Here is a 115,343-nt window from a genome sequence, read left to right as displayed (position 1 = left end):
CCGCCGGCTGGCGGAGCTCAAGAGCAACCTGCCGGGCCGCAAGGGTGTCTATCGCCTGCCCTGGTATCTGGTGATGGGCCTGGAAGATGCCGGCAAGACAAGCCTGATCCAGCGCTCCGGCCAGACCTATACCCTCACCAACGTGACACGCAGCCCCCGCACCGAGCGCAATCCCTTTGGTTTTGAATGGTGGGTGGGCGACAACGGTGTGCTGATTGATCCGGATGGCGAACTGTTGAGCCAGAACGACGGAGAGGGCGCCAGCAGCGAGATCCAGCAACGGCTGTGGACCCATTTCATCAACTGGCTTGAAAAAAACCGCCCCCAGCGCCCGTTGAACGGGGTTGTGCTGGCGGTGGACATTGCCCGCCTGAGTAGCGGCAGCGATCAGCAGCGCCAGGCCCAGGCCATTCTGCTGCGTACCCGCCTGCGGGAACTGATGGAGCAACTGGGCTCACGTTTGCCGGTGTACATCAGCTTCACCAAGATGGATTTGCTGTACGGTTTCGCTCCGTTTGCCCGAACACTGACCAAAGCCGAGCGGGAGAACCCGCTCGGTTTCACCTACCAGCTGGATGGCCAGCTCGACGCCGATGACTGGCTGGGTGAGTTCGACCAGAATTTCAGCCACCTCGCGGAGCAACTGGGTGAGCGGCTTCCGGATGTGCTTTCCGCGACGCGGGACCCGGAGGAGCGTGCCGCGGCCTATTCCTTTACCCGCCAGTTGGCGGGCCTGAAGCCGGTTCTGGAGCAGTTCCTGGCGGACCTGCTGTCGGCAGATGCCTTTTCAACGCCAGCTTTGGTGCGGGGCACCTACTTCACCTCGGTGGTTCAGGAAGGTGTGCCGGAGGATGCCTTTGTATCCGCCGCCGCTGCCAACTACGGGCTTGCCAGCCCGATTCAGCCGGCCCAGCGGGGCGGGCAGTCTACCAGCCTGTTCACGGAAACGCTGTTCCCCAAGGTGATCTATCGTGAGGCGGGCCTGGCCGGTGACAACCAGAAGGTGGTTGGTAGCCGGCGCCGCCGGATTGCGGTTGCGGCGGTTGTGGCTGTTGCCGCGGGCCTGGGTATGACCGCCGGCTGGCAGCACTACTTCATCGAGAACGCCCGGGCCGCCGAGGCGGTTGAAGACCGGGTGCGCAGCTTTGTCGACAACTGGCGCCCCATCGGGTACGAGCCGGACACCACCGGCCGCAACCTGCTGGAGCCCCTGGACCAATTGCAGGAGGCCACGCTGGCCTTCGGGGATTACCGTTCGGAGCCGGCACTGGTGTCCGACATGGGCCTCTACAAGGGCCACGAGGTAGGCCCGGAAGTGGAAGAATCCTACCTGGACATGCTGGCCTACCAGTTCATGCCCGCGCTGATGCTGGGCGTAATGGGAGAGATGAGTGAAGCGCCGGACAACAGCTCCGAGCGGCTGGACCACCTGCGTGTGCTGCGTATGCTCTACGATGCCAGCGGCCGCCGCATGGATATTGTGCGCGACTACATGAGTGATTACTGGCAGCAGATGTTCCCGGCCCAGAGAGATTTGCAGCAGCGGCTGATGAGCCACCTGGACTATGCCCTGCTGCATACGGACCTGAACCAGCGGGTCAAGGACGGGGACAAGACCGCAGACATGGCGCTGGCACCTTTCCGCAGCAGCGTTCAGTGGGCGCAGCAGGAGCTCGGGCGTATCGCCACGCCGGACCGGGTCTATCGCGATCTGGAAAAGGAGGCCGAGCAGAATTTCCGCTCACCGCTGGACCTGGCCCGGGAGTCCGGCCCTGCCTTCAGTACGGTCTTTGTTCGCCTGGATGAATTCGGTGACTCCATGGACGATGACAGTGAAGAAACCGAAAACCCGGTGGTGATTCCCTCCCTGCTGACCCGCGAGGGGATGGATTCCTGGTTCCTGCGTAAATCCGGCTCCGTCACCGAACTGGCGCTGGTGGATGCCTGGGTGCTCGGTCGCCGCGACGACGTGGACTTCAGTGAAGCCGACGAAGCCGAACTTCAGGCGCAGTTACAGTCGTTGTACGCGGAGAATTACGTATCCAGCTGGCGCCGCGCCATGAGCCGGCTCGATATTCAGGACTTCAGTGACCTCAACCACGGTGTGCGCATTCTGGAGAGCCTGACCAGTGGCCATGAACCACTCAACCAGCTGATGGCCCACGTAACCACCAATACCCGTATCATCCCAGCCGGCGGTGAGGAAGCAGAGGCCGCGCGCAAGCTCCTGGAACAATCCGCCCACTACCAGATGGTGCAGGACATTGAGCGCCAGTTTACCGACCTGAATGAGCTCATGGACAAGGAGGGCGACGACCCCAGTGATATGGAGCAGGTCATGGAAGTGGTCGAAAGCCTCCATGAATACCTTCGTGGCATTCAGGAAGCCCCGGACCGGGGCAAGGCAGCGCTCTCGGCTGCCCGCGCCCGCATGGGACTGGAAGGCGCCGACCCGATCTTCACCCTCCAGCGTGTGGCCGCGGATCAGCCAGCGCCCCTTGATCGCATGCTGGAAAAACTGGCTGCCGAGAGCTGGCGGGTAGTGCTGGACCAGGCCGTGGCCGAACTGGAACGCCAGTGGTACCAGGAAGTGTACCAACCGTTCCAGCAAAGCCTGGCCAGGCATTACCCCTTCAGCCCGGGAGCCGGTCGTGACGCCGCTTTGCAGGATTTCGAGCGCTTCTTCGCGCCGGATGGCATTCTCGACGAATTCTATAATGACAACCTGAAGCTGTTTATCGAGGACCATCCGGAGCACATTGCCGGTTCCAAGCGCGCCAGCCTGGTTCGCAATGATGTGTTGTCCTCGCTGGACAAAGCCAGAGACATCCGCCGCGCCTTCTTCACCCGCAGCGGATCCCTGGACCTGGAGTTTGCCCTTGAGCCGCTTCACCTGTCTTCCAACAAACGCCGCAGCGTGATGAACGTCGATGGTCAGTTGGTGGAATTCAGCCACGGCCCGAGGCAGAGCATTCCCCTGGTGTGGCCCAACACCCTGCGAGATTCTGTGGAAAGCCGGGTTACGCTGGTGCCCACGGAAGTGAACCGGTCACCGCGCAGCCTCTCCGAGAACGGCCCCTGGGCGTTGTTCCGCCTGCTGGATGAGGCGGACATCACCGGCGTGAGCAACAGTGCCGTGGATGTGCGGTTTGTGCTGGATGAGGGCGAGATGCGCTACCGCCTGCATGCGGGCAGTAATACCAACCCGTTCACACAGCAACTGCTTGCGGGGTACCAGATACCACGCAGTCTGTATTAGACTACGCACCGTCGCCAGAACGGGAACAGGACGTTTCCCGTTCTGGTGGTTCAGGATTTTATTGCTTCAAGGATCGAATGCCCCAGGCAACCGGACTGCAGTTCACCGCCACCCTTGGCGAACTTCCCAAAGACCTGTTCGCGGTCGTCCGTTTCGAACTGACCGAACACCTCTCACAGTTATTTCACTGCAAGCTGGAACTGGCCAGTATCGCCCCGGATATCCCCGCAGAAGACGTGCTGGAACAGCCCGTGGAACTGGTGGTCTGGCAGGATGGCATTCCGCTGCGGCGTTTCCACGGCGTGGCCAACGAGTTCGCCCGGGGCGATACCGGCCACCGCCGCACCTGCTACGAAGTCATCGTCCAGCCCCCGCTCTGGCGCCTGGGCCTGATGCACAACAGCCGCATCTTCCAGACCCAAACCACCGACGCCATCGTGCGCACCCTGCTGGAAGAGCGGGGCCTCATCGATACGGTCTTTGATCTCAAACGCACCCCCGAAGAACGGGAATACTGCGTCCAGCACCGGGAAAGCGACCTGGCCTTTATGGAGAGGCTGTCGGCCGAAGAAGGCTGGCACTACCGCTACCACCACGGGGATGTCAACGGTGAAGAACAGCCGGCCCTGATCATCGCTGACCACCACGGCGACGCCCCAAGGCTGGAACCGGTGGAATACAACGGCAAGGCCGGCGGCAGCACCCGCCAGAGCGCCGTCTTCCAGTTCACCTACCGGGAACGGGTCAAAGCATCTTTTGTGGCCATGAAGGACTACACCTTCAGGAACCCCGCCTACGCATTAATGCATGAAAGCCAGGCCGACAAACTGGACGCCCAGCGGGAGGACTATCAACACTACGACTACCCCGGCCGTTTCAAAGCCGACGCCAGCGGCCAGCCCTTCACCGAAGCCCGGCTGGACGCCCTGAGAAACGACGCCACCCTGGCCCACGGCCAAAGCAACCGCCCCGACTTCACCGTAGGCGCTAAAGTCGAACTCACCGAACACGACAACCCCAAACTGAACCGGGACTGGCTGTTTACCCGCATCACCCACACCGGCGAACAGCCCCAGGCCCTGGAAGAGGACGGTAACGGTGACGCCACCACCTATCACAACGCCTTCAACGCCATCCCCGGTGACCGCACCTGGCGGCCCCAGGTCAAACATCGACCATTGATGGACGGCCCCCAGATTGCCATCGTCACCGGCCCCGAAGGCGAAGAGATTCACTGCGACGAACACGGACGGGTCAAAGTCCGGTTCCCCTGGGACAGATACTCAAAGAATGATGAACACAGCAGCGCCTGGCTGCGGGTCAGCCAGGGCTGGGCCGGCGGCCAATATGGCTTCATGGCCCTGCAATCGGCCACGAAGTCATCGTCAGTTTCCTGGACGGCGACCCGGACCAGCCCATCATTACCGGCCGGACCTATCACGCCACCAACACACCGCCCTATGCGCTGCCGGAACACAAAACCCGGACCACATTAAAAACCCAGACCCACAAGGGTGAGGGCAGTAATGAACTGCGGTTCGAAGACGAGGCGGACCAGGAACAGATCTATATCCATGCCCAGAAAAACCTGGACCTGCTGACCGAGAACAACCGCACTGAGGTTGTCAAAAACGACAGCCACCTCACTGTGGACAACCACCGCAAGGCCCACATCAAGGGCAACGACCACACCACGGTGGACGGCGAGAAGCGCGAACAAACCGGCAAGGACCACAGTTTCAACGTTACCGGCACCCTGCACCTCAAAGCTGGCACCGCCTGGCTCAGCGACTCCGGCACCGAACTGCACATCAAGGCCGGCCAGAAAGCCGTTATCGAAGCCGGCGCCGAAATCACCCTCAAGGCCGGCGGCAGCTTCGTGAAGATTGATCCCAGTGGCGTGGCCATGGGTGGGGCGGCGATCAAGATGAATGCCGGTGGATCACCCGGTAAGGGCAGTGGGCAGAAGGTTCAGGTGGCGGAGAGGCCCGGGTTGGTGGAGAAGAATGGTGGGGCTGTGGGGCCGCTGCCTCTGCCGGAGACACCCCAAAGACCCATGGCCAAGCCCGACCAGATACGCGCCATCAAGAATGCCGCTAACCAGGGCAAGGGTGTCTGCCAGGTCTGCTCACCAGAACCACAAGGTGTTGTCTGATGGGTAATGTGGCGGGGCTTTCCGGCAACGGCAAGACGTTCCTTCTCATTGATGGCGCAAAGGTGAATAACCTGTCCCAGGTTATTTATCGTGAACTGGACACACCTCATTGCGACGCCCTCTACAGGGAGACCGAGCTTGCCGACCTGTTGGAGATTTCACCGTGGCTGGTTGAGGCAGGAATGGATAACGCCCTGGCACATAAATGCTTCGAGGAGTGGAAACACCAGGGTGCTGCCATTGTATTGCAGGCCGACTGTCACTTTGAAAATGTCATGGACCACTTGCGTGGATTGCTTATGGCCAGGTTGGCCACTGGTGATGAGGTCGTTTTCCGGTTCTATGATCCTGAAATTGCGCGGCATCTGTTCAAATTGGATCCATCAGGTGACGATGTGAGGCGATTGATGGGGCCCTGTAGCCTGCTTGCCATTCAGGATCGCCGCACGGGTGAGTGGGATTACTTCCATAACGATCAACCCCACAGTGAACGGCAGACTGAGATGTTCAGCATTCGTGAAGAACATCAGGTTGCCATGGAGAGAGCGGCGGAACAGACAGCGCTCAGGAAGCTCGAGTTGCATGTTGAAAACTACTTTCCCCATTTGCTTCAGAAAACCGACACCGATAAACGGGATTGGAGCGTAGTCTCTGCGCTGGTCGACGCGGCGAAAGCGCGGGGATTGTACAGTGCCCGCGATATCGCCCTTTATATCAATACAATTGGCTGGCTTGGGCATCATGCATTCGATGACAGCGATGTGCAGACTTTGTGGAACAAGAATTCCGCAGCTCCAGGAAAAGCGATAGCGCGAATTGCAGAATTCGCCGAGAAAAAGTCAACGGAGGGACTGGTCCATGGGTAGTGCAAACAGCTCAGCGTTTTTACAGGGTGGAGATGACATCGATTCAGCCGCACAGATGTGCCCGCTCCAGCTCAAAACCGTTGCGTTGTATCCGGTACGCTGGGCAATTAGTCAGGAAGAAACCGCGCTGCCTGCTAACTTCCGTCCTCCAAGTGTTTCACTGGAGAAAACTTTCTATTGTCTGCGGACTCTGAAGGCCGGTTGGGTGTACATGTATTCCGAGTTGTACGGGACACTTCATGAATACCGGGTTGGCGAAGATGGAATCATCAGTGAAGTTCAGGCAGGTATAAATTCTGTGCTCCTTCCTGATGCGGATGCCGAGAGTGCCCTGCCGTGCATTCATCATCCAGAGGCGGGAAAGGTTTTCCTGAAGTTTGTACAGCATCGATGGACCGTACGTTTACAGGAGCTTGCCAGAAAAGATGCGGAAGTTCGCAGCGAATATATGCAGGCTTTCAATCTGGATGGACTGGTTGCCAAGGGCCACGGTGAAAACATTGCGGAAACCGAAACGGTAAACCAGTTTGTCGAGGAGTATAGAGAGGAACAGGCGGAGTTCGAGTGGAGCCTGACAGATTTTACCAGCGGCCTTTCCGAACAGGATTTGCAGGGCCAGAGCAAAAAAGCAACTGAGTTTTCCTATTGCGTCGCGTTGGATGATGAGATTGGAATTACCTCCGAGCTTGGGCAATTGCATGCCCTCTATGTCAATCTGATTACGAATTATGCTGAGGAGAATGTTTACCCCTACTCCACAGCAAAACTGGCAGATGCACTTATCGAGCTTGAGGCCAGCAAAAAGACCAATGCAGATGACCAGGAAGATGTCAGAAATGAGTTGAAGGAACGCATTCGTACTGCGGATAAAGAGGCCTTCGTTGCTCAGTATCACAAGCAGGTCGAAGAGTACGATCGAGAGCGTGGCCGCGTTTTTGACGACTGGAAACGCTGGATTGATTCGGACCGGCTGGCCAGGAAGCTTGAATTTAATGATATTTGCATGGTCTCGGGATTTGAGGCCGTAGAGAAAGAATTGGCGGATATTCTGGACGGCTACGTATCAGCGAAACGGGGCCGAGAAGATGCCAACAAATGGCTGGGGGCGGAGGAAGGCGAAGCCGGTATTGTCGGCAATGCAGTAAAAGCGGTTCTGTTCCTTGTTTCTTCCACCAACAAAATTACCGAGAAGTTGAAAGATCTTCCGGGCTTCGACTATGGCCGTCTCAATATCGTCGATAGCATGTATGACCTGCCCGCTTTCGTGAGTGTAACCACTGCTACAGATACATTGTTGTTGGAGTTTGCTACGCCTGCAGCGCAAATGGGAGAGTGGGCAAGAAACCGGCAAACCAGACCGCAGTGGAAAAAGTGGATTAAAGACGTTGGCAGGCGGTACCAGATTACGGTTCATGAGCACCGTATGTCGCTAGATACGGCAACGGATCTATTGTTTAAGGCTCATCAAGATGCGCTGACTGCATCCTCCGGCTACAACCTGTCCGGTGCGGCTTTATCGCCTGTCGCCGCAGGTATGATGGAAGTCGATATCCGGAATCGACTGAGAAGAAGTCTGGTTGACGTGTTCCATTTGACCCCTGATTTCAAGGATAACCCATTTGGCTGGTTGCATACGCGTCTTGATCCAGTGGTCGAATCGATCAAGCAGAATCGTGGCAAGTTCATTGGGGCGATGACGTTTTTCCATGCAGTAAACATGGTTGGCCTTATGTCGTCTTTAAAGGAAACCCAACAGGATGTAATGCTGGGCGACCGGTCCGCCATGGATAAATGGCTTCCCTTTGTTGACAGCCTATGGAGCTTGGCTGAAGGCGTGGTTAACTTTAGTGGGTTGTTAGTTCGGTCGGAATATGCGCAAGCTTTGGGGGTGAATTTATCGTCGGCTAGCGCTAGAGGTTTGGTGGCTCTGAGCTGGCTAAAGGATATAAAGGTAGTGTCTGCGGGTGCGAGATTTTTAGCGAAAGCCGCAGTAAAGCTTCTTCCATATGTCGGGCCTATACTGGCGATAGGGCTTGAAGGAAGAACGGCTTGGCGCGCCTGGCATACCGACTACGATGCGGCGCTGGCTCTGGCAGGTGTCCAGATCGGATTAGCAATCGGGCTCGGTTATCTGGTTGCTTTGGCAGTGGCGGGAACGGCTACTGTGGTAGGGGCGCCTATTATTTTGGTGGGCGCAGTTCTGGTTGCAATAACCGCTGCAGTAACCGCGATCCAGGTGTACATCGCCCGATCTCGGATCGAAGATTTCCTGTCGCTGTCCTTCTGGGGCGATGCCCGAACTCTTCGATACTGGGATGATCAATCACGACCACCGAACGAAGAACTGTTGGATACGAGTAGGTCCATTATTCTACCCGATGAGGGTGTCGAAGTTAGGCAGTATTTTGAGGCGGAGCTGGACGCCTTCTACTATCTGCTGTTCTCTCCCACGGTCCAAGTTACTGAACATATGAGCAGGCATCCGGAGATCACCCGGCAGGGCGAGTACAAGATTCTGTCGGAATTCACGAGTTTTATTGTGTATTTCCCTGGGTTTGATCAGGCTTCGTGTACCGCTACTGTCAGGCTATTTGAGGCAGACAGAAACTGGGTGTTTGAAGATAAGTGGGAGGAGATCACGGATTTGTTCGAGCGAAGAATGGTTGCGAGTTTTCCCCAGTATGGAGCAATGTACCGATTCACCCACTACAACCATAACAATCGTGACCAGCTTGAGTTGCTGATTGAATATGTTAAAGATGGCCGAAAAATCACGGGGGATGAGGGGCTACGCATCATCCTGGATGGAAACGATGTAGAGGAGCTGGGTGTTGATGAGCGACTCACCTTTGAGCTGTGATTTACCAGAGACAGACATTGAGCAACAACTGGAGAAGCGGCTGTACCGCACCTATGGTGAGCGGCTCGCCAGTCCGCCTGCCAGGAAGGTGAAGAGGGAATCCGATTCTTCGGAAGGGTTAGACCATGGCGTTGCCTATGTAAGCAAACGGTTTATGGACATCCGTACAGCTTTCATGAGTCTCCGCAGATATATCATAGGATTCGTAGGTGTATTCATGATACTTGCGTTGTTCGTGATGTGGGTGATAGACCAGTTCTACGAAGGGGTGTTCGCAGCATCTGCGTTCTTGTTTATACCCCTATGGTTATCTGTATACTTGTTCGAAATCTTTGTGCCGGTAATGCTGCCACTCCGGATTGATAGGCAGGAAGGCTTTGTGTATGTCGGGCATCGGGGCACCTTCTATCGGATTCCGTGGGACGATTTGGAGGTGACCTTTTCTTATAGTTTACAATATTTCGGCTCCGGCGTGATGTGGGAGAGGCAATATTATTCTCATCTTTTTCTACGCGACCAGTACTACTTTTGTGGGAAAACCCCTAAACGAGCTTTACAGAGAAAAAAGATTTCTTCGTACTTTAAAGAAGATCATTTGTATCAGAAATGGAATTTTATTGTCAGATATTATAGTGATGGTATTGATCTTGAGGACGAAGAAAATTTATATGCAGTAAATTATGACTCGTACAATAAATATGTTGCTGACGAACCAGGTCGTCGTCTTTTTGGGCATATAATATTTCTTATTTTTATGCCTTCAATTATTTGGTGGAAGGTCACTCCGTTTAAATTTAAATGGCCCAAGGAAGTTGAAGATATTTTTGGGAAGATTAATTATTACTGATTTTGAGCTCTCCTATCTGTCGATATTTTTGATTTCAGAAATAAGATAGAGGCTTCTCCCCAGGATTTATGTGTCAGCTTACCCACTACAACCACGAAAATTGGGAACAGCTTGAATTGCTGGTTGAGTACGTGAAGGATGGCCGGAACGTTACGGGTGAAAACGGGCTCCGTATCGTTCTGGACGATAACCATGACAAGCAGCTCTGCAGCCATCCTGCTCGTAAAGCGGAACTGTAGTCCCGTGTACGGAGATTAGAAAATGAAGAAAGGATTCCTAATCCTCCTATGCTTGTTAATAGCCTCCATTACCCACGCCGGCACCTACCGCTGGGTGGATGAAAATAGCCAGATACACTTCGGCGATCGCCCACCTGCCAATGCGGCCCCGGAGGAGGTAACGCTGAAAAGTGCTACTCCGGCCGCAGATGCAGCAGTGGATGAACGCAAGCGGCGTGTGAACGAATTTCTGGAGCAGAGCGGGCGGGAGCGTGCCGAGCGCAATAGGATTAAAGCCGAGCAGGAAGCGAGGTCGGCAAAGCTTGAATCCCGCTGTCAGGCTTTGCGGGCGCGGTTAAGGTATCTCAAGAGCGTGTCGGGTATCTATCGCCTCAACAATGATGGAGAGCGCGTTTTTGTCGACGATGAAGAGAACATGCAGCTTCGTCGTGATTTCCAGGCCAGAGTCCAAAGTGAATGCGATTCCTGACTCTGCTGTGCGCCACTGTCCTTCTCTTTGCCCTGTCAATTGCCCATGCAGATCCGCCTGACCTGGCCCTTGCCGGTGTCTACGAGGAAGGCGTTGCCCTTGACGACTACTGGGTCAGTGAAAAGCTTGATGGTGTGAGGGCCTACTGGGACGGGGAGCGGTTCTGGTCCCGGGGTGGCAATGAATATCGGGCTCCTGGCTGGTTTACCGAGGGTTTTCCCGATGTGCCCATGGATGGTGAGTTCTGGATGGGGAGGGGCCGGTTTGCGGAGTTGTCGGGCGCTGTGCGCCGGTTCGAGCCCGTCGATGAGAGTTGGCGGCAGGTGCGGTTTATGGTGTTTGACCTGCCTGCGGTTGATCGGGTGTTTTCTGAGCGTGTCCTAGCCATGGAAAATTTGCTGGAGCCCTCGCCCTCGCCGTTCCTGATGATGGTGGCACAGGGCAGGGTGGCAGACCGCGATGAGCTGATGGCGTTACTGGATGATACCGTGGCAGCCGGCGGCGAAGGGCTGATGCTGCGGCGCGGCGACAGCCATCACTCCACGGGTCGTTCCGATGACTTGCTGAAAGTAAAACGTTTCGATGATGCCGAAGCTGTCGTGGTGGCGCACTTGCCCGGCAGTGGCAAATACCGTGGAATGATGGGCTCGATCAGGGTTGAGCGTGAGGATGGCCGGCAGTTTCGTATCGGTACCGGCTTCAGCGACGCGCAGCGGAGGAATCCACCACCGGTAGGCTCGATCATCACCTATAAATACTATGGCTACACCACCACGGGGCTGCCGCGATTTGCCAGTTTCCTGCGGGTACGGAACGATGAGCCTGAAGGGCCCTGATCCGGCAGGCCCGAATTACGAGGTCTTCATCCGAGGTTATCGAGCGTGTGCTACAGTTAAGTGAGCTGTGGCCACTCTTTAGCAATCCACAGTGCCTGAATGTCAGCCGGAAGATTATCGGACTTTCTCCTGCAGCCATTCATTCAACAGTTCATATCGTTACCAAAAGCCGAAATAGCAGTATTGGTTACTGATAAGGAGGCAACAAATGGAAGCGAAATCCGGTCAGAACGATTACGAACAGGTCAGGGAGGATCTTCAGAAACTCCGCGATGACCTCGCCAAACTCACCAAAAGCGTTGCCGATGGGCAGAAAAACAACATCAGCCACCTCCGGGATGAAATTCGCCGTGAAAGCCGCGAAGCGTTTGATCAGGTGAAACAGAAAGGGGATGAGGCTTTCAATCGTGCCCGTGATGCCGGCACCAAGGCGGTGGACGATGTCGAGCACAAAATTGAGGAGCGACCGTTCCTCAGTATCATCATCATGTTCCTCGCAGGGCTGCTTGTTGGTCGATTGCTGGACCGCTGAACATGCCTGACTCAGCCTGGTTACAGGGCGTCCTGCGCAAAGCCGTTGCGGCCGTTCTTGGTTTCATGCTGGCCCTTGTGCTGCTGGTCGCCCTGTTGATTACCGGTTTTTACCTGCTCGTCAATGCCGCCACACTGGCACTGTCTCCGTTTCTGGGGGACGCCGGTGCCATGGCGGTGACGGGCTTTTCATGTCTGTTATTACTTGCCCTGTTTTTCTACCGAATGCCCCGTCCGGTGTCTTCGAAAAAGCCTGCCACTTCCGGGAAGGGGCAATCATCACCCACGCCAATCGATGCTATCCGGGACCTTGTCCGCAAGAATCCCCTGGAAGCGGTGTTTGCTGCGTTCACCCTGGGTGTGGTTGAGCAGGGTGATCCCCGGCTGAAGTCACTGCTGTTGCAGGGCGGTATGGTTCTGATGAAGGAGGCGGAAGCCGAGCAGGCAAGAGGAGCGGAAAAAGCGCATGCCGCAACAAGCGAACAGGATGCTCCCGCAACCTGACTGTCACCCGGGGCTGGACAGGATTGCCCCTCCGCCGGATTCTGTTGGAAATTCAGCCAATCGTTACGGCCGTGATCAGAGTAGACTGAAGGCACATCTTCAGATGGTAGCGGTTGCTCATGAGTTCAGACACCAGCCCGGCATGGCAAAAACAGGCCTCGGCCATTCTCAGTGGTTTTCTCGGGGACTGGCTTGAGGCCCGTAACAATCCGCTGGCCCTGCCCATGGAGGTCTTCCACGGGCGTGACACCGTTGATCCTCAGATTCCGGATGTCGGGCAACCAGGTACAACGCTTTGCCTTTCCATTCACGGGCTGATGGAGCTGGAGTCCGTGTGGAATCTTCCCGGGCAACAGGGTGCCCATTACGGGTCGTTGCTGGCAGAAGCGGGGCAGAAAATCACTCCTTTGACCCTGCGTTACAACAGTGGTCGCCCCATCCATCGTAACGGCGAAGACCTGGCGACGCTGCTTGAAGCACTCGTTCGTAACTGGCCTGTGCCCGTAGAGCGGATTATTCTGATTGGCCACAGCATGGGTGGACTGTTGATACGCAGCGCCTGCCATTATGGCCATGCCCGGGGCTTGCGCTGGGTGGAACAGCTTGGCGATTGTGTCTACATCGGATCACCCCACGACGGCTCCTGGCTGGCAAAGGGCGCAAAAGCCACGGCAGACCTGATGAAACAGACGCCGCGGGATTACCTGCGGGTGATCGGTGAGGTGATCGACCTGCGCAGTGCCGGCATTCGTAACCTGTCCCGGGGAGAGGTTGTAAGCGAAGAGGATGGTGAGCCACCCTTGTGCCCGGGCGCCAGGCATTACGTCGTCTGTGGCCTGCTGGCATGCTCTCGCCAACACCCGGTTAACGCATTGTTCGGGGATGCACTGGTGCACGAATCCAGCGCTCGTGGCAGCGAGCGAAAAGGCTGGTCGCTCAGCGGCATCGCCACCTTCCCCGGCATTGATCATATCCGTCTGGCCCATCATCCCGATGTGGCCGGCCAGCTCAGGGAGTGGCTGTTATGAACGAGCAAAACCGCAACTGGTGGGCCGGTGTCGCCGATATAGCGGCCACTGGTCTGAACCATGGTGCAAGCAAGCTTGAGCGTGTGCACCTGTCTATAGCCGATGAGACCTTCGATATCCTGCAACGGGTACCGGTCACCCGGCCCTGGAGTGAGGGGGTACGGCATATACATCATGGTATTTCCCGCCTGTCCTATCGCAGCGTATCGCTGGTTGCCTCCAGCCTCGGCATGCTGGCACGAACTGCAAATTCACCGGAAAGTTTTAAACCTGATATTAAATTACATGAATAAGAGGTGAACACATCGTATTTCGCATTTAACCCAAATCCGGCGAATTTGTCGGTAGCCTGAGTTCAGGTAATCGGAATGAAGCTTTACCGGTTAATCCAGAAGGAAGTCATTTATTTCTGAACTCAGAAGGATGAATGCGATATGAGCTATAAATCCGGTCTTGCATGTGTAACGGTTATGACATCGGCCATTCTGGCAGCCCCGGCTGTCTGGGCTCAGGACAATACCGATCGCGACAGTTCAGGTGTATTTATAAGCGGCAGTTATGGCGGCTACAAGTCCCATGGCGGCGAGTTTGACGATGAGAACGACCTGTTCGGCATTGGCCTGGGGTACCAGTTCAACGAGTTTTTTGCACTGGAAAGTGAATACATCGATTTCGGTAAATTCGGTGACAATGAGGTTGACGGTAAGCTCAAAGGTGTGGCGCTGGGGTTACGGGCCAGGCTGCCGCTGACGGATACCTTCGGCGTGTATGCCAAAGGTGGTGCATTTGCATCAGCCTTTGATGTGGACGCCTTTGACGAAAGCGAGACGTACGATGAGGTTAATCCGTACGTCGGTGCCGGCGTTGATTTCCGGGTAACCGAACAGCTTACCGCTTTCGGTGAATACAACCGCTACAACGTGGATATCGATGAGGATGATTTCAACGGTCAGGTCACCAACGACGGTCCCGATTTCGATACTGCCCGTGTAGGTTTGCGCTTCCAGTTCTGATTGTGCCGGCATGACCGCCCGGGGCAACTCCGCCCCGGGCAACCCGTTTACTGCACGTTTTCCAGCTCTCCGAACCGGTCGGTAAACAGCGCGGATGACAGGTAGCGCTCTGCTGAATCCGGCAACACCACGACAATATTCTTGCCTTTATATTCCGGCTTCTTGCTGATGCGAATGGCTGCCACAACGGCTGCACCGCAGGAAATACCGCACATGATGCCCTCCTCCAGCATCAGCCGGTGAGCCATGGCCATGGCTTCGTCGTTGCTGACGGTTTCCACTTCATCCACCAGGTCCATATCCAGGTTGCCGGGAATAAAACCGGCGCCGATGCCCTGGATTTTGTGGGGTGCGGGTTTGGGCTCATCGCCATTGCGGAACTGGGTAATGATCGGCGAGTCTTCAGGCTCCACTGCAACGGTGGTCATGGCTTTCCCCCTGGTGTGCTTGATGTAACGGGACACACCGGTCAGGGTGCCGCCGGTGCCGACACCGGAGACGAATATATCGACAGCCCCGTCGGTGTCATTCCAGATCTCCGGGCCGGTGGTGTCTTCATGTATGCGGGGGTTGGCCGGGTTCTCGAACTGCTGGGGCATGAAGTGTTTATCCGGATCCTGGGCGACAATTTCTTCCGCTTTTGCGATGGCTCCTTTCATCCCCTTGGCCGGCTCCGTCAGGACCAGTGCCGCGCCAAGGGCTTTGAGAACCTTGCGGCGCTCAAGGCTCATGGACGATGGCATGGTCAGAATCAGCTTGTATCCCCTTGCGGCTGCCACGAACGCCAGCGCAATTCCGGTATTGCCACTGGTGGGCTCAACAATAGTGATGCCCTTCTTGAGAACGCCGCGTGTCTCGGCATCCCAGATCATGGCGGCGCCAATGCGGCACTTGACGGAATAAGCCGGATTGCGCCCCTCGATCTTGGCCCAGATGGTGGCCCCGTCATTCACACGGTTCAGTCTTACCAGAGGGGTGTTGCCAATGGAGAGCGAGTTATCTTCATATATGTTGGCCATAATGGATTCTCCCTGTTGTTTTACGGCTATCATATCACCCCGCTCAGGATTGGTTCGGATAGGATGCGACATCCATGTACTCAAGCGGAATCAGGATGGACGGTCCGGGCTTCCAGGCGGTTGCGCCCGTTCTGTTTGGCTGAGTAAAGTGCCTGATCAGCCAGCCTCAGAAACTCGGCCGGCGACGAATCCTTACCGGGGATGCCGGTGGCAAGGCCGATGCTGACGGTGAACCGCAGCTGTTCATCGTCGCAGGGGGTTGAGCTGCGGGCGACGGCTTCGCGGAAGCTTTCAAGCCGTGAGATCAGCTCTTCCCGGTCGCTGAAAGAGGTGAAAATCACGAATTCCTCGCCACCAAACCGTGTCAGCCGGTCCGTGTCGCGGCGGAAATGCTCACGCATGATGTCGGCCAGGGCTTTCAGGCATTGGTCGCCGGCGTCGTGACCATAGGTGTCGTTGATGGTTTTGAAGTGGTCGGCGTCCACCATGGCAATCGCAAAACCTTCCTTGTGCCGCTGACACCACTGGAAGCTCTTGTTGTATTCGGAGTCGAAATAGCTGCGGTTGCCGATCTGGGTCAGGTCGTCGGTAACGCTCAGGTGGGCAAGTCTTTCGTTGGCAGCGGCGAGTTCACGGTTTAACCGGCCGAGCTTCCGATTCCAGTAGAATAGCAAACCCAGAATTATCAGCGCACCAGCCGTCAGTTGCGCGGCCAGGGCATAATCGGTTTTCTCTTGCAGGTTGATGCCGCTCCAGTTCTGTTCTATGCGGCTGCGTTCCTGTTTGGTAAGGCTCTCCACCAGCTTTTGCATGATACCCAGCAGTTCCGGCTCATCGTTGCGGGTAGCGACCGCGAGGGACCAGTCCAGCGGTACTCGTCCGATCACTTTGAGATCAGCCAGCCCAAGTTCCTGCATATGATAGCTGGCGGTGGCCAGGGTGCTCAGATGGGCGGCGAGTTCTCGCTGTTGGACCATCCGCAGACCGTCTTTCTCATTGGCCACTTCCACCAGGTTGAGGTCCGGGTTCAGGGTTCTCAGCAATTCGACAAATGCATAGCCCTCAACTATGCCCACGGGTCTATCGCCCAGGTCCTCCAGTGAATTAATAAAGGGTGTTTCTATGCGCCCCACGAGAATGCCGGGAATCTCGGCATATGGCGTTGTAAAGTTCATGTATCCGAGTCTTTCCGGGGTTTCCATGGCCATTGAAAACATGTCGCACTCACGGCTTTTGGCGGCCGCGACGGATTCCGGCCAGGTGTCGATCTGCAGAGGCGTGAATTCAATGCCCGAACGTTCGGAAAACAGTTTGAAGGTATCTGCTGCTATCCCCTTGTGTTGGCCCGCTTCATCCAGCCCTTCAAGTGGCAGCCAGTCAGGGTCAACACAGAGCGTGAGTTGCTGTTTTCTTTGTTCCAGCCAGGCTGTTTCGGCATCGGTGAATGTCACTTCGCCCGGAAGATCCGGCGCACTGCGTGCGGATGCACCCAGCCAGCGATTTTCAATGGTTCGCATTTCCGTGGGGCTGATAGAGGCGAGGGCCTCATCAATAATGGATGCCAGCGGTTCAAGCGCTGGCCGAACACCAAAGCGCAAGTCCTCCCCCGGTTTACCATCGAGGGTAATCTCCCCGGCAATGGTTACTCCGGTCATCCGCAACTGGCGAACCCAGTAATTGCCATTGGGCAAGGCCGCCAGCACCACATCGACGGTACCCTCCTTCAGCGCCTGAAACATGGCTCTCTGTGAGGTAAAAGAATAGACATTGTCGCCAAGCTGTTCTTTCAGCGTTTTTTCATAATAGATGCCGGCTCCGATGGCCACTCTCAGGCCCTGCAAGTCGGCGATTGCGTTGAAACCCAGCGAGTCATCGAGTGAAAAGGCAACATTGGGAATGATGTGATAGGGGGCGGTAAATCGGCTGGATTCCCGGCGTTCCGGGTTCTCCGATATGTTGGCCATGATATCGATGTCGCCGCGCAGGTACATCGGGTATAGCTCTGACCACTGATCCGTGACCGGAATAACCTGTAAGCCTGTCAGATCCGAAACGCGGTTCATGACATCAACAGCGAGCCCCTGCAGGGTGTTGGCGTCGCGGAAGCTGAAGGGTGCGTAATCCCTCATGAAGCCGACCCTGATGGGCCCGATTTCACGGAGATAGCGTTGTTGGGCATCGGTGAGCTCAAGGCCCGGCTTTTCACTGATGCTCGCGCCGCCAAACTCGTACCAGCGTTGAAGGAGTTCGTTGATGGTTGATTCCGGAATCGCATCCAGGCCATCGCTGACGGCTTCAAACAGGTCTTCATTACCTTTCAGAACGCCCAGCCGAAAGTCTTCACGGGAAAGCTCACCCAGCGGAGCCTCGCCGGCAACCTCCAGAAACCGGAAACCGGCCTGGTTGGCGTAGTAGTTCAGGGTCAGTTCCGGCCCGATAATGCCGTCTACCCAGCCGAATGCCAGTGCCCGAACCAGGCTGGGGATAGAGCTGTAGCTGGTGACGTTGACACCTGTATCTGCCAGAACGTCGTGGTAGTAAACATCCTTGACGATGCCGATGTGATAGTCAGATAGCTCCTCCAGTGAGCTGATGTTGCCCAGTGGGCTTGCAGGGTCGTGCATAAGGTAGATCTGACGGATGTGGTATGGCTCGGTAAAGAGAATGTTTTCTGCCCGTTCCTCGCGGAAGGAGATGCCGTCGATAACGTCGATTTCCCCTCTCATAAAGGCGCCAAAGACTTCCGGCCAGGTGCCGGCACGAAATTCGAAATTCAGTCCCGAATGGCGGCCCACTTCCCGGAGTACGTCAATGGAGAAACCTGTCGGGGTGCGGCCCTCAATATTGGAGTATGGCTTGTTGTCAGACACGATGCCCACTGAAACAGTCTGGTCATCGGCCGACAAGGTGGGTGTGGGCAGTGAGAAGAGCATCAGCACAGCAAAGGCAAAGAACAGGACTGTATTCAGATACTGCCTGTGGCGTGTTACTGCGGCGCTCATTGGGTGATTCACAATTCCGTGTTTATTAGATCGAGAGTGTAGTTGCTTGCACGGGGTTTTCCCAACGGGATGTTGCGTTTCAGCCTGCGGTGGTTGGTGTCCGATGGTAGGATGTAATGCTTCCGGACACTTTACAGGACACACCATGGGACTCTTGTTTGAGCAGATCGACAGTCAACCCTCGCAACTGGGGGAAATCACCCTTCGCCGCCGCCGTATTCCGGCACTGGGCGACCGCGATATCTATGAGGTGAAACTGGGCGAAGAGTTTCTCATGTCCAGTATGTTTGTGGATGCGGAAGTGGCGCTGGCCGACCTCGGCCTGGATGCGGTGGACGGTGAGCAGCTGAAAGTCGTCGTTGGAGGCCTCGGGTTGGGCTATACCGCAGAAGCGGCCCTGAAGCACGAACGGGTGAGTGAGCTGCTGGTGGTGGACGCGCTGGATACGGTGATTCACTGGCACCAGCAGGAGAAGGTCCCCTTGGGCAAGGTGCTGAATGACGACCCGCGCTGTCGCTACGTGCTGGGCAGTTTCTTTGACTTCGCGGTCTCGGAAGGTGGGTTTGACCCGCAGGCCCCCGGTAAGATCTTCGATGCCATCCTGCTGGACATTGATCACTCCCCCCGGGCGCTGCTGAACGACTCCAATGCCAGTTTCTACAATGCTGAAAGTCTGGGCAGAATGGCCATGCACCTGCGCCCCGGCGGGGTGTTCGCCATGTGGTCCAACGAGCCACCGGATGAGGCGTTCATGGATATTCTGCGGGAGGGGTTCACGGATGTGGACGCCAGGGTGGTGTCGTTCTACAACCCGTTCCAGAACCGGGAGTCGACCAATACCGTGTTCCTGGCCCGCAAGCCACTCAGCTGACAGAACGGCCGGTATAGCTTGAGAAATCCGGTTTCTTTGGTTGGTGCTGATCGTCAGTCATGTAGGCAGATGTCAGGATAAACTCGGCCGTGGCACGGTTGCAGGCCACGGGGATATTCCACAGGGCTGCAATGCGCAGCAGGGCCTTGATGTCCGGGTCGTGGGGCTGAGGCTCAAGCGGGTCCCAGAAAAACACCAGCAGGTCGATCTCGCCTTCGGCGATCTTGGCGCCAATCTGCTGGTCACCGCCGAGGGGGCCGCTGAGCAGGCAGGTGATGTCGTCCCGCTTGAGGCTTTCTTTCAGCAGACGGCCGGTGGTGCCGGACGCATACAACCTGAGGGAGGCAAAGCGGGTCTGGTTCTCGGCAACCCAGTCCACCAGTTCTCGCTTCTTGTTATCGTGGGCGACCAGGGCAACGGATTTAACGGCCATGTGCGGTAAAGTCTCCTTGTTGGGATGGTATCCGGTATCAGGCTCCAGTGTTTCATAATCAACACAGACGCGGAACAGGAAAAAGGTGTTATGGCAGCAGACCAATCCATCAACTGGGCAGAAACACCGGCTGCCGTCTGGCGCCGTCACCGTCAGGGCCTGCGGGCCATCCGGCGGCTGGATCCGGTGGGCTGGGACGACCTGACCGGTATTGGCCGGCAGCAGGCGGCCCTGGCCCGCAATACGGAACGCTTTCTGGGCGGGGAACCCTCCAACAATGCCCTGCTGTGGGGTGCCCGGGGCACTGGCAAGTCATCACTGATCAAGGCGCTGCTCAACCGTTACCAGGGCCGGGGCCTGCGCATGATCGAAGTGGACAAGGATGACCTGGTGAACCTGCCGGAGATTGTCGATGACATTGCCGAGCTGCCCTGGCGGTTCGTGATTTTCTGCGATGATCTGTCCTTCGAGGTGGGCGAATCCGGCTACAAGGCGCTCAAGAGTGTGCTTGAAGGCTCGCTGGAAATGCCGCCGGAGAATGTGCGGGTGTACGCCACCTCCAACCGTCGCCACCTGATGCCGGAGTTCATGGACGATAACCTGAAAAGCGAAATGCGCGGAGGTGAGCTGCACCCGGCCGAGGCCATTGAAGAGCAGGTGTCCCTGGCGGACCGGTTTGGCCTGCAGCTGTCCTTCTACGGCTTTGCCCAGGACGTTTACCTGCAGGCCATTGATGCCCTGTTCCCCGATGTCGGTGACCGCGAGGCACTGCACCGGGAGGCCGTGCGTTTCGCCACCAGTCGCGGTGCCCGCAACGGCCGCACGGCACAGCAGTTCTATCGTCAGTTTGCCGGGGACCCGGACGCTTTTTCCGGGTAAGCCAGAGGCTATTGTCGCCGTGCCAGCCTGATGAAGCGGTGGTGAACCAGCCGCACACCAACGAATACCAGAATGATGACCACCGGGATGGCAACGCCAAGGACCAGCGACTTGTTGAAATCAAACCCGGCATCGTAGGCGGAATCCAGTGCCAGTTTCAGCAGCCCCACCAGGTAGTAGCTGATGGCCACCACGGAAAGCCCTTCCACCGTGTGCTGCATCATCAGCTGGATTTTCGAGCGCCGGTCCATGGAACTCAGTAGCTGCTGGTTCTGGCTCTGGATGGCCAGCTCGACCCGTGTTCGCACCATGTCCGAGGCACGGTCTACCCGGCGGGACAGGTCTTCCAGCCGGTCCTTCACCGATTCGCAGGTTTCCACCGCCGGGGTCAGGCGCCGGGTCATGAACTCGGTGATGGTCAGGTGCCCGGAAAGCTCGTCTTCCCGCAGTTCCTCCAGCCGTGTCAGTACCAGCTTGTGATAGGCCCGTGTCGCTGAAAAGCGGAAGGTGGAATGGGCACGGAAGGCCTCGATGCGGGCGGCAATATTGGTCAGTTCCGCCAGTACTTCGCGCTCGTTGATATCCCTGTTGTCCGCCAGGGACTGGGTGACCACCGCCAGTTGCTGGTCCATGTCGTTCAGGGACGGGGTCATTTCCCGCGCCAGCGGTAGCGACAGCAGCGACATCAGCCGGTAAGTCTCGATTTCCATCAGGCGCTGGGTGAGGCGACCGAGCTGGCTGTCGGACATGTCCCGGTTGAGCACCATGAAACGGCCAAAGCCGTCGCTGTGAAGTTTGAAGGAGCCCCACACCCGGGCCTTGCCTTCCCAGGGACTGCTGCCCACCAGCCGTTCCCCCTCAAAACATGCACGGATCTGCGCCAGGTCGGATTCCGGGCCATTTTTGGCTTGCTGCAGGTCGATATGAAAGGCGGCCACCACGGTACCAGTGAGTTTTTCAAGCCAGCCTTTGGGCAGCGATGAAATACCGGTGTCCTGGAAAGGCTGGTGCCCGTCCCCGGCGTCCAGATTGATAAAGGTGTAGGACGCGAACTCCATGTGCATCTCACGGCGGATACGCAGGGAGCCGAAGGTGGCTTCATAGCAGCTGACATCATCGGCGGGTTCATCAACACCCAGCATGATATGCAGGTCTTGCCAGTGTCGGAACTGGGCGGCCCGTTGCTCCGGTGTGGTCAGCAGGGCGATGTGGGTAACCTGTGCCGGGCAGGGCAATACATGGAACGGCCGGGAGTGGAGTTCGTTGTAAAGCTCTGACCGGAGCGGATGCAGGTCCAGCTGATTGAGTGGGAGATTCAAGGTTTGTTCCTTTGACAGCGATTCAGGCCGGTGCAGGTAATACCACCGTAAAGCGCACCCCGCCCGGTTCATTGGTTGCCAGTACCTGGCCGTTGTGATGTTCCGCAATCAGCCTGACGATCAGCAGGCCCTGGCCCAGGTGCCCCTCTTCCTTGCCGGTTCTGACGGAAACGAAGGGGCTGAAAATATCACTGCTGAGGTTTTCCGGCAACGAGGAACCTTCATTGAACACACTCAGTTCCAGCTGTTTCGGGCCAGGCTTCAGGCGCACCTCTATCCGGCCTCCGGCGGGCGTGAAATCCCGGGCATTGTCCACCAGCTTGTCCAGCAACTGCACCAGTAGTTCAGGAGAACCGTGGCACGGGCAGCCTTTTGCAGGCCCGGAATACTCAATTTTATGCTCCGGATCCAGTGACTGATAGGCGTGGGTGGTCTGCGCGGCCACGTCGGCCAGGTCGAAGGTTTCCTTCTCGGCATGGTCGAAGCTCTGTTCCAGCCGGGCCGCCTCACTCATTCCCTGCAGTATCTGGCTCAGACGATCGGTGGCGGAACGGGCCCGTTCGATGTAGCTGGCCTGGTCGGCCGGGTCGGTGGTATGGCTCAGGTTTTCCAGGGAGGAACGCACCACCGCCACCGGTGTTTTCAGCTCGTGAGACAGGCGGCGGGAGAAGCTTTCGAGGTAGTCGGTGTACCCCTGGAGGCGCTCTGTCATGTGGCTGAACTGCCGGGAAAGATCGCCAAGTTCATCCTTCGCTTTGGCCGGGGGCAGGGCACCCAGTACCCGGCCATCATCATCAATGCTGTTACTGACCGCCCGTTGCAGGCGGGTAATGCGCCAGGACAGCCAGCTGGCATAACCCAGCAGCACCAGCATCAGGCCGGTAATCAGCGGTACGCTGCGGGCGATGACCGAACCCAGTGTGCTGCCGGACAGGGCCAGTAGCTGGTCCAGGGACTCTTCCAGTACCAGCACCCGGCCATCGGTCAGCGGATGTTTGACAAGCATGTAGGTGTCGCCATCCCGGTGGCGCACCAGGCCCCGGGAAGGCAGTTCTTCCGCGCCTATCCGGTGGCTGTCGTTATCCAGTGGCAGAGGCTCGGGCTGATAGAAGCGCACCAGCGCGCGCAGCCCGTTCAGGCTGATGCGCTCGAGAATCTGAAACGGGCTCAGGCTGTCAAACTCGGGTTTGTCCTGGTCTGGTTCCCGCGCCTTGCGCGCAATCACCCAGCCGTCCGGTTCCAGAACCCATGCGCCCTGGCCGGGGGCAATCATTGCCTCAAGACGGCTTTCCAGTTCTGGCAGGCGGGTGACGATTCTTGCTGACTCGGGGCCGGTGCTCACGATGTCGTCATCACTGGCGTTGGCGTCCGTTCCGGGCCATGTAACCTGGAAGCCGAATCTGGCCGATGGATCCGGGCGGGGGACTCTCAGTTCGGCCTGATAGCCGTTGCTGACCGCCTGCCAGTAGCCGCTGATGCGGTAGTCCGTGGCACTGTCGCGCCCCGGATCGATGGCGTTTATGGAGCCGGGCGCCTGGGTTCGGATAACGCGCTGCACCGTCTCGCCGCCACTGGTGAGGTCAAGCTGTATCTGATCATAAGGTTGTTCAGGGTTGCCCGGATCGAAGGCCACTGCCTTGCGGCCGCTGACCTGGATCAGCAGGAACAGATGGTTCCGGTCCACGGCGGCCTGCCAGGATACTCTGGCCGGGCCGTTGCTCTGGACCCGGCCGGTGTCCTGCCATTGCGGGCGGGATTCCTCTTCATCGTAGCCTGGCCAGTCGTCGCCATAACCGTCGAGGTTGAGGGGGCGGGACAGAATGTCGGCATAGATCACCTCTGTTCCCGGTTCAATCGCCTCGTTCGTGGCGGAATGTTCGGCAACAAACCCGGCCACACGTTCAGCCTGGTTCTGCAGCTGTATGGCAGCCTGCGCACGCAGAGCCTCGTCCAGTTCCAGTACAAACTGCAAGCCGGCCCAGGGGATCAGCAGCATCAGCAGGCTGGCGATAAAGAGTTGGCGTTTGAGAGTCAAAACTCAGGCCTCATGGGCGTTCCAGCGATAACCCATGCCGTAGGCGGTGTGAATGCCGTCAAAGCTCTCGTCGACCCGGGCGAACTTGCGGCGTATCCGCTTGATGTGAGAGGTCACCGTGTTGTCGTCCAGCACGGTGCTGGCGGCTTCCATCAGTTGATCGCGGCTGCGTACGTGGCCGGGGTGCTGAACCAGGGAATGCAGCATCCAGAATTCGGTTACGGTCAGGTCGATGGGCTGGCCATTCCATTCGGCGGTCATCCGGTCCACGTTCAGTGCCAGCCGGCCCCGGTGCACCACCTCATCCGGTTGTTTAAGAGCCTCGGCCCAGGCATCGGCCCGTCGCAGCAGCGCGGTGACCCGGGCCAGGAGGTGGTCAATGCTCATATCCTTGGTGACATAGTCGTCCGCACCCAGTCGGAGGCCGTGAACGGAATCGATGTCGCTGTCGCGGGCGGTCAGAAAAATGATCGGCAGGGTTTTCGACAGGTTCCGCAGGTCCTGGCACAGGGCAAAGCCACCTTCGGGCTCATCCCCCAGGCCGACATCAATGATGGCCAGGTCCGGCAGGGAGGTGCGCAATACCTGGAAGGCACTGGTGCGATCGCCATAGGCTGACACCCGGTAACCCCGGCGCTCGAAGGCATCCCGGTAGTTTTCCCGGATAGCGGGTTCGTCTTCGATCAGCACAATGTGTTGTTTCATAACCTCAGGCCATATCCCTGTTGATACAGAGTCCTATTTAACCATGGCCTGCGGTCAGAACAAGGTAAAGCGGGTGGTTTGCCACAATTCATCATTTTTTCGATACCGGATCGCCAGATTGTGACACCGGATCGCCGTTTCCGGCGGGTGAAATAGACACCAGTTGCCAGCAGGCGTGTGTTCATCCCATTGAGACAAGGAAGCGGAACGATGTTGCTCACCCACGTAGTGCCATCTTCACGAATCGTTATGAGTGCCGGGGGTCGGAACCGGTTACTTGCAAGTGGCAGGGTTTCCCCGCGCCTCCGGCGCTGTCTGGAAGGAATCTCGCTGTGGCTGGCGGTGTTGCTGTATCTGTTTGTGCATCCGGTATACGCCGAGGCCTCCGACACCGGCCCGGAAGGCGCCGGCGAAATGCATTTTGTTGACGAGGCCGGCCAAAGACAGGGGGCGGCCACCCTGCTCAGTACCGACTACAAGGTAACCGTCAGCGGGCTGATTGCCGATACCCGGCTGCGCCAGAGTTTTCGAAATAACAGCCAGCAGTGGCGTGAGGGGGTATTTGTATTCCCGTTGCCGGAGAATGCCAGTGTTTACGGTATGACCATGACCGCCGGAGAGCGGGTGATCGTGGGCGAAATCCACGAAAAGCAGGAAGCGAAGCGTCAGTACACCCGGGCAAAGGACGAAGGTCGCAAGGTGGCCCGGGTGGATCAGCAACGGCCAAATCTGTTCACCACGCGTATGGCGAACATTCCTCCCGGCGAAACCATCACCGTGGAACTGCAATACCAGCAGGCGGTGCGGTACCAGTCCGGCGAATTCGAGCTGCGCCTGCCCACCACTATGACACCCCGCTATATGCCCGGCCAGGCGCTGGACAACCAGCCGGCCCAATGGTCCGGAGGCTGGGCAATGCCCACCACGGAAGTGCCGGATGCAGACCAGATCAGCCCGTTTACTGTATTGCCAGAGGACGTCGGGCCGGACAGCCACAGGGCTGCCATTGACCTTGAAATCAATGCGGGCCTGCCGGTGAGCCGCGTTTCCAGCCCGAGCCACCGGATAACGAGTACCTGGAACGGTAGCAGGGTGGAAGTGGCGCCCGAGTCCGATGCGGTGTTGATGGATCGTGACCTGGTGGTGCGCTGGGCGCCAGCCCGCGGAATGGAGCCGTCGGCCGCTGTTTTTCATGAGCAATGGCAGGGTGAGGATTACCTGCTGGCGCTGATGGTGCCGGGACTGGATTCCGGTCAGCGCATGCCGCGGGATCTGGTGTTCGTGATCGATACCTCCGGCTCCATGGCCGGTGAATCCATCCGCCAGGCCCGGCAGTCGTTGTTGCGTGGGCTGGATACCCTTGGCCCGGACGATCGGTTCAATGTGATTCAGTTCAACAGCCAGACCCACGCTCTGTTCATGGATACGGTAGCTGCCAATGGCAACAATATTGCCCGGGCCCGTCGTTATGTTCAGGGCCTGAATGCCAGTGGCGGCACCGAGATGGCGTCGGCGCTGGATGCCGCACTGGACGATTCGGGCCATCGTGATGAAGAAAGCTCCACCCGGGTTCGGCAGGTGGTCTTCATTACCGACGGGGCTGTCGGCAACGAAGCCGCCCTGTTCTCCAGGATCAGCAACGGGCTGGGGCGCAGCCGTCTGTTTACCGTGGGTATCGGTTCAGCCCCCAACATGCATTTCATGCGGGAAGCGGCGCGTTATGGCCGTGGCACCTATACCGCCATCAGCGATCTTTCCGATCTGGAACGGCCACTGGATGAACTGTTCGGCAAGATGGAAGCGCCGGTATTGACGGATATTTCCGTCAGCTGGGACGGCCGGACAACCGCCGCGTTTCCGGGGCGCATTGGCGATCTGTTCCGGGGTGAGCCGATGGTACAGGTGGTCCGTGGGCTGCCGGCTGACGGGGAGCTGCAAGTCGCCGGCCGTATGCCCGATGGCAGCCAGTGGCAGCAGTCGTTGCGGCTTGATCAGGCCGCGAAGGGTAAGGGGCTGCATCGCCACTGGGCGAAACATAAAATCGACAGTCTGATGGACAGGGGCCTGACCGGCCGGGTGGACGACGAGGTGCAGGCGGAGGTGACGTCTCTGGGGCTGAAGCACCAGCTGATGACAAAATACACCAGCTTTCTGGCGCAGGAAAAAACCCCATCCAGGCCTTTGGAGGCGCCCCTGACGACTGACAGCGTGCCCACGCTGCTCCCGGCCGGGAGCCAGGGCACCATGTTGCGTTATCCACAAACCGCAACACTGTCTCCGCTGTTCATTGCCATCGGACTCGTGGGGCTGATGTTTTCAGCGGCCATAACCCTGCTGCAGAGGAGGGTGTTCTCATGAATCGTCTGATTCTTCTGTTGGCAACCACGTTTGCCACTGTGCTTGCAGTGGGGCTGTGGATACCTCTAAAAGCCCTGGCAGCCCAGGAGTTACTGGAACTGGCCTGGGCGGAGAGCCAGGCACGGCAACAGCAAACCCGCCCCTGGCCCTGGGCGGATACCTGGCCGGTAGCCCGCCTGACCTTGCCGGAAACCGGCCAGTCGCTGATTGTGCTTGATGGTGCCCACGGTGAAAGCCTGGCTTTCGGGCCCGGGCAGGTATTGGGGGACGGTGAGCAGGCCGGGCCAGTGGTCATTGCCGGCCACCGGGATACCCATTTCCGGGGCCTGCAGCACCTGGAGGCAGGCAACCGTGTCCGGTTGCAGGGCCGAGGTGGCGATTGGCGCACGTTCCGGGTCGACCGCATACGGGTGGTCGATAGTCGTTATGAGCAGATCAACACGGCGCAGTTGCCACAGGATTCCCTGTTGCTGGTGACCTGTTATCCCTTCAATGGCCTGCAGAACAACGGTCCACTACGCTATGTGGTGGAAGCGACAGCCGAGAACCTGGTGACGACGGGCGAGGCTGATAACACTCTGACCCGGGAGGCTGTTGCCGGAACCTGATTTTGGCGTACACTTGTGCGCCAAAAAAATTGTGTCAGGGTTTTGATCGATGGGAATGCTCATAAAGCTGCTGGCCTGGCTGATGGTGCCGGTCATCTGTCTGTTCGCGCTGGTTCTGTATGTGGCGAGGCCATTCAATCCGGATAACAACCGTTTGCTGGGCCGGGTTGTCGCCCGTGTGGGCCGTTTTCTCCTGGGCATGGAGCGCCCGCTGGAAGGGGCCGATAACATGCCGCAGGACCGGCCCACCGTGGTAATTGCCAACCACCAGCACAACGATGACCTGTTCGTGATGGGCGACCTCTTGCCGCCCCGCACCGTCACGGTGGGCAAATCGTCGCTGGTCTGGGTTCCGTTTTTTGGCCAGGTATTCTGGCTCGGCGGCAATGTCATTCTCAATCGCGGCCGCTCACACAAGGCCATCGCCGTCATGCAGGCTACCAGTGAAGCCATCAGCCGTGACCGCAAGAGCCTCTGGGTATTTCCCGAGGGTACCCGCAGCCGGGGTCGCGGTCTGCAGCGGTTCAAGAAAGGCGCATTCCACGCTGCGGTGGCGGCCGGCGCACCCATTACCATGGTCTGCGCCAGCCAGTATTACGATCGCACACTGGGCTGGTCCGGGCGCCGGGAGCCGGTGACGATCCGCATTCTCCCGCCTGTGGAAACCGCAGGGCTCACCGTTGAGGATATTCCAGAGCTGATGGCCCGATGCCATCAGCAAATGGCAGCCGCCATTGCCGGAAGTGCTTGAAGCATCAGGCTAAACAGGGCAGTCTTTCGGGGACTGTTTTCGCTGCAGGGAGATGCACGCAATGAATCTTATTCTTTTTCTGATAATTGGTGGTGTGGCCGGCTGGCTGGCGGGTCTGATCATGAAAGGCCGCGGGTTTGGCGTACTGGCAAATATCGGTATCGGTATTGTCGGTTCGGTGATCGGTGGTTTTGTGTTCCGGCTTTTGGGGCTTGCGGCCCAGGGCGCTGTCGGTGAACTGGTTACAGCGACCGTGGGTGCTGTATTGCTGCTGGCGATTGTCAGTGCTATCAAGAAGGGTTGATGATGATTATACCGGTATCTGCGGTTTTCGCCGCTGTGCTTGGGCTGCTACTGATTGTTCTGTCCATTCTGGTGTCCAGGTTCCGTCTCAAATACAAGAAAAACCTGGGAGTGACCGACGACCGCGACTTTGAGGCAGCGGTTCGTGCCCATGGCAATCTGGTCGAGTATGCGCCCCTGGGGCTGATCATGCTGGCCATTGCCGAGCTGAACGGAGTTGCCAGCGGGCTGGTTTACTGGACGGGTATGGCGTTCGTGGTGGGGCGCATACTTCATGCTTTTGGCATGATCAACGGCCGCGGTGGCCCCCATATTGCCCGGTTGGCGGGTATCCTGTTGACCTGGGTCAGCATCCTTGCCATTGCCGTGCTGCTGCTTTGGAACGTGTTCCAGGTCTACGGCTGAATGTTCCGAGGGGGCTGAACGCCCCCGTCAATTATCTGCCTGACAGGCCGGGTCTTACAGTGCCTGTGCCATTTCCATCGTCAGGTACTCCAGCTCCAGCCGGCGGTTGGCCGCATGATCTTCCGGCCGGGCCAGAGGACGGTCACTGCCCCAGCCACTGACCTGAATCTGGCTTTCCCTGACACCTTCCCGGATCAGCATCTTGGCGGCACTGCTGGCCCGCAGGCGAGACAGGAAATGGTTGTATTCGCTGACGCCGAAATTATCGGCGTGTCCGTGGATGCGCACCCGCACGCCCGGGTTGTGCCGTAAATAGTCGGCATGCTGGCGCAGGATAGTCTGATCCTGTTCATCCAGGCGATGCTTGTTGAATCCGTAATGGAACCGCATCCGGTGAGGCTTGCGGGGAGAACCGTCGGTAGCCAGCGCCGGCATGGCCAGTCCGGATTCGATGGCAGACCTGGCAAGCAGTTCCGGGTTGTCCAGTATGAGTACAGTCATGGCAGTTTCCTTGTTTACACGTCCGTTTTTTTTGTTGTCCCGGCAACTATTGGCTGTGGCCGGGACAACGGCAATTGGCGATTGGTCGAAACCCCTGTTCAATGCTCCTTCCGAGCATTCTGCGATTCGCCCCATTTGCGGCTGCCCTGATTGAATGTCATTTGTGTGACCTTCGTGTGACAACCGCAGAGTAGCCTTTATTGAGGCGCCGCGCACAGTTTGTTTTGCCTGTGGTGCGGTAATTCACTACAGGATTCATTACAGCGCGAAAAACTGGCCATGCTGTGGTAAAAAGCAGACCTCCCGGGACAAATTATGATGAATTGTGACTGCCCATGCTGATTATTCCCGCAGAAAACGCCGTTAACTGGAGGCGCCCGCCCTGGGTGACCCTGGGCCTGATGCTGGCCTGTTTGCTGGTGTTCACGTTTTACCAGGGCGGCGACAGCCGGTTGACCGAGCGGGCGATCGAGGTGTACCTGGATTCCGATCTGTCGTCACTGGAAGCTCCGGTCTACGAAGATTACCTGCAACGCCAGATTCGTTTCGAGGGCGATGAGGACCGGGTCTATGAACTGCAGAATTTTCAGCAGTTGCGCCAGGAGGGCGGCGATGTGTGGGTGGCCTACAGCCTGCTGTCCGACCGGGAATTCTATCAGTACATGCTGGAAAACCGGGATGTGTTGCTGGCACCTGCGGAGCGACGGCGCTGGATGGAACAGCGGGGCGAGATACAGGCCCGGCTGCTGGACCGGTTAAGTGCCAACCAGCTGGGCCTGGTACCGGCGGAATTCTCTCTCTACACCCTGATTACCTATCAGTTTCTCCACGGCGGCTGGGGGCACATCATCGGTAACCTGGTGTTCCTGTTCCTGCTGGGCTTCACCGTCGAAAAGGCCCTGGGCCCCGGCCGTTTTTTGCTGGCCTACCTGCTCTGCGGCGCCCTGTCTGGCGTGGTGTTTACAGCGTTTTCCATGGGCAGCCATATCCCCCTGGTGGGCGCATCCGGGTCCATCTCCGGACTGATGGGCATGTACGTGGCCATCTACGGGATGCAGAAGATCCGCTTCTTCTATTTTGTCGGTGTTTACTTCAACTACTTCCGGGCGCCGGCGCTGGCGTTGCTGCCAGTGTGGCTGGGCAAGGAAATCTACGATTACTGGTTTGCCGGTGCCACGGGCATCGCCTATATGGCCCACGCCGGTGGCCTGGTGGCAGGTGCCGGCATGGTCTGGCTGCTGGGCAAAAGCTGGCTCCAGGTAAAAGAGGAATTCTTCGAGCCGGAAGAGTCCGAGCAGGATGAACGCTTCACCACCGGCTACAGCCAGGCCATGGCCAGTCTGGGGCGGATGGACTTCGACCTGGCCCGGCGTCAGTTTGAAGCGCTTCGGGAGCATTATCCGGACCGTATTGTGCTTCTGGAGCACCTTTACCAGTTGGCGAAACTACGCCCGGATCTGCCGGAGTACCGGGAGCGGACGCGGGAACTGATGACCGAGTCCCTCAGCCGCCGCCAGCCCGAGCAGATGATTGAAATATGGCAGGAATATCTGCGTAAAGGTGAGAGTCATCAGCCCTTGAGCGCCGGGGATCATAACCGGGTTCTGTTCACCAGCCTGAAACAACACGATTTAAAAGCCGCGGAAAAGGCTTTCGAGAGGCTCAAAAGCGCTGGTGATGAGCTCCTGACGACGGAGGCCTGTCGGTTGCTGGCGGATGAATTCGAAAAACTCCAGATGACCCCCAAAGCCCGCCACTACAGGCAGTTGTTGCAGCAAAGCCATTAGTCTGCGCGGAGTGACTCAAATCTCCTCACGAACCTGCGCATAGGTAAGTGCCGCGAAAATGCCTGTGCCACCGAGAACGTTTCCGGCGAAGGCAGGCAGGATACCCCCGAATGTGGCGGTCGCAATGCCGAGCTCCCCTCTAACAACGAGGATGAAGAGCTCAGTTGAACCGGCCACCACGTGTGACATACCGCCGAGCCCGATCATGTAGGTCACTATAATGATCATGAGGACCTCGCCTGAGCCTTCCATGCGCGGCAGAATCCAGACCAGCGCTGCGATCAGGAACCCCGCCGGTATGCCCCAGGCGAAATGCTCCAGGGCCGTTGCCTCGGCGTAATGGCGCGAGATGGCAAGAATGCCCTCGAAGCGGGCCTCCGGCAGGATGTGTCCATAGACGAGGACTAATGCCGCCGCCAGGCACCCCACGAGATTGGCGGCAAAGACGATGCCCCAGAGGCGCGCGGTTTGGAAGAAGGACCAGCGTGTTGGCGAAAGGAACAGCGGCAATATCGGCGTGATCGTGTTCTCTGTGAACAACTGCATTCGCCCGAGGATGACGATCAGGAAGCCAACCGTGTAGCCCAGGTTCGAGATGCCCGCGGCCCAGTCGGCATGCGGCAGGATCGAGGCAAGAAACCCCTTGCACAGAACCGAGGCACTGATCGCCAGCCCGGCCGCAACACCAGACCACCATAGCGCACTGATTGGCCTCGAAAGTTCGTGCTCACCCTCTCGTCGGATCGCCTCAAAGATGACCGATGAGGGAACGCTCTCATATTCATCAGCCTGTTCTTTCTCGCCGCCATCAAGATCGGTTTCATCGGACATGCATCGTAACCCTCAAATGCCCGGCCTCAGGAACAGCCAGGCCTACTCAGAAACCGAAAACGTGGCCTTGGGTCCCTTCACCGGCTCGCGGTTTTCAACCTGTTGCAGATAATAGTCGATCTGTTCATGAAGCGGGTGGTTCAGGCACCGTTTCTTGATGAAATTGAGGAACGCCGAGGCCTTCTCCCACTGTCCCAGTCCATTGGCCAGCGCCTGGGCCACCAGCAGGTACGCCGGCGCCAGCTCTTCGCTGTCCGGAAACCGCTTGTGGAAGTCCTGCAGCAGCTTCAGGGCCAGCTTGAAGTGGCCGCGATGGTAGAGACAACGGGCACAGCGGACCGACAGTCCGGGATCGTCTGGCCTGAATCCCGGCTCGGTGGTTTCGATCGTCTTCAGCAACTCGGCAATACCGTCACCGTCATTGCGGTCGGCCAGCATGTTCAGCAACCGGGGATGATACCGGTACAGTTCCGCAACGTCGTTGCGGGCGGTCAGCAGCTGGTGCAGCTGCCCCAGCCGCAGCGCGTTCTGTGGGTCCCGCTTGAGGGCTTCCTTGAGCATGGACTGCACGCGGTCGTAGTTGCCATCCTTCAGGTTCATGTCGATGTCGGCATCAAACCGTTGGGTGCGATCCCGGTTCTGCATTTCCCCGGCATGCTCATCGTCCTGCAGGTCACTGGCGAAACCCAGCTCCTCCTGATACTGGAACAACAGATAGCCCAGCATGTGAAACAACATCAGGGTGAAGGTGCTGTTGAGGAAACCGGCCAGTGTGCGCGCAATTCCCGGGGTGAAATGGGTCAGTGCGAAATCCTGGGCTGCGCCGGAGGCCAGGGTCAGCAGGATCAGGTAACCGTAAAGCAGGAAATAGGGCGCGCCGATCCGCGACATCAATACCGCCAGATTCATGGGATTGACCGCTGCCATGACCGAATGCTCCATGGCCAGAACCATAATGCTGGCCGGCAGGGCCAGTATCACAAACGCCAGGGTCAGGAACATCAGTAACGGACCACCGACCATGGCTGCAGCGGCCACCATGCCACCCATCAGGGCAAAAACCAGCAGTTGCAGAATGACAATATCAAAACCGCTGCCACTGAATGCCACGGCGACAGGGGGCGGTTTCATGTGGCCTTCTGCCGTGTGGCTGATCACCGCATAGGTGTATTTCAGCAAGGCAAGGGCCAGCACCAGGGTGATGATAAGACCGATCAGGTTGCCGCTGACAAGCAAGGGCACCAGTGTGCAGATGGCGATCACTATCAATGGATCGGTATGGAACGGATAGCGGAAAAACGCCCCTATCCGGTTCCAGAAGGGCACCACCTCAGTGGCAGCGCCGAGGTAACGCATGGCGCGGCTGCAATGGGGGCACAAGGCATGTTGCTTACGGGTGTCGGCATCCGGCATGCAGCGGGTGCAATAATGGATCTGGCAGTCTCCGCAGTGCCATTTTGCGGGTTCGCCGGGGTGGTAATGGCAATCGTGTTTCACTGTCGGCCCGGTTCTGGAGAATCAAGGATTGAGTTGGCAATGATGGCAGAAGGAAAGTCATCTCACCAGACGGCTGTGTTCCGGCTCGGGTAGACTGTCACAGAAGTTGCTGCGTATGAGTACTGGCACACAAACATTACCGGAGGACATTTGGAACGGGCGGCAGATCTGAACGTAGTGGAGCCGGATTCGGCAGGCCGGAAAGATAACCGCTATACCTGGCGGGGAATCCTGTCGCTTGCCCTGAAGCATAAACCGAGACTGGTGCGGGCCAATGTGCTTGCCATTCTGGCCACCGTGGTCAGTGTGCCGATTCCACTGTTGCTGCCGGTACTGGTGGATGAAGTGCTGCTGGATGAAGCCGGCCCGGTGCTGCCGGTCATGCAGGCTGTTCTGCCCCAGGCATGGCATATGCCCGTGGTATACATCGGCCTGATGGTGTTGACGGCGTTTTTGCTGCGGTTGCTGTCGCTGGCCTTCAACGTGCTGCAGTCACGCGAGTTTTCCAAGATTTCCAAGGACGTGGTGTTCCGCATCCGCTCGCGTCTGCTGGGGCGGCTGCAGCGGGTGGCCATGTCCGAATATGAAACCCGGGGCTCCGGGGGCATTACCAGCCACTTCATCACCGATCTCGATACCATCGATCAGTTCCTTGGTACCACCATCAGCCGTTTCCTGGTGGCAAGCCTGACCGTAGCCGGAACCGCGGTGGTGCTGATGTGGGTGCACTGGCAACTGGGGCTGCTGATCCTGCTGTTCAATCCTCTGGTGATCTTCGCCACCATGCTCATTGGCAAGCGGGTCAAGGACCTCAAGCGCCGGGAAAACAGCGCCTATGAGGATTTCCAGGGCGACCTGACGGAAACCCTGGATGCCATCCACCAGCTCCGGGCCGCCAATCGAGAGCAACATTACCTGCAGCAGCTGATCAGCCGTGCCCGCAAGGTTCGCGACCACGCCATCCAGTTCGAATGGCGCAGCGACGCTGCCACCCGCGCCAGCTTTGCGCTGTTCCAGTTCGGGGTGGACACCTTCCGTGCCGCCGCCATGGTGACGGTACTGTTCAGTGACCTGAGCATCGGCATGATGTTCGCCATTTTCGGCTACCTGTGGTTCATGCTGACACCTGTGCAGGAAATGCTGAACATGCAGTACGCCTGGTTTGCAGCGAACGCCGCGCTGAGTCGCATCAACCGATTGCTGGAGCTGAAGGAGGAGACTCGCTATCCCGCCCTGGAGAATCCGTTCCGGGATCACCATACGGTTGGCCTGACCCTGAAGAATATCCACTTCAGCTACGGCGAGGAAGAAGTGCTCAAGGGCATCGACCTGTACCTGGAGCCGGGAGAGAAAGTGGCGGTGGTGGGTGCCAGCGGGGGTGGGAAGTCCACCCTGGTGCAGGTGATCCTGGGCATGTACACACCACAACAGGGGGAGGTTTTACTGGGCGGCGTGCCGGTTCAGCGCATCGGGTTGCCCTGCCTGCGGGAGCACGTTGCCACGGTGCTGCAGCATCCTGCCCTGTTTAACGACACCGTACGTCAGAACCTGACCCTGGGCCGTGACAAGACCGATGCCGAGATGTGGCAGGCGCTCACTATTGCCCAGCTCGACAAGACCGTGGCGGAAATGCCACAACAACTAGACACCATGATCGGCCGGCAGGGTGTGCGGCTCTCGGGCGGCCAGCGGCAGCGGCTGGCCATTGCACGGATGGTGCTGTCGGATCCGTCCGTGGTTATTCTGGATGAGGCCACCTCGGCTCTGGATGCGGAAACCGAGTTCCAGTTGCACCGGGATCTGGAAGCCTTCCTGCGCCAGCGTACCACGCTGATCATTGCCCACCGCCTCAGCGCGGTGAAACAGGCCGACCGGGTTTACGTATTCGAGGATGGTTACATCACCGAGGAGGGGCATCACGACGAGCTGATTGCCCGGCAGGGGCTCTATGCGCAGCTTTACGGCGACCGGCAGGGCTGAGCGCAATAACCATTGTTTGCATTTTGCGCTGATCCCGGCATGTCCGGGAACGTACATATAGGTTAACTACCTATTACAGAAAAAACTGTGCGTGCCGTTAAACACTATCGAGCATTATCCCCTTTATCCGGCAGCGTGCCCCACCCGAGGTATCCCCCCAATGAATGATTCCAGCCTTGTTGCCAGGGAAGAACGTCTGCGCACGGACCGGCAGGTACTGTTGATTCTCCTTGCCCATATACCGGTGGTGGCCCTGCTGGTGCCAATCGGTTTCGGCACCCATTCGTTCGCAATCGTGGCGTCGTTGATGTTAGGTGTCGTGATTGGCGCAGGTTACGGGATGCTGCGGGGTACCCGGGCGCTGTCCCTGTTGTTTGCCGCTGCCATGATGGTGTTCTCGGCCATTATGATCCAGGCCCAGATGGGCCGCATCGAAATGCACTTTCATATCTTCGCCGCCATGGCTTTGCTGATCATCTACCGTGACTGGCTTCCGGTGGTGGCCGCTGCCGTTGTGATTGCAGTGCATCATCTTGTGTTTACCGGCTTGCAGATGTCGTCAGCCAGTATCGGTGATACATCCATTGCTCTTTTCAGCCATGATGTGGGCTGGTCGGTGGCGATGGTGCATGCAGCCTTCGTGGTGTTTGAGGCGGGTATTCTGGTGTTCTTCGCCATTCGCATGGGGCAGGAGCGCAGGCAGTCGATACAGATCATCGGGGTGGTGCAGAATTTCGATGCACAGAAGGATCTCACCGGCCGCATCGACGATATCGGCAATGATATGACCGCGACCTCGTTCAACAGCATGGTGGCGAGGTTTGAGGCATTGATCACCATGGTCCGGGAACTGTCGGGGCGGCTTACCGAAAACGCCAACGGGCTGAAGGACGTCAGCCGTCATTCCGGCACGATTGTCGATCAGCAGCAACAGCAGACCGACCAGGCGGCAACGGCCATGAATCAGATGTCGGCGACAATCCAGGAAGTGGCGCAGAATGCCCAGGCTGCGTCTGAATCGGCCATCGAGGCATCAGAAGCCGCGTCGGCCGGCTCCGGTAATGTGGCGGATGCTGTCAAGCTGACGGAGTCCACCAACACCTCCCTTGAGGATTCCGCCCGGATGGTGCAGGAACTGGTGGACAAGATTCAGTCCATTGCCACTGTGATCGGCTCCATCAGCGATATCTCGGATCAGACCAACCTGCTGGCGCTGAACGCCGCCATTGAGGCTGCCCGGGCCGGCGAGCATGGCCGCGGATTTGCCGTGGTGGCGGATGAAGTGCGCAATCTGTCCCGCCGTACCCAGGCGTTTACCAGTGATATCCGTACCACGATCGGCGAACTGACCCAGGTCTCCGAGGGCAGCCTGGCCGCTATAGAAATCGGTCAGACCCGTTCCCGCGAGACCACTCATGCCATTCGCCAGGTAGGTGAGGCCCTGGCGCTCATCGAAACGGCCATCGGTGAGGTCAGCGCCATGAATCAGCAGATTGCCGCGGCCTCCGAGCAGCAGGCAACGGTTTCGTCTGAAATCAATGAGAACATCCAGCGTGTGGCCGGGCAGGGTAACGACGTGGTGTCCGAAGTCGGCAAAGCCGGCACTATGGCCGAAGAGCTGGAGCTGGTCGTGGACCAGGTCGATGCACTGGTCAGGGAATACAAGACCTCCTGATACCCCCGGCCTTTCCGGCCGGGGGTATTCATTGCCGCAATACCGAACATTCACGGAACCGCAGTTGAAGTCTCGTCAATCGGTGCAATAGTTATAGGTGACTTCCATAGTCAGGGCCTTTACGTCAATGTGTCTCGCAGTTATTGGAGTACACTGAGGTAAAGGTTCCTGCTACAGCCTTTCGGATTCTCGGATAACGAAAAGGAGGCACTCCATGTCGAAAGAAAGCCTGAGCAAAGACAGTCTCAATACCCTTTCCAGCCTCGAAGCTGGCGGTAAAACCTATCACTACTACAGCCTGCCCAAGGCAGCTGATACCCTTGGCAACATAGACAAGTTGCCGTTTTCCCTGAAAGTACTGCTCGAAAACCTGCTGCGTAACGAGGACGATGAAACGGTGGACCGTAGCCATATCGACGCCATGGTCCAGTGGATGAAAGATCGCAAATCTGACACCGAGATCCAGTTCCGTCCCGCCCGTGTACTGATGCAGGATTTTACCGGCGTGCCCGGTGTCGTGGATCTGGCGGCCATGCGTGAGGCGGTCAAGGCCGCTGGCAAGGACCCGGCCATGATCAATCCGCTGTCGCCGGTGGATCTGGTGATTGACCACTCGGTGATGGTGGACAAGTTCGGTGACGCGTCTGCCTTCAAGGACAACGTCACCATCGAAATGGAGCGCAACCAGGAGCGTTACGAGTTCCTGCGTTGGGGCCAGCAGGCCTTTGATAACTTCCGTGTGGTGCCGCCGGGTACCGGTATCTGTCACCAGGTGAACCTGGAGTACCTGGGCAAGACCGTCTGGAGCAAGGATCAGGACGGAAAAACCTTCGCCTATCCGGACACGCTGGTGGGCACGGACTCCCACACCACCATGATCAACGGCCTGGGCATCCTGGGCTGGGGTGTTGGCGGTATCGAGGCGGAAGCGGCGATGCTTGGCCAGCCGGTGTCCATGCTGATCCCGGAAGTGGTTGGCTTCAAGATTACCGGCAAGCTCCGGGAAGGCATCACCGCCACCGACCTGGTGCTCACGGTGACGGAAATGCTGCGCAAGAAAGGCGTGGTGGGCAAGTTCGTGGAATTCTACGGGGATGGCCTGAAGGACATGCCCGTGGCTGACCGGGCCACCATTGCCAATATGGCACCGGAATACGGCGCTACCTGCGGCTTCTTTCCGGTGGACGAGCAGACGATCAAGTACATGCAGCTGACTGGCCGCGAAGAGGCCCAGCTTGAACTGGTGGAAGCCTATGCCAAGGCCCAGGGGCTGTGGCGTCAGCCGGGCCAGGAACCGGTATACACCGACAACCTGGAACTGGACATGGGCGAGGTTGAAGCCAGCCTGGCCGGGCCCAAGCGTCCTCAGGACCGTGTGGCCCTGAAGAACATGAAGGCGTCTTTCGAACTGTTGATGGAAACCGCCGAAGGCCCGGCGCAGGCCCGTGAGAGTAACCTGGAATCCGAAGGCGGCCAGACCGCCGTTGGCGTGCAGGACAGCTACCATCACGCTGCCAGCCAGCCGATGGAAATGAACGGTCAGAAAACCCGCCTCGACCCGGGTGCGGTGGTGATTGCAGCTATTACCTCGTGTACCAATACCTCCAACCCCAGCGTTATGATGGCAGCGGGCCTGATTGCCCAGAAAGCCGTGGCGAAAGGCCTGACCACCAAGCCCTGGGTGAAAACATCCCTGGCGCCCGGTTCCAAGGTGGTGACTGACTATCTGAAAGTAGCCGGCCTGGACGACGATCTCGACAAGCTGGGTTTCAACCTGGTGGGCTATGGCTGTACCACCTGTATCGGCAACTCCGGCCCACTTCCTGATGCTGTTGAAAAGGCGATTGCCGATGGTGACCTCACCGTGGCTTCAGTATTGTCCGGTAACCGTAACTTTGAAGGGCGCGTGCACCCGCTGGTGAAAACCAACTGGCTGGCTTCACCCCCTCTCGTGGTGGCCTACGCGCTGGCCGGTAACGTGCGGCTGGATCTTTCAAAGGATCCATTGGGTGAAGACAAGGACGGCAATCCGGTTTACCTGAAAGACCTGTGGCCGAGCCAGCAGGAAATCGCCGAGGCCGTCGAGAAGGTGAAAACGGACATGTTCCGCAAGGAATATGCGGAAGTGTTCGACGGTGACGAAACCTGGAAGTCCATCAAGGTGCCGGAAAGCAAGGTGTATGAGTGGTCCGACAAGTCCACCTACATCCAGCATCCGCCCTTCTTCGAGGGGCTGAAAGAAGAGCCGGATCCGATTGATGACATCAAGGATGCGAACATCCTTGCCCTGTTGGGGGATTCCGTTACCACGGACCATATCTCCCCGGCGGGCTCGTTCAAGGCAGACAGCCCTGCGGGCAAGTATCTGCAGGAGCGTGGAGTAGACCCGAAAGACTTCAACTCCTACGGTTCCCGCCGTGGTAACCATGAAGTCATGATGCGGGGCACCTTTGCCAACGTGCGTATCAGAAACGAAATGCTGGATGGCGTTGAAGGCGGGTTCACCAGGCACATCCCCTCCGATGAGCAGATGCCCATCTATGATGCGGCCATGAAGTATCAGGAAGAGGGCACACCGCTGGTGGTGATTGCCGGCAAGGAATACGGTACCGGCTCCAGCCGCGACTGGGCCGCCAAGGGCACCCGTTTGCTGGGCGTTAAGGCGGTGGTGGCGGAATCCTATGAACGGATTCACCGCTCCAACCTGATCGGTATGGGGGTAATGCCACTGCAATTCCCGGAGGGTGTGGATCGCAAGAGCCTGAAACTCACGGGTGAGGAAACCATCAGCATCAAGGGGCTATCAGGTGAGATCAAACCCGGGCAGAAGCTGGAAATGACCGTAACCTATCCGGATGGCGGCACGGAGACTTGTGAACTGCTGTCGCGGATTGATACCGCCAATGAGGCCGTGTACTTCCGGCATGGAGGTATTTTGCATTACGTGGTCCGGGAGATGCTCCGTACCGCCTGAGAGCAGTGAAAGAGAACCGGTAAGCGAATTCAAAAGAAACGAAGAGGGAGACTATGACCGACAAGCCGTTTCTGACAGACGTCAAAACCCTCCGCGAGAGGGCACGGAAACACATTGAGCAGGGTGCCGTGACCGAGGGTTACGGCGCCAACCGTGACAATGTGGTCAACATACTCAATGAGGCCCTGGCGACGGAGATTGTCTGTACCTTGCGCTATAAAAGTCATTATTTCCGGGCGGAGGGCATCAACGCCAATGTTGCGGCCCAGGAGTTCCTGGAACATGCGGATCAGGAACAGCAGCACGCCGACTGGCTTGCCGAGCGCATTGTGCAGCTGGGCGGCAAGCCCAATTTCTCACCGGAGGGCCTGCTGACCCGGTCCCATGCCGAGTTTGTGGAGGGTGACACCCTCCGGGACATGGTGGTGGAAGACCTTGTGGCAGAGCGGATTGCCATCGACAGCTACCGTGAGATTGCCCGCTATCTGGGCGACCAGGACCCGACCTCAAGGCGCATCATCGAGGATATCCTGGCCCAGGAAGAGGAGCATGCTGACGATATGGCCGGTTTGCTGGAAGGGTTGGATGCCTGAAGAAACGGCGCGCCTGGCTGCTGATGCAAGGTTTATAAGTCAGTGGTCAGGCGACATTTTCAGGCAAACTGATCCAGAAAGTCGAGCCTTCTCCGGGTGTGGAGGTGAATCCTACTGAACCATCCATACGGGTAATCAACTCCCTGGTGATTGCCAGCCCAAGGCCGGTTCCCCCCTTGCTCCGGGTTGCAGATCCATCTGCCTGCGCAAATTTGTCGAAAACCTGTTCTTGAAACTCTCTGGGGATGCCTTCTCCATAGTCGCGGACAAAAATGGTTGCCAGACCATCCTTTTCCGTAGCGAACAGCTCCACATCACTTCCCTGGTCGGAAAATTTGATAGCGTTGGAAAGCAGGTTGTTGAGAGCCTGGGCCATGTGTCGCGTGTCGACCTGAACTGAAAGAGAGTCGGGCACCGTCCCCAGGCGTATTGCAATGTTTCTTCGCTCCCCCAGGGGCTGGTTGGCCTCCGCTGCCTCTTCGAGGATTTGCCTGAGCGGTGCCGGTTCCAACTGAAAACTCATTTTTCCAGCGACCAGTTTATCGATATCCAGTAAATCATTAATGAGGTCAGTGAGCTGGCGGCCGTTGCGGGTGGCGATTTCCAGCATGTTTCTGGCCTTGTCCGGCAGAGGTCCGGCAATACCGGAAGAGACCAGATCCAGAGAGCCCACGATGGAGGTCAAGGGTGTGCGAAGTTCGTGGCTGACAGTGGAAATAAACTCACTCTTGAGCCTGTCCATTCGCCTGCGTTCAGAAATGTCCTCTACCAGTGACCAGATCAAAGGTTCACCAGCGACACTTTTTACCAGGATGCCCTGAATAAGAACCGGTACCAGGGCGCCGTCTTTTCGCTTGATCTCCTGTTCAAATGGCCCGTAACGGCCATGCTCTTTCAGATCTTTGGCGGCCTGCTGCTTGTGCTTTTCATACCCCGGTGGTGTCACATCCCAGTATTCAAGCTCCATGAACTCTGAATAGGTGTAACCCGTACAGTCCAGTAACGCTGCGTTCGCATCCCGGTTCTGTCCACTGTAGAAGTCGGTCAGCACAATGCCGATTGGAGACAGTTCGAAGAATGCACGCAATTGCTGTTCACTCTCCTGAAGGGCCAGCTGGGTACGCTTTTGCTCGTCAATATTGGCAATAAAACCATGCCATATTGAACTGCCGTCCGGTCGGTGCTCTGGTGTGGCCCGCCCCTCGACCCATTTCCAGTTGTCACCGGATATCTTGACTCGATACTGGGACTCCCAAACACTCAGCGACTCCTGGGATTGCTGAATCGACTCGGTCACGTGAGCAACATCTTCAGGATGTATAGCGTCGAATGCGTAACTGGCATCTTCTTTGGCAGCTTCAGGCGAAACACCGTATATGTCGTATATGCCCTCGCTGCTGTAGGGAAACCGTGAGCGACCGTCCGGATATCGCTGGAACTGGTACAGCATTCCGGGCACGTTTACCGACAGTTTCTTCAGCGTATCTTCATGAACATGTTGCTGCAGAAGGGCAGCCGTCCATTGGGCGAGCCCCACGATGAACAGGCGATCCAGGTCTGTAAACGGGGTCGTTCTCGGTGAAACCGATGAAAAATTCAGTGTGCCGAACAGCTTGCCATCAAACTCTATGGGCGCGGCGATATAGCTCTCCAGGCCCTGCTCGGCATAGCAGGGTTGGTTCCGGTATTCGGAATTGGCCATATGGCTGATTGCCAGGTGATCCCGCTTTTCCAGCATCAGTGAGCAATAGGTTTGATTTACCGGTATTGATAGTCCTGTGGTCAGGACTGAATCGTCCGGCGCCCTGAACCATCGGATGGTATAGATTTCTTCGTTGATTTCGCTGACGATGCCTGTTTCCAGCCCGAGGTGGCCCAGGCCCAGATCCAGAGCCATGGTTATTTTTTGTTCCAGGGACCCGGAGGTATCGACAGTGAGCCTGTTGAGCGCGCTCAGAATCCTGGTTTTTTCCAGTTGTTCCCGGCGGGATTCCCGCGCCTCGAAGTCATTGATTTCGTCTTCAGCACACTGGGCAAGCTCCCGGAGCAGTTCCTGCTGCGCCGAATCGAGCGATTGTGGTCTGGTTCCAATGATGCAAAGCGTGCCGAGGCGGTATCCCTCCTTGTTGTGGAGTGGCGCACCTGCATAGAAGCGAATGTAGGGCGCTCCGGTAACCAGTGGATTATCAGAAAAGCGGGAATCACGATGGGTGTCTTCGATGATAAAAAGCTGTGGGCTGTGAATGGCGTGCCCGCAGAAAGAAATGTCCCGTGATGTCTGGCGGGCATCCAGTCCCTGGCAGGATTTGAACCATTGCCTTTTCTCATCAACCAGGGAAACCAGGGCAATGGGAACGCTGAACGCCAGTTTCGCCATTCGCGTCAACCGGTCAAACCGCTCCTCCGGCGGCGTATCCAGAAGGTCCGTATTCTGCAGGGCGAGCAGTCGATCTGGTTCGTTGGCTGGTGTTTCAGGTGCTTTCATCGGCCTGCTCTCCTGTCGAACCTGCGTCTTCGGCGGTCGGTATGTCCACCCAGAAATGTGCCCCGTTATCATTGTAATAGCCAACAGCGCCACTCATCAGCCTTGCCAGCTCATCACTGATGGCAAGCCCCAGCCCTGTGCCTTTGACGGATCGGGTGGTACCGGTCTCTGCCTGCGCAAATCGCTTGAAGACACTGTCGGCAAAAGAATCCGGCACTCCGGAACCCTGGTCACTGACCGTAATCCGGACCCGCCCTGGCGCCCGTCGTTCCGCCGTTAGCCTGACGATCCCGTTTTTCGGAGAATACTTGATGGCGTTACTGAGGAAGTTGTCGAGAATCTGCCGAACCCTGTGTTTGTCGCAATACAGGTGGACGGAGACGTTTGCTTCAGCTTCGAGTTGCACGGCATGCTCCGCAGCCATCGTGACGTTGTCAGCAATGGCAGCGTCCAGAATGGGTGCGAGTGGTTCGCTCTGGATGTGAACTTTCAGATTTCCGCTCGAGAGTTTGTTGAAATCCAGCAGATCGGAAATCAGCAGCTGCAAGCGTTCCCCGTTTCTGAGTGCGAGGTTGGCCATTTCCTGGCTTTTATCGTTGAGCGGGCCGGTGATTCCGGAAGACAGCAGTTTCAGGGCACCAGTCATGGAAGTGAGGGGGGTGCGTAACTCGTGACTGACGGATGACATGAAGTGTTCCTTGAGTCTTGCCAGGTTGTCCCGCTCCTCCAGCAGTCGGTTGAATGCACTGGCCAGGCTTTTGAGCTCTGGGAGGCCGGTTTCTCTAAGGCGCATCGCGGAATCCGGCTGTTCAGCCATTCGCTGAATTCGCGAGGTCATCCGATCCAGAGGCGACATGGTGGATCTGACAAGGAGGTAGCTCAACACAACCAGTCCCAGGGTGATCAGTAAACTGATACCGAAAAAGCGAACAAACGATTCTCTCGCAGGTGTTGTTACCTGCTCGTAGGGTACGGCACGAACGAATACCCACCCCAATCTCTGCAGGTGTTTGGTAGCGTATAGCAGGGTCTGGCCCTGCTGGTCCTCTATCTGGCCCAGGGTCATGCCGGACAGCGCTGCGTCGGTCAGGGGATCTGCGCCCGGTGGTGGTAACGGCTCGATACGCTGTGAGCCCTGTCCGGAATCAACGTATAGAAAGTTTTGCGTATCAATGATTATTTCAATGCTCTGTGAGTCACTGCTGCCGGATTTACGATTCTCCGGTAGCAGGTTGGTTTCGCCAAGATCAAGGATCCCGCCAACAAACCCCAGCAGGTCGTTATCATCCGTTTCAATTGGCGCAAGAAAAGACAGCAGCGGTCTGCCCGTGGTCCGTCCGATGATGGGTTTGCTGACTACGGGACGCCGTGTTTCCAGTGTCTCCTGGAAGTGTGGGCGATCCAGGTACTGGGTGCCGACACGATCGGGAACGTAGATACTCTCGGCGACTGCACGTGCCTCTTCATCGAATACCAGCAACCCGGCTGGCATCAGTTCGTGCAGTGATGTTTGTCGCCCCAGTGCTGCCTCCAGATCGGCCGGGTCTGGCAGATCATTGTCGCTGGCGAGTTGGCCTGCCAGAGCAGACAGGGCATTCAGGCGGAGCTGAAGCTTCTGGTCAACCTGCTCTGAAGTCCTCTCGGCCTCCAGTATCTGACGCTGGATCAGCAAGTCCTCAAAGTCGTGAATCAGAGCCTGGTAAGCGGTTACTACGATAGCGGCAACTGTCAACAGACTGCCACCGATAACAATCAGCGCCACCCGGCTGCCAAGGGAAAGGGATTTGCCTGAGCGCAAAGAAGTGCCTCGTCGTTGCTTTTTGCGGGAGAATGTTTTGTGATGAACACAGATTAGCCGAATCAATGTGGTTGTATCACCAAAATTTTGAGGTGTCAGGCCTTTTATGGACAAAAAAGCACCAGAAGGCGTCGCGGAGAAACTCGCCCGCCTGCGATTGAGTTTCCGCAGCAAAACAGAGGGCGAACTCGATCAGTTAGCGGAAATTGCTTTCCAGCTGACTCGTGACGACCGGGCACGCCCGGACATAACAGAAAGCATTTTATCAGCCTACAGCACACTGCACCGGCTGGCAGGTTCTGCCGGGACTTTTGGGTACACCGCATTGGGTGATCAGGCACGCCTTCTTGAACAAAACTTGAAGCCGTTGGCAGAGCAACTGACTGCTGATACAGATAAGCATTGCGATCACCGCGAGGAAGAGACGCAACAGTTGCTTGAAGTTATCGCTGAAGCACAGCATCTGCGTAAGCTGCTCGATGGGACCGCTGAGTCTGCAGAGCGTTTACCACAACGCCAGCCGCGTGCGAGAAAAAATGAAGTTCAGTCAGCTCCGGACATTCAAGTTATTTTGTGCGGGCTCCCGGAAAAAACGGCGATTTTTCTGGAACATGCGCTCTCTAACTATGGATTCTTGATATCCAGAATGGATATCGGGTCTGTGTCGCTGAAGCAAAAGCCGGGAATGACAGCGGTGGTGACCAGTGAAGACTCGCTTTCCCTGGTGTCGAGAGTGTTGGACCCTCTCGAGTCCGAAAGTAGCGCAGGCAGACCTCCGCTCTTGTGTATGGGGCGCCAGGATGATTTCAAAAGCCGGTACGCACTGGCTGACGCGGGTGCGGACGCTTTCTTTCCAGAGCCCATTGACGCCCCGCAGCTGGCAGAAAGAATAGAGCGGTTGGTGAATGACCAGAATGAACTGGTTTCCGGTAGGATACTGATTCTTGATGATGACGAATACCTGGCTACCCGTTACTGCACAGTCCTTGAAAACGCCGGTTTTCGTGTAAGAGCGATCAATGACCCGGAAACCGTGCTTGCCGAGCTGTCGGAGTTTCGCCCGGATATAATGCTCCTGGATGTACGTATGGGAGCCTACTCGGGAACCACAGTCGCCAAGCTGATCCGCTTTGACCCGGAGTGGTTGAGTCTACCCATCGTCTATCTCTCATCCGAGCGGGATAAACACGTCCAGCTCGAAGCCCTGGCCAAAGGGGCGGATGAATTCATCACCAAACCGGTTTCTGATGACTACCTTGTCCGGACGGCGCAGATCCGCTGTTACCGTGCCCGGCAGCTGAACGAATTGCTGATAAAAGATAGCCTTACGGGGCTGTTGAAGCATTCCGTTATCAAGCAGGAGGTAGTAAACGAGCATGCCAGATGCCAGAGAATGTCGCATGTGTCAGCCGTAGTGATGCTGGATCTTGATCATTTCAAGTCAGTGAACGACCAGTATGGCCACCGAGCGGGTGATGCGGTGATCAAGGCGCTGGCCAACCTGCTCAGGCATCGTCTGCGTTCAACGGACCTGATAGGGCGTTATGGTGGGGAGGAGTTCGCAGTAATCCTGCCGGAGTGTACAACCGATGAAGCACAGAACGTGTTGACCCAGATATGCAACGCGTTTGCCGACCTGTCATTCGCCACTCCGGAAGGCAATTTTTCGGTCACTCTGAGTGCCGGAATCGCTGGCCTCGATGCATTTGCCTCCGGTAGCGATGCCCTGGACGCTGCTGATCAGGCACTGTATGAGCGTAAGACTTCCGGCCGAAATGGCGTTACCGTTTTTCATCAGGTTTAAAGCGCGACCCTTATGAGATCACTGATTCTGGAAGACGATGTATTGCTCGCTGACCTGATAGAAACCGTGGTTGACGGACTTTATCCGGGCGGCACGGTTTTCGTCACGTCCTCGGTTGAAACTGCCCTGGAGCATTGGTGGAAACAGGGGGCTGACCTGATGATTATTGACTGGAACTTGCCGGACGGTTCTGGTCTTGATGTGGTCAGAACCGTTCGGGAAAATGACAAACAGTCTCCGATCGTAATGGTTTCCGGCCGTTCGGACCGGGAGTCTGTCCTCAAGGCTGCCCACTATGGCATCAGTGGCTACATCAGCAAGCCGTTTGATGTGTCATTTCTGCATGAAAGGTTGACGGTATTGGTGGGGCCTGCAACTGGTCAGTGCGAAATGCCGCCGGACCTCAATGACCTCTTGCAGAGTTCGATGGACTCGATCATCCAGCTTCCGGCCGCTTTTGATGCCGCAAAGATTATTGAGTTGTTTGATCGCAAAGAGGATCTTTCCGTGTCGCAGCTTGCCGAGCGCTGGAACGGGGAGGTGGCTTTGACGACCCGGCTGCTTGACGTCGCCAACAGCGCTTCGCTTCAGAAAACGGGGGAGCCTGTGCGCAATCTCAGAGATGCGATTGCAACCCTGGGCGTGGACAGGTCGTTGCAGCATGCCATGGCGCTGTCGCTTGATATATCCGGGCAATTGCGTGACAGCCGCCTCGCTGAAATCGCTGCCGGGTTTCTCGAAACATCCAAAAAGGTAGCAGGCGAGGCTGAACGGATTGCGCTGAGAGTGGGCGCCAATCATTCTGAGGTTCACACCGCAGCATTGCTCAGCCGCGTGGGCGAGTTGGCCGTGCTCAAGGTGATGCAACAATGCCTCGATCGCAACGGCTTGATATCTGATGACCGGATTGAGGCCGAACTGCAAACATGGGCACAGAGATATGGTAACCGGCTCAAGGTACAGTGGCACCTGCCCTTGCAGTTGAGGGAGTTAATTGGTGCTGTTCACTTTTTACCGCGTGATGCGACGAGTAAGTCGAAACTGATTATGCGCGCGTCCGCATTACAGATAAATGGAGAGGGCTCTGGCGAGGAGTGTTTGCGTCTTTTACGCAGATTGGGTTTGAGCGATAGCAACGCGGAGAGTCACAATGGGTGAGAAGTCAGAAGAGCTTCAGCGAATCCTTTATGTGGAGGATGACGCAGACATCCGGGCAGTCGCTGAACTGGCACTGGAAACGGTGGGTGGATTTTCGCTCAAAACGTGTAGTTCGGGGCAGGAAGCACTTGATGAAGGTCCGGATTTTGGGCCCGATCTGGTCCTTCTTGATGTGATGATGCCCGGCATGGATGGCCCGTCGACATTACGTGCCATGCAGGCAAACCCTGTGTTGAAGAGTGTGCCGGTGGTATTCATGACCGCCAAGGTGCAAACTGAAGAAGTTGCGTTCTACCGGGAGCTGGGAGCTGTAGAGGTGATACCCAAGCCATTCGACCCCATGACCCTGGCAGACCGGATACGCGAAATATGGAAGTCCAAGGTTTGAGCATGTTTAACAAAGAATCTCCGGAAGCACTCAAAAGCAAACTGAACCTGGAAACCTCCAGGATCAGCTGGCATGACCTGCAGGTCTATTACGCCCGTGGTCATGTGGTGAAGGTGTCTCCGGAACTGGATCTGCTGGATGTTGCAGCAGAACTGGCAGCCGACAACACCGCAAGGTTCAGGAGCTGGATGGACGCCGGTCAGGTGGGTGATGTTGCGCCTGATCTGGCCCGTCACTGGTACAAGGAAAACACCGAACTCTGGGCCGTGGTCATTGCGCCCTGGGTTCTGGTGCAGGACAGGTCCGGCCATGTGCTTCACTGACTGTTATGTGGTCACGTCGTGAAACTGCACTACTTCCACGGCCGTGGCCCGCTGCGTTCCCTGGTGATGCTTCGTGACCAGCGCCGGGTGGAGCTTTTCATCAAACCGATTGGTGATGACGTCTGGGCGCTGGTTGCGCTCAGTGGTCCGTTGAACGGCCAGCCCGAAAAGCACCGTTGCCAGGGTCCCTATCGTTCGATTACCCGGGCCGAAGGCGTATTGCGCAGTATTGCGGGGGCACTGATGGGAGATGATTACCAGCCCCAGCCCCACGACTACGTGGTCTGGTCGGTGATGGCCCAGCGCCTGGCCCGTTCCATTCGTGTAGACTGCGATGCCAGTGCCGGTCACTTTCATTTCGATCCGGATCAGTACGAGCCGATCGGCTGAATTGCCGCACTATCCACGACCATTCCCGAGGGTTATATGCTGACCGGCGCATTGCTGATTCTGGCACCGTTATTTCTGGGCTTTGCCCTGGCACTGGAAAACCGTCAACTGATGACGGCGATCCACTACACCGTTGAGGGGCTGATCTATTTTATCCTGGCGTTGCTGGGCCTGGGTCTGGGCCAGATGGAAGGCTTGTCTGCCCAGCTTGGCGGAATGGCGGCCCAGGTCCTGCTGCTGGTTGTTGTCCTGCTGGTGGCAAACATGATCGGATTGTGGCTGTTCCATCGCTGGCAGCCGATGACCGTTGAACGTCCGGAGGGTGATGTCGGCACCGGCTATCGCCGGCTGTTTCTGGCCGGTCTGAAACCTTTGGTGGCGGTTGTGGTCGGCCTGCTTGCCGGCTTTTATCTGTTGCCGGATATGCCCATGGCCGAACAGGTGGCGACCTGGGCTCTGATGCTGCTGCTTTTCTTCATCGGCATCCAGTTGCGTAACGCCGGCCTGTCCCTGCGCAAACTGTTGATGAACCGACAGGGCCTGGGCATTGCGCTGGCCCTTACGCTCAGTTCCCTGGTGGCCGGCATTGTGCTGATACCCTGGCTTGGGCTGCCCTGGCACGACGTGCTCGCCATGGCATCCGGCTTTGGATGGTATTCCCTGTCGGGCATTGTGATCGGTGATGCCCTGGGGCCTGCCTGGGGTGGCGTTGCCTTTCTCAATGACGTTATCCGGGAAATCATAGCCCTGGCCATCATTCCCCTGCTGATTTCCACCCGGCCGGCCATGGCCATTGGCTACGGCGGTGCCACGGCCATGGACTTTACCCTTCCGGTGATCCGCAGCAGCGGTGGCCTGGCTTGTGTGCCTGTTGCCATTGCTTCCGGATTCCTGTTGTCGTTTTTGTCGCCGGTGTTGATGGCGGTGTTTCTTTCGTTGGGATAAATTGATACGCCGCAGTGCATGTTGCGGTTGTATCGGTAAACTGTCACGCAGTAAGCTGACTTTTCTTGATAAAAGTTAATTAACGCTACCTTGCCCGGAAACCAGATGCAGCGCCGTGACTTTCTTGGTTTATCAATAGCCGCTGGTCTCTCTGTGGCCGGGTTATCCGGTTGCAGCAAACCCGGGCCCCTGGCTTTCGGGATTCACCCCTGGATCGGGTATGAGCCACTGTATCTGGCACGGGACTTTGGCTGGTTGCCGGAGACGGTCACCTTCAGGACCGGTACCTCGGCCCGGGACTCAATGAATGGCCTGCTGTCCGGTGAGCTGGGCGGCGCGGCATTGACGCTTGATGAAACCATCAGGGTCTGGTCCCAGGGCACAGAACTGGTGGTCGTGGCCGTGGCCGATGTGTCTGCCGGGGCTGATGTTCTGATGGTTCGCCCCCGGATCAGTGAACTGGCGGATCTCAGGGGCCAGCGCATAGCGGTTGAGCTGGATGGGGTCTCCGGTATCCTGTTGCTCAAGATCCTTGAGGTTGCCGGCCTCACCCGGGATGACATTGTTACGGTTGATCTGCCGGTAAACCTGCATCCCGAGGCCTGGGCCCGTGGTGATGTGGATGCGTCTGTCTGTTACGAGCCGACGGTTTCGGCGCTTGAACAAGAGGGCGGGGTCCGGCTCTTCGACAGCAGCGAAATGCCGGAAACCATTTTTGATGTGCTCGTGGTGACCCGTGACACGGCGGAACAGAACCCACGGGCAGTGCGCGACCTGGTTGCAGCGCACTTTTCCGGCTTGCGTCATCTGGTGCGGAGTATGCACGATTCCATTTACCGGGTGGCAAGTCGTCAGGGAATCCGGCCCGAGAACGTGAAGAGCGCTCTGGGAACGGTGATGCTGCCGGATCTGGCGGCAAATCAGCGTTACCTCGCTGCCTCTGGCCGGGTGGAAGCCATGGCCCGTTCGCTCTCCCGCCTGATGGTTCGTGAGGGAATGATCCCAGGTGAGCCCGGATTCCGGCGCCTGTGCGATCCTGCCTTTCTGCCCAGGAGGCTGTCTTGAGCGTTCGCTGGCGGCCCTCAATCCTGATTATAATTTCTTTTGTTACCGCATGCCTGACAAGCGAAATTGCTCCTGCCCGGGAAACCCTGGCGCTTGGTGTGTTCGCCTATCGGTCTGATCACATTATCCGTGAACGATACGAGCCGCTGGTCCGCTATCTCTCGGAAGAGGCTGGAGTGGACGTAACACTCGAAGTGCTCAACCAGGATCAGATGAGCCGAGCGGTTGCCGCCAACAGGCTGGATTTTTTCCTGACCAATCCGAGCCATTTTCTCCAGATACGCAGTGAAAGAAGCCTGACCGGTGTTCTGGCCACCCTGGTCCGGCGCTCGGGAGACAATTCTACCGCAAGCCTGGGCGGCGTCATGTTTACCAGGGCGGAGCGGGAGGATATTGATGCCCTCGGAGACATCCAGGGTAAAAGTATTGCCTCGCCGGGGGTTCATTTTCTTGGTGGGTATCAGGCTCAGGCCCTGGAATTGCTGGATGCCGGAGTTGATATCCGCCGGATGAACCTGGTTCGTTTCGTGGATACCCATGATCGGGTTGTGCGGTCGGTGCTTTCGGAAGACTCTGACGTCGGCTTCATTCGCACCAGTATTCTTGAAGAGATGGCCCTGGAAGACCCGGACTTACTCGCGCAGATAAAAGTACTGAACCACCAGGCACTGGCGGGGTTTCCCTACGCCGTGTCGACACGCCTCTATCCGGAGTGGCCTCTGGTGGCTCTGCCCCACGTTAATGAGCGAGACGTCCGTCGGGTCGCCTCCGCGCTCTTTGCCCTTGAGCCGGAAGACGAAGCGGCCGCGGCTGCCGGCATAAGCGGTTTTTCCCCGCCTGCGGATTACCAGTCGGTGGAGTACCTGGCCCGAACGCTTCGAGTGCCCCCCTACGACCAGATGCCACAGGTAACCTGGGTTGATGTCCTGAATCAGTATCGCATCTGGGTGTTCACGATTCTGGTTCTGGTCATTCTGCTGCTGGGCAGCTCGCTGTGGCTTGGCCGGAGCAAGCGCGAACTGGCAGTGCAGCAGAAACGACTCAAACGGCTCATTCGTGACTGGCCCCAGCCGGCCCTGCTGATTCGGGAAGGTGTATTGGTCAATACCAACCGAGCTGCCGTGGATCTGCTCCGGTATGCCTCGGATGAATCACTGCACGGCAAGGGCCTCGCGGTCTTTTCACCGGAGTACCAGCCGGATGGGCAACTCTCCAGCCAGAAGATGGCGCAGACCCTCGTCAGGGTGAGAGGCGGCCTCGTGGAACAGTGCGAATGGATGTTGCTTCGCTCCGATCGAACCGAGGTCTGGGTTGACATGACCCTGGCTCCGGTTGAGGGTGAAGGTGACAGCGAACCGGTCATACTCTGCTCCCTTTATGATATCACCAGGAGGAAACAGGCCGAGCAACGCCAGCGCCTGGCCGCAAGTGTGTTTGATCATGCCCGCGAAGCGATTTTTATCACCGACAGCCATGGCGTGGTTCTTGACGCCAATGACGCCTATCTTGAGATCACTGGCCGGCCCCAGAAGCGGGCCATCGGACGTTTGCCACCGCTGCCGCTGGATGAGGGCAGCAGTGTTTTCTCCACTGCCAGGAATCAGGGCTTCTGGTCGGGAGAGTTCGCCTGCAAGCATCACAACGGCGATAACCTGATTCTCGCGGTAACCATCAGTAGCGTGCGTGGGGACCATGGTGAAGTTTCCCATTTCGTAGGCATCTTCAGCGATATCACCCGGCTCAAGGAACAGGAGCGGAAGCTTCTGGTGATGGCGCATTACGATGCACTGACCGGCTTGCCGAACCGCGTTCTGTTTTCCGACCGGCTGCAGCAAGCGATGGCACTGGCCCTCCGCCAGGGGGTCAGGCTGGCGGTGGTCTATATCGACCTGGACGAATTCAAGCCGGTCAATGACGCCTTTGGCCATGAGGCGGGTGATCAGCTACTGATTGAAATTTCCTCTCGAATGCGGGCAGTGCTGCGGGAAGAAGACACCCTGGCCCGCCTGGGCGGGGATGAATTTGCGGCTATCGTGACCAACGTCCAGCGAGAGGACTCTCTGGAGGGCCTGCTGGCGCGCCTGCTGGGCCGGGTGGCTGAACCGGTCTGGGTGGCGAACCACAGCGTGGAAGTATCGGCCAGTATTGGTTACACCCTGTTCCCGCAAACTGAAAACCTGGATGGTGATCAGCTGCTTCGCCAGGCAGACCAGGCCATGTACCAGGCCAAACATCGGGGCCGTAACCGTTATGTCCGGTTTTCCGCGCCCTCTGGCTGACAATCACCGTCAAACAGTTCGGTAGCCGGTTATCTGGCCCGATTTCAGACAAGAAACTTGCGGATATCAATCCGGTATTCGTCCGGGTCAACGGAGCGCAGAATACGGTCCTGGGTGCCCGGCCTGGAGAGATCAATCGTATCCACGGTGATGGGCAGGCGGAAACGGGTGTTGTACATCACGCGGACCACGGGCAGTCGCTGGTCGTCGTCGTTGGTTTCCACCACCACCCCGAGCCGTCCGCTCTCCAGAAGTACCAGTGAGCCAATGGGATAGAGGCCTACGCAACGGATAAACTCTTTCACCAGGCCGGGGTCAAGATGGCTGCCGCTCCATTCCAGCAGTTTCTTGAGGCCCTGGGTCGGGGTCATGCCCTTGTGGTATACGCGATCGGCGGTGATGGCATCATAAACATCGGTAATCGCCACCATGCGGCCGTAAACGGAGATTTCGTCCCCCTGCAGCCCTTCCGGATAGCCGCTGCCGTCCAGTCGCTCATGGTGCTCTGCCGCGGTGACAATTGTCAGCTCACCAATGCCCTCGGTTGACCTGAGGATGTCGCTGGAATGCCGGGCATGGGCTTTCATGACCTCGAATTCCTCCGGTGTCAGTCTTCCCGGCTTATGGAGTATTTCATCCGGCGTGAGGATCTTGCCGATATCATGAAGCAGGGCGCCGACAATGGTCTGGTGAAGGGCGTCGGCCGGCAGCTTGCGGTAGTTGCCGAACAGGGACATCAGCACGCTGAGGTTGACGGAATGCTCCAGCAGGTAGTTGTCTTTCTCGCGGATACGGCCCAGGCAGCTGAGGGCGTTGGCGTTGCGGAAAACCGAACTCTGAAGCTCGTCGGCCAACTGGTGGATGGGGGCGATATCAATGGCACCGCCGAATTTCACGCTGTTCATCAGGTTGCCCACCAGGCCCTGGGCCTGGCTGTGTACCTGCCGGGCGAGCACCATTTCCTCGGCCACACTGACGCGCCTGTAAACCCCAGGTCTCAGTTCCCCCGCACTCTGCAGAGCCGACTCGTTTCGCCGGTCAACCTCATGGGCCGGTTCCGAATCCTGGGAGTCCAGACCACGGGACACATCGATATAAACGTGATCCACCCCCATCCGGAGGATTTTCTCGATGGTTTCCTCTCTTTTGATCACACCGCGACGGCGCTGGGTATTGTGTGGAATCCAGTCGTTGTTCAGGTCGGTGATGTACATTCCGACCTTCAGTGCCGATACGGGGATGCGTTTGATCATTGCCGCTGGAAGAACGTTCTCAGGCTATTGTCGTAGGTGGTAGCCAACACGTTCTCCAACGGTAACTGTTTCACTTCGGCGATTTTCTCGGCCACAAACGGGATGTAGAAGGGTGCGTTCTCCCTGCCGCGATAGGGCACCGGGGTCAGGAAGGGCGAATCCGTCTCCAGCAGTATCTGTTCAATGGGAGCCATGCGCACGATATCGCGCACGTTTTCCGCCTTGTTGAACGTGGTGATGCCGTTAAAACCCAGGCACCAGCCTTCATCCAGCGCATACCGCGCCAGCCCGGGGCCGGAGGTGAAACTGTGAATCACCCCGCGACGGCTGAGGGTGGTTTCGAATTCTTTCAGTATCTCGATGGTGTCGTCATCGGCCTCGCGGCTGTGAATCACCACCGGGCAGTCGGTGTCGCAGGCAATCTGCAGCTGGCGGCGAAAAACTTCACGCTGAACACTGCGGTCTGCGTTGTCATAGAAGTAGTCCAGGCCAATCTCACCCACCGCTACGATTTTATCGTCGCCGGCATGGGCACGGATTTCCGCTTCCGCGGCATCTGAATACTTTTCCGCGTCATGGGGGTGAACACCCTGTGTACCGTACACCCAGGGAGCGACCTGGCTGAGTTCCCGGACTGTGGCCAGGTTGTCCGGGGAGACGGCAATCGTGATCACGCGCTCGATGTTCACCCGCTGCGCTTCGGCCAGGGTTTCCTCCAGGGGGCGATCCTTGAGGTAATCCAGGTGGCAATGGGTTTCGATAATCGGATGATCGAATACGGGAATCTCGCGACGTTTTTTACTCATATCCGGGCACTACACTCCAACGCAACCCTGCTAATGGCTGCTATTCTGAACATTTGGTCGAGCCAGTTTACCAGCTTGTCCGATTATTGACCTGTATTAACTCCATAGGGAGTAGCACGGAGCTTTATTGATGACATTATCGGCGTTTGCCCGTTCCTTTCTTTTCGACCTCAAGAAGCCCCGGTTCCGGGAATACCCGACCTTGCTGGACAACGATGAGAAGCTGCCCGGGCTGGAGGCCAGCCTGGAGCAGATTGGTGAATACCAGCGCCGGTTGTGGGCCAACCAGTCGAAAGCTGTGCTGCTGATCACCCACGGCCCTGACACCAGCGGCAAAGACAGCCTGATCCGGACCCTGGCAACCTACGCCGACCCTGCCGGCTTCCATGCCTGGTCATTCAGCCGGCCCAAAGGCGCCGAAACCCGTCATGATTTCCTCTGGCGGGTAACGCCTTTCCTGCCGGGCTTCGGTGACATGGTGGCATTCAACCGAAGCCATCACGAGGCGGTGATTGCCGAGCGGGTATGGCCGGTTCACGAGCCCGACAGCTATAACTGGAAGAACCGTTACCAGTCCATCCGGAACTTCGAGAGCCATCTGGTGGAAGAGGGTACAACGGTGATCAAGATCTGGCTCAACCTGTCCGAGGACGAACATCGTGAGCGACTCCTCAAACGCCTCGACAAGCCCCGTAAACGCTGGAAATTCGATCGATCGGATATTGATGGCTGGCAGAAACGTGGTGATTATGAAAAGTTCGCCGAAGAAGCCCTGGCGGCGACCCATACAAAGGAAGCGCCCTGGTTTGTTGTTCCCGGTGACAGAAAGCCCCAGGCAAGGGCTATCGTTGCATCCATACTGGCCGAGCAACTGGAGCGCCTGGCTCCGGACTATCCGAAGGAGGACGAGGGCGTACTGGAAGAGTATCGTCGCCTGTTGGCCAGGAATGGCGTGAAGTGAATCAGAGGGAGAGGCGCATGCACATTGTTGTTGTCGGTGGCGGCGTGGTGGGCATGACCACGGCCTATGAACTGAATCGCAGGGGGCACCGGGTTACGGTGCTGGAACGTCACGGTATTGCCGGCAACGAAACCAGCAAGGGCAACGCGGCCCAGCGTTCCTATGGGGTGGTTTACCCCTGGGCGGATCCGGCCATGGTGATGAAGGCCATACCCTGGCTGTTCAAAAAGGACGGGCCCCTGAAACTGAGGCTGCCGCCTTCCATGGAATCCCTCAGGTTCCTGTTCTCTACACTGCGATATGCCCGCTCGCCAGGGCTCTTTGGCCTGAACAAGCGCGCCATGCTCCGCCTGGGCATCCACAGCCGCGAGCGGTTTCTGGCCCTTGAACAGGAGCTGGACCTGCACTTCGATGGGGACCATCGGGGGCTCCTCCACCTGGCCAGCACCCCGGATGCCCTCGAGGGCTACCGCCAGACCCACAAACTGCTCAACGAGCTTGGTATCGCGTCCCGGTTGCTGACCCCCGGGCAGGTTCGTGAGGCGGAACCCGGAATGACCGGCAACGGCCCGCTCTATGGCGCCCTGAGCTACGATACTGACGGCACCGGCGACTGCCACCTGTTCTCCGTTGAACTCGCCAGGGCCTGTGAGTCGAAGGGCGTCACCGTGCGCTACAACACGGAGTCGGAGCACCTGATTGCCAACGATCACCGGGTGACTGGCGTTGCTGTTCGCAACAAGGACGGGAAAGCCGAGACGCTTGAGGCCGACGCGGTGGTGATTTGCGCCGGCTGCTGGTCCGGCCAGCTGACCCGCCCGCTGGGCCTTGAACTGCCCATCTACCCGGTCAAGGGCTATAGCTTTACGGTGCCACTGTCAGATCCTGACCGGGCACCGGTTTCCACCGTTCACGATGATAACTTCAAGGTGGTTTCTACCCGTCTGGGCAACCGCTTGCGGGCATCCGGGTTCGTGGAACTGGCCGATTTCAACCGCAACATTCCCGAAGCCCGGCTGGCCACCATCCGCAAATCCGTGGAGTCCCGATTCCCCGGCTGTGCGGACCTCCACGCTGCCGAAACCTGGACCGGTTTCCGGCCCATGACTCCGGACGGCCCTCCGATCATCGGCTATGGTCCCCGTGAAAACCTGTTCCTCAACACCGGTCACGGTACCTTCGGCTGGACCTTGTCGGCGGGCAGTGCGTCGGTTATTTCCCAATTGATCGGTGGCGAGGAGCCTTCGGTTTGCCTGGATGCGTTTCGGCCTGGACGGTTTGCCGAATAGTGTTTGGATTATGGCCTTGGGTGGATGAGCCGTTCCGGGGGCCCCTCACAAGATACGCTGTGAATACGTCCATGTACGCTCGACAAAAACATCCATGTTTTTGACGATCTTGTGAGGGGCCCCCGGAACGGCTCCCGGAGTTCACAGCTGCCTGTACGAGCAGGAACTACAGTTTCTTGTGTCTGACTCTTGGCAACGTTGGCCGAACACGCTCGTCTTCATGGTGCGGGCACAGCGAAAGTCAGACCGAGAGCGGGAACGACAAACTCACGAGTCTGGGCAGAGGACGGGTAAGGCTTTCCAGGATCGACAAAAACATGGATGTTTTTGTCGAGCGTACAGGGATGTATTCACCGCGTATCCTGGAAAGCCTTACCCGTCCTCTGCTTCTCCAAATCCGAAGGTTCTCCTAAGCGCCGCTCGATATTCCCACAAAGCGTATGCACAAACCCGACATCCCGCTCAGTAAGCAAAGGCAACCGCTGAAACACCCATTGTGAGAGTTTGCCTCCGTCAGGCGTATCCAGAGCCGGGAGGAGTACTTCCAGTCTTTGTCGCAGGGCACCGAGTCGGGCGTCAGATGCAGCAGGCCCGGATGGTGCCTCCGGGGCAGAGGCAAGGCCAGACAGTTCCCAGGCATAGAGCATGACGGCCTGGGACAGGTTCAGTGAGGGGTAGGCAACCGCCATGGGGAAGCCCGTCAGCAGGTCACACAGTGCCAGCTCGTCGTTGGACAGGCCACGGTCCTCTCGGCCGAATACCAGTGCGGCAGTGGCTACCGAAGTGCCTTTTTGGCTGATGATATCCCGCAGTTGCGCGGGCTCGTGCCAGTCCTTCCGGTGGTGGCGGGGCTTGGCCGAGGTGCCCATCAGCAGGTCTACGGAGTTTCTTACCGCCGCCAGATCAGGGAAAATGCGCGCATTGTCCAGAATATGATCGCTGCCATGGGCCAGCCAGTGGGCCTCCGGGCGGGTGTGCAGGTCCGAATTGACCAGCCAGAGCTCCGCGAAACCCATGGTGCAAAGGGCACGGGCGGCTGCCCCCACGTTTTCGGGAACCTTCGGTTCAACAAGTACAAAGGCCAGTTGCATGACGTTACCTCCGGTGGCGAGTTTACACCAGGGTGCTGAATCTTTTTACCAGCGATGGCAGCAGTTGAACGACTGGCTGGTGCAGCATCGTGAGCTTTGGCAGCCGGCACCGTTTACCGACCCGAGCCCCGCCTGGGTGCTCAAGTGGCCGGCGCTGGCGGAACGGGTGGCCAGTCTCTCTGACCAGGGCTGCCAGCAACTGGACGATGACCCCGGCATGCTTGCAAAGCTGGTGTCCCGGGAATTGTCGACACTTCAGGCGTTCAGTGAACTGACCCGGGTGCCGGTGCTGGCTTCCGGGCCCGAGCAGCCGAGTACCTTGCCGGAAATCCGCGCCACTGATATGCCTGGCCGCAAGCGGTTGCAATCCGGCGCTTTTGCCTCCGCTATCCGTCCGCTGAAGCACGATGTGCTGGACTGGTGCTGTGGCAAGGGGCACCTGGCCAGAACCCTGGCGCCGCTTTGTGATGGCAAAATAACCGGGCTCGAGTGGAACCGGGCACTGGTGGACGACGGTAACCGTCTGGCCGGAAAGTTCGGTGACCGGGTAACCTTGCGCCAGCAGGATGTGATGGACGAATCACTGAGTCTGCCCGGAGGCACCCATGGCGTTGCCCTCCATGCCTGTGGTGATCTTCACCGCCGGTTGATGAGCCGTGTGGTGGTTGAGGGCCTGCCCCGTCTGAGTTTCTCCCCCTGCTGTTACCATCTGACGGAAATTCCGGACTACGAGCCACTCTCGCAAGGAGCGAGGAAGTGGGAGCGGGTACTGAAATTGGACCGGAATGATTTGCGGCTGGCTGTGCAGGAAACGGTCACCGCACCTGAACGGGTCCGGCAGCAGACGCGCCGGGTCAGTTGCTGGCGGTTGGGCTTTGATGGGTTGCAGCGACAGTTGCGGGGTGTGGACGCCTATCTGCCCGTACCGTCCCATCCGCCGGGCTTGCTCTCTGGTGATTTCGCCGGTTTCTGTCGCTGGGCCGCCAAGAAGAAAGCCCTGGACCTGCCGCAGAACACAGATTTCGGACACTGGGAAGCCCATGGCGAGCAACGACTGCAGGAGGTGCGCCGCCATGAGCTGGTGCGGCACCTGTTCCGGCGGCCACTGGAGCTCTGGCTGGTTCTGGATTACGCCTTGTTCCTGCAGGAGCAGGGGTACCGGGTCAGGGTGGGTACGTTCTGCGAACGGCAGCTGACACCGCGCAACCTGCTGATTGACGCCGTCAGGAGTGATTCAGGATAAGCCCTCAGGGTTTACGGTAGACCACGTCTTCCACACAGCCATCCCGGAAATATACATAGGTCAGCTCATAGAGATTGCCGTAGTACTTGGTCTGGTAGACCCAGGTTTCCTGGGGTGTGGGGTAGGTTTCCGGCGGCCGGCCGAAGGCTTTGCGGACGTGCTCCTTGGTCATGCCCTTCACCACCTGCTCCCGTACCAGGTATCGCCTCAGGTCCGTGGAGTTGATGAAGCGACAGGTGCCTTCCTCGCCCCGGTCTTCGTCGGTTTCCGGGTCTTCATCGGTTTCCGCCTGTTCTGGCGCCGCCGGCAGGTTCTGGCCAAAGCTGCCACCAATCTGGTTGTCCCGGATCCTGACTTCCTCCGAGTCCTCGCCGCAGGGCTGGTCAGAGAAACGGATATCGCCACCGGCATCGCATCGATAGACCTGGGACCAGGCAATGCCAGGAGCGGCCAGCAGAAGGATCAGGGTGATCAGGCGTGGTGTCACAATAATCTCCGCGGGATTCGAGCCCCTGGCAGTTACACGCAGACAAGAAAGGCGCCCGGAGGCGCCTTGTCACTGGGGTTATCTCATGGTGACCAGACCAACGCCTAACGACGAACCTGGATACGTGCCTCAACACGACGGTTCTCTGCGCGGCCAGCGGCGGTGTCGTTGCTGGCAGTCGGTTCGGCTTCACCGTAACCGACGGCTTCCACGCGATCCTCGCTGATGCCCAGGGCATCGGTCAGGCGGGTCGCAACGGCTTCTGCACGACGCTCGGACAGGAAGCGGTTGTATTCTGCATCGCCCATGTTGTCAGTGTGACCGGCAATTTCCACGGTAGTTTCCGGGTTGTCGCGCATGAAGTCCGCAACCTTCTGGATTTCATCGTCGTAGTTGCTACCGATTACCGAGCTGTTGGTCGGGAACTGCACGTTCAGCTCGATGGTCTCTACGGTCTCGGAAACGCCTTCACAGCCGGTGTCATCCACTTCCGCTCCGGCGGTGGTGTCGGGGCACTGATCCTTGCTGTCGACAACGCCGTCGTTGTCGCTGTCCAGTTCACAGCCACGATTGTTCACGCTGGCACCGGCGGGTGTGTCCGGGCACTCGTCTTTGCTGTTGGCAACACCATCACCATCGTCATCGCGCTCGCAACCATTGTTATCGACGCTGACGCCGGACGGAGTGCCGGGGCACTGATCACGGCTGTCCGGAACACCATCGTTATCGGCATCAGCCGGCTCAGGCCTGGATTCGGATACGGTGCGGCTGAAGGCGAAGCTCAGGCCCAGGGAAGCCTGGGTGTCAAAGGTGCTTTCATCGATACCGTGGAATTCGCGCAGGTCCGCGCGGATCGACACATTGTCGCTGACGTTGTAACGGAAACCGGCACCCACATTGACACGGGTCTCGTCATGGTCGGATCCCGCAGTCGGAACGCTCAGAACGTCATCGCCGAAGTCAGCGTGGCCGGCGCCGGCCGACACGTAGGGGTTCCAGGCCTGTTCCTGCCCGGCAAAGTAATAAATACCGTCCACGCGCAGTTCTTCAAAGTCGCTGCTCCCGCTTACGTATTTGCGGTCGGCATCTGCCCTGGAGAAAACGCCTTCAACTGCCCAGTTAGGGTGGAAGCGGAATTCGGCTCCGATGCCGAAAGTGCCCGTTTCACTCAGGTCCCGCTTGTCATCAAACAGCTGGAAGCCGGCAAAAGGGTTGAGGTAAATGGTCTGCTCGCGATCTGCAAGGGCTGGTGTGGCAAGGGATGCGGTCAGGGCCGCGATGGTCAATGGACGCATGATGTTCATGCAGAACCTCCTGTTCGGTTATCGTTATTGATAAAAATCTGGCGTAACTCTCTCATAAAGCTCCGTTAATACGTACTTACGTGGAATTTACGTTACAGGATTCAAAGACACAAAGAATGATTGCGGATGGCGGGTCGGCAATTGTACTCAGGCGTCTTCGCTGGGCACCGTAAAGTAGAGATGAGCGCTTTTCTTGCTGAAGTTCAGAGTCTCACCATTATCAAACCTGACTTCAAAGGAACTGTCGTCCTCGGCGATAACAGCGCCGGCCCCGAAAATGGCGTGGCTGAGACGGGCGCTGGCCCAGACCGGCGCTGTCCGTGCCTCCGGGGTTTCACTGCTGCCGTTCAGAATGACGCCCTCCCGGGACGCATACCGAATACCGGTTGCCGTCACGGGTGCGGTGGTTGTTACCGTACTGTCTGCGTCAACACTGCGCTTGTCCAGCCATTGCCCGAACTCCCGGGACAGGGGAAAGCAGAGCTCATCCACAAACCGGCTGGGGCCATGGTCGCCTTCGAGGTGTGGTTTCGCCCCGGAAGGGCGGGTAATCAGGTGCAGCTGTTTCCGGGTGCGGGTGATGGCCACGTAGAGCAGCCGTCGTTCACTCTCCAGAAACGCCTTCGGGTCGTCCTGGGCGCGGGGGCTGTAGGGCAGGTACTTTTCCTGCAGCCCGGGCAGGATCACCGTTGGCCATTCCAGGCCCTTGGTGCGGTGAATGGTGGATAGCAGGGCTCCGCCGCGACGATTTTCCCCGGCCTGTTTTTTCAGGGCCTTGAGGTGTTCAAGGGCTCCTTCCAGGCTGACATCCAGTCCCGCCAGGTAAATCCGGAAGCCGCGGATGGTCTCGATGCGCTCATCGGCGGTTTCGTGGGTCAGTGCAAGACTGCGGATACCCTCGTAGAGCTCGGTTTCATCCGCATATCGGGTGATCAGATCTGCCACTGAGCCCCTGAAACTGACCAGCAGTGCCAGCGTCTCGCCCAGTTTGCGAAGCTTTCTCGCTGCCATGGGAGCGAGTGCGTCGAAGTCCATGGCAAGCAATCGTTCATGCCAGCCGTCTCCGAATCCCGCAAGGAAACGTGCCAGCTGTTCCAGCTCGGGCTCCTTCAGGCCAACGTGGGGAAACCGCAGCAGCTGGCGGGCAATATCGAGCCGGTCTTCATCCGGCAGGTTGCGAATACGGCCGGACACCACCATCAGCAGGCTGGTGATGGCCTGTACCTCTCGGCTGAACAGGGCCCCCTTGCCGGCATCGATGCGATAGGGCACCTGCCGGGCCAGCAGCTTGAGCTCTATGGGCACGCTCTGGCTCCAGACCCGGAACAGGATGGCTGTGTTTCCCAGGGCCGCATCATCCATGGGTTGCAGCAGTTTCAGAACGACATCGCTGTCATTGTCCTGGTGGTGCAGGGTGACTCCGGTTGCCGGCGTGGACGGGTGGGAGTGACAGAGCACATCCTTGCGCCCGGTGTTATGGCAGATCAGGTGGTTGGCCAGCAGAGCAACCTGATGGCCGTAGCGGAAGGTGTAGCTCAGGGTCTGTTCCAGCGGGCTTTCGAATTCCTCGCTGAAACGCCGGAGGATAAAGTCCGGCCTGGCGCCACGGAATTCGTAGATGGTCTGGTCCGGGTCGCCCACCACGGTCACCCGCGCCCGGTCTCCGGCCACGTAGCGCAGCAGCAGGTGCTGTATTTCGTTGGTGTCCTGATACTCATCAACCAGCACCAGGTCCATCTTGTTGCCCACCAGGCGTTGCAACGGCGGGTTCTGATGGATGGCCATCACCGGCTCGTAGAGCATGTCGGCGTAACTGATCCGGCTCTGGGACTTGCGCCATTGCTCGAAGCTGTGGAACAGGTCAATCAGGTAGCGGTGTTTGTCGGAATAGCCCAGTTCCTCGAACACGATCTCCACGGGGGAGAGTGTGGTTTTCACCAGATCGATGAAGTTGACGGCGGTTTCGACGAAATCTTTCTTGTTGCGGCGGATTTCGTCCGCCAGGTCTTCCGGAGCCAGCCGGCGGGTCAGTTGCCAGGCCTGGTAGCTGATTTCCTGGTCGGTGAGGATCTTGTCGGAAAACCCGGGCAGAAAGCCTTCCCGCACAAAGCGTTTGTAAAGGCGCAGGCCCATGGCGTGGTAGGTGCGGATCTCCGGCAGGGGAAGCCCGCTGTCGCGAGTCACATCCTGCAGCTTGCGTTCGAAATCCACCCTTGCGCTGCGATTGAACATCAGAACCAGTATGCGGTTCGGGTCGTGCCCCTGCTCCAGCAGATAGCGGATGCGCCAGGCCAGTGTGGATGTCTTTCCGCTGCCTGCCACGGCCGTTATCACCGCATGTTCGAAACCGGCGGTGATGATGGCCCTTTGCTCGTCAGTGAGGTAATCAGGCAGGTTGGGGGGTTCGGGTATTTGGGCTGGGGTCGACATGGCGTGTATTGTACCCGGCGGCTGGTAGTGCTGATACTGGTGCCGCATAATCCTGCTAGTTTTATGGTTTGTCTACGGCATGAACCGCACGTTTGCTGCAGGAGTATTTGGGTGGCCGCTTCCAAAACACGCTCAAGCACGTCCATGTGACGCTTGAGCTCCGCCATCCTTGGCTCCGCACAGTTTTGGAAGCGGCCACCCAAATCCTCTACCTGAATCAGGAGAATGACGTCATGGCATCTACAGCTGAACCAGTCAATGTGCTGGGTGAAAACCTGGAAATATGTGGTATGGATCCAGAGACCGGATTTTATCGGGATGGGTGTTGTAACACTGGACCGGATGATCTGGGAGCTCACGTTGTCTGCGCTGTTGTCACAGATGAATTTTTGGAGTTTTCCAGCGCCAGGGGCAATGACCTGAGTACGCCACGACCCGAATTCGGGTTTCCGGGACTTAAGGAAGGCGATTCCTGGTGCCTGTGCGCATCGCGCTGGCAGGAGGCTTTTGAGGCAGGCAGTGCGCCCCGCGTAAAACTGAGAGCCACGCATCGGACAGCGCTGAAGTATTCGAAGCTGGAAGATCTCAAACGCCATGCAGTGGATTTGAGCTGAATGCATGTCGGGTGAAACCGGAAAACCTGGGGCCGACGTGGCCCGATGGCGGAGGCTGCAAGCTGAGCTGAAGGCCGCCGGGCAGCGGCGAATGGTTTTGCTGGAAGGTGATCGCGGGGCCGCTCTCGGGTGGCTGCGGGAGGTGCTGCCGGCGCTGTCGGTGACCCCCGGGGTCTGGACCGGGCCGGCTGGTGATCAGCCGGAATCGTCGCTGACGCCGATTAAACCGGTGGAGGGCCGTCGCTGGCTGGGCCAGGAATTGGCCTGTGTGGTCTGGGATGGCTGGCAGGGTAATCCGCCGGACAGTTTTGCGGCCCTGTCGGGCACGCTTTCGGCCGGTGGCCTGTTTTTCTGGCTGATGCCGCCGCTGGCGGATTGGGGGAGTTTCCAGGATCCGGATTATCGGCGGACGGGGCTGGAAGAGGCTGGTTTGCATCCCTTTGCGGCGCGGCTTGCAGGAATTCTGGGAGGTGATCCGGATGTGATCCGCGTCGAACCTGCGACAAATCCGAATCCGGCACTTCCGGATGTTCCACGGCCAGACGGGGTTTTTCAGGTGGGCGCCACCGGGGAGCAGCGTGCGCTGGTGGAGGACGTTGTCCGAACCGGGCTGGGGCGTCGGCGCCGGCCGCTGGTGGTGACGGCGGATCGCGGGCGGGGCAAGTCTGCAGCGCTGGGAATGGCGACGGTTCGTCTTTTGAACGAGGGCCGGCGACGTGTGGTGGTGACGGCTCCGGAAGCGGGCGCTGTGACAACGCTGTTCCGCCATGCCCGCCTGACTGCCGGGCAGGTCTCCGGTCCGGAGATGGCTGTGGATGATGTTGTGGTGGGCAATGATGGCCGGCTTCAGTACTGGCCCCTGGACCGGTTGCTTGCCGAGACGCCGGAAGCCGAGGTGGTGATGGTGGATGAAGCCGCCGCGGTTCCGGCAGACCTTCTGAAGCGCGTATTGCTGGGCTGGCCCAGGGTGATCTTCTCCACCACGGTGCATGGCTATGAGGGATCAGGCCGTGGCTTTGCCATTCGTTTTCGTTCAGTGCTGGATACTGAAACCCCCCATTGGCGCAGTGCATCACTCTCGGCGCCGATCCGCTGGGCCGCATCGGACCCACTGGAGCCTTTGACGCGGCAGATGTTTCTGCTGGATGCGGAAGCGCCTTCTGCAGAGCCTGCTGGCTCGGGCATTATGGTTGAGCGCTGGAGCCCCGGGACTGCAACAGACGAGGAACTGAACGAAGCATTTGGCCTGCTGGTGGATGCCCATTACCGCACCTCGCCGGCGGACCTGCGCCAGTGGATGGACGACCCGGCGGCGGTGAGTTGGCGGCTGACCTGTAATGGCGTGCTGGCCGGTGTACTTTGGGCGACGGTGGAAGGTGGCCTGGACCCGGCGCTGGCGGACCAGGTGATGCTGGGAAAACGCCGCTTGCGGGGTCACCTGCTGCCCCAGTCACTGGCCACCCACAGTGGATTTGCCGAAGCAGCGAGCCAGCGCCTGTTGCGGGTGGTGCGGATTGCCGTGAGCGGGGACAGGCGCAACCGGGGGCTGGGGCAGGCGCTGGTGGCCGCAGCCCGGGACCATGCCCGGGAACGGGGGCTGGATGGCGTTGGAACGAGCTTTGGTGGTAACGCCACTCTGGTGAGCTTCTGGCAGCGTTGCGGGCTGGTGCCGGTGCGGCTGGGGCTGAAGCGGGAGGCCAGCAGTGGCGAATATCCGCTGCAGATGCTGGACGGCGTGTCTGATGCAGGCAAATCGCTGACAGCGCATTTGCGTAGCCGGCTGGCTGAGCACTGGCTCACACTGGTGCCGCTGAACTGGCCGGAGGCGGAGCCGGGGCTGATGCTCAGGCTCACGGGTACCTTGCCGACGGTTTGTGCCATGAATGACGATGACCGCAGGGACCTGGACAGTTTTGCCCTCGGGTATCGGGGCTTTGATTTAACGCTGCCGGTACTGAAAAAACTCACGATGCAGCCCGGCGTGGTGGCATTGGTGGCCGCCAGCACTCAGGCCAGTCTGTGGACGAGAGCGGTCATCCAGGACTGGCACTGGCCCCGGTTGCAGGCGGCGGGTGAATGTCGTGGCCGGGAGGCGGGAGAAGCGGAATTGCGGGCCCTGGTTCGCGATATTTTGCAAAACCGGCCTGACTTGTGAACAGCTCGATTTAATTTGGCGGGTTTACTGACCAGAATACCGGCAAAAATAAATCAACAGAGACGAAATCATCATGGCCCAGGGATCCGGCTTTATCCTTCCGAAACTGCTGTTGTTACTGCTTGCCAGTGTCTTGATAACCGCCTGCGCCTCGGGCGGCGATCCGTCCAACCTGGAGCAGCGGCAGTCATCGGTTGCCGAAACACCACTGATGGCTGCGGTCAGCAGCGGTGACCTGGATCAGGTGGAAACACTGGCGGCCGCTGGTGCGTCACTGAATACCCTGACAGAAGAGGGAACGCCGCTGGCGGCAGCTGTCAAAGCGGGAGAGGACAGGATTGCATGGTTCCTGCTCAGTGAAGGTGCTGCCCCTGATCGGGCCCCGGCAAATGGTGTCACGCCACTGATGATTGCCGCTGGCGAGGGGCATCGCAGGCTGGTTCAGCTTCTGTTGTCGGCCGGCGCCCGGGTCAATGCGACAGACAGTGAGGGTACAACACCGGTGATTCAGGCTGCCCGTAACGGCCACCTGTCTGTGGTCAAGGTACTGCTGGCAGCCGGCGCCAATGTGAATGTCAGCCAGGGTGGCCGCTCTCTGCTGATGCACATCGTTGAAGGGGGCGATCTGCTGACAGCGGAAATGCTGGTTGCCGCCGGTGCCGACGTGAATTACCGGGGTGCTGACGGTACCACCGCCCTGGATATCGCCCGGGCCAGCAATAACCAGGACCTGGAGATGCTGCTGGTTCAGGCTGGCGCGGAGATCTGACGGCTACCGGGTCAGTCCAGGCCCATGGGGTCGTTGCTGTCATCCAGTTCTGGAAGGAAGTGTTCCTCGACAACACTTTCGGGAACCTCTAACACGGTTTTGAAGGACCAGGCAGGCCTGTTGTCCTTTTCAATCAGCCTGGCCCGGATCCCTTCCCGCAGGTCCGGTCTCCGGGTGCAGCGGATCGCCATCGCCAACTCCATCCTGAAAACGTCTTTCAGGGACATCTGCTGGGCCTTTTTAAGCTGGTTCCACACCAGCCAGGCGGTGACCGGACAGCCGCTGCGAAGATTGTTCATACACGCTTGCCACCAGTCGCCCTCGATATCAGCCGATAACAGGTTTTCAACAATCTCCGGCAACTCGTCGCCGGCGCTCAGCCTGGCAATGCTCTGTTCATGGCGGGCCAGTTCGCTGGCGGGCAATGCCCGGTAGTCCGGATGCTCCAGTTGCTTTATCAGCCGGAACAGGCGACTGTCGTCGGCGGCAGCCTCACCGGTCCAGCGTTCTTCCTGCAGGCGGGCCACCAGTGACTCGGCCTGTTCAGGCAGAACGGCCATATCGGCAAGCCCGACCCGCAAGGTATCGGAAGTGTTCAGCCGTGCGCCGGTCAGGCCCATGAACAAACCGAGCCGGCCGGGCAAGCGGTTAAGGAACCAGCTGGCGCCCACGTCAGGGAACAGTCCAATGGTGATTTCTGGCATGGCCAGTCTGATGTCGGGCGTGACCAGCCGGTAGCGGGACGCGGAGAGAATGCCGACGCCACCCCCCATGACGGCACCGTGGGCAATGGTGATGACGGGTTTGGGGAACCGATGGATGGTGTAGTCCAGACGGTACTCCCGGGTGAAATAGTCTGCCGCTCCGGCGCTGCCTGCTGTGCCCGTCAGTGCGCCGTAAAGTTCGCGGATATCGCCACCGGCGCAGAAGGCGCGGTCGCCGGCACCCCGGAAAATCACCATGCAGATATGGCTGGCATCCTGCCACTGTTCCAGTCTGGCCTGGATCTCATCGATCATCGACCCGGAAAGCGCATTCAGGTTGTCGGGAGCGTCCAGGGTGATCTGGCCGATGGCGCCTTCCCGGCATTCAAATTCCTGGACCTGAATGGGCATGTTTGCTTCTCCGCTTTTAATACACCGGCGTGGATGGCGCGATGCTATGCATCCGGGCAAGATGCATTGATTTATCGCATTTGTGCTTGATTCGGACTGTGCTATAAGTTCGTTCAGATTTCACCCTTCAGGCTTTCTGTCGGGTTCCAAAACGATGAGAGGGTAAAACCAATGAACCTGAAATACCACACCATTGCTGTTCTGTTTGCTCTGGGCACAGCTGTTCCTGCTGTTGCAACCGCTGCAGATGCCGAGGCGGGTAAGGCCAAGGCAGCTGTTTGTGCCGCCTGCCATGGCAAGAACGGCATCGCCACCATTCCCGGCTACCCCAACCTGGCGGGGCAGAACGAACAGTACCTTGTGTCTTCACTCAAGGCCTACAAGAACAAGCAGCGCAGCGGTGGTCAGTCTGCCGTCATGCAGGGCCAGGCCACCGGCCTGAGTGATGAAGACATTGCCAACCTGGCCGCTTATTACGCAAGCCTGCCCGCCGATGGCGGCGAGTAAGCGTCTCTAGCGGCAGGCAAGAGCCCTCGCGTGTCAGGGAGCAGCCCGGGCTGCTCCGCTGACAATCCGGTAGCTGGGTTCGTAGGCACTCGAGCCCGGCAATTTCATTCTGTTCTGTGTTACGAATTGCTTCAGCATGTCTTCCAGCGGTGCCAGCAGAGCCGGATCTCCGGCAATCTCGAAAGGCCCGCGTTCCTGCACCTGGCGGATGCCACTTTCCTTGACGTTACCGGCGACAATGCCGCTGAAGGCCTTTCTCAGGTTGGCCGCAATCAGGTGGGCCGGCTGGTCTCGATGTAACTCCAGGGCCCGCATGCTTTCGTGAGTGGGTTCGAATGGCAGCTGGAATACCGGGTCAATCTTCAGCATCCAGTTGAAATAGTATGCGTCCTGCATGGCGCGGCGGAAGGTTTCCACATCTTTCATGCCCTGTTTCATGGTGCGCGCCACCCTGTCCGGGTCATCAATGATGATCTCGTATTTGTTGGCGGCTTCATCCCCCAGTGCGTTGCGAATGAACTGGTCGATCATCTCGAAATATTCAGCATTTTCCGGCTGGCCGGTGAAGACCACAGGGAAGGGCAGGTCTGTATTGTCCGGATGCAGCAGGATACCCAGCAGATAGAGAATTTCTTCGGCCGTGCCCACGCCGCCGGGAAAGACCACAACACCATGGCCGGTGCGGACGAATGCTTCCAGGCGCTTTTCGATGTCCGGCATGATCACCAGCTCGTTAACGATGGGGTTGGGCGCTTCGGCGCCAATAATGCCCGGTTCCGTCAGGCCAATGTAGCGGCCGTTTTTCACCCTCTGCTTGGCATGGCCGATGGTGGCTCCCTTCATCGGCCCTTTCATGGCACCGGGGCCACAGCCGGTGCAGATGCTGAGGGCCCGCAGGCCCAGCTGATGCCCCACTTCCTTGCTGTACTGGTATTCCCGTTCGTTGATGGAGTGCCCGCCCCAGCACACCACCAGATCCGGGTGGCGGCCGGCCTGCAGCACCCGCGCATTGCGCAGGATATGAAAAATCAGGTTGGTGATGCCCTCCGGGTCGTCCCGGCGCAGCCCCGTTGCAGACTGGGGAATGGAATAGGAATAGATAATATCCCGCAATACGGAAAACAGGTGTTCACGGATGGCGCGCAGCATCTGTCCGTCCACGAAAGCATGGGCCGGGGCATTGACCAGTTCCAGTTTCAGGCCCCTTGGCTGGGGTACCAGGCGCACATCGAAGTCTGCGTGGGCTTCCATCAGGGTTTTACAGTCATCGGTTTCCACGCCGGTGTTGAGTACCGCCAGGGCACATTGCCGGAACAGTCGGTAGAGGCCACCTTCGCTTTTGTCCTTGAGGCGATTGACTTCAAAAGTGGAGAGGATTTCCAGGCTGCCCTCCGGGGACACCAGGGCGTTGATTGTGGACTCGGTCATGAAAGGTAAGGCTCCTGAATGTTCTGCTGGCACCTTGAAATCGTGATGATGCCTTTTTCTCTGATTAAACCGGCTTCGGGAATGCCTGATTTTGAGGCATGCATCGAAACCGTTACACTAAGCACTTTAATGTGATTACGCTACCCGACAGACGTCCGATTTATGAAACTTCTTATCCGTCCCGCCCCTGAAGTGGCCATCAAGAGCAAACCTGTCCGCCGTCAGCAGATGCGGCATCTGCGCCAGAACATTCGTAAACTGCTCACACGCATTGACAGTGACATCCACGTGGAGGGCTCCTGGGACAGGGTGGATGTGGATATCCCTGACGGTCGTGGCCTGGCGGGGGCTGCCATTGACGAACTCCGGCGCATTCCCGGTATCTCCACTATCCAGGAGATCGGCGTTTTTCCCTGGGTGTGCATGGAGGACGTGGCGGAAAAGGCAGTGGCTGCGTTTGCCGGGCGTATCCGTGGCAGGACCTTTGCTGTCAGGGTTCGGCGTCACGGCAACCATGATTTCCGCTCCATTGACCTGGAGCGCCTGGTTGGTACCGCGCTTTTTGAGGCGTCCGCGCCCAAAGGTGTCGACCTGGGCAAGCCCGAGGTGGAAGTTCGGATTGAGATCCAGGACCAGGACTACCACATTGCCCATCGCAAACATCGCGGTGCCGGCGGCTATCCTCTCGGTGCCGTGGAAACGGTGATGACGCTGGTGTCCGGCGGTTACGACTCGTCCGTGGCAGCGTATCTGATGATGCGCCGGGGGCTGCGGTCGCATTTCCTGTTTTTCAGTCTTGGTGGCCCGGCCCATGAAATTGGTGTGCGTCAGGTGGTTCACTATATCTGGGATCGTTACGGAGCCTCCCACGGTGCCAAGTTTATTTCCGTGCCCTTCGAAGGCGTGGTGGCGGAAATCATGCGTTCCGTCAACCAGCGTCACTGGGGTGTGGTACTCAAACGCCAGATGCTGAAAGCCGCTTCGGAGATTGCCGCCCTTAACAATGCCTCGGGCCTGGTGACCGGCGATGCGGTCGCACAGGTCTCCAGCCAGACCCTGTCAAATCTCAACGTGGTGGACCGGGCCAGCGACGAAGTGGTACTGCGGCCCCTGATCTCCATGGACAAGGAGGCCATCATCAATATTGCACGGGAAATCGGCACCGAGCCGTTTGCTCGCACCATGCCGGAATACTGTGGTGTGATTTCCCGCAAGCCGGCCACCAGGGCGAAGCTTCACCGTGTCGAAGAAGATGAGGCCAATATGGACGCGCAGGTGCTGGAGCAGGCCATTGCGAACCGCCAGGACACGCCGGTCGACCGCCTGCTGGAAACCACCCGGACACCGGAAGAGGTGGAACTGGTCCATACCCCGGATGTGAACGACGTGATTATAGATGTGCGCCATCCCTCCGAAGGCGAACAGGCTCCTCTGCATCTGACCAGCAACCGGGTAGTGGAAATTCCCTTTTACGAACTGAGCGAGCGCATCCAGTCGCTACCTGCCGACAGACAGTACCTGTTGTACTGCGACCGCGGCACCATGAGCCGGATGCACGCCTGCAACCTGAAAGCCGAGGGCCACACCAATATCAAGGTGTACGCCCCCGCCCACTGATGGTTTAGCCTTCCAGTCCCTTGAAGAACTGCTGCACATTGGTGCTGAGGGTCTCCAGATCATAGCCGCCTTCCTGCACAACCAGGGTGGGCAGGCCGGTCTGGCGGATATGAGTGGCCAGGCGGCAGAAGCCTTCCGAGGACACCGATACCTTGGCCTGGGGGTCGTTGTGGTAGATGTCGAACCCGAGCGGGAGTATCAGCGCGTCGGGCTGGAACAGCCGAATGGCGGCCAGCGCTTCGTCAAGCCTGGCGAAGAAATCCTCTTCTGACGAGCCATGGGGCATCGGCATATTGATGTTGTAACCCAGGCCGTCACCTTCACCACGTTCGTCCTCGTAGCCGCTGACCACCGGATAGAAGTTGGTGGGGTCGCCGTGAATGGACACGTAGAGGACGTCACTACGGTCGTAGAAGATTTCCTGGATGCCCTGGCCGTGGTGCATGTCGGTATCCAGTATGGCAATCCTCGGGAAACGGGCTTTCATGTGCTCCGCAGCGATTGCGGCGTTGTTGAGATAGCAGAAGCCACCGGCGGCATCCTTGCGGGCATGATGGCCCGGTGGGCGACAGACCGCGTAGGCTGTGCGCTCGCCGGCAATCAGGGCATCGGCTGCCCCCAGTGCGGTCTGGGCAGACCAGTAGGCCGCTTCCCAGGTATTCGCCCCGATCGGGCAGCTGCCGTCAGCCTGGTAGCGGGCCGCCTCGGCAAGTATGCCTTTAAGGGCATTCGGTGAGCGCACAAAGATGTTGGAAATAACCTCGTCACCCCAGTCTTCCATCTGCGACCAGCGGCGGTGGGCAGACTCCAGGAAACGCAAATAACTCAGGTCATGGACCTTTGATATCGCCCCTGCACCCTGGTCTGCCGGCTGCAGTACCGGAATACCCATGGCCTTGAGCCCATTCAGCATTTGCCCGGTGCGATCAGGGACTTCCTGAGGCTGGCGCATCTGGCCACGGGTAAAATAGGTCTTGGGAAGATGCTGATCCTGCAAGGGATGAAAAAACGCCTTCATGTTCCGGCCTCCTGATAATGACATTCTTCGAGTATAGGCGTCCGCGGGTGCTGGTCAAAACACCATCGTCTGACTTTACAGTAGCGGTTTCTGCATCCACTATGAGAGACATATCACACTGACGCAAACCCGAATTCATACAAAATTGAAAGGAGCCGAGATGATCGAGTCACCATTGCTTCCCAAGCTGACTGGCTATATCGGCGGTCGCTGGTCTGAATCCCCGGACGGTAACACCTTCGATGTCTATAACCCGGCTACGGGGAAGGTGATTGCAAGCGTGGCATCCATGTCCGAAAGCGAGGTGACCGAGGCCGTTGAAGCCGGCAAATCCGCACTTCGTCTGACCACCCCTTACAGCATTGAAACCCGGCGCAAGTGGCTGGAAGGTATCCGCGACGCCCTCAAGGCCAATAAAGAGGAAGTGGGGCGCATCCTGTGCATGGAGCATGGCAAGCCCCTGAAAGAAGCCCAGGGTGAGGTGGACTATGCCGCCGGATTTTTCGACTACTGCTCCAAACACATTCAGGCCCTGGATGCCCACACCCTGACCGAGAAGCCGAAGGATTGTACCTGGACTGTGCACTATCGCCCCATCGGCGTTGCCGGCCTGATCACGCCCTGGAACTTTCCCATTGGCATGATCGCCAAGAAGCTGTCGGCGGCCCTGGCGGCCGGATGCCCGTCGGTGATCAAGCCAGCCAGCGAAACCCCGCTGACGATGATTGCCCTGTTTACCCTGATGGACAAACACGTCGATCTGCCGGATGGCATGGTCAACCTGGTGATGGGCAAGGCCAGCGTGATTGGCAAGGTGCTTTGCGAAAGCCCCGATGTGCCCATGCTCAGCTTCACCGGCTCCACCGAAGTGGGCCGCAAGCTGATTGTGGATACCGCCGAGCAGGTGAAAAAACTGGCCCTGGAACTGGGTGGTAACGCACCGTTTATTGTCTTTGACGACGCGGATCTCGATGCAGCCGCCGATAACCTGATCGCCAACAAGTTCCGTGGCGGCGGCCAGACCTGTGTCTGCGCCAACCGGATTTTCGTCCACGAGAAAGTGGCCGATGCCTTTGGTGAGAAACTCGCCGAGCGAGTGAACAAGATGACGGTAGGTGACGGCATCAACGGTGATGTGGATCTTGGGCCGCTGATCAACAAGGCCGGGTTCGATAAGGTCAAACGTCACCTGGAAGATGCCCTGGAGAAAGGTGCCGGCCTGGTGGCCGGCAAGAAGCCGGCAGATCTTGGCGAAGGCCACCTGTTCTTCCCGCCGACGGTGGTCACCAATGTGAACCGGGACATGTGCTGCTACCGTGAAGAAACCTTTGGCCCACTGGTGCCAATGGCCCTGTTCCGTACCGAAGAGGAAGCCATAGAAGCCGGTAACGACACCGAATTCGGTCTGGCGTCCTATGTCTTCACCGCTGACGCGGAACGCGCCCAGCGGGTTGCCGCCGGGCTACGCTTTGGCCACTGTGGCTGGAACACCGGTACTGGCCCCACACCAGAAGCACCGTTCGGTGGCATGAAGGCCTCCGGCATCGGCCGGGAAGGCGGCCTCGAGGGCCTGTTCGAGTTCGTTGAAGCCCAGACAGTGCCCAGAGGCTTTTAATACAGAAGCTTTCTGCCTTCATAGTCTGGAGGTGTCGCACGGGGGAGGTTCCCCTTCAGGACACGCTACAGGCACATCCCTGTGCGCTTGACTGTGGCCATCCCTGGCCACAGACAGTCCTGAAGGGGAACCTCCCCCGCGCTTTTCTGGCTTATGGAGTCGTAGGTCGGATTAGCAAAGCGTAATCCGACACCTCTCCCTACCCGGCAAACCCGCCTCTCTCCTGTTATAATTCCACACCTGTTCATTTAACCAGTAGCGACCGATCTCTATGGATGTCTCCCACATTATCGACGCCCTCAACGACGCCCAGCGCGAGGCTGTAACCGCCCAGAATGACCATCTGCTGGTGCTGGCCGGTGCGGGCAGTGGCAAGACCCGGGTGCTGGTCCACCGGATTGCCTGGCTGATGCAGGTGGACAAGGTGCCACCAACGGGGATTCTGGCGGTGACCTTCACCAACAAGGCGGCCAAGGAGATGCGTTACCGCATCGAGCAGATGATGAATATTCCGGCCCGTGGCCTTTGGTTTGGCACATTCCATGGCATTGCCCACCGGTTGTTGCGGGCCCATTACCAGGATGCCGGCCTGCCGGAGAACTTCCAGGTCCTGGACAGTGATGACCAGTTGCGCCTGATCAAGCGGGTCATGCGGGAGATGCAGATTGATGAAAGCCGTTGGCCGCCGAAACAGGCCCAGTGGTTTATCAACGGCCAGAAGGACGAGGGGTTGAGGGCGGAACATATCCAGGAAAATCCCGGTGACCACTTCACCTCCACCATGCTGAAGATCTACCGCCAGTACGAGAAACTGTGCAACCTGAGCGGGCTGGTGGATTTTGGCGAGTTGCTGCTGCGCTCCCATGAACTGTGGCTGCATCGCCCGGAGCTGCTGAGCCATTACCAGAACCGGTTCCAGCAGATTCTGGTGGACGAGTTCCAGGACACCAACACTATCCAATACGCCTGGCTGCAGATTCTGGCGGGCAACCGGGTGCCACTGACTGTGGTGGGGGACGACGACCAGTCCATCTACGGCTGGCGGGGGGCGAAAATCGAGAACATCCAGCAGTACCAGCGGGATTTCCCCAATGCCCGGCTGGTGCGGCTGGAGCAGAACTACCGCTCCACCCAACTGATTCTGAAAGCCGCCAACGCCGTGATCGCCAACAACCAGGGCCGGCTGGGCAAGGAGCTCTGGACCGACGGCCCCGATGGCGAGCCCATCAGCCTGTATGCCGCATTCAATGAACAGGATGAAGCCAACTACATCGCCGATACCATCAGCAGTTGGGTCAGCGAAGGCAACCTGCGCAGCGAGTCCGCCATACTCTACCGTTCCAACGCCCAGTCCCGGGTGTTGGAAGAATCCCTGATCCGCCAGGGCATTCCCTATCGGGTCTATGGCGGCCTGCGGTTCTATGACCGCCAGGAAATCCGCAACGCCATCGCCTACCTGCGCCTGGTGCATTACCGCCGGGATGACGCCGCCTTCGAACGAGTGGTGAACATTCCCGCGCGGGGTATCGGCGCCAAGAGCCTGGCGGATATGCGGGCCTATGCTACCGAGCGCAGTATTTCCCTGTGGGAATCCGCGGAGCGTTTGCTGGAAGCCGGGCAGGTCAAGGGCCGCGCCAAAACGGGCCTGCAATCATTCATGGGCATTATTGAAAGCCTGACAGAAATGGTGGATGACGCGTCCCTGCACGGGCTGATGAAGAAAACCCTGGAGCTCAGTGGCCTCCGGGACTACCACGCCAACGAAAAGGGCGAAAAAGGGCAGGCGCGGGCAGAGAACCTGGACGAGCTGGTCAACGCCCTGTCGGACTTTGAAGCGGAGGAGGGGGTTGATCCGTTGTCGGAGTTTATCGCCCAGGCGGCACTGGACGCCGGCGAAGCACAGGCCGAGGCCAATGAAGACTGCGTGCAGCTGATGACCCTGCATTCCGCCAAGGGCCTGGAGTTCCCGCTGGTGTTCCTGGCCGGGGTGGAGGAAGGCTTGTTCCCCCACAGCATGTCCCTGGAAGAACCGGGGCGAATGGAAGAAGAGCGCCGCCTGGCCTACGTGGGCATCACCCGGGCCATGAAAAAGCTGGTGCTTACTTACGCGGAATCCCGGCGTTTATACGGACAGGAAAAGTTCCACGCCCTGTCACGGTTCGTTCGTGAGATTCCCGGCGACTGCATCCAGGAAGTCCGGCTGCGTAACACCGTCAGCCGCCCGGCGATGATGGCGCGCCCGAACGAAAGCATGTTCAGCCAGGACTCTGCCCAGCAGTCCGGCTTCAGCCTGGGCCAGCGGGTGCGGCATCCGAAGTTTGGTGAAGGCATTGTGATGAACAGCGAGGGCAGTGGCCACCATACCCGGGTGCAGGTGAACTTCGATGAAGGCGCCAAGTGGCTGGTTCTGGCCTATGCGCCTTTGGAAGCCTGCTGACTTTTGGTGTAGGCACGGGTTGGGTATCTCCGTTTAAAACACGCCTCAAGACGTCCTGTTTGGCCTGGGCTCCGCCATCCATGGCTCCGCGTAGGTCGGATTAGCCGCAGGCGTAATCCGACAATCAGGTGTCGGCTCTATCTCAGTTTGTCGGATTACGCCTGCGGCTAATCCGACCTACGGCTGCTGAGGCCTGTTCCGATACCTGCCTGCGCCACACTCAAAGCCAGCCTTTACGCTTGACGTTAAACGTATCGCCGGCGCTTGAAGCTTACCCTGTCAGCATAATCATCAATCCTGCCGACACGGCGTACATCCGCCCAGGTTCCCTTGTAGTAAGGGATGATGTTCCGGTCGGTCCATGGCGTGACCAGGTCACCCATCACAGAGTTGAAGTACATCGCCTCCATGAACACATGGCCCTGCTTGATGTCCGGCTCCAGGTAGGCCATGGCGGTGGTAGCGCCGTAATCGTTAAACAGCTCCACCAGGTCGCCGGATTCGATGCCAAGGTCCTTGGCGTCTTCCGGATTGATTTCCAGCGGGGCCATGGGGTAGCGGCCACGTCGGAATTCCACATGCTGGTCATGGTAAGCGGTTTGCCAGATCTGGTTGGTGCGGCCGTTGTTGATCCAGAACCGGTACTTCTTGCGCTGCGCTTCCACGACATCCGGCATGCCATTCCACGGCGAGGCCTGGAAGTGCGCCTTGCCATCGTCGGTGTCGAACTTGCCATCGGTATACAGCATTTCCGTTCCGATTAACTTGCCATCCTTGTACTCCCTGATCGGTAACTGAACGCCGTTGTTCCCGGCGGCCCGCAGCCGTTCGTAGGTGGCCAGGTGACCGTTGGATCCGCCCTGGCTGTCGATATCCGGTGCTCCGGACTGGCCGGCGCGGCGGAAACCGTCATTGTAGGCATCTTCCTCGGTTTTCCAGTCAAAACCCTCAAAACGCTTGGCCATCTCGGCATTGCCTTCGGCATCGTAGAGCTTGCGCAGGGCGTTGGCCATGTCGGCAGCAATCAGACAGTCCGGTTTGGCGGTGCCGGGAGGATCCATGAACTTCTCGGACAGGCGCAAGCGCCGCTCACCGTTCATGGAGGTCAGGTTCATTTCGCCGGTATGCGCTGCCGGCAGCACCATGTGGGCGGCCTCGGCAAACTTGGTGGCGTAAAGGTCGATCACGGTCACGAACAGGCCGCCGTCTTCCTTCACCGCTTTGTGGATGACCTTTGCCATTTCCTCCGGGCCGGCACCGCGTACCTTGCGCATCGCCTGTTTGACAATGTCACTGCGGCGGAGGACTTCGTTGCGGTACTGTTCAGCGTTCAGCGTCGTCTGGAAGGCATTGCAGGCCCAGACGGTAAGCATCTGGCCATTGCCCTGGATGATTTCCTGGTCCACGTAGGGCGCCGGACGGCCACCCGGATACGGTGGCCGGCAGTAACCTTCCTGATGGCCGCCCATCCGGACCACGCCAGTGCCACGGCGGCCCACGTTATGGGTGGCCAGCACCAGATCCACCAGCGCGGACTGGATGCGGTAGTTGTCGTTGCCCCAGATAATGCCCTTCTCATACCCGTGCAAGGTACGGGGCCGGTGGCCGGAAGCTTTCGGCTTGTACGCCCACTCCGCAGCCTTGATGAGCTTGTCCTTACTGATGCCGGTGATTTCGCTGGTCTCGTCCAGGCTGAGGCGGTTGGCTTTAACCGCGTCCTCGAAGCCGGTCGTGTACTCCTTGATAAATTCCTCATCCTGCCAGCCCTGGTCAACCACGTAGGTGAGCAGGCCATTGAAAAGGGCCGTATCGGTGCCCGGCTCGATATCCAGAAACAGGATGTTGTCCTTGTCTATCGCCTGTTCCAGCAGAGCGACAGTGAGCGCCCGGCGGGGATCCACCAGGATAATCCTGGTCTGCTGGATGGTTTCGCCGTCATCGTAGACCGCCCGTTTTTTATCGGTCGACTGACCCTGAAGGCTGGGCAGCCAGTGGTTGAGGAAATAGTTGGTCTGGGTCTCATAGGCATTTGCGCCGATAGAGAAAATGCAGTCCGCCATCTGGGCGTCTTCATAGCTGTTGTTCAGCTCGCCGATGCCCATATCCCGGGTAGCATGGCATTCCGAGTTGTAGGCAGGGCGATTGTGAATCCGCACCATTTTGCTGCCCAGACCGGTAAAAATCAGCTTGCCGGTACCCCAGGTGTTTTCGAAGCCGCCGCCTGCACCGCCATGGTCGAACAGGTTGAACATCAGCTGGTCGGGGCCTGCGTCATCCAGTATCAGTTTGGTCAGGTGACTATAGAGCGTGACTGCCTGATCCCAACTGGTGTCCCGCCATTCATCGCCGGCAAACACCCGGGGGTATTTCAGCCGCTGACTGCCCACCGGTGTCTGTGGTGAGTGCATGATGGATGCCATCTGACCACCCCGCGTGGACGACAGACCGCTGTTCACTTTGCAGTCGTTGTCCGGCACGATCATGATCCTGTGATAGCTGCCATCATCATCCTGAATAACGTTGGTCATGGCCTGGGTCATTGTCACTTTCAGCGCCGGTAGCTGCTGGCGAAAATCAAGGCCAAGGGCATTCTGGTCGGGAGCCAGCCCGCCTTCCTGGTCGGCGGGCCATTTGTAGACATGGTAACCGCAACCGACAATGCAGAAATGGCAGCAGGTCTGGGTTTTCTGTGCATTGGCCGGTGGCAGCGCAATCCGGTCCTTCTTGTGTTCAAACATGATGCATCCCTCCTCACGCGCTCGGCAGAATATTGGCCTGGCGGCCGTAGATCAGACCTTCCACGCCAACTGCCTCGATGGAATCATCCGAATCCCTGTAACTGAGGAGAATCCGGGGCAGGTTTTCCGTGGCCTGGCCAGACACCATCTGCCCATTGAGCTCGGAGTCAAAAACGCTGAAATGGCAGGGACACTTGAAGGTGCGTTCCTCAGCGGAATAGTTCACCGGGCAACCCATGTGGGTACAGAGGATGCTGTAGGCGACAATATCTTCGTCAGGACCTATGCCGCCCTGGGTCTTGCGCCCGGTTTTAACCAGGGCACAGGGTGAAGAGGTGTCCGGATAGCTGAAGGAAACAGGTTGACCGACTTTCAGGTCGCCAGCCTTGCTGATAGTGGTTTGAGGGTAGTCCAGCATGACCTTGCCGGGTTGCGGGTTGCTCTCGCTTGCCTGGGCCGGGCTCCAGACAAGCGCTGCGCCAGCCCCTGCAACGGTGGCGCCGCTGCCGGCCAGGAAGCGTCTTCGGGAAAGTTTCATCGTTGTTCTCCTTGTTGTCTTCGAGGGTTTTGACTTCCTCAGACACAGCCTTTTATAAGGATAGAACCGATTTAAACTTCCACTAGAAGCTTTGGCTAAAAAATGATCAATTATTGATCTTGCTCAATTTCCGCGCATTCACATATTTCCTTGACTGACCCACTGTGACGCCTCTTCGGATCATCAATTCGGCGCGTTGCGTTGTTTGGGATCCTGCTTGAAGTCACCGATGGCGCGGTGGGGATCACTCTGCTCACGATGCCGGTGAGTAGCTTCGGCCCACCACAGGAGTTGGGCACTACCGCGGTGGAAATAGCTCTGCCAGCGATCGGCGTTCTCGCCGGTCTGAAACTGGCCAGTCTCGGTCAGCACATCGGCCGCCTCGGGAATCTGAATCATCGCAGAGACCGGCAAACAACCAAGCTCGGACAGAAATCCCCGCATGGTAACCGCTGCCCGGGCACCACCCCATTGCCCGGCCGAATAGGTCACAATCAGGCTGGGCTTGTAGGCAAACAGCGAGCTGCCGAAGTGGTTGAGCATGTGCGCCAGGGCCGGGCTCATGGAATGGTTGTATTCCGGGCTGACCATCACATAGCCATCGGCCGTTTTGATCTTGTTGGCCAGTTCGTCGAGCTGTTTCGGAACCTTGCTCTGCGGGTAGGCGAAATGGGGTTTGAAGACCGGGTCGAATGTCCACTCCAGTGGGTCAATGATTTCCACCTCGTGGTCTGGCAGCACCTCGCCGAAATGCTGCTCAAGGGCTTTCGCCACTCTAAGCCCCAGGCGCGCCGGTTTGGGCGGCGTACTGTCACGGGTTGAGCCAAGAAAAATCAAAAATTTCATAGTGTTCGATCCAGGTGTGTTGGGGGTCAGGCCGGAAACCGGTCCCGGGAGCGGCGATGCAGTGGCGGACTTTCCAGAGCCGCGCCGGCGATGATGGCCAGGGCCACCCAGACCGACAGATACTTGCCGAACAAATCCATGCCTTCGCTGGTGTCTACGTCTTCAGTGACATCTGTATTGATGTTCATGATATCCCCCTCACATGGATCGCTGATTGACCCGTTTCGATACGTCTTCGGCACTTTCCATCCGCTCGGAATACCGGTCCGTCAGGTAGTCACTGCGGTCCCGGATCAATAGCGTGAACTTCACCAGTTCCTCCATCACGTCCACGATGCGGTTGTAGAAGGGTGACGGCAGCATCCGGTCATTATCATCAAACTCCATAAAGGCTTTTGGTACCGATGACTGGTTCGGGATGGTCACCATCCGCATCCAGCGACCGAGCACCCGCAGCTGGTTCACTGCATTGAAGGACTGGGAGCCACCGCAGACTTGCATCACCGCCAGGGTCTTGCCCTGGGTGGGACGCATCCCGCCGATGGACAGGGGAATCCAGTCAATCTGGGTTTTCATGATCCCGGTCATGGCGCCGTGGCGCTCCGGGGAGCACCACACCATGCCTTCCGACCACTGTGCCAGTTCGCGCAGTTCCTGAACCTTCGGATGAGTGGCTTCCTCGGCATCCGCCAGGGGCAATCCCCGAGGATTGAACACGCGGGTTTCAGCGCCCATGGCTTCCAGCAGCCGCGCGGCCTCCTCTACCACGAGCCGGCTGAACGAGCGTTCCCGCAGTGAACCGTAAAGCAGGAGAATCCGCGGCGGGTGTGTGGACGGCATGTCGGCAAATAACGTGTCAGCTGTAGGTGCCGAGAACAGCATCCCGTCAATGTTCGGAAGGTCTGGGTTACTCATAACGCTTTTATATCACCCTGCAGAGTTCATGAATTCGGATTGAGGTTCAAAGCATAGCTGTCGGGTAGACGAATAACCTGCCGAAAAGATACAGCAGAATTTTTGCGGTTGGACAGGGTTATTGTTTCACCAATGCAGGGTTTACTTTGCCATCGGATCGGCCTAATATCCAGAAAATCGGATATCCATAAAATAATATATTCGGAGAAACGAATATGAAACGGCGCGTTTTGTTCGTCTGTACTGCCAACAGTGCCCGTTCGCTGATGGCCGAGGCTTTGCTTAAACATATGGCCGGAGACCAATTTGAAGTTGCCAGCGCAGGTACTGAGCCTGCACAGCCACATCCCATGGCACTGCAGGTATTACAGGAAGCAGGCTTTGCCGTGGAGGATCTGCACAGTAAGAAGCTGGAAGATCTGCGGGATAAAAACTGGGATTACGTCATTACGTTGTGTGAAAAAGCGTCCAGGGAGTGCGGCACAGTGTGTGATCCGGCCCAGCAGATTGCCTGGGATTTCCCCGACCCGGTACCCAGCGGACGGCATGCCACATTTGCGCTGACGCTCAAAGAGCTGAAGGAGCGTATCGGTCTGTTCACCATGGTGCACCAAAAAAAAACCGGGCTGAACCCGCTGGAATACAATCCGGTCAGTGTTTTTCGGGCGCTTGGGGATGAGTTGCGGCTGGCGATTCTGATGCTGATACGAAACCAGAAAAAACTCTGTGTGCATGAACTGACCACGGCACTGGATTCCTCCCAGCCCAAGGTCAGCCGACATCTGGCTAATCTGAAAGAAGCGGGGCTCCTGGAAGCGGCGCGCCAGGGCCAGTGGGTTTATTATTTTCTCCACCCGCAGATGCCGCAATGGTTGATGAGGGTGCTGGATGAGACATCGGACAGTAATACCACATTGGTAGAACGGGAGATGGAAAGGCTGAAAGCCATGACCGACCGACCTGTTGTGCGTGTACTGTAACGTCAATTTGACTGGACAGCTTGAAGATTGATTCAGGAGCAAAGATGAGCAAGATCAAGGTAGGAATAAACGGATTTGGCCGCATTGGCCGCCTGTCGCTGAGGGCCGCGTGGGGATGGCCCGAGATGGAATTTGTTGCCATCAATGATCCGGGTGCAGACGCCACCACCCTCGCGCACCTGCTGAACTTCGATAGTGTTCACGGCACCTGGGGCCAGGAAGCCACTCCGGACGGCGATGATATCGTTATCGGGGATCAGCGTATCCGCGTAACCCACAACAAGACCATCGGAGAGACCGACTGGTCCGGGTGCGATCTGGTCATCGAAGCCAGTGGCAAGATGAAAACCGTAGAATTACTGCAGGGTTATCTGGACCAGGGCGTAAAGCGGGTGGTTGTGACGGCCCCCGTCAAGGAAGCAGGTGCTAAAAATATTGTCGTCGGTGTAAACGACGGCATTTTCGATCCGGCCAGCGACCGCATTGTGACCGCTGCGTCGTGCACCACCAACTGCCTGGCACCGGTGGTGAAAGTGATTCACGAGAAACTGGGGATCAAACACGGCTCCATCACCACGATTCACAGCCTGACCAATACTCAGACCATCATTGATGCGCCCCACAAGGACCTGCGCCGGGCCCGGGCCTGCGGCAGTTCCCTGATTCCCACCAGTACCGGCTCCGCCACCGCGATCATCGAGATTTTCCCCGAACTGAAAGGGCGGCTGGATGGCCATGCGGTGCGCATCCCCCTGATCAACGCGTCATTGACCGATTGCGTTTTCGAGGTGGAAACGCCGACCGATCGCGATACGGTAAACCGGTTGCTGAAAGAGGCGGCTGAGGGAGAACTCAGGGACATCCTGGGCTACGAAGAGCGCCCGCTGGTGTCCATCGACTACAAGACCGACCCGCGCTCGTCCATCGTTGATGCCCTGTCCACGCTGGTGATCAACGGCACCCAGGTGAAAATCTACGCCTGGTACGACAACGAGTGGGGCTACGCCAACCGTACCGTGGAGCTGGCGCGCAGGGTGGGCTCTGCCTGATATGACCGCCGCCATCCGACAGTACCTGGTCATTACCGGCAACTACTGGGCCTTCACCCTGACGGACGGCGCCCTGCGGATGCTGGTGGTGCTGCATTTCCACCAGCTGGGCTACTCGCCACTGGAAATTGCCCTGTTGTTCATCTTCTACGAGTTCTTCGGTGTGGTCACCAACCTGGTGGGAGGCTATCTGGGAGCCCGCTGGGGTCTGAACCGCACCATGAACATCGGGCTTTTCCTGCAGATTGTCGCGCTGGGTATGCTGGCGGTGCCGGCGGCCATGCTCACCGTGCCCTGGGTGATGGCGGCACAGGCGCTGTCCGGCATTGCCAAGGATCTCAACAAGATGTCCGCCAAGAGCGGCATCAAGTTGCTGGTGCCGGATGAGCAACAGGGAACCCTGTACAAATGGGTGGCCATTCTCACCGGTTCCAAGAACACCCTCAAGGGTGTCGGCTTCTTCCTCGGTGGCGTGCTGTTGATGGCTGCGGGCTTTACGGGCGCGGTTGTTGCGATGGCAGTAGCCCTGGGGCTGGTGTGGCTGGCCAGTCTGTTCCTGCTGGGGCAGGACCTGGGCAAGAGCAAGGCCAAACCCAAGTTTAGTGAAATCCTGTCCAAAAGCCGCGCCATTAACGTGCTCTCAGCGGCGCGGATGTTCCTGTTCGGCGCCCGGGACGTGTGGTTTGTGGTGGCCCTGCCGGTGTATATGGCCACGGTATTCGGCTGGGACCACTGGCAAGTGGGGGGCTTCATGGCCAGCTGGATCATCGGCTATGGCTTTATCCAGACGGTTGCGCCCGGTATCACCGGCCATTCCCAGGGCCGGAAGGGCGCGGTGCTTTGGGCTGCTGCTCTGGCATTGATTCCGGCAGTTATTGCCGGGGGGCTGGTGGCGGGCTGGTCGCCTCAGCCGGTGGTGATCGGTGGCCTGCTGTTGTTCGGGGTGCTGTTTGCCGTCAATTCGTCGCTCCACAGCTATCTGATCGTCAGCTATGCCCGGGGTGATGGCGTTTCCCTGGATGTGGGCTTCTACTACATGTCCAACGCAGCTGGTCGGCTTCTTGGCACCATTCTCTCCGGCTGGGTTTACCAGGCCTACGGGCTGGAAGCCTGTCTGTGGATCTCATCGGCTTTGGTGGCCATGGCATCGCTACTGTCTTTGTTATTGCCCGAGAGGCGGCCCGTAGTGACGTGAATTGGCGTCAGAAGCGCATGACCAATCCAGCGCCGGCTTCCACCTGCAAGTAGCCGTCGCTGCGAAACCTGAGCTCGCAGCCGCCGGAGCAGAACACGGAACCGCCCGAGTTCAGGGCGGTGTAAATGCCGCGAAGATCCAGTCTCAAGCGCAGTTGTTCGGTCAGGAAAAACTGGTACCCACCACCGAGCGAGAGCGCTGCCCGGTGGTGGGTATCGTATCTCGAGTCCTCCGCTTCCAGGCGGGTAACGCCCAGCACGCCGGAGACAAACCCTCCGTAGCTTTTCCCGCCGGGAAAATAGAGCCCTCCGAACTGGAGTTGGTAGATCGTAAGGTCGATGGATTCGATGCCAGGGGCGAACAGGCCATTGTCGAGCCTGGCCGAGGTGCGTTGCCGGCCAAAATAAAGCTCTCCCTGTTTGCCGGGCTCCGCCAGATCAAAATTGAACACCAGTCCCTGGCTGGCGGAATCCCGGAAGTCGATCTGATCGTCGGCGCTGGCGCCGGCGGTCTCGATATCCACCGAACTGCTTATGCGAAAGCCTGCAAATGGCGACACTCCAACCTCTGCTACCGCCGGCGCTGGCAGTGTCAGGGCGAACAGGACCGCTGTGAGGGTTCGGAGGCTCATACATGTCTGCTCTGTGTGACTGATTTCTGGCAAGATCCTGTGCAATGGTGTCACCATTGTGGATTCCGTATGCCCGGGTGAACCTATTTTGACAGAACTTTTGTTGGAAAACGTCAGTGTCGGCGCCCTGAGCGAGGTCTCTCTGGTGGTGCCAGCCGGGCAGGTCGTTTGCCTGTCCGGCTCCTCCGGCAGTGGCAAAAGCCGTCTGCTGCGGGCCGTGGCTGACCTGGAGCCACACGGCGGCAGGATTTCTCTGGGTGATACCGCCCAGTTGGATGTTCCCGCACACCAGTGGCGTAGACGAGTGGTAATGGTCCCGGCCGAGAGCCAGTGGTGGTTCGATGAAGTCGGCCCCCACTTTCCGGGCATGACAGCCGAGCAGTTGCCTCCGGCGCTGGCATTTCCGCCCGAGGTGATGGTCTGGTCGGTGAGCCGGTTGTCCTCGGGAGAGCGACAGCGGCTTGCACTCTGGCGGGCCCTGGCCATGCAACCGGAGGCCCTGTTGCTGGATGAGCCCACCGCCAATCTCGATGGCAACACTACGGAAGTTATCGAGGACTGGTTGCTGGAAGAGATCCGGCGGCGTGAGATCGCCACACTCTGGGTAGCCCATGACCGGGCCCAGATTCACCGGGTGGCGGATGCGCACTATCGGATCCAGGGAACCGGACTGGAGACTGTCCATGGAAGTGATTGATCTGGCCTGGTGGAAATTGGGGCTGGCGGCCCTGCTGGTGCTGGCCCTGGCTGCGACGGGTTATGTGGCGCGCCTGGGTATTACCCGCAACCTGCTGATTGCCGCCCTGCGCACAGTGATCCAGTTGGCCCTGATCGGGCTGGTGCTGGAGGCCCTGTTTGCATCCGCCGCCTTTTACTGGATTGCGCTGATGGCCCTGGTCATGCTGCTGGTGGCCGGTCGGGAGGTGGTGGCGCGGCAGGGGAGGCGGCTTCACGGCTGGTGGGCATTCGGTATCGGTACCGGCGCCATGTTCGTATCGTCTTTTGCAGTGACCGTGCTGGCACTGACGGTCGTTATCGGGCCGGAGCCCTGGTACACGCCGCAATACGCCATTCCGCTGTTGGGCATGATGCTGGGCAATACCATGACCGGAATCAGTCTGGCCCTGGACCGTTTGAACGAGGGTGCCTGGCGGCAGCGGGCGGTGATCGAGAACCGTCTGATGCTGGGCCAAACCTGGCAGCAGGCCTTCGAGGATATTCGTCGAGAAGCCATGCGCAGCGGCATGATGCCCTCCATTAACGCCATGGCCGCGGCAGGCATTGTCAGCCTGCCGGGCATGATGACCGGCCAGATTCTCGCCGGCAGCCCGCCGGCGGTCGCGGTGAAATACCAGATCCTGGTAATGCTGATCATCACCGTCGGCACCGGTTTCGGGGCCGTGATGGCGGTCTCCTGGGGAAGCCGGCGCCTGTTCGACGAACGTGAACCCTTACCTGGTCAGGTCATGATTGCAGCCAGCCAACGATCGTGTCGTGCTCCGGGATGGAGCCGCTGTGGACCACTTTACCGTCAACCGCAACAGCCGGAGTGGACATGACCTGGTACTCCATGATTTTTGCCGGGTCGGTGACTTTCTCCACAATCACTGTCTGACCCAACTCCCTGGCAATACGCTCAATGCTTTCGGCGGTGTTGACGCATTTCTTGCAGCCGGTTCCCAGTACTTCGAAATGTTTCATAAGCTTCTCCTGTGGGATGTTTCATTCATTGTTGAAGGAATCAGAACCCGGTAAACAGCCAGGGACTGATGGCATTGATCACCCAGCCGACCACCATGAAATTGGCCAGCAGGATCATGAAAATCAGCCCCAGCAGACGGAAGGTCATCACCTGCTTGAGCATGATGAATTCGGGGAAGCTGGCCGCCACGGTACTCATACAGAATGCGAGCGTGGTACCTACCGGAAGGCCCTTCATGATCAGGCTCTCCATGACCGGAATAACACCGGTGGCATTGGAATAGAGAGGCAGCCCGGCAAGCACGGCGGCCGGTACGCTCCACAACTGGCCGGAACCCAGGTTTTCAGCAAACCAGCCATCGGGCACAAAACCATGCAGGGCGGCACCGAGGCCTACGCCGATGAGCACCCATTTCCAGATGCGCCCAACGATGTCTGTTAGTTCGTTTTTCGCAAACTGATGGCGCTCAGCAAACGTCATTTTCTGAACGGGCTGGATGGCTGTCTCTTCCGGGTGCTCTTTCACTGTTTGTGTCGCTTTCTGATAGGCCTTGGCAGCAAAATCCTTGAGCCAGCGCTCTCCCTTCATCGCGTCCAGGATCATTCCGCCGATGATACCCACGGCCATACCAATCACCACATAGGCCAGTGTGAACTTCCAGCCCAGCAGGCTCCACAGCATGATCACCGCCACTTCGTTGATGATCGGCGAGGTGAACAGAAAGGCCATAGTAATACCCAGCGGTATTCCGGCGCTGGTAAAACCCAGAAACAGCGGAATACTGGAGCAGGAACAGAACGGAGTGATGGCACCAAAGCCGGAGCCCAATGCGTAACCGGCGAAACGATTCTTGCCCTGGATGTAAGCGCGCACCCGCTCCAGATCAAGGGCTGCGCGGGCCAGGGCGATCACGTAAATCATCACCACCAGCAGAAACAGAATTTTGGTGGTGTCTTCGATAAAAAAGTGGACGGAGGTACCAAGCCTGGTGGCAGGGTCCAGTCCGATTACGCTATAAGTCAGCCAGTTGGCAAAGTCGGTAAAGATGTCGAGCATGAGCTTCCTGATCCATTAGATATCATCGGTTATGATGAAGACGAATCAGTCCGGGAAAAGATACTGTTTCAGGGGTTGATGTTGTTTATCGATCGTTTATCCCTATAAACAGATCGGACGGGTTACATTTTTCGGGAGCAATCTCAATGGCGTTCGAGTGCGTTTTGCGGGCATGGCATGATCATCAGGCGGAACTGCGCCACTTCCTGCTTGGCCGCCTTAAAGAGCCGGCACAAAGCGATGACCTGCTTCAGGATGTGTTTCTCAAGGCCATGCGCGAGGGGCAATCTTTCTGCGAACTGGAGAACCCGCGCAGCTGGCTGTTCCGTGTGGCCAGGAATGCCCTTGCGGACAGCCATCGTCTGCGCAAGGCCTGGGTGCCTGTACCGGACCATCTGCCGGACAATCGCAGGGCAGTGTCTGATCCGGTGGCTGACCTGGATGTGTGTATCCGGGCGGTTTTGCCCTCGCTCGGGGACGATGACCGCGATATTCTCGAGGCCTGTGATCTCGGCCCGTTATCCCAGGACGATTACGCTGCAAGTAACGGTATTTCGCTACCGGCAGCCAAAGCCAGAATCCGCCGGGCCAGAGCGCGCCTGAGGGACGAACTGGCCCGCCGTTGCAACGTGATAACGGATTCTTCCGGCAAAGTCTGTTGTCACAATTCAGTTGCCGACAACACCCGGACGGGACACTAGGCTTCCTGGTCTGGCACTTCCCGAATCCGGCCATGCTCGTCTATGGCAACGTAAACGAAGAGTCCTTCCGTTACCTTGCGAGGGGCTTTAGCCGAGCGGTCCAGTGTCCAGACCTCTATGTTGATCTTCATCGAGCTGCGACCAACCTCCATCAGCTCTCCATAACAGCCAACCTGCGAACCTACCCGCAGTGGGGAGAGAAACTCCATCCTGTCCATGGCAACCGTTGCGTTACGCCCCTGGGAGATACGCCCGGCCATGGTGGCTGCGGCCATATCCATCTGTTTGACCAGCCAGCCGGCGAAAACATCACCATTGGGGTTGGTGTCGGAGGGCAGGGGAATGACCTGAATGATCAATTCGCCCCTGGGAGTAGGTTTGTCGTCATCGAGCGCCGTCATGGATGTAACCTTTTGGGTCCGGAATTGTTTTAGTACCCGCATGTTAGCGGCCTGCGCGGCGTCTGCAAGAAAAATTGAACATCCTGTTCTATATTTCAGGGGCTGTAATAAAGTTGTCACAGAGTGGCTTTATTGTTCACACATCGGTGAAGCAAACCCGTAAGTAAAGTCAAAAAGACGAATGGAGACTCAACGTGATCAAACTTAAAACAGCCCTTACAACTGTGGCACTGGCAGGCAGCATCGCCGCTGTATCCTCCCCGGCCATGGCTCGCGACACCATCAGCATTGTCGGTTCTTCCACTGTTTACCCCTTCGCTACCGTGGTAGCCGAGCGTTTTGGTCGTGACACCGACTTCCCGACTCCGAAGCTGGAGTCCACCGGTTCCGGCGGCGGTCTGAAGCTGTTCTGTGAAGGTGTGGGCACCCAGCACCCGGACATCACCAACGCTTCACGTCGCATGAAGAAGAGTGAGTTCGACAACTGCCAGGCCAATGGCGTTAAAGACATTACTGAGGTCCGTATCGGTGCCGACGGTATCGTTATGGCCAACTCCAAGGAAGCGCCCAAGATGGACCTGAGCCTTGAGCAGATCTTCCTGGCCCTGGCCAAGGAAGTTCCGGATCCTGACGGCGGTGACAAGCTGGTTGCCAACCCCTACGAGAACTGGAACGAGATCGATTCCAGCCTGCCTGATATGGAAATCAGCGTGATGGGTCCGCCCCCGACTTCTGGCACCCGTGATGCGTTCGTCGAGCTGGCAATGGAAGGCGGCTGCAAGGAATTCGAGATGATCGCCGACATGGACGGAGATCAGTTCGAAACGGTTTGTCACAGCATGCGCGAAGATGGTCCGTTCATCGAAGCTGGTGAAAACGACAACCTGATCGTTCAGCGCCTGACCCGTGACGAGGAAACCGTGGGTATCTTTGGCTACAGCTTCCTGATGGAAAACAGCGGCCAGATTCAGGCAGCGACCATCAACGGTGTTGAGCCCACGCCGGAGAACATCTCCAGCGACAAGTACCCGGTTGCCCGTTCACTGTGGTTCTACATCAAACACGATCACGTGGGTGTTGTTCCAGGTATCCAGGAATACGTAGCTGAGTTCACCAGCGAAGGCACCTGGGGCGACAACGGTTATCTGGGCGATGTGGGTCTGATCCCGCTGCCACGGGAAGAGCGTATGGAAATCGCCAAGCGAGCGAAAGATCTGGAACCGATGACTGGCAACGAGCTGTAAGGCCCGGCCAGAGACGTCAGGGATGACGAAACGAGAGCGCGGGCCAAACGGTCCGCGCTCTTTTGTTACAGTTGAATGAATATTTTTGTGTGCCAAGCTGGCAAAATAGACGCCCAGTTCATTTAAAGCCACTAAAACAGAGACTGTTATGCAGACGGCCAATCTTCTGCCCCTGGTTCTGGTTCTAGCCGTGGTCGCCTATGGCCTTGCCTATATGCGATCCCGTGCGGTCGCAGCGCCTATCGGCGGAATCCGTAACCTCAAAGCTCTTCCTACATACTACGCGGCGCGCGCCGCACTCTGGTGCGCTCTTCCTTCGCTCCTGGTGCTGGCGGCCTGGGTTGGTTTTGAAGACCGGGTGATTCAGGGTATCGTCATCGCGACCCTGCCGCCCGATACCTGGCCGGAATCCCCGGGCCAGGCCAGCCTGATTCTCTCCCAGATCAGCAACGTTGCAAACGGCAGCCTCAATCCTGAGTTTGTGCCAGAGCACATTGCCGGTGCCGCATCGGTGCTTGAAACGGTCGAAGACCAGAGCCATAACTTCAAGGCCGCCCTGGTTTTGCTGGTCGCCGTAGCCGGTGCCACATTTGCATGGACCCGTGTGTCGCCACATATCAACGCCAGGATCAATGTGGAGACCACCCTTCGCCGCATCTTTTTCGTGTGTGCGGCCCTGGCGGTTCTGACCACGGCGGGTATTGTGTTTTCGGTTATTCTGGAGACCATACGCTTCTTCAACCGGATTCCAATTACCGAATTTCTGTTCAGTACGAGCTGGAGCCCCCAGACTGCCATTCGTGCGGATCAGGTGGGCGCCGAGGGCGCCTTCGGTGTTATTCCGCTGTTTACCGGTACCCTGCTGATTTCCGCCATAGCGCTGCTCGTGGCGGTGCCCGTTGGCCTGCTGTCTGCCATTTACCTGTCGGAATACGCCAGCAAACGCGTGCGCGCAACGGCCAAGCCTGTACTGGAAATGCTGGCAGGTATTCCAACGGTGGTTTACGGCTTCTTTGCCGCCCTGACGGTGGCGCCTTTTATCCGGGATGTGGCCGAAGCGATTGGCCTTGAGGCTTCCTCCCAGAGCGTGTTGGCTGCAGGCCTGGTTATGGGCATCATGATCGTACCGTTTGTATCGTCGCTGTCAGACGATGTGATCAATGCGGTCCCCCAGACCATGCGGGACGGCTCCCTGGCGCTGGGGGCAACCCAGTCCGAGACCATGAAGAAGGTGATCTTCCCTGCGGCGCTGCCGGGCATTATCGGCGGCATCCTGCTGGCGGCGTCCCGGGCCATCGGCGAAACCATGATCGTGGTGATGGCGGCGGGGCTGGCAGCCAACCTGACGGCCAACCCGCTGGAATCGGTGACGACAGTCACTGTTCAGATTGCAACCTTGCTGGTGGGCGACCAGGAGTTTGATAGCGCCAAGACCCTGTCAGCCTTTGCACTCGGCATGTTGCTGTTCATCGTTACGCTGCTGCTGAACGTGGTGGCTCTCAAGATTGTACGCAAGTATAGGGAACAGTATGAGTAATCAGAGTTCTCAGGCGGAGATTGTCCGCAACTCCCTGAAGCGCCGCTATCGGAAGGAACGCCGGTTCCGGCTGTATGGAATTCTGGCGATATTCCTGGCCCTGGGTTCCCTGTTTGTTCTCTTTGCTGACATTATCAACAAGGGGCACTCAGGGTTCGTCAAGACCACGGTCAGTCTGGAAATCAATCTCGATTCCGAGATGATGTACCTGGACGACCCGACCGATAAGGACCAGGTATCCCAGGCCGACTTTGTCGCGCCGGTGATTGCCTCCTTACAGGAGTATTTCCCGGACGTCGAAAGCGAGGCCGAGATAAAGCAGCTGGGCCGTCTGCTTGGCAATTATGCCGCCAGTGAGATTCGTGATCTGTTGAGGGACAATCCTGATCTGCTGGATACCACGCAGACCATCGACTTTCTGGCCCATGACCGGGTTTCGACCTACGTAAAACATGCCGATAATCCTAGCTACAGCATCAAGCTCTCAGAGAAGCAGCAGGAGTGGGTGGACGAGCTGGTGGAGCAGGGTGTTATCAGCACCAGCTTCAACGACGTGCTGTTCAGCCGGGGCGATTCGAGGGAGCCGGCCAACGCCGGTATTCTCGGCGCCATTATGGGTTCCCTGTTTACGATGCTGGTAACCCTGGTGATTTCGTTCCCTGTTGGTATCGCGGCAGCGGTCTATCTGGAGGAGTTCGCACCCCAGAACAAGTTTACCGATTTCATAGAGGTAAACATCAATAACCTGGCGGCCGTGCCATCGATCATTTTTGGCCTGCTCGGTCTTGCCGTTTTCATCAATCTGTTCGGCATGCCCCGCTCGGTGCCGTTGGTCGGTGGTATGGTGCTGGCGCTGATGACCTTGCCAACCATCATCATCTCCAGCCGTGCTGCCATCAAGAGCGTGCCGCCATCCATCCGTGAGGCGGCCGAGGGCGTCGGCGCGTCCAAGATGCAGGTGGTCATGCACCATGTGATACCACTGGCAATGCCGGGCATGTTGACTGGCTCGATCATTGGTATGGCCCAGGCCCTCGGCGAAACAGCTCCATTGCTGTTGATTGGTATGGTTGCCTTCATCGTGGATGTGCCGGAAGGTTTTGTTGATTCGGCGACCGTGTTGCCAGTACAGGTTTATCTTTGGGCAAGTGCCTCCGAACAGGGGTTTGTCGAGCTGGCATCCGCCGGCATCATGGTGCTGCTCACCTTCATGATCAGTATGAATGCACTGGCCATCTGGCTTCGCAAGCGTCTTGAGCGCCGGTGGTAAAGGAGAAATTTATGAGTGTGAACGAAACAATCGCCAGTGAGGCCGGAAGGCCTGAAGAGACCATCATTCCTGTCAAAGACCCGGTGGATGAGGCGGCTGACGCTCAGTCGGCGCCGGTCGAGGAAGGAAAAACGGTGGGTAAGCCCAATGTGGAAGACCCCAAGTTCAAGCTTCGTAACGTTGAGGTCTACTACGGCGAGGACCGCGCCATCAAGGATGTCAGCCTCGATATCGGGCGTAATCAGGTGATTTCGTTTATCGGGCCCTCGGGCTGCGGTAAATCCACGTTTCTGCGATGCCTGAACCGGATGAACGACAGCATTGATATCTGCCGTGTCAAGGGCCAACTGATGCTGGACGATGAAGACATCTATGCCTCGAAGCGGGATGTCGTAGAGCTTCGTGCACGGGTGGGCATGGTCTTCCAGAAGCCCAATCCCTTTCCCAAGTCGATCTACGACAATGTTGCCTATGGCCCCCGCATTCACGGGCTGGCCAATCGCAAAGCCGACCTGGATGAAATTGTCGAAACAAGCCTGCGTAAAGCCGGGCTCTGGGACGAAGCAAAGGACAGGCTGGACGCGGTGGCGACGGGAATGTCTGGCGGCCAGCAGCAGCGCCTTTGCATCGCTCGCGCCATTGCGGTCAGCCCGGAAGTGATCCTGATGGACGAGCCCTGCTCAGCACTGGACCCGATTGCCACCGCAAAAGTGGAAGAGCTGATTTCCGAGATGTCGGAGAGCTACACTATCGTTATTGTCACCCACTCCATGCAGCAGGCGGCCCGGGTATCCAACCGTACCGCCTATTTCCATCTGGGCCACCTGGTGGAAGTGAACGAGACCAACAAGGTGTTTACCTCACCCGAGCATGAGCTCACCGAATCTTACATCACCGGTCGGTTTGGTTGATTCCGGCAGGATTGAATACTGGAGAACAAAGTTATGCCAGATAAAAAGGACGATGTTTACGGCGATCATATCTCGCACCAGTTCAATGACGAACTGATGGCCCTGAAAACCGAATTCCTCGAGATGGGGGGGCTGGTGGAGTCCCAGGTAGAGCGGGCGATCACGGCGCTGGTCGAGAACGACGGCCACCTGGCGGACGAGGTGCGTGCCACGGACAAGAAAGTGGACCAGATGGAAATCGAGATGGACGAGGAAGCCACCCTGATCCTCGCCCGCCGGCAGCCCACGGCCCGGGATCTGCGGCTGGTGGTTGCAGTGATCAAGATGGTTTCCGACCTTGAGCGTGTTGGTGACGAGGCCAAGAAGATTGCCAAGTTTGCCATCAAGCTGTCCGAGGAAGGCCAGGCGCCCCGTGGTTATGTGGAAGTTCGTCACATCAGTAATCACGTGCTGAGCATGCTTCATGATGCGCTGGATGCCTTTGCCCGTCTGGATTCGGAGCAGGCGCTGCGGATCATGAAGGAAGACAAGCGGGTTGATGAGGAATACCAGGCTGCCACGCGGACGCTGCTGACGTTCATGATGGAGGATACCCGCAATATCTCCCGGTGCATGTCGGTGATGTGGATTCTTCGGGCCCTGGAGCGGGTGGGGGATCACGCCTGTAACATTGCCGAGAACGTGATCTTCATGGTCAAAGGCGAGGATGTTCGGCATACGCCTGTTGAGGAAGCCGAGAAGGTTGTCGGTCGCTGATTCTGTTCTTGCCTCTGTAGCCTGCTGGTTGGATGCCTTGGCAGGCCCGGGGGCAGTGTTCAGGAAGCGCCCGTGAATACGTCCCTGTAGGGCTCGGTCGCGCCATCCCTGGCGCTCCACGTTCCTGAACACTGCCCCCGGGCCCGCCTCACAAACCTCTCAGATAACGCCTTTAGTTGATGTTGGAGTTTTGGCACCAAGGTACCAGCAAGCGGGCCGGTCCTCCTGTTTGGGATCTATCTTTGGCCATGGATGGCCAAAGTTAAGCGCGCATGGACGCCTCGAGCGTGTCCCAAACAGGAGGACCGGCCCGATTGCCTCCCCCCAAGGTCAAAAATTCTCAGGCCTGCTTCTTCTTGTCGGTATAAGGCGGCCAGCCCAGGGGTTTGCCGGCCAGCAGGTGCAGGTGGATATGGAAAACCGTCTGCCCGGAGTTTTCCCCACAGTTCATCACCACGCGGTAACCGTCGTCTGCAAACTCCATTTCTTTGGCCAGTCTGGCGGCAACCCAGTACAGGTGGCCCACCAGTTCGCGGTCGCCTTCTTCGATGTCGTTGATCGTCGCGATTTCCTTTTTCGGGATAATCAGCAGGTGCACCGGCGCCTGGGGATTGATGTCCCTGAAGGCCAGGCTGATGTCGTCTTCATACACAATATCCGCCGGGATTTCCCGGTTGATGATCTTGGTGAAAATGGTTTCCGACATAATGGTTCCTTTTAGAGTTGCTTCAGCCCCGGAAGGCGCTCCGCCAACTGGCGGATGACCGGGGGCAGTTTGTCGTCGATACCCATAGCGTATTTGGCTACCCGGTTTCTGGCAAATGGCATGGCCTTGGCTGCGCCCAGGCCCAGGTTGCGTAACAGATGCAGAGGCGGGGTGCGGTTGCTGAACAGGTGATAGAACACATCCATGGCCAGCATCATACGGCGGTTGGCCGGGCGGCGTTGGTGTTCGTATTCGGCCAGCCGTGCCGGGTCGGCCAGGTCGCTGCCGGCGCGTCTGGCTTCGCGCAGGACTGACTGCAGGCAGCGGGCGTCCTGAAAGCCCAGGTTAACCCCCTGGCCGGCCAGGGGGTTGATGGTGTGGGCCGCGTCGCCCACCAGTACCACCCGGTTGTTCACATAGGTTTTGGCATGCTGGCGGGCTATCGGGAAGCTGGCTTTGGTGTCGATGTGGGTCAGCAGGGGCAGTTCCGGTGGAAAAGCATTCTGTATTTCCGCCATCAGAATGCTGTCGTCCAGGGATTTCAGGCGCGCCAGTTCTTCCGGCGAGTCGTACCACACCAGAGACGCCCAGCTTTCGCCGTGTCCCGCGGAATGCAGCGGCAGGAAGGCCCGGGGGCCGCTCGGGTAGAAACCCTGCCAGGTGATGTCCTGGACCGCTCCCTGATAACGAACGGAAATCACCATGGCCTGTTGCTGGTACTGCTCCCGGGTAACACCAATGCCGGCCAGACTGCGGACGCCTGAACTGGCGCCATCTGCGCCCACTACCAGTTCGCCACTCAGTTCCGTGCCGTCGTCCAGCGTAACTGTGGCGTTGTGTTCGTTGTTACCGAGGCTGGTCACAGCATGGCCGGCAAACAGTGTGACGCCGGGCTGTTCCTCGGCGCAGGTCCAGAGTGCCTGTTGGGTGACCCGGTTTTCCACGATATGGCCAAGGTGGCTGGCGGACAGGTTACGGGCATCAAAAACCACTTCGGCGATCTTGCGGGGTAACACGCCGCTCAGCGGATGATCCGCTTCATCCCACACTGCCAGGCGGGTATAGGGAGTGGCACGCATGGCCAGTATATCGTGCCAGGCACCAAGCTCGGTAAGGTAACGCTCACTGCCTGCGCTGAGAGCGGACACGCGTATGTCAGGGGCCTGTGAGGCATTAAAAGAGGGTGCACCTCCCTGATCCACAAGGCCAACGCGAAAGCCACTGCGGCCGAGGCCGGCAGCAAGAGCAGCGCCGACCATGCCGGCACCAACAATTACAACATCAAAGGCTTGGGTCATATCGGGTTCCTGTCTGGTACGCCCAGTTTACGCGATGAGCGTGCTCAGACAAGCGGCCCGGATCAAGCCAGCACCGGTTAGAGCTGTCAGTACCCCGCCAGGTTGGCCGCGTGGCTGTCCGTCAGGGACTCTGCACGGCGGGCACGGCCTTTCAGCCAGGCTGGTTTCTGGGCGCCCGGCCTGACGAATCCCTGCTCCAGAACCATCGGATGGACCAGTTTCAGGAAGTCCTCGGTTTTCATGTGAATGGACTCGGTGTGGCTGCCAGCGGCAAAGGCAAGTTCCGGCTGCCTGGTCAGGGCTTCGGCGCAGTAAACCGACATATCGAAGAGGTTGCCGAAAGGTGGCATGGCGCCCACCTCACAATCGGGGAACCGGTCCTGGAATTCCTGCTCGTCCGCCAGGTCGACAAAATCGGTATCGAGGATGCGGGTCAGCCTGTCCCAGCGGATGCGCCAGGTGGCGGGCATGACCAGCATGGCCATTTTCCCGTCGAGTTCGATAATAACGGTTTTTACCACCCGGTCGCCGGCAATCTTGACGTGGTGAGCCAGTTCCTGGGCAGTAAATGCAGGGGGGTGAGACAGGCACATGTATTCCACGCCTGCCTGGTCGAGGTGTTCCTTCAACTGCTGTACCGGCATAGTGACAACCTCCTACCAGCAATGACAGCGGTACTGGAACCGGTGGTTTTTATTGATCCGGTTCCGGTGGCCTGGCGGTGACGCTGCTCTGGCAGTCGCCACCGCCATTATTGGTCAGCTTAGTTGAGCTGGCACAGAATGCGAGTTACCGATTGTGTTATTGAGATACCAATCACTCGGTTTTGTAGACATGCACTTCCCGCTGAGGGAAGGGGATGGTGATGCCTTCGGCGTCGAACGCCTTCTTCACTTTTTCGTGCATGTCCCAGTAGTACGGCCAGAGGTCATCAGTGGCCACCCAGGCCCGGAACATCAGGTCCACGGAATTGTCTCCCAGTCCAGCCACACAAATACGAGGCTCCGGGTCTTTCAAAGAGCGTTCGTCCTCGTCAAAAAGGCGCTGGAGAATGGCCTTGGCCTTGTCGATGTCATCACCGTATCCGATACCGAAGGTCATATCGCAGCGGCGCTTGTCGTAAATGCTGACATTAACCAGGGTTGCGTTGGACAGACTGCCGTTGGGGATCACGATGCGGCGGTTGTCGAAGGTGTTGACCACGGTATAGAGAATCTGGATCTCGGCCACGGCGCCCAGGAAGCCCTGGGCTTCGATGGTGTCCCCCACCTTGAAGGGCTTGAAGATCAGGATCAGCACGCCGCCTGCAAAGTTGGCCAGGCTGCCCTGAAGGGCCAGGCCGATGGCGAGGCCGGCGGCACCGATAACGGCGATAAACGAGGTGGTCGCGATGCCGATCATGGAGGCGACCGAGATCAGCAGCATCACCTTGAAAACAGCGCTTATCAGGCCGCAGAGGAATTTGTTCAGGGTGGGGTCTTTTGCCCCGAGTTTCTTGTCGAGCACTGCAACGAAGCGGTTAATCAACCACAGACCGATGACCAGTGTGATGATGGCAAGCACGAATTTCGGGGCGTAGGTCATAATCAGTGCCAATGCCTGGTCCCAGAGTTCCGACGCATTAACATTGGTTCCCAGAAGGTCGTCCATTCAGTTGCTCCTTGTTGGTTTTGATGACTGGTTTCCTGAAATCTGACAGGGAACACGGGAGGCAGCCACACTCTCGGCCTCCGACGTGTTATAGCAGAGGTTCATGACAAACGTATAATCCGGTACGGGTACACGTTCGTCTGAAGGCCCTGTACGTAAGGATTCAGCGTCTGGCCCACCCGATAATGGTTTCTGGCCCACCCTGCACAACGATACGCCCCTGTTTCTGGTTCAGCTGGTAGTCGTACATGGGGTCGTAGTAGTCCTTCAGCAGTGATTCGATCCATCGGTGATGAGCCGTGACATCGCCGGTCCCGAACTGGGTGTCCAGGGCGGTTTCCATCAACTGCCGCAATTGGCTGTGACGCTCACCACCGAGGCGTTTGCGGATCCGGTCCAGGGCACTGAGGAGATAGTCCCGGAAGTTGAGCCAGCCGGCCTCCTCGCCGTCGCGGGAGACGTAGTTAGCTGCCATCTGCTCAACATAGTCCTCCCGGATGATCCGGATGCGTTCCTCAACAGGCTGGTCGAGCACCATCAGGGGGGCCGATGCCATCCGATCCCGCAGGCTTTCCGGCAGGGCACAGCGCCCTACCAGCCGGCTTTCGTCTTCCAGGTAAACCGGTCCGCCAACTTGGTGGTGAGCCTTGAGCATGGCTACGGCGAGATGGTTTTCAAAATCGATCTGTGATGGCTGTGGTGTTACCTGGCGGCCAAAGCTTGAGCCTCGGTGATTGGCCAGGCCTTCCAGGTCGATCGGATTGGGCAGTTGTTGCAGTACCCGGGTCTTGCCGGTACCGGTGCGGCCGCTGAGAATGACAAACTCCGAGGATTCAATCAGTGCTTCCAGGCTGTCGATCAGGAACCGGCGCATCGCCTTGTAGCCGCCGCTGACCAGCGGATAGTCAATGCCGGCCTCGCGAATCCACTGTTGGGTCAGGCGCGAACGCAGGCCCCCGCGGAAGCAGAACAGGTAGCCGTCTGGATAGCGGGCGGCAAAACGCCGCCAGGCCTCCAGGCGCTGCGCCTTGATGTCTCCGGATACCAGCTGGTGGCCAAGCTCGATGGCCGCATCCTGTCCCTTTTCCTTGTAACAGATGCCCACCCTGTGGCGCTCGTCGTCATTCATCAGTGGGGCATTGATGGCACCGGGAAAACTGCCTTTACTGAACTCCACCGGGGCCCGCACGTCCATCAGTGGCACGTCATTGAGGAACAGGGAAAGGTAGTCGCTGGTGTCGGTTCTGGACGGCATGACAGGCTTCGGTTCGTGCTGAAAATGAGGTCGCAGTATAACGAACGTGCTGCTTTTTTGCTCGTCCGCGGATGCTGCCTGCTCTTGCTGTCGATACAATGCATGCCTTCTCGGTTCGGAGTTCCGGATTAGTCATGACCCCTGACGTTCTCAACAGGCACCTCGCAAAGACACTGAACCGCGGGCGGGTGGCAGCCACGGCGCCGGCTGGATGTCCGGCAATTTCCCTGTACCTGTTTGATCCTTCGGTGCTGGAGGGGCCGATCAGTCATGACGAAGCCCAGGCCGTTGTAGCCGAGCCGGCGTACTGGTCGTTCTGCTGGGCCAGCGGTCAGGTGCTTGCAGCCTACATTCTGGCCAATCCTCATCTGGTACGGGACCAGACAGTGCTGGATTTTGGTTCGGGCTCCGGCATTGTCGCAATTGCCGCCGCCAGGGTCGGAGCAAGGGAAGCCATCGCCTGTGATATCGACCCGGCGGCGCTGGATGCGGCGGCAGCCAATGCCAGGCTGAACGGTGTGAAGGTGTCACTGTGTGACGACTGGAACGCGCGGCCAGCCGGTATTGATGTAGTGACCGCAGCGGACGTGCTCTACGACCCGGAAAACCGGCCTTTGCTGTCTGTGTTCCGCGAGGCCGCACCACAGGTGCTACTGGCGGATTCCCGGATGAAGAATCTGGGTGATGAGAGCTATCGGCAACAGGTCGTAATCGAGGCCCGTACCTGGCCAGATCTGCATGAGTTTGAAGAGTTCAACCGAGTGCGGATCTATCGGGCCGGAGATGCCCTGGCGGGATAATCGGGAGGCAAAAAAAAAGAGGGTAACCTTTCAGCTACCCCCTTTCGGAACAGGTGTCGCATCCTTGCGCTTTAGGCAACCATCCTGCTGCCAATTTCCCTTGCCAGTCCGTGGTGCCGGCGTCCGAGCCGGCGATCCGATTAGTTATCCCTTAAGCGAGGCGTCCCTGTGTCCTTGCCTCTCCCTGCATCCAGTTGCCGGGGTGCATCCTGTGCGTCGTCCCTTTCCCTGTCATCCTTGATGTGATCACTATACCAATCGGAATCTGACAAACGTGTGAATTGTGCACGCCTGCAGCGTTGGGATCGCCGCCAGAATATAATAAGACGTTTTATATCAATTAGTTGGTGATTTTCGGGCGCCCTTGGTCAGGTAAGCGCACGTAACGTCGCAGCAAGATCCTACAGGCTTGTAGGAAATATCTCACACGGCCCCGGGTGGATGTCTCAAGTCTGATTCTGGAGGGGTTTATCCGTTCCGGTCGGAACCTTGCCACGGTTTGTCATTGGCTTTACGCCGCCTGATGAAATCCGGAAACGGGAGCAGCCCGATGGCGATACCTGCGGCGTCAGCGAGGATGTCGGCAACCGCGAAGGTTCTGTAGGGAAGCTGGGCCTGAACCACTTCAATGGCCACTCCGAAAGCCAGTAGCCCGGGAGCGATCCAGAGCCGGCTGAGCCCGGGCCAGGCCAGACGGGTGACGATTGTCAGCTGCAGGAAGGCCAGTGCGTGATTGAATTTGTCGTTGTCCGAGGAAGGGACCGGGTAGGGTTCGCTGGTGGTTGCCAGATACATGATGAATGCTGCGGAAACAACCAGTATCACCTGCCAGAATGGTTGGTATTCAAGCAGAAAGCGGATCCGTTGTGTCAGAAATGCCATGTACACCGTCGGGCTGTGGTGGAGTTTGCAACATGATATGCTTTGCGCCCGGTTACTGTCATCGAAGCTGAGGCGCTGCGAGGTATGTTGAAAGGTAATTTTTTCCGCGGCCTGGGTTATCTCGGAGAGGGATTCCGGCTGATAAGGCAGCCCGGGCTGAGACTGTTCGTTGTTATTCCCCTTGTCATTAATGTTTTGTTATTTGGCCTTCTGTTCTACTTCCTGGCCGAGCTTTTCGCTGCAATGATCGCCGCTGCCATGGGGTGGCTGCCGGACTGGGCCTGGCTGCAGAGCCTGGACTGGCTGTTCTGGCTGCTCTACGGTGCGGTGATACTGCTGATGCTTGCCTACGGCTTCGTCATCGTGGCCAACCTCATTGGTTCCCCGTTTTACGGCTATCTTTCAGAACTGACCGAAAAGCACCTGACCGGCCAGGAAGTCACCACCGATGACGGCTGGAGCCAGATTGTCCGGGACATTCCCCGTGCCCTGTGGCGGGAAGTGCAGAAGATCATCTATTACCTGCCCCGTGCCATCGGTCTGTTCATTATCGGTTTGATCCCGGTGGTCAATCTGGTGGCGGCAGTTCTCTGGTTCATTTTCAATTGCTGGATGATGGCGCTGCAGTACGTGGATTACCCGGCGGACAATCACCGGGTAAGCTTCCGCGCCCTGCGCCGCCTGCTGGGAGATACCCGCCTGTCCGCCCTGGGGTTCGGATTGCCTGTCGCGCTGGCCGCCATGGTTCCGGTCCTGAACCTGGTGGTTGTTCCTGCAGCGGTGTGTGGTGCAACCGCTTACTGGGTTCGTGAAAACGGGCCATCGGATCAAGACGTGTAACGCCGTCAAGGCGAATCAAATCTGTCGGAGGTTTCTTGGATACATCGGAATTTGTAATTGGCCAGCGGTGGGTCAGCCACAGCGACACCGCGCTCGGGCTCGGTATTGTCACGGATATTTCAGGGCGCCGGGTGACGCTGGGGTTTCCGGCGGCGGATGAGGAGCGCACCTACGCCATCGACAATGCACCGTTGTCGCGAATCATCTACCAGATTGGCGAGGAAATAGAGACCTTTGACGGTGAGCGTTACGAGGTCCGTGCCGTAGAGGACATTGGCGGCGTGCTGATGTACCACGCGGAGGACGCCAGTGAAAACCTGGTCCAGGTTTCCGAAGTGAAGCTCAGCAGCGCAGTGGATTTCTCGGCGCCCCATCAACGCCTGTTTGCCGGGCAGTTTGACCGCAACGGAGCATTTCGCCTGAGAATGGCGACCACCCGTCACCTCGACAGGTTGCGGGCATCATCGGCCCAGGGCCTGATTGGCGCCCGTACCCAGCACCTGCCACACCAGATCTACATCGCCCACGAAGTGGCAAAGCGCTATGCCCCCCGGGTTCTGCTGGCAGACGAAGTTGGGCTGGGCAAGACCATTGAGGCGGGCCTGATCCTTCACTACCAGCTGCATACCAGTCGTGCCCGGCGGGTGCTGATCGTGGTGCCCGACTCGCTCATGCACCAGTGGCTGGTGGAAATGCTGCGCCGGTTCAACCTGCGGTTTTCGATCATTGATCTGGGCCGTTATGAGGCCATGAAAGACGGCTCCGGGCTGCAGGACGAGGACGAGGAACTGGCTGATGCTGATGAAAACCCGTTTGAAAGCGAGCAGCTGGCCTTGTGCAGCCTGGATTTCCTGATGAGCAGTGCGCAGGCCCAGGCCGATGCGATTGCCGCCGGCTGGGACCTGATGGTGGTGGATGAGGCGCATCACCTGGCCTGGAGCCCGGAAAGCGCCAGCCCGGAATATCGCCTGGTTGAGCAACTCTCGGCAGCCAGCAATGGCCTGCTGCTGCTGACGGCAACGCCGGAGCAGGTGGGGGTGGCCAGCCACTTCGCCCGCCTGCGGTTGCTGGACCCGGCGCGGTTTCACGACCTGGAAGCGTTCAGGGAAGAAGAAAAGCAGTATGAACAGATCAACCAGGTGGTCTCCCGTATTCGTGAGCAGGGCGTGGCTTCACTTTCGGACCAGGACCGGGACGCACTCGGGAACTGGCTGGGTGATGAACTGGATGCGCTGGCTGCCTCCGGGGACCCGGAGCAGTCGGTGATAGAGGCATTGCTTGATCGCCACGGCACAGGCCGCGTGCTGTTCCGCAATACCCGTGCCGCCATCAGGGGGTTTCCGGAACGCCACCCGCTGCCAGTGGGTTTGCCCTGTCCACAGCTTTACCGGGGTGGTGATGCCTGTCATGGCATTGCGGGCCTGGCCCCCGAGGCCGCCGTGGATGGAGAGCAGTGGCTGGCGGAAGACCCCCGGGTTACCTGGCTGGAAAAAACCCTCTCGGGACTCAGGCCCGCCAAGGTGGTGGTGATCTGCGCCCATGCCTCCACCGCCATGGCTCTGGAAGACTACCTGCAATTGCGGGCCGGCATTCGCAGTGCCGCGTTCCACGAGCACCTGAGCCTGATTGAACGGGACCGGGCCGCTGCCTATTTTGCCGACACAGAGCAGGGTGCCCAGGCACTGATCTGTTCGGAAATCGGCAGTGAAGGCCGTAATTTCCAGTTTGCCCATCACCTGATCCTGTTCGACCTGCCAGCGAATCCTGACCTGCTGGAACAGCGGATCGGCCGGCTTGACCGGATTGGCCAGACCGAGACTATCGACATACACATCCCTTACCTGCAGGGCACCGCCCAGGAAACCCAGTACCGGTGGTTCGAGGAAGGCCTGAATGCCTTCAGTGAAAGCTGCTCGGTGGGTGTTGCGGTCCATGACCATGTGGCGTCGCAGTGGCAGGCCGCCATTGATGGTGACAGTGACCAGCTGCCAGCCTTGCTGGAAGCCTCGCAGGCAGAGGCTGAGCGCCTGCGCACCCTGCTTCGCAACGGCCGGGACGCTCTGATCGAGCTCAATTCATGCCGCCCCGAGGTGGCGGATGAACTCATCAGCCAGATCGAGTCCGAAGAAGAGTCGGCTCTGGTTCGGGATTATATGATCGAGGCCTGTGACATCCTTGGTGTGGATGTTGAGGACCATTCCGAGCACGCGGATGTGCTGCGCCCGGGGGAACAGTACCAGGCGGGCCATGTGACAGAGCTGCCGGAAGAGGGGCTGACGGTGACCTGGAGCCGGCAACAGGCACTGGAGCGTGAGGATATGGCCTTCATGAGCTGGGAGCACCCGCTGGTGACCGGAGTAATGGAGTCCGTTACCAGCTCCGGGCTCGGCAAGGCGGCCCTGGCCAGTATGACCGTCAAGGCGCTGCCGGCCGGCACGCTTCTGCTCGAGGCATTGTTTACCGTGCATTGTCCGGCCCCTGAGTCGCTCCAGCTGTCCCGTTATCTCCCGGTTTCACCCCTGCGGTTGCTGGTGGATGTGAACGGGCGGGACCTGTCGGCAACGCTGCCCCACGACAGGCTCAACGACATGTGTTCCAATATTCGCCGGCGCACTGCCCAGGCCATCGTGCCCCAGATTCGTCCGCAGGTTGAAACCATGGTCGATCATGCCGAAAACCTGGCCGGGCCTCACCTTGAGCCGCTGAGGACGGCAGCGCTGGAACGGGTGAGGGAGGTGTTTGGCCCTGAAATCCGTCGCCTGGAGGCAATGAAAAAGGTAAACCCGGCAATCCGGGCCGATGAAATCGATTTTTTCCGGGAGCAGCTTGCAGCCGCAGAAACGGCGCTGGGTCAGGCCAGCCTGTCACTGGAAGGTATTCGTGTGATTGTAACTGCCTGATGGTGAACCAGTTGCTGGTCAGGCTTCATCTGATCAGGTAGGTTGAACGTAACAATTTGTAGTTTCTGACATTCTAAACCACGGACGACAGAGAGTATCCATGATGACTTTCATACTGTTTCTTGTTGCTGTTGCCGGGCTTCTTGTCGTAATGCGCAAGGAATCCGGCGCCAAACCCGCCATCGGGGTCATGGTAGTAACAGGCGTGCTTTCACTGTTTTTTGCGTCGGGCCTGCTGGCACCGGTCCTGTTTATCGGCGCGGCTGTTACGGCATTCGCGGGCCTGCCCGGCTTCCGCCAGAGCTGGCTGACCCCGAGGGTGTTTGCCATGTTCAAGAAGGTGGCGCCCAAGGTTTCCGATACCGAGAAAGTGGCCCTTGAGGCAGGCACCGTCAGCTGGGACGGCGAGCTGTTCACCGGGCGCCCCGACTGGCACAGCCTGCTGATCAACCGCAACACCGGCCTGTCCGAGAAAGAGCAGGCGTTCGTGGACAACCAGTGCACCCAGGCCATCTCGATGTGTAATGCCTGGGACCTGGCGGTCGAGCGTGCTGACCTGCCTGAAGAGTTGTGGGATTTCCTCAAGAAAGAAAAATTTTTCGGCATGATCATCCCCGAAGAGTATGGCGGCCTGCACTTCTCTGCCAAGGCCCAGACTGCGGTGCTGCAGAAACTGGCGGCCAATGAAATGCTGATGGTTACCGTCGGTGTGCCCAACTCCCTCGGCCCGGGCGAGCTGCTGGTCAAATACGGCACCGACGAGCAGAAGAACCATTACCTGCCGCGTCTGGCGGATGGCCGGGAGATTCCCTGCTTCGGCCTGACCGGCCCCCGTGCCGGCTCTGATGCCACCTCACTGCCGGACACCGGTATCGTCTGCAAGGGCGAGTTCGAGGGCAAGGAAGTGCTGGGCCTGCGCCTGAACTTCGAGAAGCGCTGGATTACCCTGGCACCGGTTGCCACCGTGGTGGGCCTGGCCTTCCGCATGTTCGACCCGGATGGCCTGCTGGGCGACACCAAGGATTACGGCATTACCTGTGCGCTGATTCCCCGCAACACCAAAGGCATGGAAATCGGCCGCCGGCACTGCCCCATTGGCACACCGTTCATGAACGGTCCCATCAAGGGCACGGATGTCTTTATCCCGCTGGATTACATCATCGGCGGTCAGGAAATGGCCGGCCAGGGCTGGCGCATGCTGGTTGAATGCCTCTCGGTAGGGCGCTGTATCACCCTGCCATCCGGCGCGGCCGGTGCCGCGGCCTATGCCGTTGGTACGGCCGGCGGTTTTACCCGCATACGACGCCAGTTCAATACTCCCGTGGCAGACATGGAAGGCGTGCAGGAGCCGCTGGCCCGCATTGCAGCACAGACCTACATCGCCCAGTCCGCGGTCAACCAGACCGCCAACATGATCGACAAGGGCGAGAAGCCGGCTGTGCCTTCCGCCATCCTCAAGTACCACCTGACTGAAATGCAGCGGGCGGTACTCACCGACGCCATGGATGTCCACGGCGGTAAAACCGTCACCCTTGGCCCCCGTAACTACCTGGGTATAGGCTTCAGCGGTGCGGCGGTGTCCATCACCGTGGAAGGCGCCAACATCATGACCCGCAGCCTGATGATCTTCGGCCAGGGTGCAATCCGCTGTCATCCCTACGTGCTGAAAGAGCTGGCGGCGAAAGACAACGATGACATCGAGGCCTTCGACGACGCCTTCTTCGGCCACGCCGGCCTGATCTTCGGCAACGCCGCCCGCGCCTTCACCCAGGCACTGGGCATCGGCAAAGCCGACGTACCCTTCGACCACGCCGCCCGCAAATACGCCCAGGGCGTCGCCCGCTTCAGCGCCGCCTTCGGCCTGTGCGCAGATGCCGCCATGACCACCCTGGGCTCCGAGCTGAAAATGCGCGAGCTGATCTCGGCCCGCCTCGGCGACGTGCTGGCCAACCTCTATCTGGCCTCCATGGTGCTCAAGAACTGGCATGAAACCCAGCCGGTTGACGGCGAAAGGGACCTGATGGAATACAGCCTGGCACTGTTGCTGTACCGGGCAGAGAACGCCATGGACGAATTCCTCCAGAACCTGCCCAACCGCCCGGTTGCCCTGGCCCTGCGTGCGATCACCATGCCCCTGGGCCGCCGCTGGGACAAGCCCCACGACGACCTGGCCCGCAAACTGGCCCGGGCCATCTCCACTGACAGCCCGGTACGTGAAAAACTGCTGGCCGGTGCCTGGACCACGCCTGGCGAGGGCAAGGGCGCGGTTGAGAATCCCGTTGCGCAATACAATAGCCTGCTGAAAGACTACGACAAGGCCGAGCAGCTCTACCGCAAGGTCACCAAGGCCTACGCCAAAGGCCAGCTGCCGATGCAGGCGCTGCACCCGGAAGAGCGTTTTGAAGAAGCACTGAAAGCCGACATCTTCACCAAGGAAGAAGCGGAATTCATGCGCCAGTACGAGTCCGTTGTCCTGGAGATGCTGACCGTCGACGACTTCCCGTTCGACGAGTTCGCCCGCAACAAGGACACACTGATCGACCACAACCCGGCCTGACAAAGGGCGATAGCGGCTGAAGCCAGGGAAGGCTTCACTCAAGCGCACAGGGATGTGCTCGTAGCGTATCCCGGAAAGGGATCACAACATCCGGCAGGCACCAGACTACGAGGTAACTCAGCAGAATGTGGCTTTCAATCCTGGCGGTAAGCGCCGGAGCCGTTATAGGCGCCAACCTGAGGTGGGCCCTGGGCCTCTGGCTCAACAGCAGCTACCACGCCATCCCCTATGGCACCCTCGCCGCCAACCTCTCCGGCGGCTGGCTCGTCGGCCTGCTGATGGGCTACTTTATCCACGGCACCTCCCTGGCGCCGGAATGGCGATTGTTCGCCATAACCGGTCTTTGTGGCGCCCTTACCACCTTCTCCACCTTCTCCCTGGAAATGTTCTCCGCCATCCAGGAAGGCAAATGGAGCATGGCCCTGGCCGGCATACTGGCCCACGTTGTCGGGTCTATCCTCATGACCGCACTGGGAATTTATACCTTTGGCCTGGTCAGGGGCTGATGGGTACCACTACTTATGCAATAAATTAAAAATAGGGTTGGCAAGCCCGAAAACAAAGAGTAGAGTTATTTGCGTAGGAAAGATTCAGCAAAGCATTCATGAATAAGACGTACCTCCGCAGTTAGTAGTGACCGTCCTGTTTTTGATTCCGCGAGTTCTGTATTTCCGTAAACGCTGATCGGTCATCATGACGATGGTCCGGCGGCAAGATAAAATGATTGATTTCAGGAAGTTTGTCTACTACTACCGGTACTGTTAAGTTCTTCAACGAAGCTAAAGGCTTTGGCTTTATCACTCGTGAAGGCGGCCCGGACGTATTCGTTCACTACAGCGCAATTCAGGGCAGCGGTTTCAAGACCCTGGCAGAAGGCCAGCAGGTTGAGTTCACCGTTACCCAGGGCCAGAAAGGTCCTCAGGCGGAAAACGTTACTGCTATCTAACTGATAACAGTATCCGCCAAAAAGGCAGCTTCGGCTGCCTTTTTTTGTGGCCGGGTTTTGTGATTTTACCCGGGATATGACATCTTTTATCCCCTGCTGCTTGCGCTAGCCAAACCGAACTGTTGCTCAGGGCCCTGTATGCTGAAAATCCTCAAAGCTGTCTGGATACTGTTCTGGGCCACACTGCTGACAGTGATTCTTTTCCTGCCCATAGTGATCGCCGCTCTTGCCGGCCGCAGTGGAAACGCCGCCTTTCACGGTACCCAGGTCTATGCCTGGTGCATTCTCAAGCTGACGGGGATTCGGCTGCGTATAACCGGACAGGAAAATATCGATCCGAAACAGCGTTACGTTATCCTCAGCAACCATGCCTCCTATTTTGACCCGCCGGCTCTGGTTCTGGCCCTGGGCCTGCAGTATCGCTGGGTGATCAAGAAAGAGTTGCGCAAGGTGCCCCTGTTTGGTCTGGCGCTGGAAACATCACGCAACCTGTTTATCGACCGCGCCAGGGGCAGTGATGCCCTTGAAAGCATCAAACGGGGCGTTGCGCAGCTCCCGGAGGCCACCAGTATCCTGATATTCCCGGAAGGGACCCGATCCTGGGATGGCAAACTGTTGCCTTTCAAAAAAGGCGGTTTCGTGATCGCCCGTGATGGCCAGTTACCCATTCTGCCGGTAACAATACGGGGCTCCCACGACCGTCTGCCAAAAGGCACAGCGGCATTCTCACCTGGCGTTATTGATATCGTTATTCATCCCCCGGTGGCGACAGCCGGCCGGGAGGTGGAAGATGTCCGTGAGGAAGTGAGGGGCACCATTGAAGGTGCCCTCTGAGGGCGGGACACTAGTCGTTGAAGACTTCTTCGTACAGGCGCATGGTGCCTTCCCAGGAGCGTTTGGCAGCGTCCTCATTATAGGCAATGGGCATGTTGAACTGGTCAGAGATCTTGTCGGCGTCCGGGTTGGTGAAGGAGTGCAGCACCTTCGGGAAACTGACCAGGGTCAGGTCGGCTTCGGCGTCCTGCATTTCCTTTACCAGGCCGGACACCTGGTCTGAAGGCACCATCTGGTCCGCCCCGCCGGTATAGACATGGATCCTGGGCTGAACCTTTCCCGCTTCCGCCTTGATGGGGCTGCTAAGAGCACCGTGGTAGCTCACCACCGCGTCCAGATCCACACCCATGCGGGCCATGTTCAGCACCACGGCTCCGCCGAAACAATAACCCTGAGCGGCAATCTTGTTGCTGTCGACGCTGTCGTGCTGCTCCAGCAGGTTCTTGGCAGCCATGAACCGGGCCTTGACCTGGTCCATGTCTTTTGTCGCTTCCTTCATAAAGTTCTCGGCATCATCAGGGTGTTCTGCCAGCTTGCCTGAACCGTACATATCCAGTGCGAACGCCGTGTAGCCTGATGCCGCAAGTTTCTCGGCCTGCTCGCGGGCAAATTCGTTGTGGCCCCACCATTCGTGAACCACAAGAACCCCGGGGCGTTTGCCCTCGGCTTCATCGTCGTAAGCCATGTAACCGGTGAAGGTTTCACCGTCGACTTCATATTCCACGGTTTCTGTCTTCATTTCGCCTGATGCCTGTCCGCTTGCCAGGGCAAGAGCCGCCGCCAGTGACAGAGGGGCTGAGGCCATTGCACGCTTGTATGTCTTCATGTGTTCCTTCTCCGTTTGGGTCGATTGCCTGGTTTGTCCGGTGTTTTACGCCGGGACCGATTGAACCGATGCATTCAATTGCTACTGCCGGTGTCAGAGCTTTTTACTACACTTTACCGGATGACACATTGTTTACCGGACGGGCTCAGGGAGCAAGGCATGAAAATCGGCGTACCCAAGGAAATCAAGAACCATGAATACCGGGTAGGGATGACCCCCGCGGCGGTTCACGAACTCTGTAATCACGGGCACAGCGTCTATGTTGAAGCCTGCGCCGGATCAGCCATCGGGTTCAGTAACGAGGACTATCAGAAGGCCGGCGCCGAGATTCTTGATGATGGCCCTGCCATTTATGCTGCCGCCGGGATGATCGTCAAGGTCAAGGAGCCCCAGGCCAACGAGAGGGCATTGTTGACGCCGGATCACACCCTGTTCACCTACCTGCATCTGGCGCCGGACCAGGCCCAGACCGACGACCTGGTGAAATCCGGCGCCACCTGTATCGCCTATGAAACCGTTACCGATAGTCATGGCCGATTGCCATTGCTGGCGCCTATGTCGGAGGTGGCGGGGCGAATGTCGATACAGGCGGGAGCCCATTGCCTGGAGAAATCCATGGGTGGCCGCGGCGTTTTGTTAGGCGGCGTTCCCGGAGTCAGCCCGGCACGGGTGACCGTCATCGGCGGTGGTGTGGTCGGGCAGAATGCGGTGGCCATGGCCATCGGGCTGGGCGCCCAGGTGACGGTTCTGGACCGCAATATGGATGTGCTGCGGAACCTGGACCATCTGTATGGCAACCGGATCAGCACCCTGTTTTCCACCGCTGCCACCCTGGATGAAGCAGTGACTGAATCGGACCTGGTCATCGGTGGGGTTCTGATCCCCGGGGCGTCCGCGCCCAAACTGGTCACCCGCGACATGGTCAGCCGGATGCCGGAGGGCAGCGTTATCGTTGATGTCGCCATCGATCAGGGTGGTTGCACCGAGACCTCCAGGCCGACAACTCATGATGCGCCAACCTATGTTGTAGATGGCGTGGTTCACTACTGCGTTGCCAATATGCCGGGGGCCGTTGCCAGAACCTCGACACTGGCACTGAATAACGTAACACTGCCCTTTATCGCCGCCCTTGCCAACAAGGGGCCGGAGCAGGCAATGAAAGACGACCACCACCTGCGAAATGGCCTGAATGTCTACAGGGGCAAGGTGACATTCCGGGAAGTGGCAGAGGCCACCGGCTATGAGTTTGCCGCCCCTGAAACCCTGCTCGGAGAGTGACCCCACTCGAACAAGGAGATTGCATGAAACTGATAGGCTCTACCACATCCCCCTACGTAAGGCGTATCCGGTTGCTGCTGGCCGATACCGACTACGAATTTGTGAATCTCGACATTTATGGCCAGGGCCGGGATGAGCTCAGGCGTAACAATCCGGCGCTGAAAATTCCCATGCTGATTGATGGTGACCAGGAGGTGTATGACTCCCGCGTGATTGCCCGTTACATCAGTGAAAAACAGGGCCTGGCCCCGCTGACCTGGGACCAGGAAAACCAGCTGACGCTCATTGATGCCGCCAACGACTCTGCGGTAATCCTGCTGCTGTCCTCCCGCTCCGGTATTGATATCAGCGAAAACCTGATGTTTTTCAATCTCCAGCGTGAGCGCATCATGATGACGATGCGCACCCTGGCGGCCATGGTCGATGAAGGTCAGTTTAACCAGTGGAACTACCCGGCTATCTGCCTGTATTGCCTGGTGGACTGGGTTGATTTCCGGGATCTGGTGGATTTCTCCGGCATTGAGAGCCTCATCAGCTTCCGCAATCAACACCGCGACAATGAGCGGATTGGCGCCACGGACCCCAGGAAATCGTAATCTTCCGGCAGACCGGGCCTGGCCTGGTCTGCTTTCCCGCCTGAAAAATTAAGTTAAAATTAAGTTCCCCTCAAGGTTGCAGATCCTATCTACCGAAATTATCTTTGGTCATTACTTAATCATTTAAGTTCGTGTGCATCCAAAATGCGGCCGGCAAAAATGATTGAGAAACGACGACAGCTTGGGCGGCGCATAAAGCCTCCGATCCATTGATGTCATAGCGGTAATGTTGAAAAGCGGAGTGTTTTATCACGTAGCTTAATGCATTAAGTGCCAGCTCAACGCTGAACGGAAATCAGACCTTACAAAAACAAGATGAGGTTCCAACAATGAGATTTCGCATTACACCTTGCCACCGCCCGATAGCCACGATTGTCACCACGGCGATGATTTCAGGCCTTTCCGTAAATCTGCAGGCCCAGGAAAGCGTGGAAGACCGCCTGTCTGCTCTGGAGCAGCAGCTGGCAGAGGTCGAGCCCCACGCCCGGGGTGACGAAGGCTTTTCGTTCAACACCTACGCCCGCTCCGGGCTGCTGCTGAATAACGAGGGCAAAAGCGCCCCCGGCGGCCCCTACCTGACCCCCGCCGGCTCCGTTGGTGGTGCCGTGGGCCGGCTGGGTAACGAGCCGGACACCTATCTGGAAGCCATGCTCAACTACAAGAGCGTGGCGGATAACGGCACCAGGTCCCATTACCGCCTGATGATTGCCGATTCCACCACCTCCAGTAACGACTGGACCGCGGATGACGGCGCCCTGAATGTTCGCCAGGCCTATGTGGAATTCAGCAACCTGGCCGGTTTTACCGGTATTTTCGAGAATGCCTCCATCTGGGCCGGCAAGCGATTTGACCGGGACAACTTCGACATCCACTGGCTCGACAGCGATTTCGTGTTCCTGGCGGGCACCGGGGCCGGTCTATACGACGTTACCTTCAGCGATTCGGTGAAGTCCAACTTCTCGCTGTATGGCCGCAGCTTCCTGGATTTTCCCTCCGATCCTGACACCACCGATGGCACCTCCGACACCGACAACTTGATTCTCACAGCCAACAACTACTTCGGTAATGTGCAGTGGATGATCAACGGCATGTCCGCGGCAGACAACGATGAGCGTGTAGTGGGCGGCGTGACCGAGGCGGCCGACACCGGTGTGAATACCATGCTGGCCTACCACGGCGACAGCTTTTTCGGAGTTTCGGAAGGTAACTACAAGATTGCCCTGCTGCACGGCCAGGGCCTGGGTGCGGAGGTCAAGAACATCGGTGCCGACGGCAATCTGCATGAGGATGCCGTCAGCACCCGGTTGGGTGTCTACGGCACCACCTACCTGAGCGATAGCTGGCGGATTGCCCCGGCGATCATGGCGGAAACCAGCACGGACCGCTATGTGGAAGGGGACGAATACCAGTGGCTCACCTTCAACACCCGCCTGGCCAACGAGCTGGGGGCCAACTTCGAGATGCAGTACGAGGCCTCCTGGCAGATGATGGATCTGGAGACCGAGGGCTACGAAGGGCGTGGTGATGTGGATGGGGATTATGCCCGCTTTACCATCGCACCGACCTTCAAGCCACAGGTGGGTGGCTTCTGGAACCGT

99 protein-coding genes and 1 pseudogene (1 of these 100 running past the window's edge) are annotated in these 115,343 nt (G+C 58.3%); 64 read left to right on the top strand and 36 right to left on the bottom strand.

All coding sequences use genetic code 11. From position 1 onward, the window contains the following. The 13 genes and pseudogenes from tssM to HLUCCO03_RS16545 form a co-directional block, all read left to right on the top strand. Positions 1-3,259: the 3' portion of a type VI secretion system membrane subunit TssM gene (gene tssM / locus HLUCCO03_RS16605; protein WP_081813457.1), read on the top strand. 326 nt of this gene lie to the left of the window's left edge; the window shows 3,259 of its 3,585 coding nt (coding positions 327-3,585); the start codon falls outside the window, past its left edge; its stop codon occupies positions 3,257-3,259. Between the two features lie 77 nt (positions 3,260-3,336). Next, positions 3,337-5,414, top strand: a pseudogene (locus HLUCCO03_RS16600) (type VI secretion system Vgr family protein). Beyond that, positions 5,414-6,280 (top strand): DUF4123 domain-containing protein, encoded by an 867-nt coding sequence (locus tag HLUCCO03_RS16595; protein ID WP_027830055.1) that lies wholly within the window; start codon positions 5,414-5,416, stop codon positions 6,278-6,280. Before HLUCCO03_RS16600 ends, HLUCCO03_RS16595 begins: the two are co-directional and overlap by 1 nt. Continuing rightward, positions 6,273-9,140: a toxin VasX gene (locus tag HLUCCO03_RS16590; RefSeq protein WP_027830054.1), complete on the top strand. Its 2,868-nt coding sequence runs from the start codon at positions 6,273-6,275 to the stop codon at positions 9,138-9,140. Before HLUCCO03_RS16595 ends, HLUCCO03_RS16590 begins: the two co-directional genes overlap by 8 nt. Beyond that, the gene (locus HLUCCO03_RS16585) at positions 9,115-9,987 is read left to right on the top strand and encodes a hypothetical protein (RefSeq protein WP_027830053.1); all 873 of its coding nucleotides are present in this window, start codon (positions 9,115-9,117) and stop codon (positions 9,985-9,987) included. The genes HLUCCO03_RS16590 and HLUCCO03_RS16585 overlap by 26 nt, the downstream gene beginning before the upstream one ends. 68 nt (positions 9,988-10,055) lie before the next feature. Further along, entirely contained in the window at positions 10,056-10,226 is a 171-nt protein-coding gene (locus HLUCCO03_RS16580) for a hypothetical protein (protein WP_155939841.1), read from the top strand. A gap of 22 nt (positions 10,227-10,248) precedes the next feature. Then, positions 10,249-10,695, top strand: coding sequence for a DUF4124 domain-containing protein (locus tag HLUCCO03_RS16575; protein ID WP_051603726.1), 447 nt, complete (start codon positions 10,249-10,251; stop codon positions 10,693-10,695). Then, a complete protein-coding gene (locus HLUCCO03_RS16570) occupies positions 10,683-11,531 on the top strand; it encodes a DNA ligase (RefSeq protein WP_027830051.1) in 849 nt (282 codons plus the stop codon). Before HLUCCO03_RS16575 ends, HLUCCO03_RS16570 begins: the two co-directional genes overlap by 13 nt. A 208-nt stretch (positions 11,532-11,739) precedes the next feature. Next, complete coding sequence (locus HLUCCO03_RS16565) at positions 11,740-12,063, top strand: YqjD family protein (RefSeq protein WP_027830050.1); 324 nt, start codon at positions 11,740-11,742, stop codon at positions 12,061-12,063. Between the two features lie 2 nt (positions 12,064-12,065). Next, complete coding sequence (locus HLUCCO03_RS16560) at positions 12,066-12,566, top strand: hypothetical protein (RefSeq protein WP_027830049.1); 501 nt, start codon at positions 12,066-12,068, stop codon at positions 12,564-12,566. A 119-nt stretch (positions 12,567-12,685) separates the two neighbouring features. Continuing rightward, positions 12,686-13,594, top strand: a complete 909-nt coding sequence (locus tag HLUCCO03_RS16555) for a triacylglycerol lipase (RefSeq protein WP_027830048.1) — start codon at positions 12,686-12,688, stop codon at positions 13,592-13,594. Further along, positions 13,591-13,887, top strand: a complete 297-nt coding sequence (locus HLUCCO03_RS16550) for a hypothetical protein (RefSeq protein ID WP_197025626.1) — start codon at positions 13,591-13,593, stop codon at positions 13,885-13,887. Before HLUCCO03_RS16555 ends, HLUCCO03_RS16550 begins: the two co-directional genes overlap by 4 nt. A 141-nt stretch (positions 13,888-14,028) precedes the next feature. Continuing rightward, entirely contained in the window at positions 14,029-14,607 is a 579-nt protein-coding gene (locus tag HLUCCO03_RS16545) for a porin family protein (protein WP_027830047.1), read from the top strand. A 47-nt stretch (positions 14,608-14,654) separates the two neighbouring features. Here the strand turns inward: HLUCCO03_RS16545 and cysK are convergent, their stop codons facing one another. Continuing rightward, positions 14,655-15,626: a cysteine synthase A gene (gene cysK / locus HLUCCO03_RS16540; RefSeq protein WP_027830046.1), complete on the bottom strand. Its 972-nt coding sequence runs from the start codon at positions 15,624-15,626 to the stop codon at positions 14,655-14,657. A gap of 80 nt (positions 15,627-15,706) precedes the next feature. Then, positions 15,707-18,628: a transporter substrate-binding domain-containing protein gene (locus tag HLUCCO03_RS16535; RefSeq protein ID WP_081813456.1), complete on the bottom strand. Its 2,922-nt coding sequence runs from the start codon at positions 18,626-18,628 to the stop codon at positions 15,707-15,709. A 145-nt stretch (positions 18,629-18,773) separates the two neighbouring features. Here HLUCCO03_RS16535 and HLUCCO03_RS16530 point away from each other — a divergent pair, with 145 nt between their 5' ends. Next, complete coding sequence (locus HLUCCO03_RS16530) at positions 18,774-19,499, top strand: spermidine synthase (RefSeq protein ID WP_027830044.1); 726 nt, start codon at positions 18,774-18,776, stop codon at positions 19,497-19,499. On the opposite strand, the gene HLUCCO03_RS16525 is transcribed toward HLUCCO03_RS16530, so the two are convergent. Continuing rightward, positions 19,492-19,932 (bottom strand): methylglyoxal synthase, encoded by a 441-nt coding sequence (locus HLUCCO03_RS16525; RefSeq protein WP_027830043.1) that lies wholly within the window; start codon positions 19,930-19,932, stop codon positions 19,492-19,494. The two genes, HLUCCO03_RS16530 and HLUCCO03_RS16525, sit on opposite strands and share 8 nt — an antisense overlap. 90 nt (positions 19,933-20,022) lie before the next feature. On the opposite strand from HLUCCO03_RS16525, the gene HLUCCO03_RS16520 reads away from it, so the two are divergent. Then, positions 20,023-20,811, top strand: a complete 789-nt coding sequence (locus HLUCCO03_RS16520; RefSeq protein WP_027830042.1) for an ATP-binding protein — start codon at positions 20,023-20,025, stop codon at positions 20,809-20,811. Between the two features lie 8 nt (positions 20,812-20,819). Here the strand turns inward: HLUCCO03_RS16520 and HLUCCO03_RS16515 are convergent, their stop codons facing one another. From HLUCCO03_RS16515 to pdsR, 3 genes are read right to left on the bottom strand one after another with little or no spacing between them, the layout of a single operon-like run. Further along, positions 20,820-22,130: a DUF3422 family protein gene (locus HLUCCO03_RS16515; protein ID WP_027830041.1), complete on the bottom strand. Its 1,311-nt coding sequence runs from the start codon at positions 22,128-22,130 to the stop codon at positions 20,820-20,822. Positions 22,131-22,152: 22 nt separating this feature from the next. Further along, positions 22,153-24,165 (bottom strand): ATP-binding protein, encoded by a 2,013-nt coding sequence (locus HLUCCO03_RS16510; protein WP_027830040.1) that lies wholly within the window; start codon positions 24,163-24,165, stop codon positions 22,153-22,155. A 3-nt stretch (positions 24,166-24,168) separates the two neighbouring features. Continuing rightward, positions 24,169-24,870 carry a proteobacterial dedicated sortase system response regulator gene (gene pdsR, locus HLUCCO03_RS16505; protein WP_027830039.1) on the bottom strand — a complete coding sequence of 234 codons (702 nt, stop codon included), beginning with the start codon at positions 24,868-24,870 and terminating at the stop codon, positions 24,169-24,171. A gap of 210 nt (positions 24,871-25,080) precedes the next feature. Here pdsR and HLUCCO03_RS16500 point away from each other — a divergent pair, with 210 nt between their 5' ends. The 5 genes from HLUCCO03_RS16500 to HLUCCO03_RS16480 all read left to right on the top strand — a co-directional run bounded on the left by HLUCCO03_RS16500 (position 25,081) and on the right by HLUCCO03_RS16480 (position 29,295). Then, a complete protein-coding gene (locus HLUCCO03_RS16500) occupies positions 25,081-27,228 on the top strand; it encodes a marine proteobacterial sortase target protein (RefSeq protein ID WP_027830038.1) in 2,148 nt (715 codons plus the stop codon). Further along, positions 27,225-27,836, top strand: coding sequence for a class GN sortase (locus HLUCCO03_RS16495; protein ID WP_027830037.1), 612 nt, complete (start codon positions 27,225-27,227; stop codon positions 27,834-27,836). Before HLUCCO03_RS16500 ends, HLUCCO03_RS16495 begins: the two co-directional genes overlap by 4 nt. 49 nt (positions 27,837-27,885) lie before the next feature. Then, positions 27,886-28,587 (top strand): 1-acyl-sn-glycerol-3-phosphate acyltransferase, encoded by a 702-nt coding sequence (locus tag HLUCCO03_RS16490; RefSeq protein ID WP_027830036.1) that lies wholly within the window; start codon positions 27,886-27,888, stop codon positions 28,585-28,587. Between the two features lie 61 nt (positions 28,588-28,648). Then, positions 28,649-28,891: a GlsB/YeaQ/YmgE family stress response membrane protein gene (locus tag HLUCCO03_RS16485; RefSeq protein WP_027830035.1), complete on the top strand. Its 243-nt coding sequence runs from the start codon at positions 28,649-28,651 to the stop codon at positions 28,889-28,891. A gap of 2 nt (positions 28,892-28,893) precedes the next feature. Further along, positions 28,894-29,295, top strand: a complete 402-nt coding sequence (locus HLUCCO03_RS16480) for an MAPEG family protein (RefSeq protein ID WP_027830034.1) — start codon at positions 28,894-28,896, stop codon at positions 29,293-29,295. 54 nt (positions 29,296-29,349) lie between these two features. Here the strand turns inward: HLUCCO03_RS16480 and HLUCCO03_RS16475 are convergent, their stop codons facing one another. After that, a complete protein-coding gene (locus HLUCCO03_RS16475; protein WP_027830033.1) occupies positions 29,350-29,796 on the bottom strand; it encodes an OmpA family protein in 447 nt (148 codons plus the stop codon). A 335-nt stretch (positions 29,797-30,131) separates the two neighbouring features. On the opposite strand from HLUCCO03_RS16475, the gene HLUCCO03_RS16470 reads away from it, so the two are divergent. Further along, positions 30,132-31,583 carry a rhomboid family intramembrane serine protease gene (locus HLUCCO03_RS16470; protein ID WP_027830032.1) on the top strand — a complete coding sequence of 484 codons (1,452 nt, stop codon included), beginning with the start codon at positions 30,132-30,134 and terminating at the stop codon, positions 31,581-31,583. A gap of 15 nt (positions 31,584-31,598) precedes the next feature. Here the strand turns inward: HLUCCO03_RS16470 and HLUCCO03_RS16465 are convergent, their stop codons facing one another. Both HLUCCO03_RS16465 and HLUCCO03_RS16460 read right to left on the bottom strand, forming a co-directional pair. Further along, entirely contained in the window at positions 31,599-32,414 is an 816-nt protein-coding gene (locus HLUCCO03_RS16465) for a formate/nitrite transporter family protein (RefSeq protein ID WP_027830031.1), read from the bottom strand. Positions 32,415-32,456: 42 nt separating this feature from the next. Further along, the gene (locus tag HLUCCO03_RS16460; protein ID WP_027830030.1) at positions 32,457-33,911 is read right to left on the bottom strand and encodes a hypothetical protein; all 1,455 of its coding nucleotides are present in this window, start codon (positions 33,909-33,911) and stop codon (positions 32,457-32,459) included. Positions 33,912-34,061: 150 nt separating this feature from the next. Between HLUCCO03_RS16460 and HLUCCO03_RS16455 the strand changes: the two genes are divergently transcribed. The 4 genes from HLUCCO03_RS16455 to HLUCCO03_RS16440 all read left to right on the top strand — a co-directional run bounded on the left by HLUCCO03_RS16455 (position 34,062) and on the right by HLUCCO03_RS16440 (position 41,133). Continuing rightward, positions 34,062-35,891 (top strand): ABC transporter ATP-binding protein, encoded by a 1,830-nt coding sequence (locus HLUCCO03_RS16455; protein WP_197025625.1) that lies wholly within the window; start codon positions 34,062-34,064, stop codon positions 35,889-35,891. A 160-nt stretch (positions 35,892-36,051) separates the two neighbouring features. Beyond that, entirely contained in the window at positions 36,052-37,566 is a 1,515-nt protein-coding gene (locus tag HLUCCO03_RS16450; protein ID WP_027830028.1) for a methyl-accepting chemotaxis protein, read from the top strand. Positions 37,567-37,780: 214 nt separating this feature from the next. Continuing rightward, positions 37,781-40,540, top strand: a complete 2,760-nt coding sequence (gene acnA, locus HLUCCO03_RS16445; RefSeq protein ID WP_027830027.1) for an aconitate hydratase AcnA — start codon at positions 37,781-37,783, stop codon at positions 40,538-40,540. A gap of 53 nt (positions 40,541-40,593) precedes the next feature. Then, entirely contained in the window at positions 40,594-41,133 is a 540-nt protein-coding gene (locus HLUCCO03_RS16440; protein WP_027830026.1) for a ferritin-like domain-containing protein, read from the top strand. 46 nt (positions 41,134-41,179) lie between these two features. Here the strand turns inward: HLUCCO03_RS16440 and HLUCCO03_RS16435 are convergent, their stop codons facing one another. Beyond that, the gene (locus HLUCCO03_RS16435; RefSeq protein ID WP_027830025.1) at positions 41,180-43,618 is read right to left on the bottom strand and encodes an ATP-binding protein; all 2,439 of its coding nucleotides are present in this window, start codon (positions 43,616-43,618) and stop codon (positions 41,180-41,182) included. Beyond that, positions 43,605-45,416 carry an ATP-binding protein gene (locus HLUCCO03_RS16430; RefSeq protein WP_292016748.1) on the bottom strand — a complete coding sequence of 604 codons (1,812 nt, stop codon included), beginning with the start codon at positions 45,414-45,416 and terminating at the stop codon, positions 43,605-43,607. The genes HLUCCO03_RS16435 and HLUCCO03_RS16430 overlap by 14 nt, the downstream gene beginning before the upstream one ends. Positions 45,417-45,522: 106 nt before the next feature. Between HLUCCO03_RS16430 and HLUCCO03_RS16425 the strand changes: the two genes are divergently transcribed. From HLUCCO03_RS16425 to HLUCCO03_RS16390, 8 genes are all read left to right on the top strand, one after another. Further along, a complete protein-coding gene (locus HLUCCO03_RS16425) occupies positions 45,523-47,220 on the top strand; it encodes a diguanylate cyclase (protein WP_027830024.1) in 1,698 nt (565 codons plus the stop codon). 12 nt (positions 47,221-47,232) lie between these two features. After that, the gene (locus tag HLUCCO03_RS16420) at positions 47,233-48,378 is read left to right on the top strand and encodes a response regulator (protein ID WP_027830023.1); all 1,146 of its coding nucleotides are present in this window, start codon (positions 47,233-47,235) and stop codon (positions 48,376-48,378) included. Further along, on the top strand, positions 48,371-48,766 hold the full coding sequence (locus HLUCCO03_RS16415; protein ID WP_027830022.1) for a response regulator: 396 nt from the start codon (positions 48,371-48,373) through the stop codon (positions 48,764-48,766). Before HLUCCO03_RS16420 ends, HLUCCO03_RS16415 begins: the two co-directional genes overlap by 8 nt. A gap of 2 nt (positions 48,767-48,768) precedes the next feature. After that, complete coding sequence (locus tag HLUCCO03_RS16410) at positions 48,769-49,089, top strand: DUF2288 domain-containing protein (RefSeq protein WP_027830021.1); 321 nt, start codon at positions 48,769-48,771, stop codon at positions 49,087-49,089. Between the two features lie 18 nt (positions 49,090-49,107). Beyond that, positions 49,108-49,479 carry a hypothetical protein gene (locus HLUCCO03_RS16405; protein ID WP_027830020.1) on the top strand — a complete coding sequence of 124 codons (372 nt, stop codon included), beginning with the start codon at positions 49,108-49,110 and terminating at the stop codon, positions 49,477-49,479. A gap of 36 nt (positions 49,480-49,515) precedes the next feature. Further along, positions 49,516-50,424, top strand: a complete 909-nt coding sequence (locus tag HLUCCO03_RS16400; protein ID WP_027830019.1) for a lysine exporter LysO family protein — start codon at positions 49,516-49,518, stop codon at positions 50,422-50,424. Between the two features lie 105 nt (positions 50,425-50,529). Next, on the top strand, positions 50,530-51,489 hold the full coding sequence (locus HLUCCO03_RS16395; RefSeq protein WP_036197066.1) for an ABC transporter substrate-binding protein: 960 nt from the start codon (positions 50,530-50,532) through the stop codon (positions 51,487-51,489). Beyond that, complete coding sequence (locus tag HLUCCO03_RS16390) at positions 51,486-53,768, top strand: diguanylate cyclase (RefSeq protein ID WP_027830016.1); 2,283 nt, start codon at positions 51,486-51,488, stop codon at positions 53,766-53,768. Before HLUCCO03_RS16395 ends, HLUCCO03_RS16390 begins: the two co-directional genes overlap by 4 nt. Positions 53,769-53,812: 44 nt before the next feature. On the opposite strand, the gene HLUCCO03_RS16385 is transcribed toward HLUCCO03_RS16390, so the two are convergent. Continuing rightward, positions 53,813-55,021 (bottom strand): HD-GYP domain-containing protein, encoded by a 1,209-nt coding sequence (locus tag HLUCCO03_RS16385; protein WP_027830015.1) that lies wholly within the window; start codon positions 55,019-55,021, stop codon positions 53,813-53,815. Then, positions 55,018-55,827, bottom strand: a complete 810-nt coding sequence (locus HLUCCO03_RS16380; protein WP_027830014.1) for a TatD family hydrolase — start codon at positions 55,825-55,827, stop codon at positions 55,018-55,020. Before HLUCCO03_RS16380 ends, HLUCCO03_RS16385 begins: the two co-directional genes overlap by 4 nt. A 130-nt stretch (positions 55,828-55,957) precedes the next feature. Here HLUCCO03_RS16380 and HLUCCO03_RS16375 point away from each other — a divergent pair, with 130 nt between their 5' ends. Both HLUCCO03_RS16375 and HLUCCO03_RS16370 read left to right on the top strand, forming a co-directional pair. Beyond that, on the top strand, positions 55,958-56,788 hold the full coding sequence (locus tag HLUCCO03_RS16375) for a polyphosphate kinase (protein WP_027830013.1): 831 nt from the start codon (positions 55,958-55,960) through the stop codon (positions 56,786-56,788). Positions 56,789-56,805: 17 nt separating this feature from the next. Beyond that, positions 56,806-58,077, top strand: a complete 1,272-nt coding sequence (locus tag HLUCCO03_RS16370; protein ID WP_027830012.1) for a D-amino acid dehydrogenase — start codon at positions 56,806-56,808, stop codon at positions 58,075-58,077. Positions 58,078-58,427: 350 nt separating this feature from the next. Here HLUCCO03_RS16370 and HLUCCO03_RS16365 read toward each other — a convergent pair whose 3' ends face one another. After that, positions 58,428-59,168: a tRNA/rRNA methyltransferase gene (locus HLUCCO03_RS16365; protein WP_027830011.1), complete on the bottom strand. Its 741-nt coding sequence runs from the start codon at positions 59,166-59,168 to the stop codon at positions 58,428-58,430. On the opposite strand from HLUCCO03_RS16365, the gene HLUCCO03_RS16360 reads away from it, so the two are divergent. Beyond that, on the top strand, positions 59,167-60,411 hold the full coding sequence (locus HLUCCO03_RS16360; protein ID WP_027830010.1) for a methyltransferase: 1,245 nt from the start codon (positions 59,167-59,169) through the stop codon (positions 60,409-60,411). The genes HLUCCO03_RS16365 and HLUCCO03_RS16360 overlap by 2 nt on opposite strands. Positions 60,412-60,415: 4 nt before the next feature. Here the strand turns inward: HLUCCO03_RS16360 and HLUCCO03_RS16355 are convergent, their stop codons facing one another. The 3 genes from HLUCCO03_RS16355 to HLUCCO03_RS16345 all read right to left on the bottom strand — a co-directional run bounded on the left by HLUCCO03_RS16355 (position 60,416) and on the right by HLUCCO03_RS16345 (position 64,680). Next, entirely contained in the window at positions 60,416-60,898 is a 483-nt protein-coding gene (locus HLUCCO03_RS16355; RefSeq protein WP_036197063.1) for a DUF4124 domain-containing protein, read from the bottom strand. A gap of 104 nt (positions 60,899-61,002) precedes the next feature. Beyond that, a complete protein-coding gene (locus HLUCCO03_RS16350) occupies positions 61,003-62,202 on the bottom strand; it encodes an OmpA family protein (RefSeq protein WP_027830008.1) in 1,200 nt (399 codons plus the stop codon). A gap of 147 nt (positions 62,203-62,349) precedes the next feature. Beyond that, positions 62,350-64,680, bottom strand: coding sequence for an ATP-dependent helicase (locus tag HLUCCO03_RS16345; protein ID WP_027830007.1), 2,331 nt, complete (start codon positions 64,678-64,680; stop codon positions 62,350-62,352). 185 nt (positions 64,681-64,865) lie between these two features. Between HLUCCO03_RS16345 and HLUCCO03_RS16340 the strand changes: the two genes are divergently transcribed. From HLUCCO03_RS16340 to HLUCCO03_RS16330, 3 genes are all read left to right on the top strand, one after another. Then, on the top strand, positions 64,866-65,246 hold the full coding sequence (locus HLUCCO03_RS16340) for a DUF2237 domain-containing protein (protein ID WP_027830006.1): 381 nt from the start codon (positions 64,866-64,868) through the stop codon (positions 65,244-65,246). 4 nt (positions 65,247-65,250) lie between these two features. After that, on the top strand, positions 65,251-67,401 hold the full coding sequence (locus HLUCCO03_RS16335; RefSeq protein ID WP_036197061.1) for a GNAT family N-acetyltransferase: 2,151 nt from the start codon (positions 65,251-65,253) through the stop codon (positions 67,399-67,401). A gap of 73 nt (positions 67,402-67,474) precedes the next feature. After that, positions 67,475-68,170: an ankyrin repeat domain-containing protein gene (locus tag HLUCCO03_RS16330; RefSeq protein ID WP_027830004.1), complete on the top strand. Its 696-nt coding sequence runs from the start codon at positions 67,475-67,477 to the stop codon at positions 68,168-68,170. Positions 68,171-68,181: 11 nt separating this feature from the next. On the opposite strand, the gene HLUCCO03_RS16325 is transcribed toward HLUCCO03_RS16330, so the two are convergent. Then, entirely contained in the window at positions 68,182-69,285 is a 1,104-nt protein-coding gene (locus HLUCCO03_RS16325; protein WP_027830003.1) for an enoyl-CoA hydratase/isomerase family protein, read from the bottom strand. Positions 69,286-69,456: 171 nt separating this feature from the next. Between HLUCCO03_RS16325 and HLUCCO03_RS16320 the strand changes: the two genes are divergently transcribed. Further along, entirely contained in the window at positions 69,457-69,792 is a 336-nt protein-coding gene (locus tag HLUCCO03_RS16320; protein WP_027830002.1) for a cytochrome c, read from the top strand. A 33-nt stretch (positions 69,793-69,825) separates the two neighbouring features. Here the strand turns inward: HLUCCO03_RS16320 and ppnN are convergent, their stop codons facing one another. After that, a complete protein-coding gene (gene ppnN / locus HLUCCO03_RS16315; RefSeq protein ID WP_027830001.1) occupies positions 69,826-71,220 on the bottom strand; it encodes a nucleotide 5'-monophosphate nucleosidase PpnN in 1,395 nt (464 codons plus the stop codon). Between the two features lie 162 nt (positions 71,221-71,382). On the opposite strand from ppnN, the gene thiI reads away from it, so the two are divergent. Beyond that, positions 71,383-72,837, top strand: a complete 1,455-nt coding sequence (gene thiI / locus HLUCCO03_RS16310; RefSeq protein WP_027830000.1) for a tRNA uracil 4-sulfurtransferase ThiI — start codon at positions 71,383-71,385, stop codon at positions 72,835-72,837. 4 nt (positions 72,838-72,841) lie between these two features. On the opposite strand, the gene HLUCCO03_RS16305 is transcribed toward thiI, so the two are convergent. After that, entirely contained in the window at positions 72,842-73,855 is a 1,014-nt protein-coding gene (locus tag HLUCCO03_RS16305) for a histone deacetylase family protein (protein WP_027829999.1), read from the bottom strand. A gap of 160 nt (positions 73,856-74,015) precedes the next feature. Here HLUCCO03_RS16305 and HLUCCO03_RS16300 point away from each other — a divergent pair, with 160 nt between their 5' ends. Then, positions 74,016-75,470: an NAD-dependent succinate-semialdehyde dehydrogenase gene (locus HLUCCO03_RS16300; RefSeq protein WP_027829998.1), complete on the top strand. Its 1,455-nt coding sequence runs from the start codon at positions 74,016-74,018 to the stop codon at positions 75,468-75,470. Between the two features lie 271 nt (positions 75,471-75,741). Next, the gene (gene uvrD, locus HLUCCO03_RS16295; protein ID WP_027829997.1) at positions 75,742-77,907 is read left to right on the top strand and encodes a DNA helicase II; all 2,166 of its coding nucleotides are present in this window, start codon (positions 75,742-75,744) and stop codon (positions 77,905-77,907) included. A gap of 245 nt (positions 77,908-78,152) precedes the next feature. Here uvrD and HLUCCO03_RS16290 read toward each other — a convergent pair whose 3' ends face one another. The 5 genes from HLUCCO03_RS16290 to arsH all read right to left on the bottom strand — a co-directional run bounded on the left by HLUCCO03_RS16290 (position 78,153) and on the right by arsH (position 82,944). After that, positions 78,153-80,645 carry an arsenate reductase (azurin) large subunit gene (locus tag HLUCCO03_RS16290; protein ID WP_027829996.1) on the bottom strand — a complete coding sequence of 831 codons (2,493 nt, stop codon included), beginning with the start codon at positions 80,643-80,645 and terminating at the stop codon, positions 78,153-78,155. 13 nt (positions 80,646-80,658) lie between these two features. Then, positions 80,659-81,183 carry an arsenate reductase (azurin) small subunit gene (locus HLUCCO03_RS16285; protein WP_027829995.1) on the bottom strand — a complete coding sequence of 175 codons (525 nt, stop codon included), beginning with the start codon at positions 81,181-81,183 and terminating at the stop codon, positions 80,659-80,661. A gap of 183 nt (positions 81,184-81,366) precedes the next feature. Continuing rightward, entirely contained in the window at positions 81,367-82,029 is a 663-nt protein-coding gene (locus HLUCCO03_RS16280; protein ID WP_027829994.1) for an NADPH-dependent FMN reductase, read from the bottom strand. A 26-nt stretch (positions 82,030-82,055) separates the two neighbouring features. Then, positions 82,056-82,217, bottom strand: a complete 162-nt coding sequence (locus tag HLUCCO03_RS16275; RefSeq protein ID WP_155939839.1) for a hypothetical protein — start codon at positions 82,215-82,217, stop codon at positions 82,056-82,058. A 10-nt stretch (positions 82,218-82,227) separates the two neighbouring features. Beyond that, on the bottom strand, positions 82,228-82,944 hold the full coding sequence (gene arsH / locus HLUCCO03_RS16270; protein WP_027829993.1) for an arsenical resistance protein ArsH: 717 nt from the start codon (positions 82,942-82,944) through the stop codon (positions 82,228-82,230). A 215-nt stretch (positions 82,945-83,159) separates the two neighbouring features. On the opposite strand from arsH, the gene HLUCCO03_RS16265 reads away from it, so the two are divergent. From HLUCCO03_RS16265 to arsJ, 3 genes are read left to right on the top strand one after another with little or no spacing between them, the layout of a single operon-like run. Then, on the top strand, positions 83,160-83,924 hold the full coding sequence (locus HLUCCO03_RS16265; protein WP_027829992.1) for a metalloregulator ArsR/SmtB family transcription factor: 765 nt from the start codon (positions 83,160-83,162) through the stop codon (positions 83,922-83,924). 44 nt (positions 83,925-83,968) lie between these two features. Then, positions 83,969-84,973, top strand: coding sequence for an ArsJ-associated glyceraldehyde-3-phosphate dehydrogenase (locus tag HLUCCO03_RS16260; RefSeq protein ID WP_027829991.1), 1,005 nt, complete (start codon positions 83,969-83,971; stop codon positions 84,971-84,973). 1 nt (position 84,974) lies between these two features. Further along, a complete protein-coding gene (gene arsJ, locus HLUCCO03_RS16255) occupies positions 84,975-86,168 on the top strand; it encodes an organoarsenical effux MFS transporter ArsJ (RefSeq protein WP_027829990.1) in 1,194 nt (397 codons plus the stop codon). 7 nt (positions 86,169-86,175) lie between these two features. Here the strand turns inward: arsJ and HLUCCO03_RS16250 are convergent, their stop codons facing one another. Continuing rightward, the gene (locus HLUCCO03_RS16250) at positions 86,176-86,799 is read right to left on the bottom strand and encodes a hypothetical protein (protein WP_027829989.1); all 624 of its coding nucleotides are present in this window, start codon (positions 86,797-86,799) and stop codon (positions 86,176-86,178) included. Positions 86,800-86,887: 88 nt separating this feature from the next. Between HLUCCO03_RS16250 and HLUCCO03_RS16245 the strand changes: the two genes are divergently transcribed. Next, positions 86,888-87,496 (top strand): ATP-binding cassette domain-containing protein, encoded by a 609-nt coding sequence (locus HLUCCO03_RS16245; protein ID WP_027829988.1) that lies wholly within the window; start codon positions 86,888-86,890, stop codon positions 87,494-87,496. Next, entirely contained in the window at positions 87,483-88,358 is an 876-nt protein-coding gene (gene fetB / locus HLUCCO03_RS16240; protein WP_292016746.1) for an iron export ABC transporter permease subunit FetB, read from the top strand. Before HLUCCO03_RS16245 ends, fetB begins: the two co-directional genes overlap by 14 nt. Here the strand turns inward: fetB and HLUCCO03_RS16235 are convergent. Beyond that, a complete protein-coding gene (locus tag HLUCCO03_RS16235) occupies positions 88,264-88,500 on the bottom strand; it encodes a thioredoxin family protein (RefSeq protein WP_081813455.1) in 237 nt (78 codons plus the stop codon). The two genes, fetB and HLUCCO03_RS16235, sit on opposite strands and share 95 nt — an antisense overlap. A gap of 40 nt (positions 88,501-88,540) precedes the next feature. After that, a complete protein-coding gene (locus HLUCCO03_RS16230) occupies positions 88,541-89,557 on the bottom strand; it encodes a permease (RefSeq protein ID WP_027829986.1) in 1,017 nt (338 codons plus the stop codon). 146 nt (positions 89,558-89,703) lie between these two features. On the opposite strand from HLUCCO03_RS16230, the gene HLUCCO03_RS16225 reads away from it, so the two are divergent. Next, on the top strand, positions 89,704-90,258 hold the full coding sequence (locus tag HLUCCO03_RS16225; protein WP_036197058.1) for a sigma-70 family RNA polymerase sigma factor: 555 nt from the start codon (positions 89,704-89,706) through the stop codon (positions 90,256-90,258). Here HLUCCO03_RS16225 and HLUCCO03_RS16220 read toward each other — a convergent pair. Next, complete coding sequence (locus HLUCCO03_RS16220; protein WP_027829985.1) at positions 90,255-90,659, bottom strand: acyl-CoA thioesterase; 405 nt, start codon at positions 90,657-90,659, stop codon at positions 90,255-90,257. The two genes, HLUCCO03_RS16225 and HLUCCO03_RS16220, sit on opposite strands and share 4 nt — an antisense overlap. Before the next feature lie 194 nt (positions 90,660-90,853). Between HLUCCO03_RS16220 and HLUCCO03_RS16215 the strand changes: the two genes are divergently transcribed. From HLUCCO03_RS16215 to phoU, 5 genes are all read left to right on the top strand, one after another. After that, positions 90,854-91,903, top strand: coding sequence for a substrate-binding domain-containing protein (locus tag HLUCCO03_RS16215; RefSeq protein ID WP_027829984.1), 1,050 nt, complete (start codon positions 90,854-90,856; stop codon positions 91,901-91,903). Between the two features lie 148 nt (positions 91,904-92,051). Then, on the top strand, positions 92,052-93,440 hold the full coding sequence (gene pstC / locus HLUCCO03_RS16210) for a phosphate ABC transporter permease subunit PstC (protein WP_027829983.1): 1,389 nt from the start codon (positions 92,052-92,054) through the stop codon (positions 93,438-93,440). After that, on the top strand, positions 93,433-94,710 hold the full coding sequence (gene pstA, locus HLUCCO03_RS16205) for a phosphate ABC transporter permease PstA (RefSeq protein ID WP_027829982.1): 1,278 nt from the start codon (positions 93,433-93,435) through the stop codon (positions 94,708-94,710). Before pstC ends, pstA begins: the two co-directional genes overlap by 8 nt. An 11-nt stretch (positions 94,711-94,721) precedes the next feature. Then, complete coding sequence (pstB, locus tag HLUCCO03_RS16200; protein ID WP_036197055.1) at positions 94,722-95,621, top strand: phosphate ABC transporter ATP-binding protein PstB; 900 nt, start codon at positions 94,722-94,724, stop codon at positions 95,619-95,621. Between the two features lie 33 nt (positions 95,622-95,654). Further along, the gene (gene phoU / locus HLUCCO03_RS16195; protein ID WP_027829980.1) at positions 95,655-96,377 is read left to right on the top strand and encodes a phosphate signaling complex protein PhoU; all 723 of its coding nucleotides are present in this window, start codon (positions 95,655-95,657) and stop codon (positions 96,375-96,377) included. Positions 96,378-96,717: 340 nt separating this feature from the next. Here phoU and HLUCCO03_RS16190 read toward each other — a convergent pair whose 3' ends face one another. From HLUCCO03_RS16190 to mnmH, 5 genes are all read right to left on the bottom strand, one after another. After that, entirely contained in the window at positions 96,718-97,083 is a 366-nt protein-coding gene (locus HLUCCO03_RS16190) for a histidine triad nucleotide-binding protein (RefSeq protein WP_027829979.1), read from the bottom strand. Positions 97,084-97,094: 11 nt separating this feature from the next. After that, positions 97,095-98,381 carry an FAD-dependent monooxygenase gene (locus tag HLUCCO03_RS16185; RefSeq protein WP_027829978.1) on the bottom strand — a complete coding sequence of 429 codons (1,287 nt, stop codon included), beginning with the start codon at positions 98,379-98,381 and terminating at the stop codon, positions 97,095-97,097. Between the two features lie 86 nt (positions 98,382-98,467). Further along, a complete protein-coding gene (locus HLUCCO03_RS16180) occupies positions 98,468-99,025 on the bottom strand; it encodes an aminoacyl-tRNA deacylase (RefSeq protein WP_027829977.1) in 558 nt (185 codons plus the stop codon). A gap of 172 nt (positions 99,026-99,197) precedes the next feature. Continuing rightward, on the bottom strand, positions 99,198-100,031 hold the full coding sequence (locus HLUCCO03_RS16175) for a mechanosensitive ion channel domain-containing protein (RefSeq protein ID WP_027829976.1): 834 nt from the start codon (positions 100,029-100,031) through the stop codon (positions 99,198-99,200). A 163-nt stretch (positions 100,032-100,194) separates the two neighbouring features. Next, on the bottom strand, positions 100,195-101,286 hold the full coding sequence (mnmH, locus tag HLUCCO03_RS16170; protein WP_027829975.1) for a tRNA 2-selenouridine(34) synthase MnmH: 1,092 nt from the start codon (positions 101,284-101,286) through the stop codon (positions 100,195-100,197). 134 nt (positions 101,287-101,420) lie between these two features. On the opposite strand from mnmH, the gene HLUCCO03_RS16165 reads away from it, so the two are divergent. Next, a complete protein-coding gene (locus tag HLUCCO03_RS16165; protein WP_027829974.1) occupies positions 101,421-102,086 on the top strand; it encodes a methyltransferase in 666 nt (221 codons plus the stop codon). Between the two features lie 468 nt (positions 102,087-102,554). Here the strand turns inward: HLUCCO03_RS16165 and HLUCCO03_RS16160 are convergent, their stop codons facing one another. Continuing rightward, a complete protein-coding gene (locus HLUCCO03_RS16160) occupies positions 102,555-102,968 on the bottom strand; it encodes a VanZ family protein (protein WP_036197051.1) in 414 nt (137 codons plus the stop codon). A gap of 84 nt (positions 102,969-103,052) precedes the next feature. Here HLUCCO03_RS16160 and cysZ point away from each other — a divergent pair, with 84 nt between their 5' ends. From cysZ to HLUCCO03_RS16130, 6 genes are all read left to right on the top strand, one after another. Then, positions 103,053-103,808: a sulfate transporter CysZ gene (gene cysZ / locus HLUCCO03_RS16155; RefSeq protein WP_027829973.1), complete on the top strand. Its 756-nt coding sequence runs from the start codon at positions 103,053-103,055 to the stop codon at positions 103,806-103,808. A gap of 35 nt (positions 103,809-103,843) precedes the next feature. Then, on the top strand, positions 103,844-106,708 hold the full coding sequence (gene rapA / locus HLUCCO03_RS16150; protein WP_027829972.1) for an RNA polymerase-associated protein RapA: 2,865 nt from the start codon (positions 103,844-103,846) through the stop codon (positions 106,706-106,708). Positions 106,709-106,811: 103 nt separating this feature from the next. Further along, positions 106,812-109,265 carry an acyl-CoA dehydrogenase gene (locus HLUCCO03_RS16145; protein WP_292016754.1) on the top strand — a complete coding sequence of 818 codons (2,454 nt, stop codon included), beginning with the start codon at positions 106,812-106,814 and terminating at the stop codon, positions 109,263-109,265. Positions 109,266-109,390: 125 nt separating this feature from the next. Beyond that, positions 109,391-109,771, top strand: coding sequence for a fluoride efflux transporter CrcB (crcB, locus tag HLUCCO03_RS16140; protein WP_027829970.1), 381 nt, complete (start codon positions 109,391-109,393; stop codon positions 109,769-109,771). A 233-nt stretch (positions 109,772-110,004) separates the two neighbouring features. Then, positions 110,005-110,211 carry a cold-shock protein gene (locus HLUCCO03_RS16135; RefSeq protein ID WP_007154967.1) on the top strand — a complete coding sequence of 69 codons (207 nt, stop codon included), beginning with the start codon at positions 110,005-110,007 and terminating at the stop codon, positions 110,209-110,211. 138 nt (positions 110,212-110,349) lie between these two features. Next, the gene (locus HLUCCO03_RS16130) at positions 110,350-111,045 is read left to right on the top strand and encodes a lysophospholipid acyltransferase family protein (protein ID WP_027829969.1); all 696 of its coding nucleotides are present in this window, start codon (positions 110,350-110,352) and stop codon (positions 111,043-111,045) included. A gap of 10 nt (positions 111,046-111,055) precedes the next feature. Here HLUCCO03_RS16130 and HLUCCO03_RS16125 read toward each other — a convergent pair whose 3' ends face one another. Next, a complete protein-coding gene (locus tag HLUCCO03_RS16125) occupies positions 111,056-111,871 on the bottom strand; it encodes a dienelactone hydrolase family protein (protein WP_027829968.1) in 816 nt (271 codons plus the stop codon). A 159-nt stretch (positions 111,872-112,030) separates the two neighbouring features. Between HLUCCO03_RS16125 and ald the strand changes: the two genes are divergently transcribed. The 3 genes from ald to HLUCCO03_RS16110 all read left to right on the top strand — a co-directional run. Then, positions 112,031-113,149, top strand: a complete 1,119-nt coding sequence (gene ald, locus HLUCCO03_RS16120) for an alanine dehydrogenase (RefSeq protein ID WP_027829967.1) — start codon at positions 112,031-112,033, stop codon at positions 113,147-113,149. A gap of 23 nt (positions 113,150-113,172) precedes the next feature. Continuing rightward, on the top strand, positions 113,173-113,745 hold the full coding sequence (locus HLUCCO03_RS16115) for a glutathione S-transferase N-terminal domain-containing protein (RefSeq protein ID WP_027829966.1): 573 nt from the start codon (positions 113,173-113,175) through the stop codon (positions 113,743-113,745). Between the two features lie 329 nt (positions 113,746-114,074). Continuing rightward, positions 114,075-115,343, top strand: a 1,269-nt coding sequence (locus tag HLUCCO03_RS16110; RefSeq protein ID WP_292016745.1) for a carbohydrate porin, incomplete at its 3' end; no start/stop codon positions are given.

Source organism: Marinobacter sp. HL-58 (assembly GCF_001314605.1).
Lineage (GTDB): Bacteria > Pseudomonadota > Gammaproteobacteria > Pseudomonadales > Oleiphilaceae > Marinobacter.
This window is presented reverse-complemented; position numbering and strand designations above follow the sequence as displayed.

What these genes read in the sequence shown, in the direction of transcription:
- ppnN (WP_027830001.1), bottom strand. Translation starts at nt 71,220, where the DNA reads ATGACCGAGTCCACAATCAACGCCCTGGTGTCCCCGGAGGGCAGCCTG.
- HLUCCO03_RS16565 (WP_027830050.1), top strand. Translation starts at nt 11,740, where the DNA reads ATGGAAGCGAAATCCGGTCAGAACGATTACGAACAGGTCAGGGAGGAT.
- HLUCCO03_RS16420 (WP_027830023.1), top strand. Translation starts at nt 47,233, where the DNA reads ATGAGATCACTGATTCTGGAAGACGATGTATTGCTCGCTGACCTGATA.
- pdsR (WP_027830039.1), bottom strand. Translation starts at nt 24,870, where the DNA reads ATGAAACAACACATTGTGCTGATCGAAGACGAACCCGCTATCCGGGAA.
- HLUCCO03_RS16260 (WP_027829991.1), top strand. Translation starts at nt 83,969, where the DNA reads ATGAGCAAGATCAAGGTAGGAATAAACGGATTTGGCCGCATTGGCCGC.
- HLUCCO03_RS16465 (WP_027830031.1), bottom strand. Translation starts at nt 32,414, where the DNA reads ATGTCCGATGAAACCGATCTTGATGGCGGCGAGAAAGAACAGGCTGAT.
- thiI (WP_027830000.1), top strand. Translation starts at nt 71,383, where the DNA reads ATGAAACTTCTTATCCGTCCCGCCCCTGAAGTGGCCATCAAGAGCAAA.
- HLUCCO03_RS16165 (WP_027829974.1), top strand. Translation starts at nt 101,421, where the DNA reads ATGACCCCTGACGTTCTCAACAGGCACCTCGCAAAGACACTGAACCGC.
- HLUCCO03_RS16375 (WP_027830013.1), top strand. Translation starts at nt 55,958, where the DNA reads ATGACATTATCGGCGTTTGCCCGTTCCTTTCTTTTCGACCTCAAGAAG.
- HLUCCO03_RS16435 (WP_027830025.1), bottom strand. Translation starts at nt 43,618, where the DNA reads ATGAAAGCACCTGAAACACCAGCCAACGAACCAGATCGACTGCTCGCC.
- HLUCCO03_RS16520 (WP_027830042.1), top strand. Translation starts at nt 20,023, where the DNA reads ATGGCAGCAGACCAATCCATCAACTGGGCAGAAACACCGGCTGCCGTC.
- HLUCCO03_RS16180 (WP_027829977.1), bottom strand. Translation starts at nt 99,025, where the DNA reads ATGCCGGTACAGCAGTTGAAGGAACACCTCGACCAGGCAGGCGTGGAA.
- HLUCCO03_RS16475 (WP_027830033.1), bottom strand. Translation starts at nt 29,796, where the DNA reads ATGACTGTACTCATACTGGACAACCCGGAACTGCTTGCCAGGTCTGCC.
- HLUCCO03_RS16300 (WP_027829998.1), top strand. Translation starts at nt 74,016, where the DNA reads ATGATCGAGTCACCATTGCTTCCCAAGCTGACTGGCTATATCGGCGGT.
- uvrD (WP_027829997.1), top strand. Translation starts at nt 75,742, where the DNA reads ATGGATGTCTCCCACATTATCGACGCCCTCAACGACGCCCAGCGCGAG.
- HLUCCO03_RS16535 (WP_081813456.1), bottom strand. Translation starts at nt 18,628, where the DNA reads ATGAGCGCCGCAGTAACACGCCACAGGCAGTATCTGAATACAGTCCTG.
- HLUCCO03_RS16325 (WP_027830003.1), bottom strand. Translation starts at nt 69,285, where the DNA reads ATGCCCATTCAGGTCCAGGAATTTGAATGCCGGGAAGGCGCCATCGGC.
- HLUCCO03_RS16440 (WP_027830026.1), top strand. Translation starts at nt 40,594, where the DNA reads ATGACCGACAAGCCGTTTCTGACAGACGTCAAAACCCTCCGCGAGAGG.
- HLUCCO03_RS16370 (WP_027830012.1), top strand. Translation starts at nt 56,806, where the DNA reads ATGCACATTGTTGTTGTCGGTGGCGGCGTGGTGGGCATGACCACGGCC.
- HLUCCO03_RS16130 (WP_027829969.1), top strand. Translation starts at nt 110,350, where the DNA reads ATGCTGAAAATCCTCAAAGCTGTCTGGATACTGTTCTGGGCCACACTG.
- HLUCCO03_RS16575 (WP_051603726.1), top strand. Translation starts at nt 10,249, where the DNA reads ATGAAGAAAGGATTCCTAATCCTCCTATGCTTGTTAATAGCCTCCATT.
- HLUCCO03_RS16365 (WP_027830011.1), bottom strand. Translation starts at nt 59,168, where the DNA reads ATGCAACTGGCCTTTGTACTTGTTGAACCGAAGGTTCCCGAAAACGTG.
- HLUCCO03_RS16580 (WP_155939841.1), top strand. Translation starts at nt 10,056, where the DNA reads ATGTGTCAGCTTACCCACTACAACCACGAAAATTGGGAACAGCTTGAA.
- HLUCCO03_RS16385 (WP_027830015.1), bottom strand. Translation starts at nt 55,021, where the DNA reads ATGATCAAACGCATCCCCGTATCGGCACTGAAGGTCGGAATGTACATC.
- HLUCCO03_RS16530 (WP_027830044.1), top strand. Translation starts at nt 18,774, where the DNA reads ATGGGACTCTTGTTTGAGCAGATCGACAGTCAACCCTCGCAACTGGGG.
- HLUCCO03_RS16160 (WP_036197051.1), bottom strand. Translation starts at nt 102,968, where the DNA reads ATGGCATTTCTGACACAACGGATCCGCTTTCTGCTTGAATACCAACCA.
- arsH (WP_027829993.1), bottom strand. Translation starts at nt 82,944, where the DNA reads ATGAGTAACCCAGACCTTCCGAACATTGACGGGATGCTGTTCTCGGCA.
- HLUCCO03_RS16395 (WP_036197066.1), top strand. Translation starts at nt 50,530, where the DNA reads ATGCAGCGCCGTGACTTTCTTGGTTTATCAATAGCCGCTGGTCTCTCT.
- HLUCCO03_RS16235 (WP_081813455.1), bottom strand. Translation starts at nt 88,500, where the DNA reads ATGAAACATTTCGAAGTACTGGGAACCGGCTGCAAGAAATGCGTCAAC.
- HLUCCO03_RS16175 (WP_027829976.1), bottom strand. Translation starts at nt 100,031, where the DNA reads ATGGACGACCTTCTGGGAACCAATGTTAATGCGTCGGAACTCTGGGAC.
- HLUCCO03_RS16400 (WP_027830019.1), top strand. Translation starts at nt 49,516, where the DNA reads ATGCTGACCGGCGCATTGCTGATTCTGGCACCGTTATTTCTGGGCTTT.
- HLUCCO03_RS16470 (WP_027830032.1), top strand. Translation starts at nt 30,132, where the DNA reads ATGCTGATTATTCCCGCAGAAAACGCCGTTAACTGGAGGCGCCCGCCC.
- HLUCCO03_RS16290 (WP_027829996.1), bottom strand. Translation starts at nt 80,645, where the DNA reads ATGTTTGAACACAAGAAGGACCGGATTGCGCTGCCACCGGCCAATGCA.
- HLUCCO03_RS16545 (WP_027830047.1), top strand. Translation starts at nt 14,029, where the DNA reads ATGAGCTATAAATCCGGTCTTGCATGTGTAACGGTTATGACATCGGCC.
- HLUCCO03_RS16380 (WP_027830014.1), bottom strand. Translation starts at nt 55,827, where the DNA reads ATGAGTAAAAAACGTCGCGAGATTCCCGTATTCGATCATCCGATTATC.
- HLUCCO03_RS16185 (WP_027829978.1), bottom strand. Translation starts at nt 98,381, where the DNA reads ATGACCCAAGCCTTTGATGTTGTAATTGTTGGTGCCGGCATGGTCGGC.
- HLUCCO03_RS16250 (WP_027829989.1), bottom strand. Translation starts at nt 86,799, where the DNA reads ATGAGCCTCCGAACCCTCACAGCGGTCCTGTTCGCCCTGACACTGCCA.
- HLUCCO03_RS16560 (WP_027830049.1), top strand. Translation starts at nt 12,066, where the DNA reads ATGCCTGACTCAGCCTGGTTACAGGGCGTCCTGCGCAAAGCCGTTGCG.
- HLUCCO03_RS16415 (WP_027830022.1), top strand. Translation starts at nt 48,371, where the DNA reads ATGGGTGAGAAGTCAGAAGAGCTTCAGCGAATCCTTTATGTGGAGGAT.
- HLUCCO03_RS16350 (WP_027830008.1), bottom strand. Translation starts at nt 62,202, where the DNA reads ATGAACATCATGCGTCCATTGACCATCGCGGCCCTGACCGCATCCCTT.
- HLUCCO03_RS16335 (WP_036197061.1), top strand. Translation starts at nt 65,251, where the DNA reads ATGTCGGGTGAAACCGGAAAACCTGGGGCCGACGTGGCCCGATGGCGG.
- HLUCCO03_RS16230 (WP_027829986.1), bottom strand. Translation starts at nt 89,557, where the DNA reads ATGCTCGACATCTTTACCGACTTTGCCAACTGGCTGACTTATAGCGTA.
- HLUCCO03_RS16115 (WP_027829966.1), top strand. Translation starts at nt 113,173, where the DNA reads ATGAAACTGATAGGCTCTACCACATCCCCCTACGTAAGGCGTATCCGG.
- HLUCCO03_RS16345 (WP_027830007.1), bottom strand. Translation starts at nt 64,680, where the DNA reads ATGCGGCACCAGTATCAGCACTACCAGCCGCCGGGTACAATACACGCC.
- HLUCCO03_RS16485 (WP_027830035.1), top strand. Translation starts at nt 28,649, where the DNA reads ATGAATCTTATTCTTTTTCTGATAATTGGTGGTGTGGCCGGCTGGCTG.
- HLUCCO03_RS16190 (WP_027829979.1), bottom strand. Translation starts at nt 97,083, where the DNA reads ATGTCGGAAACCATTTTCACCAAGATCATCAACCGGGAAATCCCGGCG.
- HLUCCO03_RS16285 (WP_027829995.1), bottom strand. Translation starts at nt 81,183, where the DNA reads ATGAAACTTTCCCGAAGACGCTTCCTGGCCGGCAGCGGCGCCACCGTT.
- HLUCCO03_RS16480 (WP_027830034.1), top strand. Translation starts at nt 28,894, where the DNA reads ATGATTATACCGGTATCTGCGGTTTTCGCCGCTGTGCTTGGGCTGCTA.
- HLUCCO03_RS16525 (WP_027830043.1), bottom strand. Translation starts at nt 19,932, where the DNA reads ATGGCCGTTAAATCCGTTGCCCTGGTCGCCCACGATAACAAGAAGCGA.
- HLUCCO03_RS16555 (WP_027830048.1), top strand. Translation starts at nt 12,686, where the DNA reads ATGAGTTCAGACACCAGCCCGGCATGGCAAAAACAGGCCTCGGCCATT.
- pstB (WP_036197055.1), top strand. Translation starts at nt 94,722, where the DNA reads ATGAGTGTGAACGAAACAATCGCCAGTGAGGCCGGAAGGCCTGAAGAG.
- HLUCCO03_RS16145 (WP_292016754.1), top strand. Translation starts at nt 106,812, where the DNA reads ATGACTTTCATACTGTTTCTTGTTGCTGTTGCCGGGCTTCTTGTCGTA.
- acnA (WP_027830027.1), top strand. Translation starts at nt 37,781, where the DNA reads ATGTCGAAAGAAAGCCTGAGCAAAGACAGTCTCAATACCCTTTCCAGC.
- HLUCCO03_RS16280 (WP_027829994.1), bottom strand. Translation starts at nt 82,029, where the DNA reads ATGAAATTTTTGATTTTTCTTGGCTCAACCCGTGACAGTACGCCGCCC.
- mnmH (WP_027829975.1), bottom strand. Translation starts at nt 101,286, where the DNA reads ATGCCGTCCAGAACCGACACCAGCGACTACCTTTCCCTGTTCCTCAAT.
- crcB (WP_027829970.1), top strand. Translation starts at nt 109,391, where the DNA reads ATGTGGCTTTCAATCCTGGCGGTAAGCGCCGGAGCCGTTATAGGCGCC.
- HLUCCO03_RS16550 (WP_197025626.1), top strand. Translation starts at nt 13,591, where the DNA reads ATGAACGAGCAAAACCGCAACTGGTGGGCCGGTGTCGCCGATATAGCG.
- cysK (WP_027830046.1), bottom strand. Translation starts at nt 15,626, where the DNA reads ATGGCCAACATATATGAAGATAACTCGCTCTCCATTGGCAACACCCCT.
- HLUCCO03_RS16220 (WP_027829985.1), bottom strand. Translation starts at nt 90,659, where the DNA reads ATGACGGCGCTCGATGACGACAAACCTACTCCCAGGGGCGAATTGATC.
- HLUCCO03_RS16585 (WP_027830053.1), top strand. Translation starts at nt 9,115, where the DNA reads ATGAGCGACTCACCTTTGAGCTGTGATTTACCAGAGACAGACATTGAG.
- HLUCCO03_RS16225 (WP_036197058.1), top strand. Translation starts at nt 89,704, where the DNA reads ATGGCGTTCGAGTGCGTTTTGCGGGCATGGCATGATCATCAGGCGGAA.
- HLUCCO03_RS16450 (WP_027830028.1), top strand. Translation starts at nt 36,052, where the DNA reads ATGAATGATTCCAGCCTTGTTGCCAGGGAAGAACGTCTGCGCACGGAC.
- HLUCCO03_RS16320 (WP_027830002.1), top strand. Translation starts at nt 69,457, where the DNA reads ATGAACCTGAAATACCACACCATTGCTGTTCTGTTTGCTCTGGGCACA.
- HLUCCO03_RS16490 (WP_027830036.1), top strand. Translation starts at nt 27,886, where the DNA reads ATGGGAATGCTCATAAAGCTGCTGGCCTGGCTGATGGTGCCGGTCATC.
- HLUCCO03_RS16305 (WP_027829999.1), bottom strand. Translation starts at nt 73,855, where the DNA reads ATGAAGGCGTTTTTTCATCCCTTGCAGGATCAGCATCTTCCCAAGACC.
- HLUCCO03_RS16275 (WP_155939839.1), bottom strand. Translation starts at nt 82,217, where the DNA reads ATGAACATCAATACAGATGTCACTGAAGACGTAGACACCAGCGAAGGC.
- HLUCCO03_RS16330 (WP_027830004.1), top strand. Translation starts at nt 67,475, where the DNA reads ATGGCCCAGGGATCCGGCTTTATCCTTCCGAAACTGCTGTTGTTACTG.
- arsJ (WP_027829990.1), top strand. Translation starts at nt 84,975, where the DNA reads ATGACCGCCGCCATCCGACAGTACCTGGTCATTACCGGCAACTACTGG.
- HLUCCO03_RS16410 (WP_027830021.1), top strand. Translation starts at nt 48,769, where the DNA reads ATGTTTAACAAAGAATCTCCGGAAGCACTCAAAAGCAAACTGAACCTG.
- HLUCCO03_RS16340 (WP_027830006.1), top strand. Translation starts at nt 64,866, where the DNA reads ATGGCATCTACAGCTGAACCAGTCAATGTGCTGGGTGAAAACCTGGAA.
- HLUCCO03_RS16265 (WP_027829992.1), top strand. Translation starts at nt 83,160, where the DNA reads ATGAAACGGCGCGTTTTGTTCGTCTGTACTGCCAACAGTGCCCGTTCG.
- HLUCCO03_RS16595 (WP_027830055.1), top strand. Translation starts at nt 5,414, where the DNA reads ATGGGTAATGTGGCGGGGCTTTCCGGCAACGGCAAGACGTTCCTTCTC.
- HLUCCO03_RS16570 (WP_027830051.1), top strand. Translation starts at nt 10,683, where the DNA reads ATGCGATTCCTGACTCTGCTGTGCGCCACTGTCCTTCTCTTTGCCCTG.
- fetB (WP_292016746.1), top strand. Translation starts at nt 87,483, where the DNA reads ATGGAAGTGATTGATCTGGCCTGGTGGAAATTGGGGCTGGCGGCCCTG.
- HLUCCO03_RS16125 (WP_027829968.1), bottom strand. Translation starts at nt 111,871, where the DNA reads ATGAAGACATACAAGCGTGCAATGGCCTCAGCCCCTCTGTCACTGGCG.
- HLUCCO03_RS16425 (WP_027830024.1), top strand. Translation starts at nt 45,523, where the DNA reads ATGGACAAAAAAGCACCAGAAGGCGTCGCGGAGAAACTCGCCCGCCTG.
- phoU (WP_027829980.1), top strand. Translation starts at nt 95,655, where the DNA reads ATGCCAGATAAAAAGGACGATGTTTACGGCGATCATATCTCGCACCAG.
- cysZ (WP_027829973.1), top strand. Translation starts at nt 103,053, where the DNA reads ATGTTGAAAGGTAATTTTTTCCGCGGCCTGGGTTATCTCGGAGAGGGA.
- pstA (WP_027829982.1), top strand. Translation starts at nt 93,433, where the DNA reads ATGAGTAATCAGAGTTCTCAGGCGGAGATTGTCCGCAACTCCCTGAAG.
- ald (WP_027829967.1), top strand. Translation starts at nt 112,031, where the DNA reads ATGAAAATCGGCGTACCCAAGGAAATCAAGAACCATGAATACCGGGTA.
- HLUCCO03_RS16495 (WP_027830037.1), top strand. Translation starts at nt 27,225, where the DNA reads ATGAATCGTCTGATTCTTCTGTTGGCAACCACGTTTGCCACTGTGCTT.
- HLUCCO03_RS16360 (WP_027830010.1), top strand. Translation starts at nt 59,167, where the DNA reads ATGACGTTACCTCCGGTGGCGAGTTTACACCAGGGTGCTGAATCTTTT.
- HLUCCO03_RS16590 (WP_027830054.1), top strand. Translation starts at nt 6,273, where the DNA reads ATGGGTAGTGCAAACAGCTCAGCGTTTTTACAGGGTGGAGATGACATC.
- pstC (WP_027829983.1), top strand. Translation starts at nt 92,052, where the DNA reads ATGCAGACGGCCAATCTTCTGCCCCTGGTTCTGGTTCTAGCCGTGGTC.
- HLUCCO03_RS16500 (WP_027830038.1), top strand. Translation starts at nt 25,081, where the DNA reads ATGTTGCTCACCCACGTAGTGCCATCTTCACGAATCGTTATGAGTGCC.